Below are 114,881 nucleotides of genomic sequence, written 5' to 3'. Positions count from 1 at the left end.
ATCACGCTGTATGACACCTCGCCCGCGCGTGCCGAGGAGTTCGCCCGCCGCTGCCGTGAGCTCCTGCCGGACGCCGAGGTCACCCTCGCGGACAGCATCGAGGACGCCCTGGAGGCGCAGCGCCTCGTCTCGTTCGCCACCAACGCGGGCGAGCCGCACGTGGACCTCACGCCCGCCGAACCCGGCACCGTGGTCCTGCACGTCTCGCTGCGCGACATCGACCCGCTCTCCATCAGCGGAGCGCACAACATCGTCGACGACGCGGACCACGTGTGCCGCGAGCGCACCTCGTTGCACCTGACCGAGCAGATCACCGGCGGCCGCGCCTTCATCGACGCCTCCATCGGCCAGCTCATCAACGGGACCGTCGCTTTCACGCCCGACCCGGACAAGGTCACCGTCTACTCGCCGTTCGGCCTCGGCGTCCTCGACCTCGCCCTCGCCGTCGACGTGCAGGCCACCGCCCGCGAGCTCGGCATCGGCTTGGAGGTCACGGACTTCCTGTCCTGACCCGGCCCGTACACCGCCCTTCCAGAACCCCTTTCCGTACATCCACGAGGAGAACCATGTCCCAGCAGTCCGCCGCCTCCGAGTACCGCGTCGTCCTGAACGCCGAGGAGCAGTACTCGATCTGGCCCGCCGGCCGTGAACTGCCCGCCGGGTGGAGCGCCGAGGGCACCCAGGGCACCCGCGAGGAGTGCCTGGCCCGCATCGACGAGGTGTGGACCGACATGCGCCCGCTGAGCCTGCGCCGCCGCATGGAGGCCCAGGCCACCGCCGCCTGAACACCATTCGCCTGAACGTCACTTCGGAGAACCGTCCAGTACGCCAGGTCATTGAAGGAGCACCTGTTGAACGCCGCACAGTTGCCGGGGAACACCCTGAGCGGAACCGTCCCGCCCACCCTGCCCGCGCTCTTCGCCGCGCAGGCGGACCGCACGCCCGGCGCGGCTGCCGTGCTGGACGGCCCACGAACGACGACCTACCGGGACCTGGCCCACGCCGCCGGGCGCACCGCGCGCTTCCTGCGCTCGCAGGGCGTGGGCCCGGGCTCCCTGGTCGGGGTGTGCCTCCCCCGGGGCGCCGAACTCATCGCCACGCTCCTCGGGGTGTGGCAGGCGGGCGCGGCCTATCTGCCGCTGGACGCCGGTCATCCGCACGGGCGCCTCAGATCCCTGGCGTCCCAGGCAGGCGCCGAACTCGTCGTCACCACAGCCGCACTGCGCGGGCCGCTCGGGGAGGACGGCCCGCGCGTCCTGAGCACCGAGGAGCTGACCACCGCCGCCGAGGACGGCCCGGCCGGCCCGGCGCCGGTGGACTCGGCCTCGCTCGCGTACACGATCTTCACGTCCGGCTCCACCGGCGCCCCCAAGGGCGTACAGATCACCCACGAGGGCATCGCGAACCGGGTCGCCTGGGCCGTGCGCGCCCAGCGGCTCGGCGCCGGCGACCGGATCCTGTTCAAGACGTCCGTCGGCTTCGACGCGGCGGGCTGGGAGATCTTCGCGCCGCTGGCCTGCGGAGCGAGCGTCGTCGTCGCGCCGGACGGCGCCGAGAAGGACGCCGCCGCGCTGCTGAAAGCCGTCGCCGACGGCGGCGTGACCGTGCTCCAGCTGGTGCCGTCCGTGCTGCGCCTGCTCGTCGAGGAACCGTCCTGGGAGGGCTGCGGCGCGCTGCGACTGCTCGCGTCGGCGGGCGAACCGCTGCACGCCGAACTGGTCGAGCAGGTCAGGGAGCTGGCAGGGCCCGGCATCGAGGTCTGGAACACGTACGGGCCCACGGAGTGCTCGATCGACATCACCGCCCACAAGGTCGACCCGGCGCAGAAGACCGGGCCCGTACCGATCGGCCGGCCGCTCACCGGGATGCGGGTCCTCGTTCTCGGCGCGGACGGCCGGCTCACGCCCAAGGGCGTCACGGGAGAGCTGTACGCCGGCGGTGTCGGCGTCGCCCAGGGCTATGCGGGGCGCCCCGACCTCACGGCGGAGCGGTTCGTGCCCGACCCGTACGGTCCGCCCGGCGCCCGCCTGTACCGCACCGGCGACCTGGTGCGCTGGAACGCGGCAGGTCTCCTGGAGTACCAGGGCCGTGCCGACGGCCAGCTCAAGGTCAACGGCGTACGCATCGAGCCCGGCGAGATCGAGGCCCAGCTCAGCACGCACCCCCAGGTCACGGGCGCGGCCGTCGTCGCGTACCGCACGGATGAGGACGCGGTACGCATCGGCGCCGCCGTCACCACGCGCGGCGAGCTCACCGGGGGCGACCTGCGCCGCTTCCTGCGCACCCGGCTGCCCGACAGCCATGTCCCCTCGCTGTTCCGTACCTTCGACGAGCTGCCCCTGACGCCGAACGGCAAGATCGACCGCGCGGCCTTGACCGCCGCCCTGGAGCAGGGCGACGATCTCACCGGGCAGGGCGCCTACGTCGCCCCGCGCAACGCGGCCGAGGAGAAGGTCGCCGAGGTGTGGGCGGCGCTGCTGGGCCGCGAGAAGGTCGGTGCCACCGACGACTTCTTCGCCCTGGGCGGCACGTCCCTGCAGCTCACCCGGCTCGCGGCCCGGCTGCGCGCCACCGGTGTCACCCTGTCGATGCGCGGCCTGTTCAGCGCCACCACGGTCGAGGCCCAGGCCCGGCTGATCGGCGCGCAGGACGCGGACAGCGCCCCGATCCCGACGGTCGACCGTGCGGGCCGCCTGGCGCTCTCGTCCGGGCAGCGCAGGCTGTGGTTCCTGGACCGGATGGGCCCGGGCAGCCGCGAGTGGGTCGCCCCGCTGATCCTGCGTCTGCCGGCCGCCACCACGCCGGACGAGCTGCAGTCGGCGCTGACCGCGCTCGGCGGCCGTCACGAGGCGCTGCGCACGCGGTACGTCGACGAGGGCGGCGAGCCCCGTCAGGTGATCGGCGCCGCGCACCCCGTGGAACTGCGGGTCGTCGACACCGGGCGCGAGCGGCTCGCCGAGCACTTCGAGGAGCAGTTCGCGCGCGGCTTCGAGCTGGCGACCGGGCCGTTGTGGCGGGCGCTGCTGGCCCGGATCCCCGGCGAGGACCACGTGCTGCTCGTCACCCTGCACCACATCGCGTGCGACGGCTGGTCCACGGTCGTCCTTGAGCGCGAACTGCAGGAGCTGTGCTCCGCCGCCCGTGAGGGCCGCGAGCCCGCCCTGTCCGCGGTCACCGTGCAGTACGCGGACTACGCGGCCTGGCAGTCCGGACGGCAGACCGACGAGTTCGTCGCGGGCGAGCTCGCCCACTGGCGCACCGCGCTCGACGGCATCGCCGCGCTCGACCTGCCCGCCGACCGGCCCCGGCCCGCCGTGCGCGACCCGCGCGGTGCGGTCGTGCCGATCCGGATCGAGCCCGGCCTTGCGGCGGCCGTGGAGCGGCTGAGCCGGGAGAACGCGGCGACCGAGTTCATGACGCTGCTCACCGCGTTCGCCACGGTGCTGGCGCGGCAGACCGGCCAGTGGGACGTGCCCGTCGGCACCCCGGTCGCCGGCCGCACCCGACCGGAGCTGTCCGGCACCGTCGGCTTCTTCCTCAACTCCCTCGTGGTGCGCTGCGGGCTGGGTCCCGAGCTGCGGTTCGAGGAGGCCCTGGGCCGGGTGCGGGCCGCGGCGACCGCCGCCTTCGCCCACCAGGAACTGCCCTTCGACCGCCTGGTCGACGAGATCCAGCCGGAGCGCGACCTGTCGCGCACGCCGCTGTACCAGGTCGCCTTCGACATGCACAGCGAGGGCGTCACCAGCATCGCCACCGACGCCGCCGACCTGCGCGCCTTCGCCGAGTCGTGGACCGTCGCCAAGACGGACCTGTCGGTGTTCATCGGGCGCTCGGCGGACGGCTCCCTGGAAGGCGTCCTGGAGTACGCGGTCACGCTGTTCGACGCGGCGACCGTGGAGCGGGTGCGGGAGCAGTTCGTGCGCCTCCTCGAAGAGGTGACCGCCGACCCGTCGGCGCGCCTGGCCGAGGTCCCGCTGCTGTCCGACGCGGAGCGGCACCTGATCGCCACGGAGTGGAACGCCTCCGCCGCCGACTTCGGTGACGCGAGTGTGTGCGCCCGTTTCGAGGAGCAGGCCGCCCGTACGCCTGGAGCGCCGGCGGTCGGTTTCGCCGGTGAGGTGGTCACGTACGCCCAGCTCGATGTGCGGGCCAATCAGGTCGCTCACCATCTGCGTGCGTCGGGGGTGAGTGGTCCGGGTGCCGTGGTGGGGGTGCTGCTCGACCGCGGACCGGATCTGGTGGCGGGTCTGCTGGGGGTGTGGAAGGCGGGTGCGGCGTACGTGCCGATCGATCCGTCCTACCCGGCGGAGCGCATCGCCTCGATGCTGGAGAGCGCGGGCGCGGGCACCGTCCTGACGCAGTCCGCGTATGCGGATCGTTTCGGCGGTGATGTGGGTCTGGTGCTGGTGGACCGGGACGCGTCGCTGCTCGATGGGCGGCCGCGGTCGGCGCCGGAGCGTGTGGAGGATGCCGAGGCGCTGGCGTATGTCATCTTCACGTCGGGTTCGACGGGCCGGCCCAAGGGTGTGGCGGTCACGCATCGGGGTGTGGCCAACCATGTCGCCTGGGCGGCGCGGGATCTCGCCTCGCGGGGGTCGACGGGTGCGCCGCTGTTCTCCTCGGTGGCCTTCGACCTGGTCGTCCCCAACCTGTGGGCGCCGCTGGTCACGGGCCAGCGGGTGCACACCATCGCGCAGGACACCGAGACGGCCGACCTGGCACGGGAGTTGGTGGCGGCGGGCCCGTTCAGCTTCATCAAGCTGACGCCCGGACATGTGGAGGTGCTGGCGGCGCAGTTGACCGCGCAGGAGGCTTCCGCTCTGGCGCCGGTGCTGGTGGTCGCCGGTGAGGCGCTGACGCGGGCGACGGTGCAGCGGTGGCGGGCGCTGGCGCCGGGGACGGAGCTCGTCAACGAGTACGGGCCGACCGAGGCCTCCGTCGGCACCTGCGTCTTCCCCGTCACCGACGCCGAGTCCGGCGAGGTCATGCCGATCGGGCGCCCGCTGCCGAACATGACGATGTACGTCCTCGACGCCCGGCTGGCTCTCGTGCCCGTCGGGGTGCCCGGTGAGCTGTATGTCGGTGGTACCGGGGTGGCGCGCGGCTACGCGGGCCGGCCCGGTCTGACGGCCGAGCGTTTCGTGCCCGATCCGTACGGGCCTGCGGGTGCTCGCCTCTACCGCACGGGTGACCTCGTTCGTACTCGCCCGGACGGCGCCGTGGAGTTCCTCGGCCGCCTCGACGACCAGGTGAAGATCCGCGGCTACCGCATCGAACCCGGCGAGATCCAGACCGTCGTCGCAGAGCACCCGGCGGTCCGCGAGGCGGTCGTCGTCCCGCACGAGACGGCGACGGGAGACATCCAGCTCGTCGCGTACTACGTCCCGCGGGACGACGCGGACGTGACCCCGGCCGGCGAGCTCGCGGCGCACTGTGCCGCGCGGCTGCCGGAGTACATGCTTCCCGACCACTACGTCCCGCTGGCCGAGATCCCCCTCAACGCCAACGGCAAGACCGACAGGCGGGCCCTGCCCGCGCCGGACGCCGGCGACACGGTCACCCCGCAGGGCCGGATCGCTCCGCGCACCGCCACCGAGGAACGCCTCGCGGAGATCTGGACCGAACTCCTCGCGGTCGAGCCCGGCATGACGGACAGCTTCTTCCACTCCGGCGGCAACTCGATCCTGGCGATCCGCCTGATCTCCCGCATCCAGGAGGAGTTCGACATCGACTTCACGGTCCGGGCGGTCTTCGAGGGCCCGACGGTGGCTCAGCTGGCCGTGGCCGTGGAACGGGAGATCTTCGCCGACCTCGACGGACCGGACGCGGCCGGCGGGCCACGCCTGTCGGACCCCGGCGAGGTGGTGGACGCCGACGACCCGTCCGGCATCGCCGACCCGCCGGAGATCGAGGACCCCTCGGAGCTCGACGACCCGTCCGGCCTGTTCCGGCCCGCGCACCTCGACGACCCGTCCGGTCCCGCCGGCGCGTCCACCCACCCCGACCCCGCGATCAACGGCCCCGCGCCGGTCAAGGAGACAGCATGAGCACCGGTGCCACCACGCCCCCGGGCATCGACACGGACGAGGCGCGCGACACGATCGTGCGGCAGCGGCTCGCCGGGCGGCGGCGTGCGCGCAGAAGCGCGATACCCAAGACGGACCGGAACGCCCCGCTGCGCCTGTCGTACGGGCAGGAGCAGATGTGGTTCCTCAACCGCCTCGACCCCGACAGCACCCAGTACCTCGTCCCGCTGCTCGTCCGGCTGACCGGGGCCCTGGACGCCGGCGTCCTGGCCGACGCCTGGCAGCGGCTCACCGACCGGCACGAGATCCTGCGCACCCGGTACGGGCTGCACGGCGAGGAGCCGGTGCAGATCGTCTCCGAGCGGGAACGGGTCACGCTGCCCCTCGAAGACCTCACGCACCTGCCCGAGGACGAGCGCGAGGCACGCGTCCAGGCGATCGTCACCGGCGAGATCTTCGTGCCGTTCGACCTGGAGCGCGACCTGCCGGTGCGGGCCCGTCTGATCCGGCTCGGCGACGAGGAGCACGTGCTCACCGTCGTCTTCCACCACATCGCCTGCGACGCCTGGTCCACCGAGATCGTCGGGCAGGAACTGAGCGCCCTGTACGCCGCCCTCGTGAAGGGGGAGGAGCCGCGGCTGCCCGACGTCGCCGTCCAGTACGCCGACTTCGCCGCCTGGCAGCGCGCCGAGATGTCCGGCGCCACCCTGGAGCGCCACCTCGACCACTGGAAGGGCGAGCTGGCGGGCATCACTCCGATCGAGCTGCCCACCGACCGGCCCCGCAAGGCCGTGAGGGACGCGACGGGTGACACGGTCGCCTTCTCCGTGCCCGCCGCACTCGCCGGGCGCGTGCAGGAGTTCGCCCGGGAGCGGGCCGCCACGCCCTTCATGGTCGTGCTCGCCGCGTTCCAGAGCCTGCTGGCACGGCACACCGGCTCCGCCGACGTCACCGTGGGCACGGTCGTGTCCGGGCGGGGCCGCCCGGAGCTGCAGGGCATGCTCGGCTACGGCATCAACACGCTGACGCTACGCGGGAGATGGGCCGACGGCACCTCCTTCCGTGATCTCGTCGACGCCACCAAGGGCACCGTCCTCGGCGCCTTCGACCACCAGGGCGTCCCGTTCGCCCGGCTGATCGACGCCGTGCAGCCCGAGCGCGACCTGTCCCGCAACCCTCTCTTCGACGTCGCCCTGACCATGCACGGCGAGCGCACCAGTTCCTTCGCCCTGCCGGGCATCGCCGCCGAGCCGTACCGGGCCGACGGCGACGCCGCCAAGTACGACCTCGACCTTCAGCTGCGCCAGGACGCCGACGGCAGGCTGCACGGGCACCTGGAGTACGCCGTCGAGCTGTTCGACCGGGCCACCGCCGAGCGCCTCACCGGGCAGCTCGTCCGCCTCCTCGACGCGGCGACCGCGGACCCGGACGCCGACCTGGCTCAGCTGGCCTTCCTCGGCGCGGACGAGGTGCGTCTGCTCACACAGGGCGCGGCCGTCACCGGCGAGGTCACCCGAACCGTCCACCGGGCCTTCGAGGAGCAGGCGGCCCGCACCCCGGACGCCGTCGCCGTGCACGCCGCCGGCGAGGAGCTGACGTACGCCGAGCTCAACGAGCGCGCCAACCGCATCGCCCACCACCTCGTCGCCCTCGGCGTCGGCCAGGAGACCCTGGTCGGCGTCTGCCTGGAGCGCGGCGCCGACCTGCTGCCCGCCCTGCTCGGCGTCCTCAAGGCGGGCGGCGCCTATCTGCCGCTCGATCCCTCGCAGCCCGCCGACCGCATCGGCTACATGCTCCAGGACGCCGCAGCCCCGGTCGTGGTGACCGAACGCGCCCACGCGGAGCTGCTGAACGGCCTGCACGACGGGCCCGTCCTCGTCCTCGACGCGGAGGAGGACCGTGCCGCGCTGGCCGCCCGGCCGGTCACGGACCCGGTCCCGCGTACCGACGCCGACAGCCTGATCTACGTCATCTACACCTCGGGCTCCACCGGCCGTCCCAAGGGCGTCGGCCTCACCCACGCCAACGTGGAGCGCCTCTTCACGGTCACCGCGCACCAGACCGGCTTCCGCACCGACGACGTGTGGACCCTCTTCCACTCCTACGCCTTCGACTTCTCCGTCTGGGAGATGTGGGGCGCGCTGCTGCACGGAGGCCGGCTCGTCGTCGTGCCGAAGGACGTCTCGCGCGATCCGTCCGCGTTCCTCGACCTGCTCGTCGAGCAGGGCGTGACGGTGCTCAGCCAAACGCCGTCCGCGTTCCGCGCGCTGGTCGCCGCCGCCCGTGAGGGCGATCCGCGCGTCGGCGAACTGGCCCTGCGCACCGTGGTGTTCGGCGGCGAGAAGCTCGAAGTCGCCGACCTGCGGCCGTGGGCGGACCGACTCGGCCTGAACGCCCCCACGCTCGTCAACATGTACGGCATCACGGAGACCACCGTGCATGTCACGCACCACCTCCTCGACGAGGACGACCTCGCCCGGGGCTCCGTCAGCCCGGTCGGCGTCCCTCTCGACGACCTCGCCGTCCGCATCCTCGACGCGCACGGCAACCTGGCGCCGATCGGGGTGCCCGGGGAGATCCACGTCGCGGGGCGCGGCGTCGCCCGCGGCTATGTGGGCCGTCCCGCCCTGACCGCCGAGCGGTTCGTGCCCGACCCGTACGGGGCGCCGGGGGACCGTCTGTACCGCAGCGGCGACGTCGCGCGCCGTCTCGCCGACGGCAGTCTGGAGTTCCTGGGCCGCAACGACGCCCAGGTGAAGATCCGCGGTTTCCGCGTCGAGCTCGGTGAGATCAACGCCGCGCTCACGGCGCAGGACGGTGTGCGTGACGCCGTCGTCCTGGTCCGTGAGGACACCCCGGGCGACAAGCAGCTCGTCGCCTACGTCGTCCCCGCCGGCGGTGCCGCCCCCGACCCCGCCGGGCTGCGCGCCCTACTCGCCCGCGAACTGCCCGAGTACATGGTCCCGGAGACCTTCGTCGTCCTCGACGCGCTGCCGCTGACCGACAACGGCAAGCTCGACGCCAAGGCGCTGCCCGCGCCCGCCGCACGTGTGGCCACATCCGAGTACGCCGCGCCGCGCTCCGCCCTGGAGGAGCGCACCGCCGCCGTCTGGGGTGAGGTCCTCGGCGTGGACCGGGTCGGCGTCCACGACAGCTTCTTCGACCTGGGCGGGCACTCGCTGCGCGCCATCACCCTGGCGGGCCGGCTGCGCGAGGCGGGGCTCGACGTCGGCGTCCGCGACCTGTTCGAGTACCGCACCGTGGCCCTGCTGTGCGAGCAGCTCGCCGGCCGGGCGCCGGTCACCACGACCCACGGCGTACGCCCGTTCGCCCTCGTCGCCGACGAGGACCGGGCCGGGCTGCCCGAAGGCGTCGTGGACGCGTACCCGATGTCGCAGGTCCAGATCGGCATGGTCGTCGAGATGCTCAGCGACACCGGCCGGCATCCGTACCACAACGTCACCTCCTTCCGGGTCCCCGACAGCCGCTCCTTCGACATCGAGGCGCTGCGCGCCTCGGTCGCGTCGGCCGTCGCCCGGCACGAGGTGCTGCGCACGTCCTTCGACCTCAACTCCTACGCCGTCCCCATGCAGTTGGTGCACGAACGGGTCGAACCGCCGGTGCAGGGACGCGATCTGCGCGGCCTCGGCGACGAGGAGGTGCGGGACGCGCTGCGCGCCTTCACCGCCGAGGAGCGCTCCCGGCTGATCCCGCTGGACAGCGCGCCGCAGCTGCGCCTGTACGGCACGGCCTGCGACGACGGCAGCTGGTGGCTGACGATCACCGAGTGCCACGCGATCCTCGACGGCTGGAGCCACCACTCCCTCCTGATGGAGATCGTCGAGGGCTACCACCGGGCCCGCGACGGGCAGCCCGTGGACGCGCCGGCCGCCCCCGACGTGCGGTTCGCGGACTTCATCGCCGCCGAGGTCGCCTCCCGGGAGGCCGGCGAGGACCGCGCGTACTGGACCGGCATCATCGAGGGCCACACGCCGTTCGCGCTCCCCGAGGCCTGGGCGGGCGACGGGGTCGCGGGCGCCCCGCACCGGGTCAAGGTCCCCTTCCACGACCTGGAGCCGCAGCTGCGTGCCCTGGCGTCCACCGCCGGCGCCTCCCTCAAGAGCGTGCTGCACGCCGCCCATCTGAAGGTCCTCAGCACGGTCACCGGCGACGAGCGCTTCTTCACCGGCCTGGTGTGCAACGCCCGCCCCGAGGCCCTCGGTGCCGACGGCCTGTACGGCATGCACCTCAACACACTGCCGTTCGCCTTCGACGGCGCCTTTGGCACCTGGCGCGACCTGGTGCGCCGGGTCTTCGAGCGCGAGGTCGAACTGTGGCCGCACCGCGGCTACCCGATGCCCGACATCCAGCGGCAGGCCGAGGAGGGGCAGCGGCTCGTCTCGGTCCGCTTCAGCTACCACGACTTCGACCAGGTCGACCGCGACCGGGTCGACTACCTGGCGAGCATCGACGACAGCCCCACCGAGTTCCCGCTCGGCGTCTCGGCCCGCCTCGGCCACCTGTTCCTGACGGGCGGCCGCAAGCACGTCTCCGCCGAGGCCCTGGAGCGTCTCGCGGGCACCCTGCGCGAGGTCCTCGTGGCGATGGCCGCGGACCCGGGGGGCGATGCGAGTGCCTCGTATCTCCCCTCCGCCACCAGGCAGACACTCCTGGAACAGGGCACGGGCGAGCGTGCCGACTTCGGTGACGCGAGTGTGTGCGCCCGTTTCGAGGAGCAGGCCGCGCGCACTCCCTCGGCGCCGGCGGTCGGTTTCGCCGGTGAGGTGGTCACGTACGCGCAGCTCGATGTGCGGGCCAATCAGATCGCTCACCATCTGCGTGCGTCGGGGGTGAGCGGCCCGGGTGCCGTGGTGGGTGTGTTGCTCGACCGTGGCCCGAACCTGGTGGCGGGTCTGCTGGGGGTGTGGAAGGCGGGCGCGGCGTATGTGCCGATCGATCCGTCCTATCCGGCGGAGCGGATCGCCTCGATGCTGGGGAGCGCGGGTGCGGGCACCGTCCTGACGCAGTCCGCGTATGCGGATCGTTTCGGCGGTGATGTGGGTGTGGTTCTGGTGGACCGGGACGCGTCGCAGATCGACGCGCGGCCGCGGTCGGTGCCGGAGCGTGTGGAGGATGGCGAGGCGCTGGCGTATGTCATCTTCACGTCGGGTTCGACGGGCCGGCCCAAGGGTGTGGCGGTCACGCATCGGGGTGTGGCCAACCATGTCGCCTGGGCGGCGCGGGATCTCGCCTCGCGGGGGTCGACGGGTGCGCCGCTGTTCTCCTCGGTGGCCTTCGACCTGGTCGTCCCCAACCTGTGGGCGCCGCTGGTCACGGGCCAGCGGGTGCACACCATCGCGCAGGACACCGACACCGCCGACCTGGCACGTGAACTGTCCGCCGCCGGCCCCTTCAGTTTCATCAAGCTGACCCCGGGGCACGTCGACGTCCTGGCCTCCCAGCTGACCGCCGAGCAGGCTTCCGCTCTGGCGCCGGTGCTGGTGGTCGCCGGTGAGGCGCTGACGCGGGCGACGGTGCAGCGGTGGCGGGCGCTGGCGCCGGGGACGGAGCTCGTCAACGAGTACGGGCCGACCGAGGCCTCCGTCGGCACCTGTGTCTTCCCCGTCACCGACGCCGAGTCCGGCGAGGTCATGCCGATCGGGCGCCCGCTGCCGAACATGACGATGTACGTCCTCGACGCCCGGCTCGACCAGGTCGCGGTCGGTGTCGCGGGTGAGTTGTACGTCGGCGGCACCGGAGTGGCACGCGGGTACGCGGGCCGGCCCGGTCTGACGGCCGAGCGTTTCGTGCCCGATCCGTACGGGCCTGCGGGCAGCCGCCTCTACCGCACGGGCGACCTCGCCCGGACCCGCCCGGACGGCGCCGTGGAGTTCCTCGGCCGCCTCGACGACCAGGTGAAGATCCGGGGCTACCGCATCGAACCCGGCGAGATCCAGACCGTCGTCGCAGAGCACCCGGCGGTCCGCGAGGCGGTCGTCGTCCCGCACGAGACGGCGACGGGAGACATCCAGCTCGTCGCGTACTACGTCCCGTCCGGCGCGGGCACGAGTGCCGCCGAACTCGCCGAGCACAGCGGTGCCCGGCTGCCCGACTACATGCTCCCGGCCGCCTACATCGCCCTCGACGCGATCCCCCTCAACGCCAACGGCAAGACCGACAAGCGGGCCCTGCCCGCGCCGGACGACACCGGCCTCGACGGCGGCACGTCCCATGTCGCGCCCCGCACCATCACCGAGGCCCAGGTGGCGGACATCTGGGCGCAGGTCCTCGGCCTGGAACGGGTCGGCGTCCTGGACGGCTTCTTCGACCTGGGCGGCCACTCCATCCGCGCGGTCGCCCTGGTCGGCGCCCTGCGTGCGGCCGGCTTCGACGTCGGCGTGCGGGAGGTCTTCGAGTACCGCACGGTCGCCGAGCTGAGCGAGTTCCTCACCGGGCGCCCGGCGCCGCAGGAGACCGCCGCGCCCGTCGAGCCGTTCGCACTGCTCGCCGACGAGGACCGGGCCGGGCTGCCCGAGGGCGTCGTGGACGCGTACCCGATGTCGCAGGTCCAGCTCGGCATGCTCGTCGAGATGCTCGCCGACGACGAACGGCGGGTCTATCTGAACGTCGCGTCGTTCCGCATCACCGACGGCACCCCCTTCGACGCGGACGCCCTGCGCACCGCCCTCGACGTGGTCACCGGGCGGCACGAGATGCTGCGGACCTCCTTCGACCTGGACGCCTTCACCCAGCCGCTGCAGATCGTGCACCCGAAGGCCCGGATCCCGCTGGCCGTGGAGGACCTGCGGCAGCTGTCGGAGGGCGCCCGCGAGCTGCGCGTACGGAACATCATGAGCGAGGAGCGGACCCGGGGACTCGATCTCGCGGCGGCCCCGCTGCTGCGCATGACAGCCCAGGTCGAGGCCGACGACTCCTGGCGACTCGTCGTCACCGTCTCGCACGCCATCACCGAGGGCTGGAGCCACCGCGCCCTCCTGATGGAGCTCCTCGACGTCTACCGCGCCCTGCGCGAGGGCGGCGTCCCCGCTCCCGCCGAGCCCACGCCGGTGCGTTACGCCGACTTCATCGCGGCCGAACTGGCCTCGCTGGACTCGGCGGAGGACCGGACGTACTGGCAGGACGTCATCGGCCGGTACGCACCGTTCGCACTGCCCGCCGGCTGGGCCGGGAACCCCGCCGGGCCGAGCGAGAAGTACCGGCTCGCCGTGCCCGTGCACGATCTGGAACCGCGCCTGCGGGCCCTGGCCACCCGGGCACAGGCGTCGTTCAAGAGCGTGCTGCTCGCCGCCCACCTGAAGGTCATGAGCACCCTCACCGAGGAGGACGGCTTCTTCAGCGGCCTGGTGTGCAGTGCCCGCCCCGAGTCGCCCGGCGCGGAACGCGTCTACGGCATGTACCTCAACACCCTGCCGTTCGCCTTCGACCGCACCGCGGGCAACTGGACCGACCTGGTCCGCCAGGTCTTCGCCCGCGAGGCCGAGGTCTGGGACCGCCGGCGATTCCCGATGCCCGTCATCCAGCGGGAGGCGGGCGCCGGCCGTCTGCTCCACGTCCGGTTCAGCTACCAGGACTTCGACCACGTCGACGACAAGCTCGTCGACGCCGGGGCCAGTGGCGGAGAGGGCGGCACCGAGTTCGCGCTCGCTGTCTCCGCGGTCTCCGGGCACCTGCTGCTCACCACGCACACCCACGCCCTGGCTCGCGAGCAGGGCGAACGCCTGACCGCCCTGTACCGGCAGGTCCTGGAGGCCATGGCCGGCGACCCGCAGGGCAGCGCCCAGGACACCTACCTGCCCGCACAGGAGCGTGAGTGGCTGCTCGCGCAGAACGACACGGCCCGCGACTTCCCCGAAGCGACCGTCCTGCAGCGCTTCGAGGAGCAGGTGGCCCGCACCCCCGACGCCGTCGCCGTACGGCATGCGGGCGGTGAGCTGTCGTACGCCGAACTCGACGCCAGGGCCACCCGGTTCGCCTACCGGCTGCGTTCGGCGGGCGTCGGCGCCGAGTCCACGGTGGGCGTGCTGCTCGACCGCGGACCGGACCTGCTCGCCACGCTGCTCGCGGTGTGGAAGGCGGGCGGCGCCTACGTGCCGATCGACCCGTCCTACCCGGCCGAGCGCATCGCCTCCATGTGCGAGAGCGCGGCCGCGCGGCTCGCCGTGACGCAGGAGGGCTACACGGACCGCTTCCCCGGCACCGTGCCGGTCCTGGACATCGCCCGACTGGCCCAGGGAGACGGCGAGTTCGGTGCGGTGGCCCGGGTCGACGACCCCGAGCGGCTCGCCTACGTCATCTTCACCTCCGGTTCCACCGGGCGGCCCAAGGGCGTCCAGGTCCCGCACCGGGGCCTGGCCAACCACGTCGCCTGGGCGGCGGACGAGCTCGCCGTGCGGGGCACCGGCGGTGCGCCGCTGTTCTCCTCGGTCGCCTTCGACCTGGTCGTCCCCAACCTCTGGGGGCCGCTGGTCACCGGACAGGCCGTGCACGTCGTCCCGCAGGACACGCTGCCCGCCGACCTGCCGGCCGCGCTGCTCGACGGCGAGCCGTACAGTTTCGTCAAGCTGACCCCGGGCCACCTGGACATCCTCACCGAGCAGCTCACCACCGAGCAGGTCGACCGGCTCAGCCAGGTCTACGTCGTCGCGGGCGAGGCCCTGCCGGGCTCCACCGCCAACCGGTCCCTCGAAGTCCTCGGCGCCGGCCGCATGATCAACGAGTACGGGCCGACCGAGGCGTCCGTGGGTTCCACCATCCACCCCGTCACCGACCACGTCGCGCTCGACGTCGTCCCGATCGGCCGCCCGCTGCCGAACATGACGGCGTACGTCCTGGACGCGGCGATGCGCGAGGTGCCGGCCGGTGTCGTCGGCGAGCTGTACGTCGGCGGCACGGGTGTGGCACGCGGGTACGCGGGCCGCCCCGGCCTGACGGCCGAGCGTTTCGTGCCCGACCCGTACGGGCCGGCGGGCAGCCGCCTGTACCGCACGGGCGACCGGGTCCGGATGCCGGCCGACGGGAACATCGAGTTCCTCGGCCGTCTCGACGACCAGGTGAAGATCCGCGGCTACCGCGCCGAACTCGGCGAGGTGCAGGCCGTGCTGGCGGCCCACCCGGCCGTCCGGGACGCCGTGGTCGCCGTGCACGAGCCGACGCCCGGCGACAAGCGCCTCGTCGCCTACTGCGTGCCCGCGGAAGGACAGCGGCTGCCGGACGCCTCGGCCCTCGCCGACGACTGCGGGGCGCTGCTGCCGGAGTACATGGTGCCCTCCGCGTTCGTCGCCCTGGACGCGATCCCGCTTAACGCCAACGGCAAGGTCGACCGCAAGTCGCTGGCGGCGCCGGACCGTTCGGCGATGCGCTCGGGCCGCGAGTTCGTGGCGCCGCGCACCGACACGGAGCGCACGCTCGCCAAGATCTGGTCCGAGGTGCTCGGTGTCGACGAGATCGGCGTGCACGACGAGTTCTTCGAGCTCGGCGGGCACTCGATCCTGATGATCCAGGTGCTCGCGGCGGCCCGCCGCGAGGGCCTCGCGGTGTCGGTCTGGCGCATGTACCAGCACGGCACGCTCGTCGACCTGGCGGCGGCCATCGACGAGGACAGGGCGGCCGCCGCCGCGGAGGAGGCCGCCAAGGCCGCCAAGGCAGCCGAGGCCGCCGAGGCGGAGGCCGCACCGGTCGAGGTCCCGGCCGAGCTGCTCGCCTCGCTCCTGCGGCAGGCCGCCGGCGGCGACGCCACACGCCTCACCGAGGGGCCCCTCGCCCAGGTCGCCGCCCTGCTCGGCGGCGGCACGCAGGTTGCCGCCGAGGCCACGCAGACGGTCGCTCTCGACGACCTGGACGCCCTCATGGCCGAGCACCAGGTGCCCGGCGTGAGCCTGGCCCTGCTGGGCGCGGACGGCTCGGTGCGCACTCACGCCGCCGGAGTCCTCGCGGTGGACGGCGACCGGCCGGTGACCCCGGACACGCTGTTCCAGGTCGGCTCGATCAGCAAGCACGTCGCGGCGTTCGCGACCCTGCGACTCGTCGCCGAGGGGCGCATCGGCCTCGACGACTCCATCGACACGCACCTGACGTCCTGGCGCCTCGACGACCTGGACTCGGCACCCGGCGCGGTGACCGTCCGGCGGCTGCTCGGGCACACCGCCGGGCTCGCCCGGCACCGCAGCGTCGGATTCCCGCCGGGCGGCGAGGTGCCCACCCTGCGGGACCTCCTGGAGGGCACGGACGCCGTCTCGACCCCGCGCGTACGCCGCCAGCTGGTGCCCGGCTCCACGTTCCGCAAGTCCAGCACCCACTACTGGGTCCTCCAGCAGCTCCTGGAGGACGTCACCGGTGAGGCGTTCCAGGACCTCGCGCACCGCCTGGTCCTCGCGCCGCTCGGCATGACGGGCAGCAGCTTCGACCAGGACTTCCCGCGCACGTCGGGGCGGCCGGTGGCACTGGGCCACCACGTCAAGGGCGTGGCCATGGAAGGGGGCTGGCGCGAACGCGCCCACCTCGCCGCCGCCGGACTGTGGACTACGGCCGAGGACATCGCCCGGCTCGCCCGGCAGGTGCGGGCCTCGCTCCTCGGCCACGAGGGGGCCCTGCTGCCCCGCGCCGTCGCCCAGGAACTGCTCGCCACCCACCCGGGCAGCTTCTACGGCCTCGGCACCATCGTCGACGACACCGGCGGCGACGCCGAGTTCGGCCACGGCGGCGAACCCGCCGGCTACTGGAACCTCTCGCTCTCCCACCTCGGCAGCGGCGTCGGCCTGGTGGCCCTCACCAACTCCGACAGCGGCAAGGGCGTCGTCAAGCACCTGACCGCCCGGCTCGGCAAGCACGAAAAGACCTTCGGCAAGGGCGAGTTGATGGCCGAATGGGCGGCCGCCGGCACCGGCTCCGCCGCCCCCGCCCACCATCCGCTGCTCAGCCCCGTCGTCACCGACGAGGAGCGGGCATGACCACCCACGGCCCGCGAACGGCCACCACCACCCAGGAGGACCCTGTGCACCACCCCGGCACACGCCACCTCATCTCCGTGGACGACCTCACCGACGACGACCTGCGCACCCTGGTGGCGGACGGTGTCGCCTTCCGCGCCGCCGACCGCAAGGGCGGCCCTAAGCCGCTGCGGGACGAGGTCGTGGGGATCTACTTCAGCAAGACGTCCACCCGCACCCGTACCGCCTTCTCCAGCGGCGCCCTGCGCCTGGGCGCCTCCGTGATCACCTACGGGCCCGGCGACCTCCAGCTCAACACCGGCGAGACCAGCGAGGACACCGGCGCCGTGCTCTCCCGCATGCTCGACGTCCTGGTGGCCCGCACCGCGGGTGACGAGGCGGAGATGCGGGCCTGGGCGAGCCAGCGGCGGATGTCCGTCGTCAACGCGATGAGCGCCGGGGAGCACCCCACACAGGCCCTCACCGACCTCACCACGCTGAGCGCGCACTTCGGCCGGCTGGACGGGCTGCGCGTCCTGTACGTGGGCGAGGGCAACAACTCGGCGTCCGCGCTCGCCCTCGCCCTGAGCCGCTTCCCGGGCGCGGAGCTGGAACTGCGCACCCCGCCCGGCTACGGGCTCGACCCGGCCTATCTCGCCCGGGCCGAGGCGCACGCCGCCCGCACCGGCGCGAGCGTGCGCGAACGTCACGACATGGACGACCTGCCCGCCGACGTCGACGCCGTCTACACCACGCGCTGGCAGACCACGGGCACCACCAAGCCCGACCCCAACTGGCGGGACGTCTTCGCCCCGTTCCAGGTGAGTGCGCGGCTGTGGGAGACCAGCCCCAAGGCCGTGTTCCTGCACGACCTGCCGGCGCACCGCGGCGACGAGGTCACCGCCGAGGTGCTCGACGGGCCGCACAGCATCGCCTTCGAACAGGCCGAGAACAAGATGCACAGCGCGATGGCCGTCCTGAAGTGGTGCCGAGCGGGCGGCCCGGCCGCACCGGGAGAGTGAGCGTCACCGACGGCCGGACGGCTCCCGCGCACCCGCGGGCGAAGGGGCCGGATCCGGTCCCCCTGCGACGCAACCGCGACTACCTCAAGCTGTGGAGCGGCGCCGGGCTCACCCTGCTCGGCTCCCGCGCCACCTCGGTCGCCTACCCGCTGCTGCTGATCTGGTCCACCGGGTCGGCGGCGGCGGGGGCGGTGGCCGCCTTCGCGGCGCAACTCCCGCACCTGATCGTGCAGTTGCCCGCCGGAGCGCTCGTCGACCGGTGGAACCGGCGCCGCACGATGCTCGTGTGCAGCGCGGGCTGCGCCGTGTCCACGGCGAGCGTGGTCACGGCGGTCGCGATGGGCCGGGTCCATCTGACCCACCTGGCGGTGGCCGCGTTCGTCGAGGGATCGCTGATGGTCTGCCACCGCCTCGCCGAACGAGCCTGCGTCCGTCACGTCGTGCCGGAGTCGCAGCTCACCGCGGCGCTCGCCGGGAACGAGGCGCGGGGACGGGCCGCCGGCCTGCTCGGACAACCGCTCGGCAGCGCCGCGTTCGCCGCCGCCCGATGGTCGCCGTTCCTGCTCGGGAGCGTCGCGCACCTGCTGTCACTGCTCGCCGTCCTGTGCGTCAGGACGCCGTTCGGCAGCAGGCCGGCGGCCGCCCGGCGCAGGCTCGGGCCCGAGATCGCCGAGGGGCTGCGCTGGCTGTGGCGGCGCCGCTTCCTGCGCCGGATCACGCTGCTGATCTCCGGCAGCAACATGATCTTCCAGGCGCTGGCCCTGCTGCCCGCCTTCGTCCTGTACGAGGACGGGCTCTCACCCGCGGCGGTCGGCGTGATCGCGGCGATCAGCGGAGCGGGCGGCGCCGTCGGCGCCCTCTGCGGCGGCTGGGCCACACGCCGCATCGGCCTGGCCGGCCTGGTCCGCGGGGCGCTCGTGGTGTGGGCGCTGCTCGTGCCCGCCCTCGCCCTGACCCGCTCGCCGCCGCTCCTCGGAGCACTGCTGGCCGGAATGAGCCTGGTGGGCGGCGCCGTCAACGTCGCCGGCGGCGTCCACCAGGTGCGCACCACGCCCGACGCCCTCCAGGGCCGCGTCAACAGCGCCCTGCAACTCGCCGGTTCGGGCGCCAACGCACTCGGCGCACTCGCCGGAGGAGTACTCCTCGACTCCCTCGGCGCGGCCCGCACGGCCGTCCTGCTCGGTGCGGCGATGGGCGTCCTGGCGCTCCTCGCCGCGGCCTCCGCACTGACCCGCCTCCTCGCCTCCGAGGAACAGCAGGCCTCTCAGCAACAGCACGCCTCCCAGGGACAGCAGGCCTCTCAGCAACAGCACGCCTCCCAGGAACAGCAGCAAGAACCCGTACGAGAACAAGAACAAGAAGGAGAACGCACCTCATGAACACGACCCCCAGTTGGAGCCCCCTGGTCATCACCCCGCAGAGCGCCGGGGTCGAGGCCTCGGCCGCCGGGCTGCTCAAGGTGATCGGCGACACCGCCGCCGTCGACGACCAGCTCGTCAAGGAAAAGGCCCTGATCTTCCGCGGCTTCGGCGTCACGCAGGAGGAACTCGACCCGGTCATGGACGAACTGCTGCCCAACCGGCTCGCCTACGTCCACGGCAACTCGCCGCGCACCAAGGTCGGCAAGAACGTCTACACCTCCACGGAGTACCCGCAGGAGTTCACCATCTCGATGCACAACGAGATGTCGTACGCCCACGCCTGGCCGGCCCGCCTGCTCTTCTTCTGCCAGAAGGCCGCCGAGACCGGCGGTGCCACCCCGGTGACCGACTCCGCGCTCTGGTTCGAGTCCCTGGACCCGGAGGTAAGGGAGGCGTTCAAGGACGGCGTCTGCTACCAGCAGAACCTGCACGACGGCCTCGGCCTCGGCAAGAGCTGGCAGGACACCTTCGAGACCACCGACCGCGCCGACGTCGAGGCCTTCCTCGGACGGACCGGCGCCGAATGGGAATGGAAGCCGGACGGCTCGCTGCGGGTGCGCCAGGTCCGGCCCGCGACCGCTGTGCACCCGGTGACCGGCGCGGAGGTCTGGTTCAACCAGTCCGACCAGTGGCACCCGGCGGGCCTCGGCGACGACACCGCCGCCGCGCTCGCCCAGATCATGCCGGCCGACGAACTGCCGCAGTCCGTCACGTTCGCCGACGGCACGCCCATCCCCGACGAGTACGTCCTTCAGATCCGTGACCGGGGCCTGGACGCCGCCGTGAACTGTGACTGGAGCACCGGTGACCTGATGCTCATCGACAACATGCTGGTCTCGCACGGCCGCCGGCCCTTCACCGGAACCCGCCGCGTGCTCGTCGCGATGTCCGACTGAGGCCGATGAATACCGCTGAGCGCGAGTACCGCGCTCCGTGCGACGGCGGTGGCGCCCACCCGCGGCAGGGCGCCCCGCACGACCCGCCGTCCGCCGCCGACCCGCGGCTGCTCTCCGTGGCCGGACGCGCGGTGCCGCACCGCAGGTCACGGCCGGACACGGACACCGGAGGAGACCGGCTCGCCGAGGACGTGCCGAGCCGCAACGACCTCTTCACGGCGCTTGCCGGGCCCGTGGGCCGTGCGGGCCCCGCCGTCCCGCGCACGCGGGAATCCGCGCTGTCCCGTTCCCTGCTCGAACCCTTCGCCTCCTCCAGGAGCTGACCACCACCATGACCATCCAGGCGATATCCACCCCGACCGCCATGCCGGACCAGGGAGTCGACCTCCCGGGCCATCTCCCCAAGGTCTTCCTCGCCCCCGACCCCTCCGTGGAGATCGGCGCGTACCTCGCACAGCACCGGGCGGCCGTCCGCGCCGCCCTCGTCGAGCGCGGCGCGGTCCTGCTGCGCGGCTTCGCGGTCGACGGCGTCGACGGTTTCAACGGCTCGGTGCACGCCCTGTCGGGCACCCCGCCGCTGACGTACGCGGAACGCTCCTCGCCGCGCTCCACCATCAAGGGGCAGGTGTACACCTCGACCGACTATCCGGCGGACGAGGAGATCTTCCTGCACAACGAGAACTCGTACCAATCGGTCTGGCCGCAGACCCTGTACTTCTTCTGCATCGAGCCCGCCCACACGCTCGGCGCCACCCCGCTCGCCGACATCCGGGCCGTCCACGCGGCCATCGACCCCGACGTGCGGGAGGAGTTCACGCGGCGCCGCTGGCGTGTGGTGCGCAACTTCCACGAGGACTTCGGGGTGCCGTGGCAGCAGGCCTTCAACACCGACGACAGGGACCGGGTCGCCGCGTACTGCGCGGGCAAGGGCATCGACGTGGAGTGGACCGCCGGCGGGCTGCGCACCACGGCCGTGCGCGACGCGGTGCACCGGCACCCGGTGACGGGGGAGACCGTGTGGTTCAACCACATCACGTTCTTCCACGTCAGCACGGTCGCCCCCGATGTGCGCGACGGACTCCTGGAGATCTTCGCGCCCGAGGACCTGCCCACCAACTCCTACTACGGGGACGGGGCGGCGATCCCCGACGATGTCGTCGCCCACCTGCGTCAGTGCTACCGGGACGCGAGCACCCGCTTCGACTGGCAGCGGCACGACGTCCTGGTCGTCGACAACATGCTGGCCGCGCACGCCCGTGAGCCCTTCACCGGCCCGCGCAAGATCGCCGTGGCGATGGCCGAGCCGTCCGACGGCTGACGCCGCGGGGCGGCCGTCCCGGCATCGATCCGCCGCTGTACCCGTGTCGGGTACAGCGGCGGACTCATGCGCCCTGCGGGGGATTCAGGAGCGCATGCCTGAGCTCGCCGCGGCACGCGCACCGACCTGCGCGACGAGGAGATCGATGGTCGCGGGCGACAGGCGGGGGCGTGGACGCCGGGCGTGATAGACGAACGCCGGCGGCAGATTGCCCCACACCGTGCGGCCCGGCACCACCTCTTCGAAGGACGAGCCGAGCATGCGCCGGAAGCGCCGTGCGGACGACAGGTACGTCGCGTGCACGTAGCCGAAGGTCGTGAACGCCCCCTGCGGTGCCAGGACCCGGCGTACGGAGTCGAGCGTCGAGCGCTGCGTCGTAGGGTCCAGGCTGGCCCAGGGCAGCCCGCTGATGACGGCGTCCGCCGCACCCAGTCCGCACTCGGCGAGCAGCCGAGGCAGCGCGACCGCCTCGTCGTTCAGGATCTGCACGCGCGGAAAGCGCTCGGCGAGCGACGATGCCAGCCGAGGGTTGATCTCCACGGCCAGGTGATGACCGCGACCGCCGAGAAGCTCCTGGATCACTCCGGTGAACGCCCCGGTGCCGGGCCCGAGTTCGACGACCACCGGGTTGCCTGACTCGGGCACGGGCAGGGCCACCTCGGCGGCCAGCCGGCGCGAACTGGGAGCCATGGCACCGACCTGCCGGGGACTGCGCAGGAACTCTCTGAACAACGACCCGGGTGCCGCGGTCTCACTCGTCAACTTCTGTGCCTCTCAGGCTCGTAGGGATCGGGCGGTACGTCTGAGCCGGGACTACTCGCGCATGCCCGCCAGCTCCACCGGCCGGGTGCGCAGGGCGAACGACGCGGGCAGGGTGGCCGCGAGGACCGCGAGGAGGGCGCTCGCGGCGATCACCGCACCCACCGTAGGCCAGGGCACCACGATCGCGGAGCGCACGTCCAGCAGGCCGAGGGCGGTGCGGACGCCGAGCAGGTTCACCGCCGAGACGGCGGCGCCGAGCACCGCGCCGACCACCACGACCATCACCGACTCGACGGCGACCAGGCGCAGCACCTGGGTCTTCGTCGCGCCCGTCAGGCGCAGCGCGGCGAGGTCGCGGACCCGGTCCGTGGTGGCCATGACCAGCGTGTTGGCCAGCGCGATGCCCGTGTAGACCAGGGCGATGGCCAGGATCATCAGCAGGCCGAGCCGAGTGGACTCGCTGGAGCGCGGGTAGTGCGCGTCGATCCACTGCCCGGCGCCGAGCACCTCGACGCCGCTCGCCTCGGCCGCCGCGCGCAGCCGCCGGTCGACGGCGGCCCGGTCGGCGTCGGCGGCGACCTTGATGTCGACGCGGTCGACGCCCGCGCCGGCGGCGTTGCGCGCGGTGAGGTACACGCCGTTGTTGCCGGTGCCGATCCCGAGGACCGCGGCGATCCTGAGGTTCGCCTTGCGGCCGTCGCCCAGCCAGACGGGCACCCGGTCGCCGACGCGGGTGGTCAGCCATTCCTCGTTGACGACGATGCTGTCGTCGTCGAGGTCGGCCAGTTTGCCTGCCACGACCGGGAGTTGGGACACCGCGGACAGGTCCGTGCCGCTGTCGACGGCGCGGGCCTCGGAGCGGACGAGGGCGGTGCCCTCCTCCAGGACGGTCACCCCGGTCGAGCGGGACGTGCTGACCGTGACGCCGGGGACGTCACGGGCCGCCCGGACGAACCCGGCGGGCAGCGCCCGGCCCGCGTCGCCCGACGAGACCATGTAGTCGGCCCGCGTCTGGGCGCGGGCCTCGGCGGCCTTGGCCTCGTTGATGGTGGCGGTCGTGCCCATCAGTGAGCAGGCCAGCGCCACGGTGATGATGACCGGCGCGGCCACGGCCGCCGTCCGGCGCACCCCGGCCGCCGCGTTCTCCCGCGCCAGCATGCCCACGGCGCCCGGCAGCCGGGCGGGCAGCCAGGTCAGCAGCCGGGTCAGTGGCCGCACCAGGACCGGCGCGAGCAGGGCGATCGCCACGATGAGCAGCATCGGCTGGGTGATGTACGTCTTGCGCTTCAGCACGTCGCCGGGGTTCTCCACCAGCGCCATGACGAGCAGGCCGAGGCCCGTGAGCAGCACGGCGGCGGCCACCAGGAGACGGCTCCACGGCATCGTGCCGCTGTCTACGGCGGACTCCCGCAGCGCCGCCGTCGGTCCGGTCCGGCCCGCGCGGAAGGACGCCACGACGACACCGCACAGGGCCACCGTCAGGCCGGTCCAGAAGGCGACATGGAGCGGCCAGGCCTGCTCACCGATCCGGAACCAGGTCGGGGCGATGCCCTGTCCCGACATCCACGAGGCGAGCCGCGGCGCGGCCCAGCGACCCAGCCAGCACCCCGCGGCCGATGCGAGCAACCCGATCACCAGGGCCTCCGCGTAGAGCATGCGCCGTACCTGGCCGGGGGTCGCGCCCGCCATCCGCAGGAGACCGAACTCCCGCCTGCGCTGCGCCACCGCGAAGGTGAACGTCGAGGCGACCACGAACACCGACACGAACGCGGTGATGCCGGCCGCGGTGCCGAGCAGGGCGTTCACGGAGACCAGGGCCTCCTTGTCGCGGTCCGGGTCGGGGTCGGCGCGCCGCCGGTCCTCGCCGGCGAGGACGGCCATGCCCGAGCCGGTGCCGAGCGCCGCGCGGACGGCGGCCGGGTCGGCGTCCACCGTCACCCGGTCGATGCGCGGTGACAGGCGCGCGGCCTCGGCGGCGGTGAAGAACACCGCCGACTCGAAGCCGGCCGCCGGCACCGTGCCGACCACGGTGCGGGTGCCGGCGCCCTCGGGCGTGACGACCTGGATCCGGTCCCCGGCGCGCACCTGCGCGCCGGGCCCGGTCGTGACGACGACCTCGCCGGGCGATGTGGGGGCGCGTCCGGAGGTGAGACGGTACGGGGTGGCCGCGGCGACGGCCCACGAGTGGCCCACGAGCGCGGCGTCAGCGCCGACCCGCCGGTCCGCGTCCGGCACCGACACCGGGAACGTACGGTCCTCGGCGACGGGGCCCACCGTGGCCAGCTTGCCCGCCAGCTCCTCCGGGACCGCACGGGGGTTGGTCAGCGTCGACGTCCGCACCCCGATCGGGGTGTCGGCCTTCACCTCGTCCGTGCCCTGCACCACGACCCGCGCCTCGGCGAACCGTTCGGTGCCCCGCTCCGGCGCGTCGAACGTCGCCGCGAGCGCGAGGCCCGTGGTGGCGATGAGGCCGACGCCGAGCGCGAGCGCGACGAACGAACCGACGAACGTGACCCAGCGGGTGCGCATCCCGCGCAGCGCGAGACTCAGCACGACGCCACCGCCGAGGCCTTCGACGGGACGGCGCTCAGGGCGGTCATCCGCTGGGCGACCTGCTCCGCCGTCGGGGAGTACAGCTCGCCCTGGACCGTGCCGTCGGCGAGGAAGAGCACCCGGTCCGCGTAGGAGGCGGCGACCGGGTCGTGCGTCACCATGATCACCGTCTGGCCGCGGTCGACCATCGCCCGCAGCAGCGTCAGCACCTCACGGCTCGTGGTCGAGTCCAGGGCGCCCGTCGGCTCGTCACCGAACAGCACCTCCGGCTGGGTGACCAGGGCACGGGCGAGCGCCACCCGCTGCTGCTGGCCGCCCGACATCTCGCTGGGCCGGTGCCCGGCGCGCTCCCGCAGCCCGACCTTCTCCAGGACGTTCAGGACCTCGGACCGCCGGGGGCGGCGGCCCGCGAGCCGCAGCGGCAGCCCGACGTTCTGCTCGGCGGTCAGCGCGGGCAGCAGGTTGAAGGCCTGGAAGACGAACCCGATGCGCCGCCGGCGCAGCAGCGTCAGCTTCTTCTCGCTCAGCCGGGTCAGATCGGTCTCACCCAGGAAGACCTGCCCCCCGGTCGGCCGGTCGAGCCCCGCGGTGCACTGCAACAGGGTCGACTTGCCGGAGCCCGAGGGGCCCATGACGGCGGTGAAGGTACCCCGCGGGATGTCGAGGCTGACCTGGTCGAGGGCGGTGACCGCGTTGTCGCCTGTCCCGTAGGACCGGGTCACGGAGCGGAGCCGGACGGCTGCTTGATTCATGGTGTCCACTCAATCGGGCCCGCGCGACGGTGACATCGCAGCGGGACGGAATCTTGGGGGTGGAGGTAGCTCCACCCTCCTGTGCACGATGGCTGCACCCGGCATGGAAAGGGCAGAGCACGGGGCTGCAAAAAGCTGCACCGGCAGCGTCCTGCCCGCGCCCGCCCCGCCCGTGGGCCCGGTCGCGACGGATCATGGCGGGGCCGGGGGCCCGTCAGGGGCCGTGCCACGACAGGGCGAGGGTGGATTCGTATGGGTGTCGCAGGAGCAGGGGGCGTTGTGGGGACGGGGATCAGGAGCCGCTGGTTCCGGCGCTACCCGGCCGCGGACGGGAGCGTCCGGCTGCGCCTCGTCGGCTTCCCGCACGCGGGCGGCACGGCGACCCTCTTCCACGGCTGGGCGGCCCGCCTGCCGCGCGGCGTGGAACTGCTCGCCACGCAGTACCCGGGGCGTCAGGAGCGGCTCGCCGAGCCCTGTGCCGAGTCCATGGCGGAGCTCGCCGACCGCATCACCGACGCCCTTGAGGACGTCCTCGGGCCCGGACCCCACGCCCCCGTCGCCCTGTTCGGGCACAGCCTCGGCTCCGCCGTCGCCTACGAGGTGGCCCGCCGCCTCGACGAGCGGTACGGCATCGTGCCCGAGCGTGTCGTCGTCTCCGGGCGCGGCGCCCCGCACACCGAACGCGGCGGCGCCCTCCACCTCCTCGACGACGACAGTCTGATCGCCTCGGCCCGGGGCCTGGGGGACCTCGGCTCCGCCGTCTACGACGACCCCGACCTGCGCCCGTTGCTGCTGCCCTCGTTGCGCGGCGACTTCCGCCTCATCGAGTCCTACCGGCCCACCGACCCGGCGCCCCTGCGCGCCCCGGTCACGGCGGTCGGCGGCGTGGACGACCCGGGCTGCTCCCTGGCCGACCTGCTGTCGTGGCGGCCCCTGACCACATCCACGTACGAGCACCGGGTCTTTCCCGGCGACCACTTCTACCTCGTCCCGCACGAGGCGGAACTCCTGACCTATCTCAACCAGCGGTGGTGAGCGCGGCGTTCGCCTGGGCCTTCCTGCTGCTGAGGTACGACAGCAGCATCGGCAGGGAGCTGGTCAGCAGCAGCACGGCGCCGCCGGCGGCGAGCACCCCCGAGCCGCCCCACTTCTGCCAGGAGCCGCCCGCGATCATCCCGACCGCCACACAACTGGGCGCCCACAGCAGGCTGCCGAGCAGGGACAGGCCGAGGAAGCGGGTCCAGGGCACGCCGACGGTGCCGCACATCACCGGCACCAGCGTGCGCAGCACCGCGTTGAACCGGCCGAGCAGCACCGCCCGCGCGCTGTAGGTGCCGACGGTGTGCAGCGCCGCGCGGTAGCCGGGAGAGTCGGTCACCCGGGCCGGCAGGTTCCTGACGAGCCGGGGACCCCACCGGCGCCCCACCAGATGACCGATCACATTGCCCGCCAGCGCGCCGAGCACCGCCATCGCGATCGCGGCGGGAAGCGGCAGCGCGCCGTGGTGCGCGAGCACGCCGCTCGCCATCAGGGCGGTCTGCGAAGGGAACAGCATGCCGAGCAGAGGGAGCGCCGGCTCCGCCATGGGAAGCAGGAAGACGATCAGCAGCGTCAGCCACACGGGCACAGCCGCCAACTGTTCCTGGATCCACACCATTTCGGTCCTCCCGCTGTGCCGTCGCCCCGTCGTTCGGAGCCCTTACAGCAGACCGCGCGGGGGCGTTCCGGCACATCGCAGCTGGGCCCAGTCATGGCCGGTAGCCGGCGCCCACCCCGATGGTGGAGCTAGCTGGGTGGTCCGGGCCGGAAAGGTCTCATAACGTGCGGCGCATGCACCCCCCGACGATCTGGACCCGGCTCCACCTGCGCCACTACGTACGCAGCGGCTGGCCCTGGCGCGCTGCGCTGTACCTGCTCAGCAGCGCGGTCCTCGGCCTCCTCACCCTGCTCACGCTCGTGCTGCTCGCCGTCGCGGGCAGCGTGCTCACCGTGGTCGTCGTCGGCCTTCCGCTGCTGCTCGTCCTCGTCCTCACCGGGGTGCCGCTGGCCTCGGTCGAGCGCGGCCGGCTGCGTCTGATCGACAGCGAGCCGCTCGCCGATCCGCACCGCGAACCCGACCGCACCGGCCTCACCGCCTGGCTGCGCACCCGGCTCCAGGAACGCGCCACCTGGCGCGAGCTGGGCTACGCGGTGCTCTTCGGCTTCCTGCTGTGGCCCCTCGAAGCGCTGGTCGTGGGCTCCGTCCTCCTCGTGTGCGGCGGGCTGCTCGCGACGCCGGTGATGCTGGCGGTCGACGGCGAGGAGGCACGGGTCCTCAAGATGTGGATCGTGGACAGCTGGCCCGGGGCGCTCTCGGCGGCGCTCGCCGGGCTGCTGCTGCTGCCCGTCTTCTCCTACCCGCTCGGCGCGATCGCCGCGGGCCGGGCCGCCCTGACCCGCTTCCTGCTGGCCTCACCGACCGGCGAACTGAACTCGAAGATCAAGGAGCTGGGCCGCTCCCGGGTCCGGCTCGTGGACGCCTTCGAGGCGGAGCGGCGCCGCATCGAGCGCGATCTGCACGACGGGGCGCAGCAGCGGCTGGTCGCCCTGTCCATGACGCTCGGCCTGGCCCGCCTCGACGCGGCGGACGGCCCGCTCGGCCCGTTGCTCGCCAAGGCGCAGGACGAGGCGGCCACCGCCCTCGTCGAGATCAGGGAGCTGATCCGCGGCATCCACCCCCAGGTCCTCACCGACCGCGGCCTGGTGGCGGCCGTGGAGGACCTCGCGGACCGCTCGACGATCCCCGTCGACGTGGACCTCGACCTGCCGGTCCGGCCGCCGGAGGCGATCGAGACGGCCGTGTACTTCGCGGTCAGCGAGGCCCTCGCCAACGTCGCCAAGCACAGCGGCGCGAGCAGGGCCGTGGTGCGCGGCGGCCTGGACGAGGGGCAGCTGGCCGTGGAGGTCGAGGACGACGGTCACGGCGGCGCGGACACCGGGCGGGGGACGGGCCTGCAGGGTGTCGCCGACCGTGTCTCGGTACTCGACGGCCGCCTGCTGGTGTCCAGTCCGCCCGGCGGGCCCACCGTGTTCCGCCTGCTGGTACCCTGCTCAACTGCCTGATTCGACCGCGTGATTGAGGAACTGATGCTGCGCATCGTGCTGGCCGAGGACAGTGTCCTGCTCCGCGAAGGACTCGTCGGCCTCATGGAGCGCTTCGGGCACCGGGTGGTCGCCGCCGTGGGTGACGCGGACGAGCTCACCGAGGCGGTCGCCGCGCACGAACCCGACATCGTGGTGACCGACGTACGGATGCCGCCCGGCTTCTCCGACGAGGGCCTGCGTGCCGCCATCGCCCTGCGCCGCCGCCGGCCCGGACTGCCGATCCTGGTCCTCAGCCAGTACATCCAGCGGTCCTACGCCGAGGACCTGCTCGACTCCTCCGACGGCACCGGGGTGGGCTATCTCCTCAAGGAACGGATCGGTCACGTCGAGGAGTTCGTCGACGCGGTGCACCGGGTCGCGGAGGGCGGCACCGTCGTGGATCCCGAGGTGGTGCGCCAGCTGATCAGGCACCGGCGGGATCCGCTGGCCCGGCTCACCGCTCGGGAGCAGGAGGTGCTCGCGCTGATGGCGGAGGGCAAGTCCAACGCGTCGATCGCCGCGGCCATGGTGGTGAGCGAGGGCACCGTCAGCAAGCACTTCGGCTCCATCCTCACCAAGCTCGACCTCTCCCTCGACGACACGACCAACCGCCGGGTCCTCGCGGTCCTCGCGTATCTGCGCGGCCGGCCCGGAGTGGACACCGCCCAGACCTCATAGGTGCCTCGGCGGGCCCGGACCGCCCAGGCCCTACACCGTCAGCAGCCCGCGCTGCGCCGCGACGGCCCCGAGCTGGAAACGGCTGCGGGCGCCCAGCTTGGTCATCAGCTCGGCGGTGATCCGCCGGCTCGTGCGCACGGAGACCCCGAGCTTGCGGGCGATCACCTCGTCGGTGAGTCCGCCCGCCATGAGGCCGAGCACCGCGCTCTCCTCGTCGCTCAGCTCCCGCGCCCGGCCCGGCGCCCGCTCCTGGCCGAACTGTGACGCCTGCCGCCACACCTGCTCGAACAGGGCGCGCAGCGCGGCCACCGGCCCAGGACTCGACAGCAGTAACGCACCCCGGTCCGGCTGGTCCGGGTCGAGCGGCACCAGGGCCTTGCTCCGGTCCCAGATCACGATCCTGAGAGGTAGCTGCGGCGCGGTCCTGACCTGCCCGCCCTGCTGGCTCAGCCACTGCGCGTACTCGGTGGTCGGCCGGTCGTTGCGGATGCTGTGCGCGTAGACGCACCGCACCTGCACGGACCGCGCCAGCAGCATCTGGTCGAGCGGCTTGGCCGCGTTCAGCCTGTCGGCCGGCTGCGCACCGCCGGGCAGCAGCGCCTCGGCCTCCTCGCGGCACTCCTGGCTCACCTTTTCGATACATGCCTGGATCGCATCGGGGCCCTGGGCGAGCTGTACCGATTCGATTTCTTCGGTACGGGCTCCGCGCCGGTATTCGGAGATGAGCTTTTCGGCCGCCGATTTACTCTCGGAGAGAGACAGCTGGAGTTTGAGTAATTCCCGCTCCTGGAACTGGACGAGCGACCTCAAACCCAGTTCCGGATCCACCGCCCGAGTGCCTCCGTGGTGTTCCTGCGACGACTGCACCAGAGCCAGTTCGGCGAGTTCGCCCAGGGCGCCGGTGGCCCGGTCGAGCGGCCATCCGAGCTGCTCCGCCATGTCCTGCGGGCTCGCGCCCGGCTGTCTCAGCAGAGCGCGGTAGGCGCGTTCCGCATCCATCCCGACGCCGATCTCCTTGAGCACGCTGGTCCCCCTCCGCTGTCGACTTCGGAGCCGACCTTAGCCCGCGGTCATGTCGGCTCATTTTCTCCGGCCGGAGGCGGGAGAAATCGAGGAGAAATAGCGGCGATGATTCGCTGGGGTACGGTCTGTTGCAGCTGAAGAGTTCAGCGACGGAGGGGATTCCAGGACATGCAGAAGAAGACGGGTTTCGTCGTGTCGGTGCTCGGTGCGGTCGCGGTCAACATCGCGCTGATGAGCGGTACGGCCGGCGCCGACGACCTGCCCTGGACGGGCCCCGGCCCCGGCCCCGGCAGCGCCGTGACGGACGTGACCCACCTGGTGGACGGGGCCCTGGACGGGGCCCTGGGCGACGGCGACCTGCCCTGGACCAAGTAGTCCGGACAGGCCGGTGTCAACGAGTGGCCAGGAGGCGCTCGAGCGGCACCGGCCGGCCCTCGGCGGAGGCATCGCCGACGACGTCGACGAGCCGGGCCGTGCGCTCCTGCCACGAGGACGCCGACAGCACGGTGAAGGCCTGGTGGGCCCGTCGCAGCCGGTCCACCGCCGCGGCATCGCCCCGCAGGGCCTCGGAGCAGGCCCGGTCGGTCTCGATACGTGCCTGCAGGAACCGGTCCCCGACGTCTCCGGCGGCCGTGAACGCCTCGCGCAGGGTGAATTCCGCGGCGTCGTACAGTTCCTGGCGCCACTGGGCCTCGCCCAGCGCGCGCAGCGCGTACGCCTCGCCGAGCCGGTCGCCCTGGGCCCGGGTGAGTTCGATGACCTCCTGGCAGGTCCCGATCGCCTCGCGCAGATCACCGATGCGCAGATACGCCTCGGCGAGCCGGTAGACGTTCTGGGCCCGGCCGCGCACCGACCCGCTCTCGGCGCTGGCCGTGATGGCCTGCCGGGTCAGCGCGATCCCGGTGTCGTTGTCACCGCGTTCCAGCTCGATCTGCGCCAGCAGGCCGAGGGCGTGCGCGGCGCTGACCGGGTCGTCGGTCTCCCGGAAGCGGGTGAGCGCGGCCCGGCAGTGTTCGGCCGCGCCGTCGAGGTCACCGCGGAAACGGGCGCACAGGGCGAGATTGCGCAGCACCACCGCCCGCTCGTGCGGGTCGTCGGCCCGGTCGAGCAGTTCCATCGCCGAGGTCAGCAGGCCGTCGGCGTCCTGGTATCGGCGCTGGTAGATGGCGAGCGAGCCGAGCGAGCGCAGCATGACGGTGGCGCCGAAGGTGTCGTCGGCCTGCCGGGCGCTCTCCAGGGCGCTCAGTGCGGCCTGCTGCCAGTCCTCCTGGTAGTTGCGCATCTCGAACAGCGGCATGGCGCGCGCGGTGAGTTCCCAGGCGTGGGCGGCGGCCTCGTGCCGTGCCGCCGCGCCCACCATGGCGAGGATGCTGCCCCGCTCCGACTCGAACCACTCGAGCGGATCGGCGAGCAGCTCCGCGACCGCGTCCACCGGCAGCTCGTGGACGAGCCGGGCCGAATGACGTGGCAGGTGTCCGGCGCCGTAGAGGAGTTGGTGTGCGGAGCCGGCGAGCGTGAGCAGGGTGCCGTAGGCGCGTTCCAGGGCGTCCGCGCGATCCTGGCCGGAGTCCTCGTCGTGGGCGCGCTCCCAGGCGAACAGACGCAGCAGTTCATGGAAGCGGAACCGGGCGGACGGTCCGGACTGCGTCAGGCACAGCTCCAGGAGCTGGGCGTCCACGAGCTGTTCGAGCAGGTCCTCGGCCTTCATCAGGTTCACGTCGAGCACCGCGGCGCCCGCCCACGCGGCGAACCCCTCCACCGGGAGCAGCGCGAGGCGCCGGAACAGCACGGCGGCCTCGGGTGACAACTCCCGGTAGCTGAGCCAGAATCCGGCCCGCACCCCGCCGTCGGAGGGGCTGAGCACGTCGAGCCGGCCGGCTCCGTCCTCCAGACGGGCGGCGAGCCGCTGCAGCGACCGGTAGGGGCGCGGGGTGAGCCGGCCCGCGGCGATGCGCAGGGCCAGCGGCAGATGCCCGCACAGCTCCGCGAGCCGCGCCGCGGCCTCGGGCTCGGCGGCGACCCGGTCCTGCCCGATCACGGTGGCGAGCATCCGGTCGGCCTCGTGCGCCGTCATCACGTTCAGCTGGATCTGGACCGCCCCGTAGTCACTGACCAGTTCGTCCAGCGGATCCCGGCTGGTGATCAGCACGACGCACCGGCCGCGTCCCGGCAACAGCGGCTGGATCTGCCGGAACGAGCGCACGTCGTCCAGGATGACGAGCAGTCTGCGGTGGTTCAGCAGGGAGCGGTACAGCGCGGAGCGCTCCTGGAGGCCGGCCGGTATCTGCGCGCTGGACACCCCGAGGCCGCGGAGCGCCTGGTCGAGGACGGACAGGGACGACAGCGGCCGGTTGGACTTGTCATAGCCGTGTACGTCGATGAAGAGCTGCCCGTCGGGAAAGCGGTCGGCGACCCGGTTCGCCCAGTGCACGATCAGTGCGCTCTTGCCGATGCCGCTCACCCCGGTGACGACGGCCACCGCCGGTGTGGACCCGTCGGCGCTGCGGCGCAGCAGTGTTTCCAGTGCCTCGATCTCCGGCTCGCGTCCGGTGAAGGTGGAGAGCGCCAGCGGCAGTTGGGCGGGAATGCCCGGGGCGGGGTCGGACGGGGCGGTGGTGGCGGCCACCCTGGCCGGCGCGGGCGCGTCGGGGCGCGGCTCGGAGTCGTCGGAGTCCTGCAGTACCCGGCGGTGCATCTCCTGCAGCACGGGCCCGGGTTCGATGCCGAGCTCGTCGACGAGGGCCCGGCGCCCTTCGCGGTAGACCTGAAGCGCCTCGGCGCGCCGGCCGGCCATGTGGTGGGCCTGCATCAGATGCGCCCGGGCCTGCTCGCGCAGCGGGTTCTCCTTGACGAGCGCCGCCAGTTGCGCGCCGACCTTCTGGTGGTGGCCGAGCCTCAGCTGGAGGGCCGCGTACTCCTCGCACACATCGAGCCGGAATTCGGCCAGCTGACCGGCGACATCGTCGATGTGCGCTCCGGAGAGGCCGTCGAGTGCGGGGCCCCGCCACAGGGCGAGAGCATGCTCGAACAGCTTGGCGGCTTCCTCCGCCTGTTCGTCGTGAGCGGCCACCATGCGGGCTTTCGCCACCGACTGGTGCAGGTCTTTCAGATCGATATAGCAGTGTGTGGAGTGAAGTATGTAGCCGGGGTGGCTCGTTTCGATCATTTCCGCCGGCACGGATGCCTCGCGGAAGATTCTTCGCAGCGAGGTAATGCAGATGGCGATTTGGTTCCGTGCCGTGGCCGGCGGGTCTCCTTGCCACACCGCCTCGGTGAGGCTGTCGACCGAGACGACCCGGTCGCTGGAAAGCAACAAAGTGGCCAGAACTGATCGTTGACGCGCACTGCTGATGCGGATCGGTTCGTCGGTGACGGCTGCCTCGAGCGGCCCGAGCAGCTTGAACGACAACCTCTCACGCACAGCGAATTCACATCCCCGTCGGCCGTGCGACGCCTTCTCGCCCCGTTGACCCCCATGCCTCACGCATTGGGGAATTGGAAGGGCCGCACATGTAATGATCGCGAAACGGAAGGGGAAGTCAACTGCGTTCCCGACCTGCCGGGTGCGGCCCTTGCGCGCTCAATTCAGGGCATTGGTCCGCTGTGTGGACGGCATAAGACGAGTGCCCCTCAGCCTGTGGCCGCGCTCTCGCCGTGGCCGCCGCGCAGCCACAGCGGCTCCGCGGGACCACCCCCGGGCCGGATGGAACCCGGCCTGGGGTTCTCGCGGGTTTCAGCGGGTGGATTCCCGCTCCACCGGCAGCCACAGCTCGGCGTCCGCCTCAGTGCCGTCGTCGGACAGGCGGGTGCGGAGGATTTCCGGGCCGGGGCGGGTGCGGTACGGGTTGGACGGGAACCACTCGGTGAACACGTCGCGCCAGAGTTCCTGGATGGCCTGCGGGGCGGGCCCCGAGGTGGTGAAGACCGCCCAGGTGCCGGGCGGGACCGCCAGGCTGGTGGTGCCTTCTGGGACCGGGGCCGAGACCGGAGTCGAGGTCCGTGCCGGGACCGAGGCCGGTGCCGGTGCCGGTGCCGAGGTGATCACGGCGTGGTAGTAGTCGAGTTCCGTGCCCTCCGCGCGGCTCGGGTCCAGGTCGTCGCAGACCGCGACGATGCCCCGCGGTTCCTGGTCGGACAGTTCCTCCAACCGTTCCCTCGCGGACTTGTCCAGGCCGCGGACGAAGTCGATGATCGCCTGGTTCGGGCCGGAGTGGATCAGGGGGATCCGGGTCTTGAAGCCCGTGACGGTGAAGGCCGGGCGGTCGACGACGCGGTAGTGCATGCTGCTGTTCCCTTCGACGGTGAGGCGGAAGGCCAACCGGGGCTGGGAGACGAGCGCGGCGCCGGTGCGCCGGGCCTCGCCCGGGCCCACGCCGTGCATCGTGCGGAACGCCCGCGCGAACGCCTCGCCGGAGCCGTAGCCGTAGCGGATCGCGATCTCCAGGAGCGTCGCGTCCCCCGACAGCACCTCGGCGCCCGCGACCGTCAACCGGCGGCGGCGGATGTACTCCGACAGCGGCATGCCGGCCAGGGCCGAGAACATGCGGCGCAGGTGGTACTCCGAGGTGCACGCCGTACGCGCCAGATCCGCCACGTCGACGGTGCCGCGGAGGTTCCGTTCGATCCGGTCCATCGCCTGGTTGAGCCGGTCCAGCACGTCCGGTCTCCTTCCTTTTCGTGCTCTCACGCTAGGCAGCGCGGGCCCCGCCGCACCCGACATCCTGTGCCCGCTCCGGTCGGGTGCCGCTCGGATGCCGTCCGCACTGAAGGCGTAGGAGAACGGATGTCCGGCAGGCGTCCTCACCGGGCCCCTGCCGTGAACGGCTAGCATCGCCGGTCAGTCCGCCAGTTGCCGACCGGGACGAGGTGAGGACATGGGGGCGCCCCGCATCGCCGTCGCCGTGGTGACGATGGGCAACCGGCCCGCAGAGGTCGACGCCCTGCTGGAGTCCGTGGCCAAGCAGGACGTTCCGCCCGAGCGGATCGTCGTCGTCGGCAACGGCTGCCCGCTGCCCGACTTCGCCCGGCGGCTGTCGCTGCCCGGCGAGGTCACCGCCGTCGAGCTCGACGAGAACCTCGGCTGCCCCGGCGGGCGCAACGCGGCCCTGGCCCGGCTGCGGGAGTTCGGCGACATCGACGTCGTGGTGGATCTGGACGACGACGGTCTGCTCGTCGACCCCGACGTGCTGCGCCGCGTACGGGATCTGTACGCCGCCGACGAGCGGCTCGGCATCGTCGGCTTCCGCATCGCCGACGAGCTCGGTGAGACGCAGCAGCGGCACGTGCCCCGGGTCGGCAACTCCGACCCCCTCCGGGGCGGTGACGTCACCGGCTTCCTGGGTGGCGGGCACGCCCTGCGGATGGCGATGCTCGACGAGATCGGCGACTGGCCCGCCGAGTTCTTCTTCGCGCACGAGGAGACCGACCTCGCGTGGCGCGCGGCGGATGCCGGCTGGCGGATCCTGTATGCCCCGGAGCTGCTGCTCCGGCATCCGAAGACCTCGCCCGCCCGGCACGCCATCTACTACCGGGTGAACGCACGCAACCGGGTCTGGCTGGCCCGCCGCCGGCTGCCGCTCGCGCTCGTCCCCGTCCACCTGGGCGTGTGGGTGCTGCTCACCCTCGCCCGGAACCGGTCGGGCGCCGGGCTGCGTGCCTGGTTCGGCGGATTCCTGGAAGGAGTGCGGGAGCCGGCGGGGGAGCGGCGGCCCATGCGGTGGCGGACGGTGTGGCGGCTCACCCGGCTGGGACGGCCGCCCGTCATCTGACGCCGACCGGCCGGGGGCGGCAGGGCGCAGGAGAGGGTGAGTGGGCCCCGGCCGTTCACCTCCGCCGACCGGGACCCGGACCCGGCCGCGGCGGCGACACTCCCCCGAGTTGCGCGTCCAGACGCGCGCGCCGCCGGGCCAGATCCGATGTAGTGATCACATCAGGCTTTGCCAACGGATCGCTAACATATGGCCAACGGTTCGCCGTTGCGTCGTCTGCCGATCGGCTGGAAGTCGCCGAACCGAGGTCGACGACGACCGGGCAGCGGCGGAATCCGGCGGAGCGGGCGAAGGCCACGGTGGCGGAGATCCGTCGTCCCGGGGGTGGGGGCTCGTCAGGGCGGGATGCACGGGGGGTAGTGGCGTGACGATGCGGTTCGGGCTGTTGGGGCCGCCGGTGCTGTTCTACGACGTCCAAGGAGATGTCCAAGGCGTCGTGCGGGGCGTCGTCCAAGGCGGCGTGAGGGGCGGCCTGCGGGGTGGTGTCCCCGGTCCGGCCCGGGCCGTCGCCGGCGACAAGTCGCGCGTGTTGCTGACCGCGTTGCTCCTCGACGCCGGACGGGTGGTCTCCGTCGAGTCGCTCAAGGACGCGCTGTGGGGCGGAGCGCCGCCCGTGTCCGCCCAGGCCTCGCTGCACAACCACATCACCCGGTTGCGGCGGCTGCTGGACGACCCGGGACGCCTGCGCACCGTGCCGTCCGGGTACGTGCTGCGGATCGACGAGGGTGAGCTGGACGTCCACGTCTTCGACGCCCACGTCGCCGAGGCGCGTGCCGCCCACGCCGGCCAGGACTGGGAGAGGGTCGTGCGCGTGTGCGCGGACGCGCTCGCCCTGTGGCGGGGTGCGCCGCTGGCCGGGCTGCCGCCCGAGGTGGGCGGGTACGCCTTCGCGCAGCGGCTGTGCGAGGCCCGGCTGCTGCTTCTGGAGTGGCGCTACGACGCCGAGTTGGCCCTGGGTGGCCCACGACTGAACGAGCTGGTGCCGGAGCTGGCGGTGCTGACCGGTGAGTATCCGCTGCGGGAGGTGTTCTACCGGCAGTTGATGCTCGCCCTGCACCGCACCGGCCGTCAGGCCGAGGCCCTGGCCGTCCACCGAGACCTGCGCACCCGCCTCGTCGGCCAGCTCGGCATCGAGCCGGGGCCGGGGGTGCGGGAGGCGCATGTCGCGGTGCTGCGGGGGTCCACGGGGGGCGGTGCTTCAGGCGAGTCGAGCGAGCCAAGTGAGTCGAGCGAGCCAAGTGAGTCGAGCGAGCCAAGTGATCGTGGTGAGCCCGGCGGTCGCGGTGAACCCGGCGGTCGCGGTGAACCCGGTGAGCCCAGTGATCTCGGTGAACCCAGTGGGCCGAGTGAGCCTGGCAGGGCGGGCAGGCCGACACCCCCACCCGCTCAACTGCCCCCACCGCCCGTCCACTTCGTCGGCCGCACCCTCTTGCGCGACTCCCTGCGCCGCGCGCTCACGGCACCCGGCAGGCACCCCACCGCCGTCATCAGCGGCATGGCGGGCGTCGGCAAGAGCGCGCTCGCACTGGAGGTCGCCCATCAGTTGGCGGAACGTTTCCCCGATGGGCAGATCCACCTCGACCTGCACGGCGCCACCCCGGGTATGCCCCCTCTCACCGCTGCTCAGGCGGTCACCGCCCTGCTGCGTGACCTCGGCACCGAGCCGTGCCGTATCCCGGAACAGCCGGGCGCCGCAGCCGCGTTGCTGCGCTCGCTGCTCGCGCCGACGCGCACGCTCCTGGTGCTGGACGACGCCGCGAGTGCCGCGCAGGTGCGGCCGCTCCTGCCAGGGGGTGCCGGGTGCGGGGTGATCGTCACCAGCCGTTCGCCGCTGACCGCCCTCGACGGCGCGGCCGGGTTTCCGCTCGCCCCGTTGTCGGACGAGGAGAGCGCCGAGCTCCTGCGCAGGCACTCGGGCCGCGACGGTCTGGACGGTACCGACGCCGCCCGGCTCCTCGTCGAGCTCACGGGCAGGCTGCCGCTGGCCCTGCGGATCGTCGCCGCGCGGCTCGCCGCCCGTCCGGCCCTGGCCCCCGACACCCTGGCGGGTCAACTCGCCGCCGCAGACGGCCGCCTGCACCACCTGGAGTACGACGACCTGAGCGTGCGCCGCTCCCTGGCCGTCACGCACGATGCCCTCGCCTCCTCCGAGCGGGAGGCCGACCGGGACGCGGCCCGCACCCTGTGCCGTATCGGCGCGCTCGCCCTGCCCACGTACGGCGCCCCGTTGCTCGCCCGCCTCACCGGCACCGGCGAGCCCCGCACCGAGGCCGCCCTGGAACGGCTCCTCGACGTGGCCATGCTGGAGGAGTCGGCGTACGGCCGCTACGCACCGCACGACCTGGTGCGCGACTTCGCCCGCGAACGGGCCGGAGAGCGGGACGCCGCCGAGCCCGCCGACGCTGGCGCCCCCGAAGCCCTCGAAGCCCTCGAAGCCCCCGAAGCCCCCGAAACCGCCGACGCCGCCGACGCCGTCGGGACGGCGCTGCACTGGTACGCGGCCGTCGCCGAACGGGTCCTCGCCGCGATCATGGAACCCGGCCTCGACCTGACCGACCGCCGCCGGCCCACCCCGGCCCGGCCGAACGGCCACACGGCCCACGTCGACACCGTCGCCCCCTTCGCCGGCCCCGCGGAGGCCTTCGCCTGGGGGGACATGGAGCTGGACAACGTCGTCACCCTGGTCGAGCGGTACGCGGACGACCCCTGCGGGCAGCGCGCGGGCCTGGTCTGCACGCTCGTCCGGCTGATCTTTCCCTACGCGCAACGCCGGGGCCGCCTCGCCGAGATGGAGGTGCTCGGACAAGCCGGCCTCCGGGTGGCCCGACGGCTCGATGACGTGGCGGCGGAGGCGTACGCGCTGGCCGACCTCGCCGGGCTGCACTTCCTGACCGGCCGGTACGAGGACGCGCTCGCGCTCAACGACCGGGCGTTCGCCATCTGGCAGCGGCTGGAGAATCCCTCCTGGATCCGCCGCTGCCTCGACAGCCGCGGCCTGCTGCTGGACGGGCTCGGCCGGCGCACCGAGGCGGCTGAGGCGCTGACGCGGAGCCTGCAGTACGCACGGCAGCTGAACGACCCGCACGGCGAGGCCGTCACCCACGGCCACCTCGGCAACCTCGTCGAGCACACCGACCCGCGGGCGGCCATCGAGCGGCACCGGAGTTCGCTCGCCCTCGGGGACGCGATCGGCGCCGTGATCGTGCGGCACTCCGCGCACCGCAACATCGGATACGCGCATCTGCGGCTCGGCCGACCGGCCGCCGCCCTGCCGCACTTCGAGGAGAGCCTGCGCATCCTCGGCGGCCACGGCGACTGGCACGGCGAGTCCCGGGCCCGGCTCGGCCTGGTCCGTGCCCTGCGTCTGCTCGGCCACAGCGGGCGGGCCGCCCGCGAGTGCGCCGAGCTGCTCGGCCGGGCCGACGCCCGCGCCGACCGCTACGCCGGCGCTCTCGCCCGCCACCAGCACGGGCTGCTGTTGCGGGAGCGGGGGCGCATCGGCGATGCGCGCGAGGTGTGGGGCGCGGCTCTCGCGGCCCTGGAGAAAACGGACGAGCAGACGGTCGTCACAGAGCTACGCGCGTTGCTCGCTCCCGTCGACCGGTCACGCGGCGTCCCCGACGACACCACGTCGGGCCCGGCTACTTGGCGTCCGCGTAGCACTCCACCACCGCCGTCGTGAACGGGAACCGCACGGGCGTCTCCCCGAAGGTCAGCCGTCCGGCCAGGGCCGCTGCCTCGTGGATCGCCGCCACGACCGTCTCCGTCTCCTCCTCGGGGCAGTGCACGATCACCTCGTCGTGCTGGAAGAAGACCAGCTCGGCCGACAGCTCCGCGCAGGCCTTGCGCAACGCCGCGAGCAGCAGCAGCGCCCAGTCGGCGGCGCTGCCCTGGACGACGAAGTTGCGGGCGAAGCGGCCGCGGGCGCGGGCGTTCGTGGAGGCGTAGCCGGGCACCCACTGCCCGCTCCCCGGCTGATCGTCCTCCCCGGAGCCGGAGCCGGAGCCGGAGCCGGAGCCAACGGCAGCCGTCGGGATGCCGGCCTCCTCCGTCGCGTCGTCCGTGCCCCGGGCCGCGGGCGGGCAGGTCCGGCCGAGCCAGGTCCGCACGAGCCGGCCCTCCTCACCGGCCCGGGCCGCGTCGTCGACGTATGCCACCGCCCTGGGGAAGCGGCGTCTGAGCGCGGCGAGGTTCTTCAGGCCGTCCCCGGAGGTCTGGCCGTAGACCGCGCCCAGCACGGCGAGTTTGGCCTGGGAGCGGTCGCCGGAGAAGGCGCGGTCGGAGACGGACTGGTACAGGTCGGTCTCCCGGCCCGCGACCTCCATCAGGCCGGGGTCGCGGGAGATCGCCGCGAGGACGCGCGGCTCCATCTGGTCCGCGTCGGCGACGACGAGCCGCCAGCCGGGGTCGGCTACCACGGCCCGCCGGATCACCTTGGGGATCTGGAGCCCGCCCCCGCCGTTGGTGACCCAGCGCCCGGTCACCGTCCCGCCCGCGAGGAACTCGGGTCTGAACCGCCCCTCCCGGACCCAGTCCTGAAGCCACGACCAGCCGTGGGCGACCCAGATGCGGTACAGCTTCTTGTACTCGATCAGGGGCTTCACGGCGGGGTGGTCGACGGTCTCGATCTCCCAGCGGCGGGTCGAGGAGACCTTGATCCCGGCCTGGGCGAAGGCCTTGACCACGTCGGCCGGCAGGTCGGGGCGGACCCGGCGGCCGAACGCGGCGGACACCTCGTCGGCCAGCTCGGCCAGGCGGCGTGGCTCGCCGCCGCCCGCGTACCGATCGCCCAGCAGGTCCTGCAGCACGGCGCGGTGCACCTGGGCGCTCCAGGGCAGCCCGGCGCGGTTCATCTCCGCGGCCACCAGCATGCCCGCCGACTCGGCGGCCGTCAGCAGCCGCATGCGGCCGGGGTGCTCGGCACTCTCGTGCCGCCGCTGCTGCCCGGCGTAGACCGCGAGGAGGTCCGGCAGGGGGAGATGGGCGCCTTGTGGCTCGAACAGCGAGGACTGCGAGCCCGGTTCGGCGGACCGCTGGGGCGGATCGGGCGGCACGGGGCCGCCGCGCAACCGGGCCAGGGCGGCCGCGGCCGAGCGTGGCTCCCCGTACCGCCCCTCGTGGCCGAGGAGGAGGGTCTCGGCGGCCTCGATGTCGTAGCACCGCTCGGCTCGCACCCCCGTGGCGAGCAGGCGCGGGTAGACCTCGGCGGTGGACCGCCACACCCACCGCGTGACGCCGGGACGGCTCCGGACGGCCTCGCCGGCATCCGCCTCCCGGCGCACCGGGCCGGAGGGCAGCCCGTCCGGACCGAGGGGGGCGACGTCCACGCCACCGTCCTCGGCCGGAGCGAGCGCCCACCGTTCCGCCATGTCGCGAGTGTGACAGGGGGGTCTGACAACGCCCCCGACTCGTTTCCGTGGAAGGCCTCGTCGGGCCTCCGTCGGGCCTCCGTCGGGCCTCCGTCGGGCCTCGTCGGGCCTCCATCGGGCCTCCGTGTGGCTTCCGCCGGGCCTCGTCGAGCCTCCGCCGGGCCTCGGCCGCCCTCCGTCAGGCCTCGTCCGTCTCCTTCTGCGCCTGCATGATCTTCTCCAGCACCGTCCCGACGTATTGCTCGGCCCGCTCCTTGTCGATGCCGAGGCCGCTGAGGACACCCTCGCCGTTCTCGTGCTCCAGCAGGGCGAGCAGGATGTGCTCGGTGCCGATGTAGTTGTGGCCGAGGCGCAGGGCCTCGCGGAAGGTGAGTTCCAGGACCTTCTTGGCCGCCTGGCCGTACGGCACGAGCTCCGGGACCTCGTCGACGGCGGGCGGAAGGGCCGCCGTCGCCGCCGCACGGACCGCGTCGAGCGTGACGCCCTGCTTGATGATCGCCTTGGCGGCGAGGCCGTCCGGCTCGGCCAGCAGACCGAGGACGAGGTGCGCGGGCAGGCCCTCGGCGTTACGGGCCGCCTTGGACGCGTTGTGCGCGGCCATCACCGTGTTGCGGGCGCGGGGCGTGTACCGGTTGAAGCCCTGGCTCGGGTCGAGGTCGTTCGACTCCTTCGGCACGAACCGCTTCTGCGCGGCCTGCCGGGTGACGCCCATGCTCTTGCCGATGTCCGTCCAGGACGCGCCGGACCGCCGGGCCTGGTCGACGAAGTGGCCGATCAGGTGGTCGGCCACGTCGCCCAGGTGGTCGGCGGCGATCACTGCGTCCTGTAGCTGGTCCAGCGGCTCCGGATGGACCTTCTTGATGGCCGCGATGAGGTCGTCGAGACGGATCGACGACGTGGTGTCGGGGTTCGTCATGTGTCAACCGTAGGTTGCGCCTCTCGGGGTGTCAACTGTGGGTTGACGCCCGTCGTCGAGTGGGACGACGTGGCACCATCGGCCCGTGAGTACGTCCAGCACCGTCGATCGCGCGTTCGCGTCGGCCCTCTACGAGACCGGTGAGACCGCCCTCGACGCCGGCGCGTCCCTGCTCGCGTCCGACCCGGCGGCCGACGCCGAACTCGCCCGGCGCGGGCACGAGTTCGTGGCGGGGGCGTGGCGGCGTGGCTGGCAGCCGGCCGATGTCGTGCGGATCGTGCGGCGCGAGCTGGACGATGTTCATGTGCTGCTGGTGGCCGCGCTGATCCGCGCGCAGGCACCCGGCGACGGACCTCGCGGCCGTCGCTGGAGCGCGCAGCTCGCCGAGCTGCCCGCCGACGTCCCGCCCCGCACCGACCGCTTCTCGCACGCCACGGCCGTACTGGAGCTGTACCGCCTGCTGCTGCGGCTGCCGGTGCTGGAGGCCCTCGACGAGGGGCCCGGGCGCGCGCCCGGCGGGGCGAGGACCGACTCCCGCATGCTCACCCGGATCCGCGCCCTGCTCGCCAAGGCGGAAGCGACCGGTTTCCCGGAGGAGGCCGAGGCGCTCAGTGCCAAGGCGCAGGAGCTGATGGCCCGGCACAGCGTCGACGAGGCGCTGCTCGCGGCGCGGGCGCCGTCGCCGGACGCGCCCGGCGCCTGCCGGATCGGGGTCGAGCCGCCGTACGAGCAGGCCAAGGCGGTGCTGCTGGACGCCGTCGCCGGTGCCAACCACTGCCGGGCGGTGTGGAACGAGCCTCTCGGCTTCTCCACCGTCGTCGGCTTCGAAACCGACCTGGAGTCGGTCGAACTCCTCTACACCTCGCTCCTGGTGCAGGCCACGACCACGATGACGAAGGCGGAGGCCGCGCAACGGGCGGGTGGCCGCAAGCGCACCAAGACGTTCCGGCAGTCCTTCCTCGCGGCCTACGCCCACCGCATCGGCACCCGGCTGGCAGCCGCCGCCGAGACCCAGGTGACCGACGATCTGCTGCCGGTCCTCGCCTCCCGCGAGGTCGCCGTGACAGGGCGGCTGGACCGGATGTTCCCGGAGACGACCACGACCCGGCTGCGCGGGGTGCGCGACGCGGCGGGCTGGACGGAGGGCGCGCAGGCGGCGGACCGGGCCCAGGTCCGGCACCGGCCGCCGCTGCGCTGAGCCCCGCCGCGCTCCCGTCAGCCGGCCGAGGTCTCGAAGCCGCTCACCGAGGGCTTCTCGTCCGCCCAGGCCACCTCGCCGTACGACCACGTCAGTTCGTGCGCCGTCCTGGTGTCGCCGGGCAGGGTGAAGGATGCCTTGCGCACGTCGAGGCTCTCCGTGGAGCCCGCCTCGCCCCGGACGTAGGTGATGGTGAAGGAGGTGGTGCCGCCCTTCCCGAGGGTCAGCGACTGGGCCTTCGCGCCCTCGTCCGGGGAGACGGACGTCGTCTTGGCGTCGGCCAGCAGGTCCACCGCGGGGAAGCCCTTGAGCGCGCACTGCGCACCCTTGTTGGTGAGCGTCACCGTGACGGTGCCGGTGTCCCCGGCGGCCGGGGCGGCGCCCGCACCGACCTCCACGCCCATGTCGCCGAGCGCGCACGCCGAACCGCTCTTCCGGTCCGCGTTCTTGACGTCGTCACCACCGGTCTTGTCGTCATCGCAGCCGGTCAGCAGGAGTGTCGTGGCGAGGGCGGCGGCCAGGGCGAGCGGGAAGGTGCGCATGGGGTCCTCTGGGCGTGTCGTACGGAAGCGGCTTCGGGCCCCTGGATCATCACGCACCCGGGCCCCGGGCGGGCACGCACCCCCTGCGATTCCCCCGAACGCCGGACGGGCCACGGATCCCGTGGGGATTCGTGGCCCGTCCGTGCGGTCGTGGCACGCGCCACGGGCGGGATCGCCGAGCGGGTGAGCGAGGCGCCCTTCCACGGATGCCGCTGTCAGCCGAGGCCTGCCGTCGGGAAGCCCGTGGGGAGCTTGCCGCCCTCGGCCTTCGTGTAGGTCTCCGCGCCGAGGCCGCCCTCCCAGGTGACCTTCAAGCTGCTCTTGTTCACGGAGTCGACCATGCCGGTCGCCCGGTCCTTGGAGCCGTCCATGCACTTCAGACGGATCATCCGCATCCCGGACTCCTCGCCCGCTGTGCCGCTGCACGTGCTCCCGCCGGTGGCGAACAGCGCGGCCTGCTTGCCGGTGATCACCAGGGCCACGGCCTTGCCGCCGGTCGTCGCGAGCCAACTGCCCGCCAACTCGCCGCCGGCCGACCCGTCGGAGCCGGAGCCGGAACCGGCACCCCCGTCCGTGGCCGCGGGCGCCGAGCCCGACGGGGACGGACTGGACGCCGAGTCGTCCCCCGAGCCGCCGTCGCCACTGCACGCGCTGAGCGCGAGCACGCCCGCCAGCCCCGCGGCCGCCGCCGCGAGGCGCACGGCGCCGGAGCGACGCGAGAAGATCACCGAAGTCACTGCAAGCCCCCAAGCTGTAGCCGGCCGACCGGCCCGGAAGGCACCGGCCGGCCCGGAAGGTACCGGAAGGCGCCGGAAGGTCCGGAAGACCCGGAAGGCACCGGCCGGCCTCCTGGCCGGAACGATCGCAGCAAGCTATCAGGGCCCGTCAAGGGCCTCCTCGAAGGTCTCTCACCAGGACGACTTGCGCACCCCGGGCAGATACCCCGCGTGCGCCTGCTCCCGCAGCCCCACCCGGGACAGCCCGAACGCCCGGAAGTAGCCGCGCGGCCGGCCGTCCACCTGGTCGCGGTTGCGCACGCGCGTGGCGCTCGCGTCCCGTGGCTGCCTGCGCAGCTCCGCCTGTGCGGCGAGTCGCTCGGCCTCCGTCGACGACGGCCTCCGGATGATCTCCTTCAGCTCGGCCCGCCGGGCGGCGTACCGCGCGACGACCTCCTGTCGCCTGTCGTTCTTCGCGATCTTGCTCTTCTTGGCCATCAGACCCTCACTCCCCGGGCGCGGATCCGGGCGACGGCCGCCTCGATCCCGATCGTGTCGACGGTCTTGACCGCCCTGGCGCTCAGCCGGAGCCGGACGTACCGGCCCTCGCCCGGCAGCCAGTAGCGCTTGGACTGGATGTTGGGGTCGAACCGGCGCGACGTGCGCCGGTGGGAGTGCGAGATGCGGTTGCCGAAGCCCGGCTGGGCGCCGGTCAGCATGCAGTGCGCGGACATGGGTGGTGACCTACCTCTCCGTCTCGGGTGATGCAAATGGAATTCATTTTCAGTATCATAGCGGCATGGCACGCAACGAACTCCGTCCGGTCATCAAGCTCCGGTCCACCGCCGGGACCGGCTTCACCTACGTGACCCGCAAGAACCGCCGCAACGACCCGGACCGGCTGACCCTGCGCAAGTTCGATCCGGTCGCCGGCCGCCACGTCGCATTCCGAGAGGAGCGCTGACCATGCGCGAGGGAATCCACCCGGCGTACGGCCCCGTCGTCTTCCGCGACCGCGCCGCCGACTACGCCTTCCTCACCCGCTCGACCATGACGAGCGAGAAGACGATCGAGTGGGAGGACGGCCGGACCTACCCGGTCGTGGACGTCGAGATCTCCGACGTCAGCCACCCCTTCTACACCGGCACGGCCCGCGTCCTGGACACCGCGGGCCGTGTGGAGCGCTTCGAGCGCCGGTACGGAAAGAAGGGCTGACCCCATGGCTGTCCCTCCTGGGCTCCCTGTCGTGATCGTCGGCGGGCTGCACGCCGATGCCCGCAGGGCGGCCGTCGTGCGGCTGCTCGCCGACGTGCCCGGCAGCGTCGTCCTCCACCATGACCTCGCGACGGCCGCCGCGGGCACGGTCGTACGGACCATCAGGGACGCCTCCGGCATCCTCGACGCGGGGGAGGCGCCGCTCGTCAACGACTGCGCCTGCTGTGCCCTGCGCGAGGACCTGGTGCCGGAGCTGGAGCGGCTGCGGGACGCCGGCGGCACCCGGCTCGCCGTCGTCGAACTGTGGGACTCCGTCGAGCCCAAGGCCATGGCCGAGGTCGTCACGGCCGGCGGTCTCACCGTCACCGGCGTGATCACCGCCGTCGACCCGTCCCTGGTCCTGCCGTACCTCGGCAACGGCGACGACCTGGCCGACGGCGGTCTCGCCGCCGCCGCCACCGACCAGCGCACGGTCGCCGACACCTTCGCGCGCCAGCTGGAGTACGCCCCCGTGCTGGCCGTCGTCGATTCCCCGGAGGCCGACGACGAGGACCGCGAGCTGCTCGCGCAACTGCACCCGACGGCCCGCCAGGTGCCCGTCGGGCAGGACGGTCTGGCCGAACCGGCTGAACCGGCCGAACCGGCCGCCGGTGGCCTGACCGTGCCGACCCCGCGCCGGCACGCGCTCTCCCCCCTGGCCCAGGCCGCCCTGGCCGGCTTCGACGTCGAGTCGGCCGCCGCCGCCCAGCATCCGGCCTGCGCCCTGCTCCCCGCCGAGGCCGACGCGCACGGCGTCTCCACCCTGGTCTGGAGCCGGCGCCGCCCCTTCCACCCGGAGCGGCTCTACGCCGCACTGGAGGACCTCACCTGCGCGGCCGCCCGCAGCCGGGGCCGCTTCTGGCTCGCCGACAAGCCGGACACGCTCTTCCACTGGGACGCGGCGGGCGGGGCCCTGTGCGTGGAGAGCACGGGCCCATGGCTGGCCTCCCTGCCGGACGCGGCCTGGGACATGGTCCCGCCGGTGCGCCGGGCCGCCGCCGCGCTGGACTGGCACCCCGAGCACGGCGACCGCTGCCAGCACCTCGTCTTCACCTCGCCCGGCCTCGACCGGGACGGCCTGCAGCGACTGCTGGAGTCCTGCCTGCTGACCGACGCCGAGTACGCCTCCGGGCCCGACGCCTGGCAGCGGCTGCCGCACGCCTTCGACACCCTCCTGGAGGTCTGACCCCTCATGCCGCGCAAGCCCGACCGCAAGCCCGCCAAGGACCGGCCCAATCCCCTGGACCAGGCCGGGATCACCTACGTCGACTACAAGGACACCGATCTGCTGCGGAAGTTCATCTCCGACCGCGGAAAGATCCGCAGCCGCCGCGTCACCCGGGTGTCGTCCCAGCAGCAACGACACATGGCCAGGGCCATCAAGAACGCACGCGAGATGGCACTGCTCCCGTACACCGGCCACTGACCCCTGCCGGGGCAGGGGCAGGCGCACGCCCAACTCATAGTCGGGCCCGGGCGCGGGATGCCGGTGCCACCGGCCGACGGCAGCCGGGCTCAACCGGCCCCGCACGCGCGCGTGACGGGCGTTCGGTTCCGGGCGGGATGCCGGTGCCACCGGCGGACGGCTCAACCGGCCGGGGCAGCCGCACGCGCGCGTGACCGGTGACGGGTGACCGGCCCGGGCGCGAACCCGTGGTACCCGTCGCACCGGTCGCACGCCTGCGGCCGCCGCACGCGCGCGTGCCCGGGTGAGGTTCCCCACGCTTGACGGGGCGGGAACCTCCTGCGCATGACCCGCCCCGGCCGACGGCCGCCGTCGGTCGGCCGGCCCCGCGGTCCGCCACAGGCGCTCCGGACCGGGCCGGACGCCGAACGGTGCGGGCGCGCGGAGGCCGAGGGTAGGAGCGGCCCGGGTGGCCGCCGCGCGGGTCTCCTGGGCCGGAAGCCGGGTGCGCGGTCCGGCAATGGTCCGAGCGACGCACCGGCCACAGGGACGACCCCGACCTGCTGCGACCGGCCCATTTCTCCCCGTCCCCGCAGGCCGTGGCCGTCTTCCGGATGCGGGTCGGCCGGTCGAACGGCCGGCCCCGCGCCCCGCGCCTCAGCTCCCGCTTCTTCCCTGCGGCCTCCGCCCGGCCCCTCTCCTCACCGTCGAGCGGATGCTCCGCCTCCACCGGACCTCCGCCGAACCCGCCGACTTCCTCGCAGGCCATGGGGAACGAGAGGTGCGGCCAAGCCGTCAAACACTCAAGGACTTCGGTAAAGCGGTCGTCAAAGCTGTAATCGCGGGACCACCCCGCGTGCACGTGCATCTGCCCATGCATCTGCACATGAACAGGGCTATGATCCGGGTCAGTTGACCACTGCATCAATGGCCACACCAGCCAGTGCACCACCGGGGAGCGACCTGTGGACCACGACGCGTACAACGGTATGGAGGCCGCCGGGCTGCACGGTGTGGCCTGGCAGAAGAGCCGGCACAGTAACTCCCAGGGCTCGTGCGTGGAGTTCGCCCGGCTGCCGGGCGGCGACGTCGCCGTCCGCAACTCGCGCTTCCCCGACGGCCCGGCCCTGGTCTACACCCGTGCGGAGATCGAGGCCATGCTGCTGGGTGTGAAGGACGGCGAGTTCGACCACCTGGTGGGCGGCTGACGATCCGACAACCCCCGGTGAAATCGGGGCAATCGGCACTCATTGCGCGGTAACGCGCGTAGAACCGCGACGCGAGAAAGCGCCGCGGTTTCTCATTCCCCGTGGGGCCGCGAACCGGTTCGCGGCAGCCGGAACAGCGCCCAGACCACCTTGCCGTCGAGCGCCCCGGCGAGCGGATGCCAGCCCCAGCTGTCGCTGAAGGAGTCGACGAGGAACAGCCCGCGGCCCGACTCGGCCGAGAAGTCGTCGGTCTCCCGGGTCACCGGACTGTCGTGACTGGGGTCGCGCACCGCGCACACCAGCCGCTCGGACCACCGCATGAGGTGCAGCCGTACGGGAGGCTCGCGGCCGTCGACGCACACGCCGTTCGCCGGCAGGCCGTGCCGCAGGGCGTTGGTGACGAGTTCCGAGACCACCAGGCAGACGTCGTCGAACCGGTCGCCCATGTCCCACTGGTCGAGGGTTCCGCGAGTGAACCGCCGTGCTTCGCGCACCGCTTCGTAGCGGGCGGGCAGAGCGCAGGAGGCGGCGTCGGACACGGCCGCGGGATCCAGCGGCGGAAGGCCCTGCCGTAACGGCTCGAGCATGGTCGATCCATTCGTCCCCATGCGAGGCACTCCCGGAATTCGCGGTCGGTGCGATGCGGCGGTGGTGCGGGACCATGGTTTCGGATGCGTACAGCAGATGCAAGGGCAGATGCACGTGCAGGTGACCGGAATGAGCTGTCCCGTACCGCTTGTTGGTCAATTTTTCCGTCATCTTCGCGTCCCTCTTTGGCCGTTCACTTGCCTCCTTCCTACTCACACGCGCGAGCGTCGACCGTCTCGATTCCGTTTCCGTAACCGGGCGAGTACTGCTCGGAGTGTTTTAGTGGCAGACTGCGGCCCCTGAAGACGTTGGGGAGGCTGGCGAACGTGAGCGCGGGAGAGCCGGGATCGGTGGTGCGGCGCATGCTGCTCGGATCACAACTCAGGCGACTGCGTGAGGCGCGGGGCATCACGCGCGAGGCGGCGGGCTACTCGATCCGCGCCTCCGAGTCGAAGATCAGCCGGATGGAGCTGGGCCGGGTGAGCTTCAAGACCAGAGACGTCGAGGACCTGCTGACCCTGTACGGCATCACGGACGAGCAGGAGCGCGCCTCCCTGTTGTCCCTGGCCAAAGAGGCCAATGTCGCGGGCTGGTGGCACAGTTACTCGGACGTGCTGCCCAGCTGGTTCCCGACCTACGTCGGCCTGGAGGGCGCCGCCTCGCTGATCCGGGCGTACGAGGTGCAGTTCGTGCACGGGCTGCTGCAGACCGAGGCGTACGCCCACGCGGTGGTCCGGCGCGGCATGCAGGGCGCGAGCGAGGCCGATGTCGAGCGCCGCGTAGCCCTGCGGCTGGAGCGCCAGAAGTACCTCGTCGACGAGCGCGCGCCCGACTTCCACATCATCCTGGACGAGGCCGCGCTGCGCCGCCCCTACGGCGACCGCGCGGTGATGCGGGGCCAGCTCCAGCACCTCATCGAGGTCTCCGAGCGGCCCAACGTGCGGCTTCAGGTGGTGCCGTTCAGCCTCGGCGGCCACTCCGGCGAAAGTGGCGCGTTCACGATCCTCAGCTTCCCGGAGTCCGATCTCTCGGACGTCGTCTACCTGGAGCAGCTCACCAGCGCGCTCTACCTGGACAAGGTCGAGGACGTCGCCCAGTACGAGAAGGCGCTCAAGGAACTGCAGAGCGACAGCCCGGGCCCTTCGGAGAGCCGGGACCTTCTCAGGGGCCTCCTCCAGCTCTCCTGAGGTACTCCTCCAACTCCGCTGAAACACAAGTACGATGACGTGTGATCAGATCGTGAAGGCGCGATCAGAGGTCTGCCAGGGATCGAGGGATCACACATGTCGTCGTCCTACTTCACCGACCTTGCTCAGCAGTACATCGACGGTGAGTGGCGCCCGGGTACCGGCTCCTGGGACATCATCGACTTCAATCCGTACGACGACGAGAAGCTGGCGTCGATCACCATAGCCACGGTCGACGAGGTCGATCAGGCGTACCGGGCGGCGGCCCGCGCCCAGAAGCAGTGGGCCGCGACCAACCCCTACGCCCGCCGGGCGGTCTTCGAGAGGGCGCTGCGCCTGATCGAGGAGCGCGAGGCCGAGATCTCCGAGGCCATCATCGCCGAGCTCGGCGGCACGCGTCTGAAGGCCGCGTTCGAGCTGCACCTCGCCAAGGAGTTCCTGCGCGAGGCGGTCCATCTGGCCCTGGCCCCCGAAGGCCGGATCATCCCCTCGCCGGTGGACGGCAAGGAGAACCGCGTCTACCGCGTGCCGGTCGGGGTCGTGGGCGTGATCAGCCCCTTCAACTTCCCCTTCCTGCTGTCGATCAAGTCCGTCGCCCCGGCGCTCGCGCTCGGCAATGCCGTGGTGCTCAAGCCGCACCAGAACACGCCGATCGTCGGCGGCTCCCTGGTCGCGAAGATCTTCGAGGACGCGGGGCTGCCCGGCGGACTGCTGAACGTGCTCATCACCGACATCGCCGAGATCGGCGACGCCTTCCTCGAGCACCCGGTCCCCAAGGTCATCTCCTTCACCGGCTCCGACGCGGTCGGCCGGCACGTGGCGACCGTCTGCGCCGCCCAGTTCAAGCGCTCCGTCCTCGAACTGGGCGGCAACAGCGCGCTGGTCGTCCTCGACGACGCCGACATCGACTACGCGGTCGACGCGGCCGTCTTCAGCCGGTACGTCCACCAGGGCCAGGTCTGCATGGCCGCCAACCGGGTCCTCGTCGACCGTTCGGTCGCGGACGAGTTCACCGAGAAGTTCGTCGCCAAGGTGAAGACGCTCAAGGCGGGCGACCCGCGCGACCCCGAGACCGTCATCGGCCCGGTCATCAACTCCTCGCAGGCGGACGCGGTCTCCGGCGTGGTCGAGCAGGCCCTCGCCGAAGGCGCCACCGCCCTGGTGCGCGGCGGACGGACCGACAACCTCGTCGAGCCGTCCGTGCTGACGGACCTCCCCGCCGACTCGGCACTGCTGAAGCAGGAGGTCTTCGGGCCGGTCGCGTTCCTCGTCCCGTTCGACGGCGAGGACGAGGCCGTCCGCCTCGTCAACGACACCCCGTACGGTCTGAGCGGTGCCGTCCACACCGGGAACATCGAGCGCGGGGTCGCCTTCGCCAAGCAGATCGACACGGGCATGTTCCACGTGAACGACGGCACCGTGCACGACGAGCCGATCGTCCCGTTCGGCGGTGAGAAGCACTCGGGCATCGGCCGGCTCAACGGCGACACGATGCTGGACTCGTTCACCACGACCAAGTGGATCTCGGTACAGCACGGCCGGAGCGGGTTCCCGTTCTAGAGCTTTCCGGGTCAGACCCCTTGCGGACAGAACCTGACCGCAAAGGGCCGTAGTTTCGTCGGTGTCGGGGGAGAGGCCCCCGGATCCGGCGAAAGGCGGCGGTCATGGTCACTCACGTTCCGGCGGAGGCACACGGCGACGAGCGCGGGGCGCTGCTCTCCTTCATCGAGGAGCAGCGTGGCGGCATCCGGCGGGCGGTGCTGGGCCTCACGGACGAGCAGGCGTCGTCCCGCCCCAGTGCCAGCGAACTCTCCCTGGCCGGTCTGCTCAAGCACGTCGCCGAGATGGAGCAGGGCTGGATCGCCCGGGCCAAGGGCGAGCCCCCGGCCGTCCACCGGGACGAGTCCAACTGGCACGAGTGCTTCGTGCTGGTCGGTGCCGAGACCGTGGAGTCGCAGCTCGCGTACTACGAGAAGGTGGCCGCCGGGACGGAGGCCTTCATCCGTACGGTGCCCAGCCTCGACGACACCTTCGAGCTGCCCGCGACGTCCTGGAACCCGAAGGACGAACAGCTCTCGATGCGCTGGCTGTGCCTGCACCTCATCCGCGAGACGGCCCGGCACGCCGGCCACGCCGACATCATCCGCGAGTCGCTGGACGGCCGGACGGCCTTCGAGCTGGTGGCCGAGGAGCAGCGGGTGCCGGCCGGGTCATAACCTTGGCCGCATGTCAGCGATCCGTCTCCTCGTGCTCGGCGCGGTCCGTATGCACGGCCGCGCCCACGGCTACCAGGTACGCAACGACCTGGAGTTCTGGGGCGCGCACGAGTGGTCCAGCGCCAAGCCCGGCTCGATCTACCACGCCCTGAAGCAGATGGCGAAGCAGGGGCTGCTGCACGCGCACGAGATCGCCCCGTCCACGGCCGGCGGCCCGCCGCGCACGGAGTACGAGATCACCGGGCAGGGCAGCGAGGAGTACTTCCGGCTGCTGCGGGACGCGCTGGTCACCTACGACCAGCGCGGGGACGTGAAGACGGCGGCCGTCGGCTTCGTCGTCGACCTGCCCCGGTCGGAGGCGGTCGCGCTGCTGAAGGAACGGACCCTGCGCATCGAGCAGTGGCGTGCATCCGTCCTGGAGCACTACGTGCCCGAGGAGGGCCCCGGGCAGCTCGGGCACATCGGCGAGATCATGAACATGTGGGTCCACACGGCCGACTCCGAGGCCGAGTGGACCCGCGGTCTCATCGAGCGCATCGAGGGCGGCGCCTACACCTTCGCCGACGAGGGCGACCCGTTCGTCGGCGTCCTGGCCCCGGACGAGGAGAACCCCCACGCGACGGGGGAGCGGCATCCCGGGGACGATCACTAATCAAGTTTGACGAATGACTCGGGCGGGGATACCGTCGAGTCTGTAGTCAAGTTTGACTAGAAGGGGAGGCCCGGTGGCCGACGCGGCGATCACCGTCGAAGGCGTGGAGAAGACGTATGGCGACAAGAAGGCGTTGAACGGGCTCGACCTCACGGTCGCGCGCGGCACGGTGCACGGGGTGCTCGGCCCGAACGGCGCGGGCAAGACCACCCTCGTGCGGGTCCTGTCCACCCTGCTGCGGCCCGACGCGGGCCGGGTCGAGGTGGCCGGGCACGACGTGGTGCGCGAGGCGTACGCCGTGCGGGCGCGTATCGGCCTGCTCGGCCAGCACGCCGCGCTCGACGAGGAGCTCGGCGGCCGGCAGAACCTGGAGCTCTTCGGCCGGCTGCACCACCTGGGCGCCCGGCGGGCACGCGCGCGTGCCGGCGAACTCCTGGAGCGCTTCGGCCTGGCCGACACCGGCCGCAAGGCGGTCCGGCAGTACAGCGGCGGCATGCGGCGCCGTCTGGACCTCGCCGCCTCCCTGATCACCGAGCCGGAGGTGCTGTTCCTGGACGAGCCCACCACCGGCCTCGACCCGCGCGGCCGCGCCGAGGTGTGGTCCTCCGTCCGCTCCCTGGTCGGCGGTGGCACCACCGTCCTGCTCACCACCCAGTACCTGGAGGAGGCCGACCAGCTCGCCGACCGCATCTCGGTCGTCGACGCCGGCCGGGTCATCGCCGAGGGCACGGCGGACGAGCTGAAGGCCGAGGCCGGCGGCGACCGCATCGACGTGGTTCTGCGCCACGCGGGCCAACTGGGGGCGGCCGTCGCCCTGCTGCCCCTCACCGGGATCGGCGTCGACGCCGACCGCCGGCTGCTGAGCGCCCCGGTGACCGACCGCATGGAGGCGCTCTCCGGGGTCGTACGGGCCCTCCACGAGGCCGGGATCGAGGCGGAGGACGTCGCCCTGCGCCGCCCGACGCTGGACGAGGTGTTCCTGCACCTCACGCGAGACGACCGCAAAGTGAAGGAGACCGCGTGACCGCCCACGCCCTGACCGACTCCTGGACCATGACCCGCCGGGAACTCGCCCGCTGGGGACGACAGCCCGTGCAGGTGGCCGTCAACCTGGTCTTCCCGGTGATGCTGCTGCTGATGTTCGGCTACCTCATCGGCGGCGGCCGGGGGGTGAGCGGCGAGTACCGCGACTACCTCATCCCCGGCATGCTCGCGCTCACCATGGCCTTCGGCCTGGAGGGCACGCTGCTCGCCGTCACGCAGGACCTGAACAAGGGCGTGATCGACCGTTTCCGCTCGATGCCGATGGCCAACGGCGCCGTACTGGTGGGCCGTTCGGCCGCCGACATGCTTCAGTCGGCGATGGCCCTGGTCGTGCTCATCGGCGTGGGCGTCGTCCTCGGCTGGCGGCCCGGCGGCGGTCCGCCGGCCCTCCTCGCAGCCGTGGGCCTGCTGCTCCTGTTCCGGTTCGCCATGCTGTGGATCGGCATCCACCTGGCCCTGGTGGCGGGCAAGCCGGAGATGGTCCAAGCCGTGCAGATCCTGGTCTGGCCGGTCGGCTTCCTCTCCAACGCGCTGGCCACCCCCGGCTCCATGCCCGGCTGGCTCGGCACGGTCGTCGAATGGAACCCGCTGTCCCACACGGCCACGGCCGCACGGGACCTGCTCGGCGTGCCCGGCGCGGAGTCCGGGCACGTGTGGCCGGCGATCATCTGGCCCCTGGCCCTGCTGGCGGTGTTCTTCCCGCTGGCGGTACGGCGGTTCGGGCGCCTGAGCCGGTAGCCCACCGGTGTGCCGTCGCTCCTCCGCGGCGCCGTCGGGCCTGGTCGCGCAGTTCCCCGCGCCCTCTCAGGGCGCTTTCGCCCGACCCCTCAGTGATGGAACCCGGTCGCCGCGCCCCTGTCCTCGGTCAGCGGGCGCGGCTGCCGGCGCAGGTCCGGCAGCAGCCGCTCCAGGTCCTGCGCGAGGAGCTCCGCGAGGTCGGCGGAGAAGCCGTTGCGGCACACCACCCGCAGCACGGACAGGTCCTCCCGGTTCGGCGGGAAGGTGTACGCGGGCACCAGCCAGCCGCTCTCGCGCAGCCGCCGGGACACGTCGAAGACGTCGTACGCCGTCACGTCCGGTGCGGTGGTGAAGGCGAACACCGGCAGTTCGTCGCCCCGGGTCAGCAGCCGGAAGTCGCCGAGCGCCTCGACCCGCCCGGCCAGCTCCGTGGCCACGTCCCGCGCGGCCTGCTGGACGACCCGGTAGCCCTCCCGGCCCAGCCGCAGGAACGTGTAGTACTGCGCCACGACCTGCGCGCCCGGCCGGGAGAAGTTGAGCGCGAACGTCGGCATGTCGCCGCCCAGGTAGTTCACCCGGAACACCAGCTCCTCCGGCAGCGCCTCCGCGTCCCGCCACAGCGCCCAGCCGACGCCCGGGTAGACCAGCCCGTACTTGTGCCCCGAGGTGTTGATCGACGTCACCCTCGGCAGCCGGAAGTCCCACACCAGGTCCTCGTCGAGGAAGGGCGCGACCATGGCTCCGGACGCCCCGTCCACGTGTACCGGGACGTCGAGCCCGGTCCGTTCCCGCAACGCGTCCAGCGCCGCGCACAGGTCCGCGATCGGCTCGTAGGACCCGTCGAAGGTCGAGCCGAGGATGCCGACGACGCCGATGGTGTTCTCGTCGCACAGCTCGGCCGCGGCCTGCGGGTCGAGATGGAACCGCTCGCCCTCCATGGGCACCAGCCTGGCCTCCACCTCCCAGAAGTTGCAGAACTTCTCCCAGCAGACCTGCACGTTGACACCCATGACCAGGTTGGGCCGGGCCCCCGGGTAGCGGTCGGCGTTGCGTTTCGCCCAGCGCCGCTTCAGCGCCATCCCGGCGAGCATGCACGCCTCGCTCGACCCGGTCGTCGAACACCCCACGGCCGTCGCCGGGTCGGGCGCGTTCCACAGGTCGGCGAGCATCGCCACGCAGCGCCGCTCCAGCTCGGCGGTGCGCGGGTACTCGTCCTTGTCGATCATGTTCTTGTCCCGGCACTCCGCCATCAGCACCCCGGCCTCCGGCTCCATCCACGTGGTGACGAAGGTGGCGAGGTTCAGCCGCGCGTTGCCGTCGAGCATCAGCTCGTCGCGCACCAGCTGGTGGGCGGTCGCCGGTGCCATGGGCTGGTCCGGGAGCCGGTGGGTGGGCGGGGCCTCGGCCATGTCGCCGAGCGGGTTGGCGGGGCCGTAGAAGGGGTTGACGGACAGGCGGCTCTCGGCGGGCCGGCGGGGGCCTTCGTGGAGCGGCAAGGGTGCCTCCAAGGGTGGGTTCGGGAAGGGAGGGGGACGGATTTCAGCGGACCGGTGTGCCGTCCTCGCGCAGCTGCATCTGCGGCCGGCCCGTCACCAGCAGCCAGGCCGGCAGCGAGGCGACGCAGAGCACGGCGATGATCCCCGGCGAGTCGGTCAGCACCGCGGCGACGAACAGGCTCACCCAGCCCTGCCGGGTGATGGCCAGCAGCACTCCGAGCACGGCGGCCGAGACCCCGATCGAGGGATGCACCCCGGACACCAGGGCATGGGCGCCCAGGCCCAGGGCGGTGCCGACGAACACCGCCGGGAAGATGCGCCCGCCCCGGAAGCCGCAGGACGCGGCGACCAGCAGCGCGGCCAGCTTCACGACCGTCAGCACGGCGTACTCCCCGGCCGACCGGGCGTCCGGGTCCCGCGCGAGTTCGGCGATCTCGTCCAGCCCTTTGAACAGCGTCAGATGACCGCCCAGGGCCGCGAGGGCGCCCAGCACGAGGCCGCCCGCAGGGAGCATCAGCATCGGGTGGCGCAACCGGCGGAAGGCGCCGTGCACGTAGGGGAAGGCCCGCACCACGGCCATGCCGAGCAGGGCGCCCACCGCCGCGACCACGACCGCCGCCAGCAGGTCGCTCCAGCCCGGCCGGCCGAAGGAGGGCAGGTTCAGGTCGAAGCTCGGGTGATCGATGAGGGTGGCGGTGAGGGCACCGGCCGTGGCGGCGGTGAGCGGTGCGAAGACGTTGTCCCACAGCAGCCCGCGGGCCTCTTTCCCGGCCAGCGCCTCGGAGATCACCAGGGCCGCCGCGACCGGCGTGCCGAACAGGGCGCCGATCGTCGCCGCCTCGGCCAGCGCCGGCCAGGCCCGGCCCGGCGCCCGCGGCACGAGCCGGGCGCCCAGCCAGGCCGCAAGGGCGACGTTCACGGTGATGATGGGGTTCTCGGGGCCGAGGCTGGGCCCGCCGGCCAGCATCAGCGCGGTCACCAGCAGCAGCCCCGGCAGCACGACGGGCGGCAGCACGGGGGCGTCCAGTCCGATGGTCGCCGGATCCGGGCCCGCGTGCCCCGGCACCTTCCACACCACCAGCCCGACCGCGACGCCGGTCGCGAGGAGCATCACGAACATCCACGCCACGGAATACCGGCCGATGCCCAGCGCGTCGGGCAGCGGCCCCCAGAGCACGTGCTCCAGTTCCTCGGCGGCGACCTCGACCCCGACCAGGACCAGGCTGGACAGGATCCCCACGGCCAGGGCGGGCAGGATCGTCGGCACCAGGGTGCGGGCGGGAGTCGCGGGGGTGACGGAGGGCGCCTGCTGCGCGGGATCCTGGACCACGCGCACACCATAAGCGCCTTAAAGCGGACAAATCGCAAACACGCTTGCACCTCACGTGGCGTGAGGCCCGACCGTGGAGCACGGAAGAAGAAGGGAGCGGAAGTGAACTACTCCGTGGGACAGGTCGCGGGATTCGCCGGCGTCACGGTGCGCACGCTGCACCACTACGACGACATCGGCCTGCTCGTCCCGAGCGAACGCAGCCACGCGGGCCACCGGCGCTACAGCGACGCCGACCTCGACCGGCTGCAGCAGATCCTGTTCTACCGGGAGCTCGGCTTCCCGCTCGACGAGGTCGCCGCCCTGCTCGACGATCAGGCCACCGGAAAGGCGGACCCGCGCGCGCACCTGCGCCGGCAGCACGAACTGCTGACCGCCCGGATCGAGAAGCTGCGGAAGATGGCGGCGGCCGTGGAGCACGCCATGGAGGCACGCAAGATGGGACTCGATCTCACACCCGAGGAGAAGTTCGAGGTCTTCGGGGGCACGGACCCGGAGCAGTACGCCGAGGAGGTGGAGGCGCGCTGGGGCGGCACGGACGAGTACGCCGAGTCGCAGCGCCGCACCGCGAGCTACACCAAGGAGGACTGGAAGCGTATCCAGGCCGAGGCCGCCGAGTGGGGCGAGCGCTACGTCGCCCTGATGTCGGCGGGCGAGGACCCGGCCGGTGAGGCGGCCATGGCCTTGGCGGAGGAGCACCGGCAGCACATCTGCAGGTCGTTCTACGAGTGCTCCTACGAGCTCCACCGCTCCCTCGGCGAGATGTACGTCTCCGACGAGCGCTTCACGGCGTTCTACGACGCGATGCGCCCGGGCCTCGCGGAGCACCTGAGGGACGCGATCGCCGCCAACGCGGCCCGCCACACCTCCTGATCCCCGGCCCGGGAGTGCCTCACTCCCGGGTCAGGACCACCGCCGTGCCGTACGCGCACACCTCGGTGCCCACGTCCGCCGCCTCCGTCACGTCGAAACGGAACGCCAGGACGCCGTTGGCGCCACGCGCGCGTGCCTGTTCGACGAGTCGTTCCATGGCCTGGTTGCGGGTCTGCACGAGCGTCTTGGTGAGCCCGCGCAGCTCGCCGCCGACCATCGACTTCAGCCCGGCGCCGATCTGGCTCCCCAGGTGCCGGGAGCGCACGGTCAGACCGAAGACCTCGCCGATCACCTCGCGCACGTGGTAGCCGGGTACGTCGTTCGTGGTGACGACCAGGACGTCGGGCTCCGGGCCCTGTCCGCCGCCGTATTCATCGATGCCCATGGTTCACAGCTTTGACCGGGACCGCGCACAGTGCATCCTGAGTACGCCCATGGAACCTGGGTCATGACGGTTGCGTTGATACTTTGAGGCAGCCAGCCCCAGCCCGTACCCCACAGCAGCAGGAGCCACATCCCCGTGACCACGCTTGCGCTCGGCCCCGAGTGGCTCAGCCCGGACTACCTGATCTCGACGTTCAGTCTGCCCGGCATCCTGCTCATCGTCTTCGCGGAGTCCGGTCTCTTCGCGTTCCTGCCGGGTGACTCCCTGCTGTTCACGGCGGGTCTCTTCGTGGCCGAGGGCACCTACATCACCCAGCCGCTGTGGCTGGTCTGCACGCTGATCGTGCTCGCCGCCGTCATCGGTGACCAAGTGGGCTACACGATCGGCAAGTTCCTGGGCCCGAAGCTCTTCAACCGTCCCAACTCCAAGCTCTTCAAGCAGGAGAACCTGGACAAGGCCCACGAGTTCATGGAGAAGTACGGCCCCAAGGCGATCGTCCTGGCCCGCTTCGTCCCCATCGTGCGCACCTTCGCCCCCATCGTGGCGGGCGCCGGCCGCATGAAGTACCGCACGTTCCTCACGTACAACATCATCGGCGGCATCCTCTGGGGCACCGGCGTCACCGTCGCCGGCTACTGGCTCGGCCAGATCGACTTCATCAACAAGAACGTCGAGCCGATCCTCGTCCTGATCGTCCTGCTCTCCGTCGTCCCGATCATCATCGAGTACCTGCGCGAGCGCTCGAAGAAGAAGCGCGGAGCGGCGCAGGCCCCCGCGGAGCGGCAGCAGCAGGCCCCCGCCATGGACGACGCGACGACCCAGCTCCGCCGCATCACCCCGGACGACCAGCCGCCCCACCAGCAGCCGCAGCAGCCCCCGTACGGCAGCCAGAACGGCTACGACGACCAGCAGTACTACGGCCAGTACCCGCAGAGCCCGGGCTACGGCCAGCAGCAGCCGTACGGCACGCAGCAGCCCCACGGCACGCAGCAGCAGCCCCACGGCACGCAGCCGGGGCCCTACGGCACGCAGCCGGGCCCCTACAACAACGGCTACTGAGCCGGCCTCCGCACACCGGGGCGGGGCACCACGCGAACGGCCCCCACAGGCCCACGGCCCCACAGCCCCCACAGGCCCACGGCCCCCAAGGGCCCACGGCCGCCCACGGCCGCCGACGGACTAGAAGCCCCTGGTCCGCTTGGCGGCCCGCCGCTTCTCCGCGGACCCGATCCGCAGGAACATGCGGGAGATCTCCGACCCGAGATTCACCCCGATGGCGATGGCCATGGCGAGGGCCACCGCCTTCGACAGCGACACCAGCCCCTCGTCCACCTCGTTCTGCGCGATCGCCAGCAGCCCGAAGTACGTCGCGGAGCCCGGAAGCAGCGGCCCGATCGCCGCGGTCGTGTAGGGCAGGGCGGAGGCGAACTGATACCGCGACAGCAACTGCCCGAACAGCCCCACCAGGCCCGCTGCCGCCGCCGTGGACGCCACCGGCGAGATGTCCCCCACGTAGTGCATCGCGCCGAACACCACCCACGCGACACCGCCGTTCAGCGTCACCCACATCACGGTGGATCGTTCCTGCTGGAGCAGCACCGCGAACGCCAGTGACAGCAGCATCGACGCCCCGATCATGATCAACGGGTCGTCGGAGGCCCCGAGCGCCTGGTCGGGGTTGAGCCGCGCCCCCAGCTGCACGCCGAAGTACAGCACCAGCAGCACACCCGCGACGATGCCCACGAAGAAGTACATGACCTCCAGCAGTCGCGCGGACGCGGTGATGTAGAAGCCGGTCAGGCCGTCCTGCACACCCGCCACCAGCGCCCGCCCGGGCAGCAGCGCGAACAGTCCACCGGTGATCACCGCCGATGCCTTCACGTCGACGTGGGCCAGCGTCAGCGCGATCCCGATCGCGGCCGGCGGCGTCGCGGCAACGGTGAACTGGTAGAACTCCGGCAGTCCGCGCCCCGCGCACAGCCACGCCAGCCGGTCACCGAGCATCGCGCCGAGCGCCGCCGCGACGAACACGATCAGGTCGCCGCCCACGAGCACGGAGGCCGCACCGGCCAGCAGCCCGCTCGCACCGGTCAGCGCCCAGCCGGGGTAGGGGTGGCGGTTACGGCGGATCTCCGCGAGCCGCCGGTAGGCCTCCTCGAGGGAGACCGCCGTCTCGTCGTCGCTGAGGTCGTCCACCAGCTGGTACACGGCGGCCAGACGCGTGTAGTCGGTGCCCCGGCGGCGCACGGTCCGCGACGCCGTGACCGGGTCGTCCACGAGGGACGGCTGGTAGGAGATCGCCAGCAGCGTGAAGGTGACGTTGGGCTCGCAGCGGTCCAGGCCGTAGGACCGGCACACGGCGAACATCGCCGCCTCCACGTCCTCGGCGCCCTCACCGCCCGCCAGCAGCAACTCGCCGATACGCAGCGTCAGGTCGAGCACGCGCGGCACGGCCGGCCCGCTCTCGTCGCTGCTGCGCTGGCTGATCTCCGGCGCCGGCCGCTCCGCCACCGGCATGCGCAGCATCGTGCGCATCCGGTCCTGCCAGGGCACGTCCTTGGTCAGGCTGACCACAGGGATCCCGCTCGGCGGTGTGAAGGCCGTCGGGGCGTGCTTCGCGCTGTAGGTGCTCGGCGGGGTGAACGCCGACCCCTCCTGCTCCGCCGAGGGCGCCGCATGCACGCCCAGCCCTTGCGGCACGGCGAACTCGGAGGTGGTCTCGGGCTCCGCACCTGCCGTTCTGAGCAGGGCCAGGCCCTCGGGGATCGCGAACTCCGACGTCGTCGACATGTCGCCGTCGACGCCGGTCCCGGCCGGAGGCAGGAACGCACTCCTCGCCTCGTCCGACTTCGGTTTGCGGTCCTCCGCGTCCGTCACTGCCTGGCGCTCCCTGTACGACACGTCAGCCTCGTACCCCCCACAGCCTCAGTATGCGCACAGACGGACGAACGGGCCGCACACGCAGGCGTGCGGCCCGTGAGCATCAAGAAAAGGGGTCAGTGACCGCCCTGGTCCTTGAAGCGCTTGTAGGACCGCTCGATCTCGGCCTCGGCGTCGGTGCGGCCCACCCAGTCGGCACCCTCGACCGACTTGCCCGGCTCCAGGTCCTTGTAGACCTCGAAGAAGTGCTGGATCTCCAGGCGGTCGAACTCCGACACGTGGTGGATGTCCCGCAGGTGCTCCACGCGCGGGTCCGTCGACGGCACGCACAGCAGCTTGTCGTCGCCGCCCGCCTCGTCCGTCATGCGGAACATGCCGATCGCCCGGCAGCGGATCAGGCAGCCCGGGAACGTCGGCTCGTCGAGGATGACCAGCGCGTCCAGCGGGTCGCCGTCCTCGCCGAGGGTGTTCTCGACGAAGCCGTAGTCGGTCGGGTAGGCGGTCGAGGTGAAGAGTCGCCGGTCCAGGCGGATACGACCGGTCTCGTGGTCCACCTCGTACTTGTTGCGCGAACCCTTCGGAATCTCGATCGTGACGTCGAACTCCACCGGTGGCTCCTCCATGATCAACACATAGTTCTGGTGGTTAAGTGTCCCTCACGCAGGTGTGTGATCGCGAAAGGGGCTGGTGGTCGTGCCAGAGCTGAGGCCTTGGCGGGCCGCGAAGCCGCACGTGGTGCGGCTCGCGGATGCCGTACGACCGCGCCTGGTCCGGGCCGCAGCAGCCACGAAACCGCGGCTCGCGCGGCTCGCACGAGCCGGAAAACCGCAGGTCGCGAAGGCGCTGCCGAAGACCTGGCAGTACACCGCGGGCGCCGCCACCGCCGGACTCGCACTGACCGCCGGTGTGGTGACCGCCGCCGGTCCCTGGGACTCCTCGGGTCAGCGTACGGCCGAGCGGGACCGGGCCGTGGCCCTGGGCCGCTCGGGTGGCGCAGATCACGGCAGCGCCCCCGGCGCGCCCGGTCGGCCCCGGCCCGCACCCAGCGCCGGACCGGTGCTGACCGGCCTCGGCGGCGTCAGCACGGTGAAGTCCGCCCCGGACGGCAAGGCCCTCACGGACGCCCTCACGCCCCTGCTGAAGGACCCCGCCCTCGGTCCCCGGCCCGCCGCCGCGGTCATCGACGTGACCACCGGCAGACGCCTGTTCGGCAAGGCGTCGGACACCGCGTTCACCCCGGCCTCCACGACGAAGGTCGCCACGGCCGTCGCCGCACTGTCCGCGATGGGCGCCGACCACCGCCTCACCACCCGCGCCGCGCTGGAACCCGACACCGGGGAAGTCGTCCTGGTCGGCGGCGGCGACCCCACGCTCACCGCCCGCGAGAGCACCGACGGCGCGGCCGGCCTGCGCACCCTGGCCGCCGGGACGGCCGCAGCCCTCGCCGACCGGGGCGTGCGCGAGGTGACCCTCTCCTACGACACGACCCGCTACGCGGGCGATGAAATGCACCCGATCGGGGTCGACGGCAATCTCGCCCGCGTCACCCCCCTCATGGCCGACGAGGGCCGCACGAACGACTCGGTGAGCGGCCCGGCCCAGCGCGTGACGGACCCGGCGGCGGACGCGGCCCGCCGGTTCGGGGAGATGCTGAAGTCCCACGGCATCAAGACCACGGCCCCCGGCCCGTCCAAGGCCACGACCCGGGCCAAGACCCTCGCGGCGGTCTCCTCGCCCCCGCTCTCCGCCGTCGTCGAACGCATGCTGACCAACAGCGACAACGACATCGCCGAGGCCCTCGCCCGCCAGACGGCCATCGCCACGGGCAACCGGCCCGACTTCGCCGGTGCGGGCAAGGCCATCGGCTCCCAGCTGCGCAAACTCGGCCTTCCCGTGAAGGGCGCCGCCTTCAAGGACGGCAGCGGCCTGAACCGCGCCGACCGGCTGACCCCCGACCTCCTCACCGCCCTGCTCGCCAAGGCGGCCGACCCCTCCCACCCCGAGCTCCGCCCGGCCCTCACCGGCCTGCCCGTAGCCGGCTTCACCGGCACCCTGACCACCCGTTACACGGACGGAGCATCCGGCGTCGTCCGTGCCAAGACCGGCACTCTCTCGGGCGTCCACACCCTCGCGGGCACCCTGGTCGACGAGGACGGCCGCCTGCTCGCCTTCGCGTTCATGGCCACGGACACGGACCCCGGCAGGCCGGCGGCGACCCAGCAGGCGCTGGACCGCATCGCGAGTGCGCTGGCGGCATGCGGCTGCAGGTGACCGCCACCCACCCGCCCCCACGACCGGCACCCAGCCCTCGCCGCCCTGCCCCACTGCTCGGCGCTCACGTACGGTTGACGCATGACGAGCATCGGTGGTGCTTCAACCGGCATGGTCGACTGGAATCTCGCGGTCGCGACCGCGACCCGGCTCGTACGGCCGGGCCCAGAGGTCAGTGGCGACGAGGCCAGGGCCGTCGTCGCGGAGCTGCGCCGGCATGCCAAGGCCTCGGAGGAACACGTCCGCGGATTCACCCGTCTGGGCACCGAGGAGGGGCACGACACCCCCGTCCTCGTCGTCGACCGCCCGGGCTGGATCCGGGCGAACGTCGCCGGGTTCCGGGAAATCCTCCGGCCCCTGCTCGACAAGATGCAGGAACGGCGCGGCGACACCCCCGGCGGCTCGGTCATGAGCGCCGTCGGCGGCAAGGTCACCGGCGTCGAACTGGGCATGCTGCTGTCCTTCCTGGCCTCCCGCGTCCTCGGCCAGTACGAGACCTTCGCCCCGGCCACCCGCGAACTCCCCTCCGGCGCGAACGGCGGCGGCAGGCTCCTGCTCGTCGCCCCGAACATCGTCCACGTGGAGCGCGAACTCGACGTCGACCCGCACGACTTCAGGCTCTGGGTGTGCCTGCACGAGGAGACGCACCGCACCCAGTTCACCGCCGTGCCCTGGCTGCGGGACCACCTGGAGGGTGAAATCCAGTCCTTCCTCCAGGAGACCGACGTCGACCCCATGACCGTCCTGGAACGCGTCCGGGAAGCCGCCCAGAGCCTCGCCGGAGGCCGCCCCGAGGCCGAGGAGGACGACGGCGGGCGCTCACTCGTCGAGATCGTCCAGACCCCCGCCCAGCGCGAGATCCTCGGCCGCCTCACGGCCGTGATGTCCCTGCTGGAGGGCCACGCCGACTTCGTGATGGACGGCGTCGGCCCGGCGGTGGTACCGAGCGTCGGGGAGATCCGCGAGAAGTTCCAGCAGCGCCGCGCCAAGGGCGCCTCCCGCCTGGATCTGGCGCTGCGCAAGCTGCTCGGCCTGGACGCCAAGCTCCGCCAGTACCGGGACGGCGAACGCTTCGTGCGGGCCGTCGTCGACGAGGTCGGCATGGACGGCTTCAACCGCGTGTGGACCTCGCCCAACACCCTCCCCACCAAGTCGGAGATCGCCAAACCGGCGGACTGGGTCGCGCGGGTGCACCGCAGGGCCGAGTAGTGAACATCGCGGGAAGGTCGTGAAAGGGAACCGGCCGACGGCAGGCGAACGCCCCTCCAATCACCCGTCCGAGGGACCGTGAGGCAGGGGTAGGCGTGCAATGCTCGGGGAACGGCCCGGTTCTGTCACCATCTACACACTCTGCGTGACCGACACGCGGGCTCACCCCCCGAAAATTTCATGAAGGGAACCGGACATGGGTCCCCATCCTGCGGTCGCGGCGATACGCCTGGCGGTCCGCCGCGTCCTCCACGACCTCCTCACCGAACACCACCGCGCCCCCGCCGCGGTCCCGCACGCCCTCCCGCACCAGCATCCCCCGAGCTCCAGGCTGCGCTCGAGCAGCGAGGCGCCCCCGCCCCCGCCGCTCGTGCTCGTGGCGTGCTCCGGCGGCGCCGACTCCATGGCCCTCGCCTCCGCCCTCGCCTTCGAGTCACCCAAGCTGGGCATCAGGGCCGGCGGCGTGACCGTCGACCACGGCCTCCAGCCCGGCTCCGATCTGCGCGCCGCGGAAGTCGTCCAGCGCCTGCGTGAACTCGGCCTCGACCCCGTCGACTCCGTCGTCGTCACCGTCGGCCGCGCCGGCGGGCCCGAGGCCGCCGCCCGGGACGCCCGCTACGCCGCGCTCGACACCGCCGCCGAACGCCACGGCGCCGCCGCCGTCCTGCTCGGCCACACCCGTGACGACCAGGCCGAGACCGTCCTGCTCGGCCTCGCCCGCGGCTCCGGCATCCGCTCCCTGTCCGGAATGGCCGCGGTCTCGGGGGCCGGCGGCCGCTACCGGCGCCCCTTCCTGGAACTGGACCGCCAGACCGCCCGCAAGGCCTGCATGGTCCAGTCCCTGCCCGTCTGGGACGACCCCCACAACGCCGACCCGTCCTACACTCGCTCCCGGCTGCGCCACGAGGGCCTGCCCGCCCTGGAGAAGGCCCTCGGCAAAGGCGTCGTCGAGGCCCTCGCCCGTACGGCCCGGCTCTCCCGCGACGACGCCGACGCCCTCGACTCCTGGGCCTGTCAGGCCGAGGCCACCGTCCGCGACGCCGCGGGGCTCCTGGAGTGCGCCAAGCTCTACGCCCTGCCGCCCGCCGTACGCCGCCGCGTCCTGCGCCGGGCCGCCATCGAGGCCGGGGCACCCGCCGGGTCGCTGTTCGCCCGTCACATCGAGGAAATCGACCGGCTGATCACCGGCTGGCGCGGGCAGGGAGCCATCAACCTCCCCGGCAAGGTCGTGGCCCGGCGGCAGGGTGGCAGACTGGTGATTCGGCAAGGCTGAACCACGACCCCTCCCCGCAGTCGCCAGGAGGGGCCGCTCGGCCGCTGGGACGACCGAAAGTGATGCGGGTGGACGCGAAAGACATGGGTGCCGACCTCGAGAAGGTGCTCATCACCAAAGAAGAGATCGACGCCAAGCTGACCGAGCTGGCTGCGAAGATCGACGCGGAGTACGCGGGCAAGGACCTGCTGATCGTCGGAGTCCTCAAGGGCGCGGTGATGGTCATGGCCGACCTCGCCCGGGCGCTGTCCACCCCCGTCACCATGGACTGGATGGCCGTATCCTCGTACGGGGCGGGCACCCAGTCCTCCGGTGTGGTGCGGATCCTGAAGGACCTCGACACCGACATCAAGGGCAAGCACGTCCTGATCGTCGAGGACATCATCGACTCCGGCCTGACCCTGTCCTGGCTGCTCTCCAACCTCGGCTCGCGCGAGCCCGCATCCCTCAAGGTGTGCACGCTGCTGCGCAAGCCCGAGGCCGCGAAGGTGGCCATCGACGTGGAATGGGCCGGATTCGACATCCCCAACGAATTCGTCGTGGGATACGGCCTCGACTACGCCGAGAAGTACCGCAACCTCCCGTTCGTCGGTACGCTCGCGCCCCACGTGTACGGCGGCTGAAACCCCGTCCGGGGTGCCGTACCGGTGATCGGGAACCCCAGCGGGCTTCCCGCCGTTGGAGCAGGCGTAGGCGGATCGCCAGCTGTCCCACGCGGCTTCAGGTGACAATGCTGGGGTACCGTCCGAAGAACAGTCTTTATCAAACTCACTATGGCAGGAGGGACGGGGCGGCACCGCTCCGTATGGATGGACGTGAAGCGATACTTCCGTGGGCCGGTCATGTGGATCGTGCTGGCCGTCCTCGCCGTGGTCGTGTTGATGCAGGTCGTCGGCTCGTCCGGCGGCTACAAGACGGTGGACACCGGCCAGGTCGTCCAGGCGATCAACCAGAACAAGGTCGAGTCGGCCAAGCTGACCACCGGTGACGAATCGATCATCAAGGTCACGCTCAAAGACGGCGTAAAGGTCGAGGACAGCTCGAAGATCCAGGCGAGCTACATCGGCACCCAGGGTGTCGACCTCGCCAACACGCTGCAGAACAAGTACCAGGACAAGCAGATCCCGGACGGCTACACGGTTTCGCCGTCCAAGCAGAACCCGTTCGTCGGCATCCTGCTCTCCCTGCTGCCCTTCGTGCTGATCGTGGTCGTGTTCCTGTTCCTGATGAATCAGATGCAGGGCGGCGGCTCCCGGGTCATGAACTTCGGGAAGTCCAAGGCCAAGCTCATCACCAAGGACACCCCCAAGACCACCTTCTCCGACGTCGCCGGATCCGACGAGGCCGTCGAGGAGCTCCACGAGATCAAGGAGTTCCTCCAGGAGCCGGCCAAGTTCCAGGCGGTCGGCGCCAAGATCCCGAAGGGCGTCCTGCTCTACGGGCCTCCCGGCACCGGCAAGACCCTGCTCGCGCGTGCCGTCGCGGGCGAGGCGGGCGTCCCCTTCTACTCGATCTCCGGTTCCGACTTCGTCGAGATGTTCGTCGGTGTCGGTGCCTCCCGGGTCCGTGACCTGTTCGAGCAGGCCAAGGCGAACGCCCCGGCGATCGTCTTCGTCGACGAGATCGACGCGGTCGGCCGCCACCGCGGCGCCGGCCTCGGCGGCGGTCACGACGAGCGCGAGCAGACCCTGAACCAGCTCCTCGTCGAGATGGACGGCTTCGACGTCAAGGGCGGCGTGATCCTCATCGCCGCGACGAACCGGCCCGACATCCTCGACCCGGCGCTGCTGCGCCCCGGCCGCTTCGACCGGCAGATCGCCGTCGACCGCCCGGACATGCAGGGCCGTCTGGAGATCCTCAAGGTCCACCAGAAGGGCAAGCCGGTCGCGCCCGACGTCGACCTGTCGGCCATGGCCCGCCGTACGCCCGGTATGACGGGTGCCGATCTGGCCAACGTGTTGAACGAGGCCGCTCTGCTGACGGCTCGCAGCGACAAGAAGCTGATCGACAACCACATGCTCGACGAGGCGATCGACCGTGTGGTCGCGGGCCCGCAGAAGCGGACCCGGATCATGTCGGACAAGGAGAAGAAGATCACCGCGTACCACGAGGGCGGACACGCCCTGGTCGCGGCGGCTTCGCCGAACTCCGATCCCGTCCACAAGATCACGATCCTGTCGAGAGGCCGGGCCCTCGGCTACACGATGGTGCTGCCGGAGGAGGACAAGTACTCGACCACGCGCAATGAGATGCTGGACCAGCTGGCCTACATGCTGGGCGGCCGCGCGGCCGAGGAGCTCGTCTTCCACGACCCGACCACGGGTGCCGCCAACGACATCGAGAAGGCCACCGGTCTGGCTCGTGCGATGGTCACGCAGTACGGCATGACCGAGCGTCTCGGCGCGATCAAGTTCGGTGGCGACAACACCGAGCCCTTCCTCGGCCGTGAGATGTCTCACCAGCGCGACTACTCGGAAGAGGTCGCCGCGCTCGTGGACGAAGAGGTCAAGAAGCTCATCGAGACCGCGCACAACGAGGCGTGGGAGATCCTGGTCGAGAACCGCGACGTCCTCGACAACCTGGTGTTGCAGCTGCTGGAGAGGGAGACGCTGGGCAAGGAGGAGATCGCCGAGATCTTCGCCCCCATCGTCAAGCGCCCGCCGCGGCCCGCCTGGACGGGGTCCTCCCGCCGTACGCCGTCCACCCGTCCCCCGGTCCTCTCCCCCAAGGAGCTGGCCTTGACGAACGGGGCGAACGGCGCGACGCCGGCCATCTCCACCGCGAAGAGCACCGTGGCGGAGCCCGCCCCGGCGCCCGAGCGGACCCCGGAGGACCGTCCCGAGAGCTGACCGGGCTCCCGGCTGGCCCACGGCCCCGGAATGGATGCCGCGCCCCCCAGGTTTTAGCCTGGGGGGCGCGGCTTTGCGCCATCCTGCAGGCCCACCGAGAAGGACACAGGAACGAGGCACCAGATGACCGACCCCGTGACGCTGGACGGCGAGGGCCAGATCGGCGAGTTCGACGAGAAGCGCGCCGAGAACGCCGTACGCGAACTGCTGATCGCGGTCGGCGAGGACCCGGACCGTGAGGGCCTGAGGGAGACGCCGGCGCGGGTGGCGCGGGCGTACAAGGAGATATTCGGGGGGCTGTGGCAGAAGCCCGAGGACGTGCTGACGACGACGTTCGACCTAGGGCACGACGAGATGGTCCTCGTGAAGGACATCGAAGTCCTGAGCTCCTGCGAGCATCATCTCGTGCCGTTCGTCGGTGTCGCGCACGTCGGCTACATCCCGTCCGTCGAAGGCAAGATCACAGGCTTGTCGAAGCTCGCCCGGCTCGTGGACGTCTACGCCCGGCGCCCACAGGTGCAGGAACGACTCACCACGCAGATCGCCGACTCCCTGATGGAGATCCTGGAGCCGCGTGGCGTGATCGTCGTGGTCGAGTGCGAGCACATGTGCATGTCGATGCGCGGAGTCCGGAAGGTGGGCGCGAAGACGATCACCTCGGCGGTCCGGGGGCAGCTGCGCGACTCGGCGACCCGTAATGAGGCCATGAGCCTCATCATGGCCCGCTGACGCAGCCCTGGGGCCTCACACGGTCGGCGCCGCCCCCGTGCCGTCGTTCTCGTCGTCCTCCGGGAGCTTGCAGACGCGCTCCAGGAAGATGGCGGCCGCTATGACGCCGATGCCCGCGAGGACGGAGAAGCCGGCGTAGACGGCCTGGTCGCGGCGGGCGGGGATGTCGAGGGATTCCAGGAGGAAGACGCCGGTGCCGCCGTACATGCCGACGACGAGGGCGGCGACCAGGGCGCTGGCATGGCCGAAGACGACCGCTCGGGCCGCCATGAGGGGGTCGACGCCCTTGGCCTCGGGGCGGCGCTCGCGCTGGGCCTTGAGACGGGCGCGGATCGAGAGCGCCGTGGCCAGCAGGATCACGGCGATCACGGCCAGGACGACGGGGGCGGCCAGGGGGACGCTGGGGAGCGTTCCGACCGAGTTCCACAGGCGGGCGCCCGCCCAGGACAGGACGCCGGCCACGACGAAGACGCCGGCCAGCACCCGGATACGCAGCTCTCTCACGGTGTCCCTTCGGTTCCCCCGGCTTCCGGCCCGGTTCGCGGCCGTCTTGACCTTAACGGCTACTCCGGCAGCCGGAGTTCCAGGTCCTCGCGGGGCGTCACCCCGTCGCGGGTGACGGCGTCCAGCAGACCGGCGACCGGCCCGCGGCCGGGCAGCTGCGCCTCGGCGTCCAGGTCGTGCCAGGGGGCCAGGACGAAGGCGCGTTCGTGGGCGCGGGGGTGGGGGAGGGTGAGCTGCGGGTCGTCGGAGACGACGTCGGCGTAGCAGACGATGTCGACGTCGAGGGTGCGGGGACCCCAGTGCTCGTCCCGGACGCGGTGGAAGGCCTCCTCGACCGCGTGCGCGCGCTCCAGGAGCGAGGAGGGCGGGAGGGTGGTCTTGAGGACCACGACGGCGTTGAAGTAGGCGGGCTGGCTGCCCGGGTCCACACCCCAGGGCTCGGTCTCGTAGACAGGGGAGACGCCCTTGATGCGGACGCCGGGCGTGTCCTCCAGGGCGTCGATGGCCCCCTGGAGGGTCTCCAGGCGGTTGCCGAGGTTGGAGCCGAGGGCGACCACGGCCCGTTTGGGGTTGGACAGGGTGGTGTCGGCGGCGTCGACCTTCTCGACGACGGAGGCGGGTACCGGCTGTACGGTCGGGTCGGTCGGACCCTTGATGAAGGGCGCGGTCATGCTCGGCTCCGGGTGATGGTGACGGTCACGTCGTCGAAGGGGACGGTGATCGGGGCGTCCGGTTTGTGGACGCAGACCTCGACCTCCTGCACTCCCTCGTGCTGCAGACAGGCCTGGGCGATGCGCTCGGCGAGCGTCTCGATGAGGTCCACGGGCTCGCCCTGGACGACGGCCACGACCTCCTCCGCCACGATGCCGTAGTGCACGGTCTTCGCCAGGTCGTCGTCGGCCGCGGCCGGTCGGGTGTCCAGGCCGAGGACGAGGTCCACGATGAAGGTCTGGCCCTCTTCGCGTTCCCGGGGGAACACGCCGTGGTGCCCGCGGGCCTTCAGGCCGCGCAGCGCGACACGATCCACGCGAATCACTCCTGCAATCGTCGGTCAGGGCCGGGCGGTGCCGTGTGCGGTCGGCACACCGGCCTCGGTCGAATCTACCTGCGAGCACGGGCGGGCCCGGGCCACGGGGTGGGAGCTTCGGCCGGGCCCGGCAGGATTCATCCGGCGTTTCCCCTGGGAAACCCTTCGGTGCACAGGTTGGTAGCCGCCCCTACCCGGGCGTCCGTGATTCCAACCACTTCATGCCGCCTACCCACTCAGGCGGGGGTGTCGTCCTGTTCGTCCTCGTCGGTTTCGGCCAGGACGGGGGAAGCGTGGTGCGACCAGAGTTTCCACCCCGTGGGCGTGCGCCGGAACACGTTGGTGGCGACCACGAGCTGCCCGACGAGCGGGCCGAGCTCCTCGCCGGCGCCCTCGGGGGCGGGGCCGCCGCTGAGGATGTTCTCGGTGCAGTTCACCAGGGCGGTGTCGCCGGTGACCGAGACGTGCACGTCGGTGAGGAAGAACTGGATGTAGTCGGTGTTCGCCATGATCAGCGCGTACGACCGGAGGACCTCGCCGCGGCCGGTGAGCACGGGCCAGCCGGGGTGCACGCAGGAGACCACCCCGGTGTCGGCCGGGTCGTGGTAGCTCTCGTCGACGCCCAGGTCGGCAGGGGTCAGCCAGAGCGACGCCAGTTCCTCGAAGTCGCCCTGCTCCAGTGCCTCGTAGAAGGCGGTGTTGGCGGCCTCGACCTGCTCGACGTCGGTGTGCGGGGCGCTCACCGGGCTCCCTCTGTGCGGGTGCGCGCCCTCGCGACGGCGCGGGCGACGCGGACCGCGTCGGCCGTGGCCCGGACCTCGTGCACGCGGACCGCCCAGGCGCCGGCGTGCGCCGCGAGCGCGGAGACGGCGGCGGTGGCCGCGTCGCGTTCACGTGCGGGTGGCGGCGGCCCGTCGGGGCCGGCGAGGACCCGGCCGAGGAAGCGTTTGCGGGACGCGGCGATGAGCAGGGGGTGGCCGAGGGCGAGGACCCGGTCGAGGCCCGCGAGGAGGGCGAGGTCGTGCTCGGCGTCCTTGGAGAAGCCGAGGCCGGGGTCGACGATGACGCGGTCGGGAGCGATGCCTCCGGCCAGGACGGCCTCCACGCGCGCGCGGAGTTCGTCGACGACTTCGCTGACGACGTCGTTGTACTCGCCCCTGACGTTGCCGCCCTGGAGGAAGCCGCGCCAGTGCATGACGACGAAGGGGGCTCCGGCGTCGGCGACGGCCGGGATCATGCGGGAGTCGGCGAGACCGCCGCTGACGTCGTTGACGAGGGCGGCACCGGCCGCGAGGGCCCGTTCCGCGACGGAGGCGCGCATGGTGTCGACGGAGACCGTGACGCCCTCGGAGGCCAGCCCGCGCACGACGGGGACGACGCGGCGCAGTTCCTCGGCCTCGTCGACCCGGGTGGCTCCGGGGCGGGTGGACTCGCCGCCGACGTCGACCAGGTCGGCGCCCTCGGTGACCAGGTCCAGGCCCCGCTTGACGGCGGCCGTGGTGTCGAAGAAGCGGCCGCCGTCGGAGAAGGAGTCGGGGGTGACGTTCACGACTCCCATGACCGCGCAGCGGTCCCGTTCCGGTAGGCCCGCCACGCGCCCGCGTCCGCTCTGGTTGCTCATATGTTCAGCGTAGGCCCCGGCGGGGGCCGTCAGGCGCTGCGGCCCGGGCGACGGCCCCGTCCGACGTGCCGGGCTACGCCGCCCGGACACCCCGTTCCGCGGTGCCGTGGGCGCACGGGCGGTGGACGGCCCGGCGTCGCCGGCGCAGGACGCGCGGCAGGGGCAGGGCGAGGGTGACGAAGCCCTCGGCCTGCATGGCGGCGAAACCGATGCGGGGCAGGTCGGCGGAGGCGCGGTAGACGACGAAGCGCGGCTCCCAGCGCGGCCGGAACTTGGCGTTGAACTTGTACAGGGACTCGATCTGGAACCAGCGGGAGAGGAAGACCAGCAGTCCGCGCCAGGCGCGCAGTACCGGGCCGGCGCCGATCTTCTCGCCGCGTGCGAGGGCCGCGCGGAACATGGCGAAGTTGAGGGAGACGCGTGCGATGCCCAGCTTGGGGGCTGCCTGGAGGGCGGCCACGATGAGCAGTTCGTTCATGCCGGGGTCGGCCGAGCGGTCGCGGCGCATCAGGTCCAGGGAGACACCGTCGGTGCCCCAGGGCACGAAGTGCAGGATCGCCTTCAGGTCGCCGTAGGGGCCGGGGTGGTCGTCCTGCTTGTGGGCGGTGGCGATGAGGCAGTCGCCGTCGGCGGGGTCGCCGACGCGGCCCAGGGCCATGGAGAAGCCGCGTTCGGTGTCGGTGCCGCGCCAGTCGTCGGCGGCCTGCCGGATGCGCTCCAGTTCGGCTTCGCCGAGGTCACGGACACGTCGTACCCGGGTTTCGTAACCGGCGCGCTCGATGCGCTTGACCATCTGGCGCACGTTGCGCATCGCGCGGCCGGCAAGGGAGAAATCCGCGACGTCCACCACCGCCTCGTCGCCCAGTTCGAGGGCGTCGAGCCCGGTCTCGCGGGTCCACACCTCGCCGCCCGTCTCGGAGCAGCCCATGACGGCGGGGGTCCAGGAGTGGGCCCTGGCCTCGTCCATGAACCGTTCGATGGCGCCGGGCCAGGCCTCGACGTCGCCGATCGGGTCGCCGCTGGCGAGCATCACGCCGGAGACCACGCGGTAGGTCACCGCGGCTTTGCCGCTGGGGGAGAAGACGACGGCCTTGTCGCGGCGCAGGGCGAAGTGGCCGAGGGAGTCGCGGCGCCCGTGCTTCTCCAGCAGGACGCGCAGCCGGGCCTCGTCCTCCTCGGTGAGCCGTGCGGCGGGGTGTTCGGGGCGGAAGGCCAGGTAGATGGTGGTGACGGCGGTGAGCAGGCCGAGGGCGCCGAGGGAGAAGGCGACGGTCCAGGAGGTGTCGCCCTGGTAGGCGACCGGGCCCTCGAAGCCGAACAGGCCGTAGATGACGTGGGTGATGCGGTCGGCGAGGCTGGGGTCGCCGACGATGCGCTCGCCGTGGACGCTGACGACGAGCAGCCCGAGCAGGAGCGAACCGGCGCTCATGAGGACGAAGTTGGCCAGCGCCCGCCAGCGGCTGCGCGGGTCGGGCAGGGCGTTGAACTGGTCCCGGTGGCGCAGCAGGGGCGCCAGCAGTGCCAGGGAGATCAGCACGCCCAGCAGCGAGTGCCGGTAGGTGAACTGCGCGACGGCACCGGCGGGCAGGAGGGCCACCGCCGCTCGCCAGGCCCGGCGCTTGCCGCGCTTGAGGCCGTGGGCGAGCAGCAGCAACAGCACGCCGGTGCTGAGGGACAGGGCGGCCGCGAACGGGCCGAGCGCGCCGGGCAGGACCTCGGCGATGGCGTGCATCCGGCTGTGCCGGAAGCGGGGGAAGACGCCCGCGGCGATGTCCAGGGCGCCCACCAGGGCGCAGGCTCTGCCGACGAGGACGGGGACGGCCTCGGGGCGTGGCCCGCGCGGTATCCGGCTCGCCCGGCCCGGACGGGCCGTGCCGCTGTCGCGACGCGGAACCTCGCCCGACATTTCCTCATCTGTCCTGACAGACATCGCATCCCGTAGTTCTGCGAGAGACCTTGGATCCGGTGCCGATTCGGGCATCCGGCGACATTGCGCCCTCTAGGACGGTGTCTCGGGGGAAGAGGTTCACTCCCCACGTCAAAGCCGTTTCAAAGGCCAAGGAAAGTCCGGGGCAAGCCCGCGCGAAGGAATGATCGCGGGCCGGCCCGGACAGAGAGTGCGGACAGGTAACCAACCCATGGGTCTGACGAGCAACAAGGTGCTGGTGCTGGCGGTGCTGTCGGCCGTGCTGCTGTTCGCCGGCACGGTCTGGCTGTGGCCACGGCTGGCCCGGCGCAGTCGGCGTGCGGTGGCCGGGCGTATCGGCCTGCTGTTGGGCACCCAGCTCGCGCTGTTCGCCGCGGTGGGCCTCGCCGCCAACCAGGCCTTCGGCTTCTACGCGAGCTGGGCGGACCTGTTCGGGCAGGAGAAGGACCAGGGCGTGGTCGTCGACCACACCCCGGGCGGCGGTCCGCTGGAGGTGGTCGGCTCGCGCCGGGTGCCGGGGGCGGGCACCGCGCTGCCCCGGGCCGGCGGCCGGGTCCAGCAGGTCGACATCGTGGGCCGTACGACGCGGATCGCCACGCCCGCGTACGTCTATCTGCCGCCGGAGTACTTCCAGCCGCGGTACCGCACCCACGAGTTCCCGGCGGCCGTCGTGCTGACCGGCTATCCGGGTACGGCGTCGGCGCTGGTAGAGAAGCTGCACTATCCGCGAACCGCTCTGGAACTGGCCCGGGCGGGCCGGGCGGAGCCGATGATCCTCGTGATGCTGCGGCCCACCGTGGCGCCGCCCCGGGACACGGAGTGCGTCGACATCCCGGGTGGTCCGCAGACCGAGTCGTTCTTCGCGAAGGACCTCCCCGACGCGTTGCGCTCGCACTACAGGGTGGCCCGAAAGGCGAGTGGTCTGGGCATCATCGGCAACTCCACGGGCGGCTACTGCGCGTTGAAGATGGCTCTGCACCATCCCGGTGTGTACGCCGCCGGGGCGGGCTTGTCGGCGTACTACAAGGCGCCGGTCGACGCCACGACAGGCGATCTCTTCCAGGGCGACAAGGCGCTGCGCAATCGCGCCGACCTGTGGTGGTACCTCGCGCACATGCCCGCTCCCGACACGTCCCTGCTGGTCAGCAGCAGCAAGCGGGGCGAGACCAACTACCGGGACACGCTGAGGTTCATAGAGCGGGTGAAGGACACCGGGCGGACGGGGATCTCGTCGATCGTGCTGGAAAGCGGCGGGCACAACTTCAACACATGGCGGCGAGAGATTCCGGCGGCGTTGGAGTGGATGAGCGGGCGGCTGACCCCGCGTTGAAATGATCTTGGGAATTGGGCGAGCGGCCGATTCCGGTTCTCCCCGAGTTCTGATGCCGTGTGAACGTTTCGGTGTGGTTTTGTTTTTGCGGGGTGGGTCACCATGATTCGCCTACGCGCGGTAAGTTTCTGGCCATGCCACGTGGACGTCACCGCCATTCCCCGCCCCTGCACAGGATGCTCCCCCCGTCGGCGATCGCAGGCGTCTCCCTCGTCTGCGCGTTGGGGCCCTGGCTGTTCACGGAGCCGATGGCGCTCCGCGCTCTGGCCGCGGCCGCCGCGGTGACGGCGGTCATCGGCGCGGTCGTGCTGCGCCGTTGGGACACCCAGGCGGGCAAGCGCGTCGCCGATCTCACGCGCGCGCGTGCGAGCGACGAGTGGCGCTTCGAGGAGCGGGTCGCCGAACTGGAGGCCGACCTGGAGGAGTCGCGCGAGCTGCGCGCGAAGCTGGAGCAGCGGCTGCGCGCCAAGCGCACGGAACTGGCCGGTCTGCGCAACGAGCACGCCGCGCTGCTGCGCCGGTACGCCACGGCGGAGGCCGAACGCGCGAGCGTCCTCGAAGACCGCCGGATGCTCGAGATAGAGGCGACGGCTCCGGTACGGGCCGCGCTGCCGGCGGGGGCGTCGGACACGGCGGACAGGGTGGACACCGCGCCGGCTGCGGACGAGGCGCCCGCAGCCGGCGCCGTGGAGGAGGAGGCCGCGGTTCCCGCCGTGTTCTCGCCCGAGGGTTCCCGGCTGTTCCTGCGGGCCGCGGCCGCACTCGCCCGGTTCGACGGCGAGACGGTGCCGGTCCCGGACCCGGACGGCGGCGGCGACGGCGACGGCGACGGCGTACCGAAGGGCGAGGACGCTGAGCCCGCGCAGGAGCAGGAGCCCGAGCCCGAGCAGCCGGAGCAAGAGCGGGCGGAGCAGCGGGAGCAGGCGCCGAAGGACGAGGCACCGGCGCAGTCCGACGCGGATGACGGGCACGAGCGCACGACCGCTGAGACCGCCGTGCCGGACGACGGGACCGGCCGGCTCCCGGAGCCCGCGCGGGCCGAGCAGCCCGCGGGCCGGCGCTCCGGGCACTACGCCGTGCCGACCGCCGTGGCCGTCCCGCCGCAGTCGCCGGTGCGCCGTCCGCAGGCCGGGGGCGGGTTCGACTTCTTCGGCACCAAGGCGGGCACCTCGCGGGCGGCCCTGGAGGCCGTGCAGAACGAGGACCTCGCCGATGTCGTCGGCCAGGAGGCGCTCGCTCTGCACAAGGCCGAGACCGAGGCCCGCTACAAGCCGGCCGACGAGGAGTCGCGCGGTATCGGCCAGGTCATCGACCTGACGGCGCACGACGAGACGGAGCAGATCGACGTGCAGGGGCTGCGCAGCGCGGTGTCCTGACGCTCGTTCCGACGAACAGGGCCCCTCGGCTACGGCCGAGGGGCCCTCGGCGTTGGGGCGGTCAGGCCATCCAGCGGTCCGGCCGCGCGTCCCGGCGCCCCGTGCGGGACCGCTCCGCCTGCGCCGCCAGCAGTTCGCGTGCCTCGGCCGCGTCCCGCAGCCGGGCTCGTACGGTCTTGTTCGCGCCCGTGTCCACACACACGTCGGCGAGGCCCCGGGCCCGCTCCCACGGCCCTTGAGTCAACCGCACGCTCTGCACCTTGGCGTGCGGCACCAGCGCCAGGCTCCGCCGCAGCAGCCCGGACCGGGACGCGAACACCGCGTCCGTGACGGCGAGTCCGTATCCGCGCCACCACAACGGCACGCACCAGCGGGCACTGCGCGGCGCCGGTGACAGGGACGCCGGTCCCGGCACGCTCACCCCCGGCAGCACGCGCGCGACGACGTCCTCGGCGATCTCGCGCGGAGCGACCGGCACCAGCACGGAGTTGGACGAGCCCGCCACGTCCAGTTCCACGCGGACCCAGCCGCGCCGCCGCCACAGCAGCGGTTCGACGATCCGCACGGTCTGGACCCGCCCCGGCGGCACCGTCTCGTGGGACCGGTCCAGCAGCCCGTGGTCGATGCGCAGCCCGTCGGGCGACTCGGCCAGCGTCCAGTCGTACTCGGCGACGAACCGCCCGACGCTGCTCGCGCCCGCCGCGCCCAGCAGCGGCAGGGCGACCGCGAGGACCGTCCACAGGCTGTGGGTGACGAGCCACAGCACCGGCGGGACGACGAGCGCCGCGGCCAGCGACGCCCAGGTCGCGCCCGTCAGCACCAGCGACAGGGCGAGAACGCCGGGCGGCACCCGCAGCAGTTGCCGGGAGGGGGCCTCACCGACCTCGTGGGCGGTCGCGGGTGCGAAACCGGCCGCCCGGGCGAGCAGTTCGGCCCGCAGCGTCCGCGCCTCGTCGGCGCCGAGGAAGGCCAGTTCGTCCTTCTTGTCGGTGCCTATGACGTCGAGTTTCAGCTTGGCGACGCCCGCGACCCGGGCCAGCAGCGGCTGGGTGACGTCGACCGCCTGGATCCGCTCCAGCCGGATGTGCGCCGCGCGCCGGAAGACGAGCCCGGTACGGATGCGCAGTTCGCTCTCGGTCACCGCGAAGTGCGTGAACCACCAGGAGCAGAAGCCGTAGAGGGCGGCGGCCGGGACGAGCACGGCGAGGCCGATCAGCAGCGTGGTCGTCGTCAGCCGGGTCAGATGGCGCTGCGCCCCGTCGGGGTCGTGCACGGCCCAGCCGATGAGCACGGCGACCGGCGCCCAGGCGCGGCGCAGCGGGGTGACGGGGTGCAGCCGCCGCTCGGTGACCTCGGCGGTGGTCTCGGTGGTCTCGGCGGTGGTCTCGGTGACCTCGGCGGTGGTCTCGGTGGTCTCGGCGGTCTCGGTGGTCTCGGCGGCGGCCTTCGAGGCCTCGGCGCCCCCCGGCGCCGTCACAGCCCCGCCGACCGGGCTTCGCCCAGCTCGGTGAGCCGGTCGCGCAGCCGCTCCGCCTCGGCCGGGTCCAGGCCGGGGATGGTCGCGTCGGTCCACGCGGCGGCCGTGTGCAGCTGCACGCTGGCCAGCCCGAAGTGCCGCTCGACGGGCCCGGAGGTCACCTCGACCAGCTGCATCCGCCCGTACGGCACGACCGTCTCCTCGCGCCACAGCACACCGCGGCTGATCAGCAGGTCGTCTGCGCGCTCGGTGTACCGCCAGGAACGCCAGTTGCGCTCCAGCATCACCCAGCCCCAGACCAGCAGCGCCAGCGGCGGCAGCGCGAAGGCGGCCCAGGCGGGCCCGGCCAGCAGCCCCGGCACCAGCCCGGCGGCCAGGGTGATCAGCCCGAGCCACACCACCAGCAGCAGCCGGCGCATCTTCAGCAGGCCGGGCGGCAGCGCGATCCACACCGGCTCGCCCCCGGCGGCCTCGATCGTGCTCTGCGACGCGTCCGGTCCCGTGTCCTGCGGACTCCCCGTATCCATGGGGCCAGCGTACGTAGGAGAGACTGTGTCCATGACTCCTACGACGGAGACCATGGTCGGAATCGGCGGCGCCGCGGAGAGCACCGACATGGTGCTCAACATCGGGCCGCAACACCCCTCCACCCATGGTGTGCTGCGGCTGAAGCTCGTCCTGGACGGCGAGCGCATCAGGCACGCGGAGCCGGTGATCGGCTACATGCACCGCGGCGCGGAGAAGCTGTTCGAGGCGCGCGACTACCGCCAGATCATCATGCTCGCCAACCGCCACGACTGGCTGTCGGCGTTCTCCAACGAGCTGGGCGTGGTCCTGGCCGTGGAGCGGATGCTCGGCATGGAGGTCCCCGAGCGCGCGGTGTGGCTGCGCACGCTGCTCGCCGAGCTGAACCGGGTGCTCAACCACCTGATGTTCCTCGGCTCGTACCCGCTGGAACTGGGCGGGATCACCCCGATCTTCTACGCCTTCCGGGAGCGCGAGGAGCTCCAGCACGTCATGGAGGAGATCTCCGGCGGGCGGATGCACTACATGTTCAACCGCGTGGGCGGCCTCAAGGAGGACCTGCCGGCCGGGTGGACCACGCGCGCGCGGACCGCCGTCGCCGACGTGCGTTCCCGCATGGACCGCTTCGACGACCTGGTGCTCGGCAACGAGATCTTCCGCGGCCGCACCAGGAACGTCGGTGTCCTCACCCCGGAGGCCGTGCACGCGTACGGGGTCAGCGGGCCGATCGGCCGCGGCTCCGGCGTCGACTTCGACCTGCGCCGGGACGAGCCCTACCTCGCCTACGGCGACCTCCAGGACACGCTGAAGGTGGTCACCCGGCAGGAGGGCGACTGCCTGGCCCGCTTCGAGTGCCTCCTGGAGCAGACGCACAACGCGCTGGACCTGGCCGACGCCTGCCTCGACCGGCTCGCCGAGCTGCCGCCCGGGCCGGTCAACCAGCGGCTCCCCAAGGTTCTGAAGGCCCCCGAGGGCCACACGTACGCGTGGACCGAGAACCCCCTCGGCATCAACGGCTACTACCTCGTCAGCAAGGGCGAGAAGACCCCGTACCGGCTGAAGCTGCGTTCGGCGTCGTACAACAACATCCAGGTGCTGACGGAGCTGCTGCCGGGGACGCTGGTCGCGGACATGGTGGCGATCCTGGGGTCGATGTTCTTCGTGGTCGGGGACATCGACAAGTAGGGCTCATCCCTGGAGCGGGTCCGGGATCCCGAGCGGCTGGACCAGCCAGCCGAAGCCGCCCAGCCCGGCCGCCGCGGTGAGCTCGGCGGCCTCTCCGGCGCTCGCGAGGGCGCGTACGTATGCGGCGGGGTCGGTGGAGGCCAGCGTGAGCGGGGGGCGCGCGCCGGTCACGCCCAGGGTGCGCAGCGCCTCGCGCTGGGGGAGCACGCGTCCTCCGGGCAGCGCGCACGCGTCCAGGGCGACGTGCGCGGTGATGTCGCAGGAGCCGTCCGGCACCGGTGTGGTCTCGCGGCCGTCGCGGAAGCCGGTCAGCGTCCCGTAAGGGGGCCGGGTGTCCGCCGTGTGCGCGTAGTCCACGGCCACGGAGAGCCCCCGCCCGAGCGTCGCGACCGCCGCGGCCCACGCCTCGTCCCGGGGGAGGCCGATCTCGGCCCGCACCCCCTCCTCGCCGGGCAGCGGCCACCACCGCTGAAGCCACCGCGCCTGCGCCCCGTCCACCGGATCGCCGAGCCGCTCGCTCCCGTCCTCCCGGACCAGCACCAGCCGCGCGACGCCCGCGGCGTCCACCTCAGCGACCTCCAGGGGCACGTTGTCCAGCCATTCGTTGGCGAACAGCAGCCCGGTCGTCCCCTGCGGGGGCTCGGCCAGCCACTCGATCCGGTGATCGAGGCCGGCCGGCCGTTCGGCGATGTCGACGGCGTACGCGCGCGTGCGGGCCGCCACGTCGGCGGGCAGCGCGGCGAGCACCCCGCCCGTCAGCTCGCCCCGCCCGGCCGCCATGTCGACGAAGTCCAGGGCCGCCGGGCGTCCGAGCGCCTCGTCGACCCGGCACAGCAGCCGCGCCACGGCCCCGGCGAAGAGCGGCGACGCGTGCACGGACGTCCGGAAATGCCCGGCCGGTCCCTCCGCGCGCCGGTAGAAGCCCCCCGGCGCGTACAGGGCGTCCTGCGCCGCCGCACGCCACCCGCGCCACTCCGGCCACTCTTGCCTCGTCCCTGCCGTCACCGGGCCAGGCTATGCGGACACAACGAACGCAACTCCACCTTGCGGAGTACACGCGCCCGGTGCGGATCGGTCCTCCGGTTGACCCCTGCACCTATCCCCCTTCCCTACGCTGGGTTACGTGCAGCGCCTCTATGACTTCCTCCGCAGGCACCCGATGTGGGTCGACGGCTTCTGGGCCGTGGTCCTCCTCGGGATCTCGACGCTGGGCGGGGCGGCGGGAGAGCGGATCGGCCCGTGGGCCGCCGTCATCCCGGTCACGCTGCTGCTGAGCCTCGTGGTCGCGCTGCGCCGCCGGATGCCGGAGAAGATGCTGGTGCTGGCGGCCGCGGTCGGTGTGGCGCAGCTGATCACCGACGTCGCGATCCTGCCCGCGGACTTCGCCATGCTGGTGATCGTCTACACGGTCGCGGCGGAAGGTGCCCGCTGGGCCTCCCGCTTCGCGCTGGTCGCCGGCCTGTGTGCCGCCCCCCTGGCACAGCTGCGCTGGTCGAGCGAACAGACCGGTGTGGCGGGTGACATCGCCCTGGCGGTCCTGCAGACCGTCCCCTTCGCCCTCGCCTGGGTGCTCGGCGACTCCATCCGCACCCGGCGCGCCTACTTCGCGCAGCTGGAGGAGCGGGCCGCCCGCCTGGAGAAGGAGCGCGAGGCGCAGTCCAAGGTCGCCGTCGCCGCCGAACGGGCCCGGATCGCACGCGAACTGCACGATGTCGTCGCGCACAACGTCTCGGTGATGGTGGTCCAGGCCGACGGCGCCGCCTACGTCCTCGACGCGGCGCCCGACCAGGCGAAGAAGGCCCTGGAGACCATCTCCTCCACCGGCCGCCAGGCCCTCGCCGAGATGCGCCGCCTGCTCGGCGTGCTGCGCACCGGCGAACACCAGGAGGCCGGCGAGTACGTCCCGCAGCCCGACGTGCAGCAGATCGAGGACCTCGTCGAGCAGTGCCGCGGCTCCGGACTGCCCGTCGACTTCAAGGTCGAGGGCACGCCCCGCCCGCTGCCCAGCGGCGTCGAGCTCACCGCCTACCGCATCGTGCAGGAGGCGCTCACCAACACCCGCAAGCACGGCGGACCCAACGTGGGCGCGAGCGTCCGCCTGGTCTACTTCGACGACGGCCTCGGCCTGCTCGTCGAGGACGACGGCAAGGGCGCCCCGCACGAGCTGTACGAGGAGGGCGGGTTCGACGGCCAGGGCCACGGTCTGATCGGCATGCGCGAGCGGGTCGGTATGGTCGGCGGCACCCTGGACGCGGGTCCGCGCCCGGGCGGAGGATTCCGCATCAGTGCCCTGCTGCCGCTCAAACCCGCGCACTGATCCCGGCACACGCCCCTCACTGACACCTGTAACGATCCCGACAGAAAGAGGCCCGATGACGATCCGCGTGATGCTCGTCGACGACCAGGTGCTGCTGCGCACCGGGTTCCGGATGGTGCTCGCCGCCCAGCCGGACATGGAGGTCGTGGCGGAGGCGGGCGACGGCGTCGAGGCCCTCCAGGAGCTGCGGACGGCCGAGGTCGACGTGGTGCTGATGGACGTCCGCATGCCGAAGCTCGACGGGGTGGAGACGACCCGCCGGATCTGCGCGGACACCGACCCGCCGAAGGTGCTCATCCTGACCACCTTCGACCTCGACGAGTACGCCTTCTCCGGGCTGAAGGCGGGCGCCTCCGGCTTCATGCTCAAGGACGTGCCGCCGGCTGAGCTGCTGACCGCGATCAGGGCCGTGCACAGCGGTGACGCGGTCGTGGCGCCCTCCACCACCCGGCGCCTCCTGGACCGCTTCGCCCCGATGCTGCCCGGCACCAAGCAGCCCCAGCACAAGGAGCTGGAGCGCCTCACCGAGCGGGAGCGCGAGGTCATGATGCTGGTCGCGCAGGGGCTCTCCAACGGCGAGATCGCGGCGCGGCTGGTGCTGTCGGAGGCGACGGTGAAGACGCACGTGGGCCGCATCCTGACCAAGCTCGGGCTCCGGGACCGGGTGCAGGTCGTGGTCCTGGCCTACGAGACGGGGCTGGTGCGAGCCGGCGGGCACGGCTGACCCGCGGGCCGGCTGCCCGCCGGCTACCTGAGGATCCCTTCCAGGAACTCGCTGCCGAGCCGGGCCACCACCGTCACGTCCAGCTGGTGCAGGACATAGCGGCCGCGGCGGCGGGTGGTGATCAGCCCCGCCTTCTTCAGCACGGCCAGATGCCGGGATATCTCCGGGGCCGTCATGCCGTGCACCTGCGCCAGCTCGCTGGTGGTGTGCGCGCTGCGGGCCAGATGGCGGCACATGCGCATCCGGACCGGATGGGACAGCGCGGTCATCCGCATGGCCAGCTGTTCGAGCGTCTGCGGTGCGGCCGGCTCCGGGGAGCCGACCGGGTAGTGCAGCACCGGCTGCCAGCCGTACCGGTGCAGGACCATCAGGTGCGGCCAGCCGAGGCTGGTGGGGACCAGCAGCAGGCCGCCGTCGCCCGTGGCCGTGCGGCCGTCGCCCAGTTTGTCGACCGAGATCCGGGCGGAGGTCTCGTCGAGCGTGATCGCCGGGGACACCGCGGCCAGCGCCTCGGCCAGGCCCTTGCGCCGCAGCAGGTCCGTCTTGTGCCGGGCGTCCGCCGCGAGCTGGTGGCGCAGCCGGGACCAGGCCTCCGCGAAGAACGCCTCGTCGCAGTCCCGGAGGAACTGCCGCAGCCAGGCCCGGATCCTGGGCGGGTCGGCCAGCAGCCGCTCGCCGAAGCGCAGTTGCAGCGGTCCGCGCGCCGCGGCCAGGTCCAGCGCGCGGCGGCGCGTCTCCTCGTCGGACAGCGCCGTCGGCCCGCACGCGTCGTAGCCGACGGCACAGGTGAACTCCAGTGCCGCGTCCACGAACTGCTCGTCGGACAGCTTGTCGAGCTGGTCCAGCTCCTCGGCGAGGGTGGCGCCCGGCAGAGTGTGCCGGTCGGGCAGGCCGGCCCAGGGCAGGAACAGGTCCGAGAACGTCGTCCGCCACAGGAAGTCCGCCTCGCACATGCGGTCGGCCAGATGCGGGTCGAGCCGGGCCGTCACGCCCGTCACCCAGCCCTGCAGGCCCGGGTGGTGCGCCGGTTCGGACAGCGCGTGCAGCGCCATGCCCAGCTCGGCCAGGGGCGAGGGCACGACGGCCACCTCCTCCGGCCGCAGCCCCCTGATGTCGATGTGCACGCTCATGCCCTCATGGTGCACCCGGCCACTGACAACGCCCCGCCGATTGACGGGCCTCGTCAATCGACGCGACGCCGGGTGCGGCGCGGACGCACGGTGGGAGCACCGGGGCGGCCGCGGAGCCCTCGGACCTCCATCACCCCGTCCCGCAGAGGCGATTGACCATGAGCATCACGCAGCAGCACCTCCTCGACGCCTACCGCGCCCGCTCCCTCGGTGAGCCCGTCCCGCCCGCGCCGGGCACGCACGACCGGCGGGTCGCACCGCAGCGGCGCGGCGAACGGCGGTTCCACGCGGTCCTCGCGGGCCGCCCGGTCCGCCACCGGTTCGGGGCCGCCCTGGACCGGTGGCGGCGGCGCCCTACCTGACCTGTTCCGGCAGCCGGGCCACGAACTCCGCCACCGCCGCCTTCACGTCCTCGGCGGTCCACTCCAGCCCGGCGGCCCGCACATGCACCTCCGTCAGCGCCAGGCCGGGCCCGCCCCGGTCCCAGGCGCTGCCGAACAGCACGACCCCCGTCTCCTCGGCCGTCCGCACCGCCGCCTCCCCGAGGACCTCCGGCTCGTACGGCAGCCACACCTGGAAGTCGTGGGTGTGCGGCACCTCCGGGTGCACGCGCGCCCACGGCATCCCGGCCGCCGCGAAACCCTCGCGCAGGGCGGCGGCCACCACGCGCGCGTGGACCACGTACTCCGGCAGCCGGGGCAGTTGCCGCTCCAGCCCGACCAGCGCCGACAGAGCCGTGGGGAACTGCTGGAAGACCATCCCGCCGTACCGGTGCCGCCAGGCCCTCGCCTCCTCGACGAGCTCCCTGGGCCCCGCGAGCGCCGCGCCGCCGAACGCCTCCAGGGACTTGTAGAACGACACGTAGACGCTGTCGGCCAGGCCCGCGATCTCCTCCAGGGGCCGCCCGAAGTGGACGGTGGACTCCCAGAGGCGGGCCCCGTCGAAGTGCACCACCGCGTCCCGGTCCCGCGCGGCCTGAACGACCTCGGTGAGCTCCTCCCAGCCGGGCAGCACGAAACCGGCGTCCCTGAGGGGCAGTTCCAGCATCAGCGCCCCGAAGGGCTCCTCGAAGTCGCGTACCTCGGCGGCGGTCGGAAGCCGCGGCTCGCTCGTCAGCCGCAGCGGACGCAAGCCCCCGACCTCGCTGAACGCGTTCCGCTCGTGCACCTCGGGATGGCTGAGCGCGTGCAGGGCGACGGCCGGGTTCCCGGTGCGCCCCGCCCAGCAGCGCAGGGCCACCTGCTGGGCCATCGTGCCCGTCGGGAAGAACGCGGCGGCCTCGGTGCCGAGCAGCCCGGCGACCTTCGTCTCCAGCGCCTCGACGACACCGTCGCCGTACAGGTCGGACAACTGGTCCAGGTCGTGGACGCCCTCCGCCTGCTCCAGCACCGCCAGGCGCTCCCGGAGGGTCTGGTGGAAGCCGAAGCGCGCGAACACGCGCCGGGCCGTGCGATGGGCGGCCAGCCGCCGCTCACGCAGCCGCGGCCCCCGGTCCTCGTCCGTCACCTGATCGTCGCGTTCCGCCGTATCGGTCATGCCCCGGATCCTCCCCCGCGCGCGGGGAGCCCGGCATCCGCATTTCCTTTCGCCGTCCCGGGGATGCCGCACGGGCATGCACAGCCTGTGGACGACCGAACGCCCCTCGAACCGATCGCGTTAACATGACGAGAAATCGTCCGGTACCCGGAGCGGACTGGAACGGGAAGGCCGCCGTCGAGTGAACACAACCCCACAGCCAGATCCCAAGGACCGCCCCGCGCGGCTCACCGTCGGCGTCGTCGGCGCCGGCCGCGTGGGTCCAGCGCTGGCGGCGGCCCTGCAACTCGCCGGGCACCGCCCGGTCGCCGTCTCCGCCGTCTCGGACGCGTCCCGGCGCCGCGCCGGGCAACTGCTGCCCGACGTGCCGGTGATGCCGCCCGCCGAGGTCCTCCAGCGGGCCGACCTGGTGCTGCTGACCGTTCCCGACGACGCCCTGCCCGGCCTGGTGACCGGCCTCGCGGACACCGGGTCCGTACGGCCGGGGCAGCTCCTCGTCCACACCTCCGGGCGCTACGGCGCGAGGGTCCTCGACCCCGCCCTGCGCGCGGGCGCCCTGCCGCTCGCCCTGCACCCCGCCATGACCTTCACGGGCACGCCCGTGGACGTCCAGCGCCTGGCCGGCTGCTCCTTCGGCGTCACCGCGCCCGAGGAGCTGCGCCTGGCCGCCGAGGCCCTGGTCATCGAGATGGGCGGCGAGCCGGAGTGGATCGCCGAGGAGAACCGGCCGCTCTACCACGCGGCACTCGCCCTCGGGGCCAACCACCTGGTCACGCTGGTCGCCCAGTCCATGGAGCTGCTGAGCGCGGCCGGGGTCGCCGCCCCCGACCGGATGCTCGGCCCGCTGCTCGGCGCGGCCCTGGACAACGCCCTGCGCTCCGGCGACGCGGCCCTCACCGGCCCGGTCGCGCGCGGGGACGCGGGCACGGTCGCCGCACACGTCACCGAGCTGCGCCGGCACGCCCCGCAGACCGTTGCCGGCTACCTGGCGATGGCCCGCGCGACCGCCGACCGGGCCCTGGCCCACGGCCTGCTGAAGCCGGAGCTCGCCGAGGACCTCCTCGGGGTACTCGCCGACGGGACCGACCGCACCGACGGGACCGACAGCACCGGAGGGGACGCCCGATGACCACCACCCTGCTGCGCACCGCCGGGGAACTGCACGCGCACGCGCGTGCGGGCCGCCGTGCCGTGGTGATGACCATGGGCGCGCTGCACGAGGGCCACGCCACCCTGATCCGCACCGCGCGCGGCATCGCCGGGCCGGACGGCGAGGTCGTCGTCACCGTCTTCGTCAACCCGCTCCAGTTCGGCCAGGGCGAGGACCTCGACCGCTACCCGCGCACGCTGGACGCCGACATCGCGCTCGCCGGACAGTCGGGCGCGGACGTCGTGTTCGCACCCTCCGTGGACGAGGTCTACCCCGGCGGCGAGCCCGAGGTCCGCATCACCGCCGGCCCCATGGGCGAGCGCCTGGAGGGCTCCTCCCGGCCCGGCCACTTCGACGGCATGCTCACCGTCGTCGCCAAGCTGCTGCACCTCACCCGCCCCGACATCGCCCTGTACGGCCAGAAGGACGCCCAGCAGCTCGCGCTGATCCGCCGCATGGTGCGGGACCTGAACTTCGGCGTGGACATCGTCGGCGTGCCCACCGTCCGCGAGGAGGACGGCCTGGCCCTGTCCAGCCGCAACCGCTACCTGTCGGCCGCGGAGCGGCGTACCGCCCTCGCCCTGTCCGGGGCCCTGTTCGCGGGCCAGGACCGGCACGCCGCGCAGGAGGCGCTGCGTGCCCGGGCCCGCGAAGTGCCCGCCACGCGCGCGCGGGCCGAGGCGCTCAGCGCCATAGGGGAGTCCCGCGCGGCGGCCGACACGCACGCCGTGGCGACGGCCGTCCCGGGCGGCCCTGCGGCCGTCCGCGCGGCCGCCCGCCAGGTCCTCGACGAGGCCGCGCGCCTCGACCCGCCGCTCGCGCTGGACTACCTCGCCCTGGTCGACCCGTCCGACTTCACGGAGATCGGGGACGACTTCACGGGCGACGCGGTCCTCGCCGTCGCCGCCCGGGTCGGGGCGACCCGGCTGATCGACAATGTCCCCCTCACCTTCGGAAGCTTCGGAGCCGCCTCGTGACCACGACAGGCATACGACTGCACGCGCCCGCCCCCGGGTGGTCCATCGCCGCGGACGTGGTCGTCGTCGGCTCCGGCGTCGCCGGCCTGACGGCGGCCCTGCGCTGCGAGGCCGCCGGACTGCGGACGGTCGTCGTCACCAAGGCCCGTCTCGACGACGGCTCCACCCGCTGGGCCCAGGGCGGCATCGCCGCGGCCCTCGGCGAGGGCGACACTCCCGAGCAGCACCTCGACGACACCCTGGTCGCGGGCGCGGGCGTGTGCGACGAGGAAGCGGTCCGCCTCCTCGTCACCGAGGGCCCCGACGCCGTACGCCGCCTCATCGAGACCGGCGCCCGGTTCGACGCGTCCTCCGAGGGCGAGCTGGAACTGACCCGCGAGGGCGGCCACCACCGCCGCCGCATCGCCCACGCCGGCGGCGACGCCACCGGCGCCGAGATCTCCCGCGCCCTGGTCGACGCCGTCCGCGCGCGGGGCATGCGCACCGTCGAGAACGCGCTCGTGCTGGACCTCCTCACGGACGCCGAGGGGCGTACCGCCGGTGTGACCCTGCACGTCATGGGGGAGGGCCAGCACGACGGCGTGGGGGCCGTCCACGCCCCCGCGGTGGTCCTCGCGACCGGCGGCATGGGCCAGGTCTTCTCCGCCACCACCAACCCGTCGGTGTCGACGGGCGACGGCGTGGCGCTCGCGCTGCGGGCGGGGGCGGAGGTCAGTGACCTGGAGTTCGTCCAGTTCCACCCGACCGTGCTGTTCCTGGGCCCGGACGCGGAGGGGCAGCAGCCCCTGGTCTCCGAGGCCGTGCGCGGCGAGGGCGCCCACCTGATCGACGCCGGTGGCGTGCGATTCATGGCAGGACAGCACGAACTGGCCGAACTGGCCCCCCGCGACATCGTCGCCAAGGGCATCACGCGCCGCATGCAGGAGCAGGACGCCGAGCACATGTACCTCGACGCCCGGCACTTCGGCGCCGAGATGTGGGAGCACCGCTTCCCGACGATCCTCGCCGCCTGCCGCGCCCACGGCATCGACCCGGTCACCAGCCCCATCCCGGTCGCCCCGGCCGCCCACTACGCCTCCGGCGGCGTCCGCACCGACTCCCACGGCCGTACGACCGTCCCCGGCCTGTACGCGTGCGGCGAGGTCGCCTGCACCGGCGTGCACGGCGCCAACCGCCTGGCGTCCAACTCCCTGCTCGAAGGCCTCGTCTACGCCGAGCGGATCGCGGCCGACATCGCGGCGAACGGCCTGCACGCGCGTGTGCCCCAGCCGGTCCCGCACCCGGAGACCCCCGAGCACCCCCTGCAGACCCCCGAGGCCCGCTTCACGATCCAGCGGATCATGACGGCCGGGGCGGGCGTCCTGCGCTCGGCGGGCTCCCTCACCAAGGCCGCCGACCAGCTCCAGCGCCTGCACACCGACGCCCGGGAGGCCCTCGCCGAGAACGGCAAGACGGCCGAGGCCGGCGTCGACACCTGGGAGGCCACCAACCTCCTGTGCGTCGCCCGTGTCCTGGTCGCCGCCGCCCTGCTGCGCGAGGAGACGCGGGGCTGCCACTGGCGCGAGGACCGCCCCGAGCGCGACGACAGCGGCTGGCGCCGCCACATCGTCGTGACCCTGAACCCGGACCGCACGCTGGCCGTGCACACCACGGACACCACAGACTTCCCTCCGACGACCTTCCCGCCCCAGGCCCCCCAGGAGCAGTGACCGACGTGAGCACCCCCGACCTTCCCCTCGCCTCCTCCGGAGGCTGCGGCGACGGCTGCGCCTGCGGCGCGGGCGACGAGGCGTACCTGGAGTGCGGCCTGGACCCCGCACTCGCCCAGCTCCTGGCCGACGCCGGCCTCGACCCCGTCGAGGTGGAGGACATCGCCAACGTCGCCCTCCAGGAGGACCTGGCCCACGGCGTGGACGTGACGACGGTGGCGACCATCCCCGAGGACGCGGTGGCCACGGCCGACTTCACCGCACGCGAGGCGGGCACGGTGGCCGGCCTGCGCATCGCCGAGGCGGTCATCTCGGTGGTCTGCGAGGAGGAGCTCGAGATCGAGCGCCACGCGGAGGACGGCGACCGCGTCGAAGCGGGACAGAAGCTCCTCTCCGTCACCACCCGCACCCGCGACCTCCTCACGGCGGAGCGCAGCGCGCTGAACATCCTGTGCCGCCTGTCGGGCATCGCGACGGCCACGCGCGCGTGGGCGGACGTACTCGACGGGACCAAGGCCAAGGTCCGCGACACCCGTAAGACGACGCCCGGCCTGCGCGGCCTCGAAAAGTACGCGGTCCGCTGCGGCGGCGGCGTCAACCACCGCATGTCCCTCTCCGACGCGGCGCTCGTGAAAGACAACCACGTGGTCGCGGCGGGCGGCGTCGCCGAGGCCTTCCGGGCGGTCCGCGAACGCTTCCCCGACGTCCCCATCGAGGTCGAGGTCGACACCCTGCACCAGCTCCGCGAGGTCCTGGACGCCGGCGCGGACCTGATCCTGCTGGACAACTTCACGCCGGGCGAGTGCGCGGAGGCCGTCGCCGTCGTCCAGGGCCGCGCCGCCCTGGAGGCCTCGGGCCGCCTCACCCTCGACACCGCCAAGGCCTACGCGGACACCGGCGTCGACTACCTGGCCGTCGGGGCCCTCACCCACTCCTCGCCGATCCTGGACATCGGCCTGGACCTGCGGCCGGCCGAGTAGGGGCGGGTACGGGTCATGCTGCTGACGATCGACGTAGGAAACACCCACACCGTCCTCGGCCTGTTCGACGGCGACGAGATCGTCGAACACTGGCGCATCTCCACGGACGCGCGCCGCACGGCCGACGAGCTGGCGGTCCTCCTCCAGGGCCTGATGGGTATGCACCCGCTCCTCGGCGACGAGCTGGGCGACGGCATCGACGGCATCGCCATCTGCGCCACCGTCCCCTCGGTCCTGCATGAACTCCGCGAGGTGACGCGCCGCTACTACGGCGACGTGCCGGCGGTCCTCGTCGAACCGGGCGTCAAGACGGGCGTCCCGATCCTGACCGACAACCCCAAGGAGGTCGGCGCGGACCGCATCATCAACGCGGTCGCCGCGGTCGAGCTCTACGGCGGTCCCGCGATCGTCGTCGACTTCGGCACGGCGACGACGTTCGACGCGGTCAGCGCGCGCGGCGAGTACGTCGGCGGGGTCATCGCCCCCGGCATCGAGATCTCCGTCGAGGCGCTCGGCGTCCGCGGCGCCCAGCTCCGCAAGATCGAGGTGGCCCGGCCCCGCAGCGTCATCGGCAAGAACACGGTCGAGGCGATGCAGTCGGGCATCATCTACGGCTTCGCCGGCCAGGTCGACGGCGTGGTCAACCGCATGGCCCGCGAGCTGTCACAGAACACCGACGACGTCACCGTCATCGCGACGGGCGGGCTGGCTCCGATGGTTCTGGGCGAGTCGTCGGTGATCGACGAGCACGAACCGTGGCTGACGCTGGTCGGGCTGCGGCTGGTCTACGAGCGGAACGTGTCGCGCATGTGAGGTGCTGCCGGGGCGGGGCGGGGCGGGGCGGGGCGGGGTGCTCTGGGCGGGACGAGTGGTCCCCCACGCCACACCCGCCCCCTATGCGAGATTTGTCTGATTAGCGCGTATCGTCGCCGCATGCCCACGCCATACGGATCCCGCGGCGGCATGGCGTTCGGCGCGGAGGAGCTGCGTGTGCTCCGCCGCGCTCTCGCCCTCGCCCTCCACCCCACCCCTGCCTCGGCCGACGACGTCCAGGACTGTCTCCGTCTCGCAGAGTCGCTCGACGAGGCGCTGCGGGAGGGGGCCAGGCTGCGCGCCTTCCTGGTGGCCGACCTGGGCCGGTACCGCGCCGCCCTCCCCGGCACCGCCGCCGGCTACCTCGCCCTCCTGGACGAGGCGCTGGGGGCCGGCTACCGCCCCCTGCCCGACGACCTCGCCGCCCTGCGCGCCCTGCGCGGCAACCCCGCCGCCGCGGCCCTCCTGGACCGCTGCACGGTCGCCCCCCTCACCGCCGCGCCGCTTCCCGCGACCGCCGTCCCCGGCTCCCGTGCCCGCCTGCTGGCGCTCCCCGGTGGCCGCTGCGCCCCGGTCGGCGCCTCCTCGGGAGACGGCCCGGAGAAGCAGCCCGAGAAGAAACCGGCGCGCAAGCCGGCCCCGGCGCCCAAGCCCGCCCCGGCCCCCGCCCCGGGCACTCCGAAGCCCTCCCGCCCGATCCCCACCCCGGGCGAGGTCTTCCCGCGGCGCAAGCCGGCACCGCCGCCCCCGGACGGCCCCCAGCAGCTCGCCGCGGGCTGACATGGCTACCCTGGATCCATGGACTACGTCTCCGCGCTCCTGCCCCCGGCCGTCATGGCCGTCTTCTTCGTCGGCGTGATCCGGGTGATCGTGAAGACACAGGGCGGCGCCAACAAGGCCAAGGAGGACGCGGCCGTGGACGCCGCCCTCGCACGGGTGGAGGGCGCCCGCCGGCCCGCCGCGACACCCCCGACGGCCGACGCCTGACCCCACTCCCTCCGAGGGTGTACGACTCGGCGGGCCCGCACCTCGCGGCGCCCGCACTTTCGAGTCGTACGCCCTTTTTGTTCCCGTTCGCCGGTGAAGGGCACGTCCGCCACGCCATAACCGGGATCTCCCACTATTGTTCTGAGCTGTGCCTCGCCCATTGGGAGAACTCGAAGACGCGGTCATGTCGCGGGTGTGGAAGTGGAACCGCCCGGTGACCGTTCGAGAAGTCCTGGAAGATCTTCAGAAGGAGCGGTCCATCGCGTACACCACCGTGATGACCGTTTTGGACAATCTCCATCAGAAGGGCTGGGTGCGCCGCGAGGCGGAAGGCCGCGCCTATCGATATGAGGCCGTCTCCACCCGCGCCGCCTACGCGGCCGCCCTGATGAACGACGCCTGGTCGCAGAGCGACAACCCCGCAGCCGCTCTCGTCGCCTTCTTCGGCATGATGAGCGAGGAACAGCGCCGGTCGCTCAGCGATGCCGTACGCATCGTCCAGGGCCCGCAAACCCAGGAACCGACCGAACCGTCGGAATCCGCAGAACCGGCCGAACGAGCGGAACCCCGACGAGGGCCCCCGGAGAACCCCGCCGCCGCTCAGGACGACGGCGGGCGATAGCGTCCCGTCATGTCCGCGAAGAGGCCCGAAGCCACCGCAAAAGCCATCACCGTCCGACGGGCCCGCACCAGCGATGTCCCGGCCGTGCGCCGCCTCCTTGACGCCTACGTCCGCGGCGGCATCCTGCTCGACAAAGCGACGGTGACGCTTTACGAGGACATCCAGGAGTTCTGGGTCGCGGAACGGGACGACAACGCCGAGGTCGTCGGCTGCGGCGCGCTGCACGTGATGTGGGAAGACCTCGCGGAAGTCCGCACTCTCGCGGTGAAGCCCGGCCTGAAGGGGGCGGGTGTCGGACACCGTGTGCTGGAGAAGTTGCTGCAGACCGCCCGCTGGCTCGGCGTTCGCCGCGTTTTCTGCCTGACCTTCGAAGTCGACTTCTTCACCAAGCACGGCTTCGTGGAGATCGGCGAGACGCCCGTCGACACCGATGTCTACGCGGAGCTGCTGCGTTCCTATGACGAGGGCGTCGCGGAGTTCCTCGGACTCGAACGGGTGAAACCGAACACCTTGGGCAACAGCCGGATGCTTCTGCATCTGTGATCGCCGGCCGCTAGTGAGCCGCAAGAGTGTCCGGCAGCTTCGTTCGTCAAGGCATATTCGCCGCCGCCCGCCCTGCCCCGGTGCCCTATGTCCGAAACGCGCACGTTTCCGGGCCGAGCCCGGGCTCCCGGTCTCTGCCGGGGGTTTGTGTTTTCCCGGGAAAAGCGGTTTGCTTTCCGAGGTACTGCAGTACTGCATATAACAGGGGACGGCGATACGGCGGACGCCGGCAACCCCCGGCCCTTGAAGATATCGATGAAAGGAAATCCGGTGGCACAGAAGGTTCAGGTCCTTCTTGTCGACGACCTCGACGGTGGCGAGGCGGACGAGACCGTGACGTTCGCGCTGGACGGCAAGACGTACGAGATCGATCTCACCACTGCCAATGCGGACAAGCTCCGTGGCCTTCTCGATCCTTACGTGAAGGGCGGTCGGCGTACCGGAGGCCGTGCTTCGGGGGGGCGCGGAAAGGCGCGCGCCGCGTCGAGCGGCAGCCAGGACACCGCGGCGATCCGCGCCTGGGCGAAGGAGAACGGCTACGAGGTCAACGACCGCGGCCGTGTTCCCGCGACCATCCGCGAGGCTTACGAGAAGGCCAACGGCTGATCAGCGGCACTACCGACCCTGCGCCCGCAAGGCCGGTGGCTGGGCGCCCGCGCGCCGCAGCCGGACCCGGTGACACTGAGTGGCCACCGCGTTCACCAGCCGCACGAGATCGGGGGCGTTCCCATCGCCCCCCAGCGCCGACAGTGTCGGCAGCGAGGCCTCGACCTCGTATCCCGGCTCGGGGGGCCGCAGCCACACGGCGGCCCCCTGGGAACCGACCCGGCCCCGGCAGGACGGCGGCGCGTCCCTGAGCGGCGTGTCCCCTTCCTCGCGAGGCACCGGGGGCGACGGCGCCTCCAGGAGACCGCCCGCCCCGACCGCCCCGAGGTCCAGCGGCAGGGACCCCCAGTCCAGCCACTCCAGCAGCCCGGGAAGCTCCTCCGCGCTGCCCGCGGCCACCAGGAGCAGCATCCGGTCGCCGTGCAGGGCGACCGGGGAGCCCGGCGCCAGGCGCCGCAGTGCCGCGTGCCCCGCCTCCGCCGGGACGTCCAGGACGTCGTAGCGCACCCCCACCACGAGCCGCAGCGGATCGCCGGGCACCGTCGGCCACCCGAGTTCGTTCTCGTACCACCGCCGGACCTGACGGCTCGCGCCGACCGCGTCGAGCGGCCGCCGGGGGAGTGGAAGGAGCCGGGATGGGGACGCGATCACGGGGTGAGGGGCGCCGAACATGCCAAGTGCAACAGCCGGAAGGCCGTCCGGGTTACGCTGGGTTGTGTTACGAGTGCGCAGAGTGGCGAAATGGGGGCGCGCGGGGAGTGCGGGGAGGCGCAAGGTTGTTCGCCCGTAGCGGAGGGAACGGGGGCGCTCGGCATGGACTTCCGGTGCCCGCGGGTAAGACATCCCTAGTGGGAGGGGGCGACACGCAGGAAAGGCCGTCTCACGTTCGCCATCGGCGTACTGGCGAGTGGGGTATCTGCCTGGCCTGCGGGAACATCGTCTCGCACCATCGGGTTGGAGCAGATGTCGGCGTTCGGGGTCAGGAGGCCAAGGACGGTGTCGGCAGTTGGAATGAGCGGTCCCCGCTTGCGGGACTAAGCTGCGGAAGGACAGGGAGGGGAAGTTCCCCCCACTGCCTGACCGCTCTGAGGAGCGATTAACGATGTTCGAGAGGTTCACCGACCGCGCGCGGCGGGTTGTCGTCCTGGCTCAGGAAGAAGCCCGGATGCTCAACCACAACTACATCGGCACTGAGCACATCCTCCTGGGCCTGATCCACGAGGGTGAAGGTGTCGCCGCCAAGGCCCTTGAGAGCCTCGGGATTTCGCTCGAGGCGGTCCGCCAGCAGGTGGAGGAGATCATCGGCCAGGGCCAGCAGGCCCCGTCCGGCCACATCCCCTTCACCCCCCGTGCCAAGAAGGTCCTGGAGCTGTCGCTCCGCGAGGCCCTTCAGCTGGGCCACAACTACATCGGCACGGAGCACATCCTGCTCGGCCTGATCCGCGAGGGCGAGGGCGTCGCCGCCCAGGTCCTGGTCAAGCTGGGCGCAGATCTGAACCGCGTGCGGCAGCAGGTGATCCAGCTGCTCTCCGGTTACCAGGGCAAGGAGACCGCCACCGCCGGCGGTCCTGCCGAGGGCACCCCCTCCACGTCCCTGGTCCTCGACCAGTTCGGCCGGAACCTCACCCAGGCCGCTCGTGAGTCCAAGCTCGACCCGGTCATCGGGCGCGAGAAGGAGATCGAGCGGGTCATGCAGGTGCTGTCCCGCCGTACGAAGAACAACCCGGTGCTGATCGGTGAGCCCGGCGTCGGCAAGACCGCCGTCGTCGAGGGTCTCGCCCAGGCCATCGTCAAGGGCGAGGTGCCCGAGACCCTCAAGGACAAGCACCTCTACACCCTGGACCTCGGTGCCCTGGTCGCCGGTTCCCGCTACCGCGGTGACTTCGAGGAGCGCCTGAAGAAGGTCCTCAAGGAGATCCGCACCCGCGGCGACATCATCCTGTTCATCGACGAGCTGCACACGCTGGTCGGTGCGGGTGCCGCCGAGGGCGCCATCGACGCGGCTTCCATCCTGAAGCCGATGCTGGCCCGCGGTGAGCTCCAGACCATCGGTGCCACCACGCTCGACGAGTACCGCAAGCACCTGGAGAAGGACGCCGCCCTCGAGCGCCGCTTCCAGCCCATCCAGGTCGCGGAGCCGTCCCTGCCGCACACGATCGAGATCCTCAAGGGTCTGCGTGACCGGTACGAGGCCCACCACCGTGTCTCCATCACGGACGAGGCGCTGGTCCAGGCCGCCACGCTGGCCGACCGGTACATCTCGGACCGCTTCCTGCCGGACAAGGCGATCGACCTGATCGACGAGGCCGGCTCCCGGATGCGCATCCGCCGGATGACCGCGCCGCCGGACCTGCGCGAGTTCGACGAGAAGATCGCCGGCGTCCGCCGCGACAAGGAGTCCGCGATCGACTCGCAGGACTTCGAGAAGGCCGCCTCCCTGCGCGACAAGGAGAAGCAGCTCCTCGCCGCCAAGGCCAAGCGGGAGAAGGAGTGGAAGGCCGGCGACATGGACGTCGTCGCCGAGGTCGACGGCGAGCTGATCGCCGAGGTCCTCGCGACGGCCACCGGCATCCCGGTCTTCAAGCTGACCGAGGAGGAGTCCTCGCGTCTGCTGCGCATGGAGGACGAGCTCCACAAGCGGGTCATCGGCCAGGTCGACGCCGTCAAGGCGCTGTCGAAGGCGATCCGCCGTACGCGTGCCGGTCTGAAGGACCCGAAGCGCCCCGGTGGTTCGTTCATCTTCGCCGGCCCGTCCGGTGTCGGTAAGACCGAGCTGTCCAAGGCGCTCGCCGAGTTCCTCTTCGGTGACGAGGACGCGCTGATCTCCCTCGACATGTCGGAGTTCAGCGAGAAGCACACGGTCTCGCGTCTCTTCGGTTCGCCCCCCGGCTACGTGGGCTACGAGGAGGGCGGCCAGCTGACGGAGAAGGTCCGCCGCAAGCCGTTCTCGGTGGTCCTGTTCGACGAGGTCGAGAAGGCCCACCCGGACATCTTCAACTCGCTGCTGCAGATCCTGGAGGACGGTCGGCTGACCGACTCCCAGGGCCGGGTCGTGGACTTCAAGAACACGGTCATCATCATGACGACCAACCTCGGCACCCGGGACATCTCCAAGGGCTTCAACCTGGGCTTCGCCGCCCAGGGCGACACCAAGTCCAACTACGAGCGCATGAAGAACAAGGTCTCGGACGAGCTCAAGCAGCACTTCCGGCCCGAGTTCCTCAACCGCGTCGACGACGTGGTCGTCTTCCCGCAGCTCAGCCAGGGCGACATCCTCAAGATCGTCGACCTGATGATCGACAAGGTGGACGAGCGCCTGAAGGACCGGGACATGGGCATCGAGCTCTCGTCGTCCGCCAAGGAACTGCTGTCCAAGAAGGGCTACGACCCGGTGCTGGGTGCGCGTCCGCTGCGTCGCACCATCCAGCGCGAGATCGAGGACTCGCTGTCGGAGAAGATCCTCTTCGGCGAGCTGCGCCCCGGTCACATCGTGGTGGTCGACACGGAGGGCGAGGGCGAGACCAAGACCTTCACCTTCCGCGGCGAGGAGAAGGCGGCTCTCCCGGACGTCCCGCCGATCGAGCAGGCGGCCGGTGGCTCGGGCCCGAACCTGAGCAAGGACGCGTAAGCGTCACGGCCGAGTGAGAGGGGCCGGTGCCTTCCGGGGCACCGGCCCCTTTCCCGTGCCCGGCGTCAGATGCGGAAGATCTCGGCGGTGGGGAAGAGCTCGGCGTAGGGATCGAGGGACTCTGTGCTGTCGAGCGGGGTGGCGATGCCCACGCTGCGCACTCCGGGCAGGCGTGAGGCGAGGACCCGCAGCGCTGCCGGGGGCGGTGGGTCCGCGAGGAACTGAAGATCCCGGACGCCGGGCAGTTCCGGCATGGTGTCGTGCGCGTAGGGCTCGGCCTGCCCGTAGAGCGACAGCGTCGTGAGCGCCGGGAGGCCGGCCACCTCGGACCAGTCCTCGGCGCTGAGGCGCTGTGTGCCGGACACGCCGAACGCCAGGGACTGGAGCGTGGTCCACCGGGTCAGGCCCCGCAGCCCCGTCGAGCGGATGGAACCCATCCCCAGGAAGAGGCTCAGCAAGGGCGCCTCCACGGGGAGGACGTCGGTGAGGACGTCCCCCGGAAGACTCTGGGCGATGGAGAGCCGCGTGAGCTGCGTCAGCGACCCCAGCCCGGTGAGGTCAGCTCCACGGTCGAAGACCGACAGGTCGGTGAGCGGCAGGTCCGCCAGGCTCGACAGGCCCACGGCGTCCGGGCAGCGCTCGAGCCACAGGGAGGTCAGAGACCGGAACGCCCGGAGCTCCCCCAGATGCCCGAGGCCCGGGTTGTTCCTCAGGTGCAGCAGGCGGACCTCGGAGGGGTCGGGGACGCAGTCGATGAGCGCGGCCGCGGTGAGCGGTCCGTCGAACCTCAGCCTGTGCCAGGGGCGCATCAAGCGGAGCGCCGCCCGCTGCTCGGCCGACTCGCAGACCAGGGAGAGGCCGTCCCGCTCCAGGTGGTCGAGCACCTCGATCGCGTACTCGCGTGTGTCGAAGCGGCTCCAGGTGCCGGCCAGCTGGCGCCGTACGTCGAGATCCGGATGTTCGCGGAAGCGGCGCAGCACCGCCAGGGCGCCCTCGTCCTCCTCCGCCCCGAGGAGTGAGGCGGTGACCGCGACGCCGTGGGCCTCCTGGGCGGTCAGTCCCTCCGGCCCGGGCAGCAGCTCCAGGACCAGCGGGCCCGCCTCCGCGAGGGTCTTCGCCTCCTGTGTCGTGCGCGGCGGAACGAGCGCCCCGGCCCGTTCCTCCACCTCCGCCCGCACCCCGGGATCCAGGGCCGCGGCGTGTTCGAGGCAGGCCAGGGCGAGGAGGGTCAGCCGCGGGGTGCCCTCGGCCAGCAGCCGGCGGAGCAGGGCCGCTCGCTCCCGGGGGCGGGCGTGCGCGACCGCCATGCGGATCACGTCCTCCCAGAGGCTGTCGCCCGCGTGGCCGGCGAGGACGTCCAGATGGCCCTCCTCGACGGCGTAGCGGGCGCCCAGGTAGTCCTGGAAGGTGCGGTGGACGAAGTCGACGACGCCCTCGCCGGGCCGGCGGAGCAGGCCGCTGCGGAGCAGGAGCGTGCGCAGCACCGCCTCGGCGTCACCCTGGCCCGGCCCCGGCGCGATGACCGGCAGACAGCGGGCCACGATGCCCTCGGCCGTCTCCAGGTCCATCTCCGTGTTGCCGCTCAGCACCAGCGCGTAGGCGAGGCGCTGGAGCACCTCCAGCTGGGCCTCCTCGCCCAGCTCGACGCCGTCCACCGCGCCCATGCCCCGCTCCCGGTCACGGCGTGCGAGCAGCATCGTGAGGGCGGCGTCGTACAGCTCCTTGCGGCCGGTGGGGAGGTAGCCCCGCCGCTCCCGGTGAAGGGCGCAGATCAGGCCGCACATCAGGGGGTTGGTGGCGAGGCGGGCCAGGTCGCGTTTGGTGCGCAGGGAGTCCAGGAGCCGTGTCTCGTACTCGGGCGCCTGCGCGGCCGCGTGCCAGCGGTGCACGAACGTCGCCACGTCGGCGCGGCGCATCGGGGTGAGGGTCAGTTCGCTGAAGCCCTCGGTGGCCAGCCAGTCCGGGCGTACGGCGGTGGGGCGTGAGGTCAGCAGCCAGTGGTTGCCGGGGAAGGCGTGGATCAGGGCGAGCAGCCAGTCGCGGGTGCGGTGCCGGTCGGCAGCGGGGATCTCGTCCAGGCCGTCGACCAGGACCAGTCCGCGCCCGGCGGCCAGGACGCGTTCCGCCCAGCCCTCCGGCGGGGTGAGGGGGCAGCCCACCGCCGTGAGGAAGACCGTGGGCGCGGGGAGCGCACCCGAGCGGACCAGGGTGCGCAGAGGGAGGACGAACGGGACGCGGGTGGCGTCCCGGGCGGCGGTCACCGCCAGCCACTGCACCAGCGTGGTCTTGCCGGAGCCGGCGTCGCCGCGCAGCATCACCCGGTCGTGGCTGCCGAGGGCTTCCTCGGCGGGCAGCCGGACGGCAGCGGTGGTGGTGGCATCCGTGTGCTCGCCCGACGGCGCGCCGGGCACGCCGGTCTGTTCGCCGCTGGTCGCCTCCAGGCTGAGGTAGGCGACTTCCAGGGGCCAGCGGTCCGGGGAGTCCCGCAGGTCGATGCCGTAGATGGTGATGTGGTTGTGGCGCTCGGCGACGTACGGCAGGTAGCGGCGTTCGAAGGCGGCGTCGAGGGCGGACGGGCGGGGTGTGCGGGTGAGCAGCTCGTCGACCTTGGCGATCAGTTCGGCCTGGCCGCGGGTCTGTTCGACGAGGGAGCGGGCGACGAAGGTGGAGCGGCGGGTGAAGAACTCCAGGATGTTCAGGCACGCCCACTCGGTCGCGTGGTCGAGGAAGTGGCAGGAGTCCGCGGACAGCCCGTCGGGTGCCGGGGCCGCGTGGAGGAGCCTCCCGGCCAGCTCGCGGTGGCCCAGACGGACCGCCTGGACGTCGTCCATGTCGAGGTCGCCGAGGGCGAGCAGCCTGCGGGCCAGGGTGTCGGTGATCGCGATCCGCTCGTCGGGCGGGAAGGGCACCTCGCCGGGGGAGTCCACCGCCTGCGCCACGAGCTGCGCGGCGAGTCTGTGGACGTCCCGCTCGTCGAGGGTGCGCTTCTCGCCCCGGAAGGACACGAGAGCGGACAGGCGTACGGGCTTGTCGACCAGGCCCGCTCCCGGTCCGTCCGGGCGGAAGAGCTTCTTCAGCAGTGGAGTCACCAGTGCGGACGCCAGCTTGCCGCCGAGTACCGTCGGATCCAACCGCCTCACCCCCGTGGTCGCGTGAACGGGGGTGAGACTACCCGCAGTTGACCAGGCGGGTCAGGAGAGCTGCCCGTCGTAGTCCGGCAGTTTGTACGTCTTCTCGGCGTGGCCGCCCGCGAGGTCGGTACTGCTGTTGCCGATGTTCGCGATGATCGTGTAGCCCTTGCGTTCGATGTCGACGCGCTGGGCCGTCTTGTACTCGGCGACGTTCTTGAAGAGGTCGATGAAGTTGCGGACGTAGAGCCCCGAGACCTGGTAGCCGGTCTGCTTGAGGTTGTACTGCGTGAACGAGGCGATGATGTCCGGCCGGGCGGTCACGAAGAATACGGCGACGCCGCGTTCCTGCGCGTATCTGGCGGCCTCCAGGACCGGCTTGTTGGCCGGTTGCGGGTAGCTGAAGCCGAAGTCCGTCTCCAGCGCGGTGTTGTCGATGTCGAGGACGATCGCCTGCTTCTCGCCCGGCTTCGTGGCCGCTATCCGCTGCTTCAGGTAGGGCAGCGCCTGGTCCATCACGACTCGGCAGTCCTTCTGCCAGGTGCCGTAGTCGACGTCCGCGGCTGCGGCCGTGGTGGCGGCCTCGGAGGCCCGGGTTGCGGTGGTGGCGGTGGTGGCGTCGGCCGGTGCGGCCATCGCCAGGAGGGCTGCGGCCGAGACGGCGGTCACTGATGCGCGGCGCAACCAGGGGCGTCGGATCTGCATGTCGTGGGGGTCCTCTCACGTCCGTGACGCTGCCAACATGTCGTGTGCATGCTTGTGCGTGAGGGTGGCGTGAGGGGAACCGTAGGGTTACCGGACGGTAGGCGCATAGAGGCGTGCGCCACATTTCAGGAATGGCCGAAGAGTGCCCCCGGTGACATGCCGCACAGGGGATATGTCCGTTACTAGCTGGAATAGTGGATAACGGAAGGGGAGGAAAGGGATTCTTGCCCCGGCGGAGGCGTGGAAGTGCGGGCGAGTGCCCGGATTTGTCCTGAATGACTGCTGTGTCAAGAGACGTAGAGCACTGAACCAAATTACTAACTAGCGTCGTAGATCACGCTTTTGGGAGTTTGTCGGGCTTCGGGTTACCAAGGGATGGCCATGCGGCGAGCGTCAGTGCGCCGGGTGGTTTTCTCCGTCCCCTTCCATACGAGGTTTCGATGTCCCAGCGCGTCACGTCCCGCTCTTCCCGTACGTCCCAGCTCCGCACCCGTGCGACCGTGCTGGCCGCCGGCCTTGGTGTCTCGGTCGCACTGGGAGCCGGGGTCGCGTCCGCCGCCGACACCACGGCCGCGTCCGGTGCCGCCAGTGCCGTCCAGGCGCAGGCCGCCGTCCAGGCCAAGGCCGCCAAGGCCGAGGCCGTGAAGGCCGAGAAGGCCGCCGCCGCGAAGAAGGCCGCTGTCAAGAAGGCGGCCGCCAAGAAGGCCACGCCGTCGTGGGTCGACCCGGTGAAGAAGTACAAGCTCTCCGCGTCCTTCGCCCAGAACGGCGGCATGTGGCAGTCCACCCACAGCGGTCAGGACTTCGCCGTGCCGAGCGGCACCCAGGTCGTCGCCACCCACGGCGGCACCGTGGTCAAGGCCGGCGGCAACGGCGCCGGTGACGGTCCCGCGTACGGCAACGCCGTCGTGATCAAGCACGGCAACGGCACGTACTCCCAGTACGCCCACCTGTCGAAGGTCACCGTGCGGATCGGTCAGATCGTCAAGACCGGCCAGGAGATCGCCAAGTCCGGCAACACCGGCAACTCCAGCGGCCCGCACCTGCACTTCGAGATCCGCACCACCCCGAACTACGGCTCGGCGGTCGACCCGGTGAAGTTCCTGCGCGCCAAGGGCGTGACGGTCTGACCCACGGTTGACGCACAGGCCAGGCCCTAGGAGCCCCCGGCTCCGCGGTGGGCCTGGGCCACCAGGTCCATGGCGACCTCGAGGACGGCTCTGTTCTTCTCCTCGGGGTCGTCTCCCATGTCCTGGATCAGGAACATGCCGGCGTGCAGCGTGAAGATCGCGCTGGTGTAGCGGACCTGGTCGACCAGGGCGGCGTCCGGGTCGACGATGATGTCGCGCAGGCGCTGGATGCGCGTCTTGAAGGACTCGCCGATCCGCAGGTCCCGTACCGTCGCCTGGTTCTCGTGCATGAAACGGAACAGTGGCTCCGCCTCGGCGAGCGCGGTGGCGTAGCGGCGGACGATCTCCTGCTTGGTGGCCAGGGTGTGGGGCTGCTGCCGGCCCCACTCGATCAGGTCCTCGATCGGCTGGGTGAGGTCCTCGAAGATGCTGACGAGGATCTCTTCCTTCGTCTTGAAGTGGTAGTAGAGAGCCGCTTTGGTGACATCCAGGTGCTCGGCGATCTCGCGCAGGGAGGTCTTCTCGTAGCCCTGCTCCGCGAAGAGTTCGAGGGCCACGTCCTGGATGCGCCGGCGGGTGTCCCCGCGGCGCCGCTGCCTGATGCCGTCCATGGTGCCGCCCATCCTCCTACGCCCCCCGCTTTCCATAAAACTTACTTGACGACCGGCTAGTTCCAGGTCTAGCTTCCGAGTGTAATCACTAGCCGGTCGGCAAGTAAGTAGCGGTAGCCGGGGGAGCAGGAGCGATGACGGACACGACGGACACACCGGCGGCCGACGCCGGGGAGAAGCAGCCCAGGAGCGTGCGGGTGGTGCTGCTCGCGCTGATGATCGCCATGATGCTCGCGATGCTCGACAACATGATCATCGGTACGGCGATGCCGACGATCGTCGGGGAGCTGGGCGGGCTCGAACACCTCTCCTGGGTCGTCACCGCCTACACCCTCGCGACCGCGGCCTCCACCCCGCTGTGGGGCAAGCTCGGCGACATGTACGGCCGCAAGGGCACGTTCCTGTCGTCCATCGTCCTCTTCCTGATCGGCTCCGCCCTCAGCGGTATGGCCCAGAACATGGGCGAACTGATCGGCTTCCGCGCCGTGCAGGGCCTGGGCGCCGGCGGTCTGATGGTCGGTGTCATGGCGATCATCGGCGACCTGATCCCGCCCCGGGAGCGCGGCAAGTACCAGGGCATGATGGCCGGCGTCATGGCGCTGGCGATGATCGGCGGTCCGCTGGTCGGCGGCACCATCACCGACAACTGGGGCTGGCGCTGGGCCTTCTACATCAACCTGCCGCTCGGCGCGGTCGCGCTGGTCGCCGTCAGCGTCGTGCTGCACCTGCCGAAGAAGCGCTCCCAGGCGCGGATCGACTACCTGGGCGCCGCGCTGTTGACCGTCGGCATCACCGCGATCGTGCTCGTCACCACATGGGGCGGCACGGAGTACGCCTGGAGCTCCGCGCGGATCATGGAGCTGATCGGCATCGGGGTCGGCGCGCTGGTCGGATTCGTGTTCTGGCAGACCAGGGCAGCCGAGCCGGTGCTGCCGCTGCACATCTTCCGCAGCCTCAACTTCACGCTGATGTCGGTCATCGGCTTCATCACCGGCTTCGTGATGTTCGGCGCCACGCTCTTCCTGCCGCTGTACCAGCAGTCCGTGCAGGGTGCCTCCGCGACCAACTCAGGACTGCTGCTCCTGCCCATGCTCGGCGCGATGCTGGTGACCTCGATGGTCGCCGGGCGGGTGACCACGAACACCGGCAGGTACAAGGTCTTCCCGGTCGTCGGCAGCGCGCTGATGATCGCCGGGCTGTATCTGCTGTCCACGATGGACACCGGCACCTCGCGTCTGACGTCCGGTGTCTTCATGGCCGTGGTCGGACTCGGCATGGGCTGCCTGATGCAGATCACCATGCTGGTCGCGCAGAACAGCGTCGAGATGAAGGACATGGGCGTCGCGTCCTCGTCGGCCACCCTGTTCCGTACGCTCGGCTCCTCCTTCGGCGTCGCGATCATGGGCGCGCTGTTCAACAACCGCGTCCAGGACGTCATGACCCAGCGGGCCGGGGCGCTGGGCTCCAAGGTGACCGAGCAGTCGGCGCAGCTCGACGCCAAGAGCCTGGAGAAGCTGCCGGTGCTGGCCCGGGAGGCGTACCAGCACGCGGTCTCCGCCGGCACGCACTCGGCGTTCCTGCTCGGCGCCGTGGTCGCGGTGGTCGCCCTCGCCGCGGCCGTGTTCGTCAAGGAGGTGCCGCTGCGGGGAGCGGGACCGAAGGAGGACGGCGAGCCGGACACCCCGGCGGCGCAGCCGCCCCTGGTCGAGGCCGTCTGACCGCACCGTACGAGGCCCCCGGGCGTGTCCGCCCGGGGGCTTTCGTCGTCCCCGGCCACGACTCGGGGGCTGTTGTCGGACCCCCGTATACCCGGCCACGACTCGGGGGCTGTTGTCGGACCCCGTGCCACCGTCGGTCGCATGGATCACACGCGCCGGATCCCGCTCCCCGAGGACGCCATGGACCGGGACCGGCCCTGCTGAACCGGGACCAGGACTGGTCCCGCCGAAGCCACCGGCTTACGACCCCGGCAGCATCGGGTAGCTCCCCGTGTTCGTCGGCGCGTGCTCCGGCAGCCACAGCACGGCGACCGCGCCCTCGGCCGGCAGATGTTCCGGTGTCCCGGGGGTGCGGACGTTGCGGAACGTCAGCCGGGCGCCCAGCACCCGGGCCTGCCCGGCCGCGATGGTCAGGCCGAGTCCGTGGCCGTGGCCGGCCCGGTCCTTGCTGCCGGTGCGGAAGCGGCTCGGCCCCTCGGCGAGCAGGTCCTCCGGGAAGCCCGGGCCGTGGTCGCGCACGCGGATGACCCGGCCCTCGACGCTGACCTCGACGGGCGGCTTGCCGTGCCGGGCCGCGTTGGCCAGGAGATTGAACAGGACGCGCTCCAGGCGGCGCGGGTCGGTGGTGACCTCCGACTCGTGCACGATGCGCACCTCCACGGCCGGATCCTTGGCCGTCACCCGCCGGGCGACGAACTCGCCCAGCATGATGTCCTGCAGCTCCGCCCGCTCGGAGGCCCCGTCGAGACGGGCCACCTCCAGCACGTCCTCGACCAGCGTGCGCATGGCCTTCGCCCGGTCCAGCACCAGCTCGGTCGGGCGTCCGGGCGGCAGCAGTTCCGCGGCGGTGAGCAGCCCGGTCACCGGGGTGCGCAGCTCGTGCGCGATGTCGGCGGTGACCCGTCGCTCGGCCTCGATGCGCTGCCGCAGCGCGTCCGCCATGGCGTCCACCGCGCTCGCCAGGTCGTCCGTCTCGTCCCGCACCACCCCGCCCATGGCGTCCCGCACCCGCACGTCCGTCTCGCCGCCCGCGAGCTGGCCCGCCGCGATGGCCGCCTTGCGCAGCCGCCGCGAGAGATGCCCGCCGATCAGCACTCCGAGCGCGCTGCCGCCGAGGACGACCGCGATCGATCCGATGAGCAGGGCCTGGTCGAGGTCCTGCAGGATGTCGGAGCTGCGGTCGGTGAAGCCCGAGTGCAACGACATCACCTGCCCGTTCTTCAGCGGCACGGCGGCCCATATGTCGGGCACGCCACCCGGCCGGTCGGCCACGTACGTCGCCCGCTGGCCCGCCTCGACCCGCTCCCGCAGCGCGGGCGGCAGACCCGGGTCGTTGATCTTGGTGTTGGGGAAGTTCATCCGCCCGGACAGCTCGAAGTTGCGCTGGGCGATCAGGATCCGCTCGTCGGCGAGGTCACGCGCGTTGTCCAGCATCGATACCCGGGCGGCGTTGTGCACGACGAGGCTCAGCGCGATCGCCACCAGCGCACCCACCAGTGCGATGGCCGCGCTCAGCTTCCATCTGAGGCCCGTACGGATGCCCGCACGCTCCAAGCCCGCGGCGACCAGGCGCCGGAAGTGCCCCCTCATACCCCTGCCCCTGCTCAGGCCTTCAACTTGTAGCCGAAGCCACGGACCGTCTCGATCCGGTCCTGGCCGATCTTCTGCCGCAGCCGCTGCACATGCACGTCGACGACGCGGGTGTCCCCGCCCCAGCCGTAGTCCCACACCCGCTCCAGCAGCTTGTCGCGGGAGAGCACCGTGCCCGGCGCGGAGGAGAACTCCAGCAGCAGCCGCATCTCGGTCGGCGTCAGCGCCACCGGCTGTCCGGCGCGGCGGACCTCCATGCCCTCGGTGTCGACCTCCAGGTCCCCGAAGGCCAGCACCCCGCCGCTCTCCGGCGCGGCCGGTTCGTCGCCCCGGCCGCCCGCGTGCCCGAAGCGGCGCAGCACCGCGCGGATCCGGGCGACCAGGACGGCACCGTCGAACGGCTTGGTCACATAGTCGTCGGCGCCCGCCTCCAGGCCCAGCACGACGTCGATGGAGTCGGCCCGAGCCGACAGCATGATCACCGGCACGGTCGACTCGTCGCGGATTCGGCGGCACAGGCTGACGCCGTCGAGGCCGGGGACCATGACGTCCAGCAGCGCGATGTCCGGGCGGTCCGCCCGGAACGCCTCCAGGCCCGAGAGCCCGTCGGGCATGGCGGTGACCACGAAGCCGTCCCGTTCCAGGGCGAGCTGCGTGGCCTCGCGGATGACGTCGTCGTCCTCGACGAACAGGACATGGGTCTGGTCTGCCATCCCGGTGCTCTCAGTCCTTCGTGGTCCGTGGGGTGCGTTCTCCTGCTGGGACGCACGATGCCTGCGATGCGTTCATGCGTTCACCGGGGGATCGGCCCGAGCGGCCCGATCGGTTCACGCCGCCCGCCCGCGTCAGCCCGCGGGCATCGGCGTCGCACTGTCGCCGGCGACCTTCCCGTAGTCGTTGTGCGTGCGGTACTTCTCGGCGAAGTGGCCGGCGGTCCATCTGTACGTGATCACGCTCTCCCCGGAGGGACTCGACACCGGGTCGCCCTTCTCGTACACCTGCTTGGTCACGACCAGGTCCCCGCGGTCGATCTCCGCGTAGACCGGCGGCTCCTCGGCCTTGAACACATTCTCGTACGAGCCGTCCTGCTCGCGGTACACGTAACTGCCGACACCCACCGCGTCACCGCAGGTCAGCACGTTGACGACGACATCGTCCGCGGAGCCTTCGGTCAGATTGCCGTAGGAGACGTCCACCGGGTACTCGTCGGCGGCGCAGGGCTTCAGCTCGCGCTTCACCTCGGGTGCGACCTTCGGGTCGTCCTTGACGAGCTTGACCGCGTTCACGGCGTCGGGGGACTTCGACGGCGCGGCGGACGGGGTGGGTGCGGCGCCCGCCACCGTGTCGGCGTGCGCAGGGCCCTCGTCACGGGCGCCGGTGCCGCCGGCACCGCACCCGGACACCAGAAGGGCGAGGGCGGTGGGCACGGCCAGTGCCGCGCTCACCGCCTGGATACTGCCCCGGGTCCGTGGCGAACCCTCGCCGGTCAGGCCGCGCACCGCTCCCGCTCCTCACGCTCCAGCGCGCGTGCGTCCAGATCGCGGGACTCCAGCTCCTCGCGGAGCCGGGCGAGCGCCCGGTGCAGCGTGCTCTTGACCGTTCCGGCCGACATGCCGAGGGCGGCGGCCGTCTCCTCCGTGGACATCTGCTCCCAGTGTCGCAGCACCACGACACTGCGCTGCTTGGGGGCGAGCACCTTGAGGATGTCCATCAGCAGGGCGCGGTCCGCGTGCTGCTCGGTGGCGTCGTCGACCGAGGCGTCCGGGAGCTGCTCGGTCGGGACCTCCTCCAGCTTCCGCGCCCGCCACCACTCCGTGCGGGTGTTGATCATCACCCGGCGCAGGTAGGCGTCGGCCAGCCGCTTGTCCTCGATGGTCTCCCAGCGGCCGTACGTCCGTACCAGCGCCGTCTGCAGCAGATCCTGCGCGTCCGTCGGGTCCGGGACCAGGCGGCGGGCACTGCGCAGCAGCGCGTCCTGCCGGGTGCGGACGTACTCCTCGAACTCGAGCACCTCGCCCTGCGCCATGGTGAACCGCCTCCCGTTTCCCCGTTCGGGCCGGCTCACCGCCGCCCGTGTACTGCCTGTGTTCTTCCGTCGTCCCGTGTCTTCCGGGAACGCATCTGAAGGTACGGAGGCGTTGTCACGGCGCTGTCCGAAGCAGCCTGCGGCCAGCACTCGGCTGTCCGTCGGTTGTGTAACGGAAATCCGAACGGGGTAAAGCCGTGGGGGCGTTGAAGGGGTTTCGGGGTGATTTGTCCACCCCGGTCACTGTGACGGACGGCGGTCCGCGGCTGTGACGTGCCTGTACGTCAGGTCAGCGGCAGCCGGTACAGACCGCCCGCCATCGGCTCCACCAGACCGTCGGAGACGAGACCGTCGAGGGCACGGGCCCGCTGTACCGGCTCGTGCCACACCCGGTCCAGAGCGGCCTGCGGAACGGGACCGTGCGCCTCCCGCAGCACGGCGAGCAGCCGCCCGCGCACCTGCCGGTCGGTGCCCGCGTAGGTCTGGCCCTTGCGTGGCGGACCGTCGTGCTCCGGCTTGCCCGCCAGCCGCCACGCGCACTGCGCGGCGATCGGGCAGCGGTGGCACGACTCGCTCTTCGCCGTGCACACCAGCGCGCCCAGCTCCATGGAGGCGGCGGCCCAGCGGGCGGCGGTCGGCTCGTCCTCGGGCAGCAGCGCGCGGGCCAGCTTGCGTTCGGCGGCGGTGGTGGCGTTCGGCGGGTACTGCACGCCGGTGACCGCGCGGGCGAAGACCCGGCGCACGTTGGTGTCCAGCACCGGGTGCCGCTGCCCGTAGGCGAAGGAGGCGACGGCGGCGGCCGTGTACTCGCCGATGCCGGGCAGTGCCAGCAGCTGGGCGTGGTCGGCCGGTACGTCCCCGCCGTGCCGTTCCGTTATGGCGACGGCGGCGCCGTGCAGCCGCAGCGCGCGGCGCGGGTAGCCGAGCCGGCCCCAGGCGCGGACGGCCTCGCCGGGCGCCTCCTTGGCCAGGTCGGCGGGGCGCGGCCAGCGCTCAAGCCACTGCTCGTAGACGGGCAGGACGCGGCTCACCGGGGTCTGCTGCAGCATGAACTCACTGACCATCACCCCCCAGGCCCCGGCCTCGGGCCGCCGCCACGGCAGGTCACGGGCGTGTTCGGCGAACCAGTCGATGACGGGGGAGTGCAGGGTGGTCACGGCGGTCGCGGGGGTGGTGGGGGCGGAACCGGTCTGCGAGGGCTTCGTGGGTGCAGTCATGACCCTCCGATCCTGCCACGCGAGGGCGCCCGCGCGGGCGCATGCCACCCCGAGGACGCTCTCGACGAGGCGCTCGCGCAGCGCGAGGCGCGGTGGAGGCGGCGGGCCCGCCGTGCGGTGCGCGGGCCCGCCGTGCGGTGCGCGGACCCGCCGGGCGGTGCGCGGACCCGCCGCCTCCCTCAGGGCATGAGCAGCCCTACGTCCGGGGCCGGGCTGTGACCGGGTAGGTCAGGGTGACGGTGACCGACGCCTCGGCAGACCCGCTGAAGAGGACGATGTTCCCTTCACTGGCGATCGTGACGCCGAACTCGACGGAGACGGACTCGGGCGCGGTGGCCTGCTCCGACAGTTCGCCGACGGTGTGGCTGAACCGCTCGGCCACGGACCGGACCGTCCGTTGGACGTGGTCCAGGGCTTCGGTCGCCCTCTGCCCGGCGACCCTGCGCAGGTTCGACGAGGTGGGCTCGGATCCGGGGAGCCGCTGGACGGCGATGTAGACCTCCTGGCCGTCCATGACGGTCGGGACGACTTCCTTCTGCGGGTTCACGAGTGAGGTACCTCCTGCGGGCGACCGCTGATCAGGACGTGGCCAGTTGGTAGGTGCCGGAGAAGATGAGCTTGCCGTTCGGATACAGGTAGTAGCCGGTCATCGTCGGCTCCTTGTCCCACTGCCAGAAGTGCCGCAGCACGAACCCTCCGGTTCTGACGACTCGACCCCACGGGGTGGCCTTCGCCAGTCCCCGGAAGAACCACGAGTCCCGCAGGGTGTGCAACAGGTCGCGGAGCGGCTCGCTCCGACCGTCGGCGTGGTCCAGAGCGAACATGTGGCGCACACCGCGGTCGTCGGTGAGGACGAAGGCGAGGATCACACCCGTCTCGCGGTGTATGTAGGCGTCGCCGGTCTCGATCGTGATCGGGTCTTCGGTGCCGTCGTCCAGGACGGCCGGTACGTGCAGGGGCTGGTTGTTGAGCAGTGAGACGCTCATCAGCCAGCTTCCGTAGTTCTTGGCCTGCGGGCTTACTGACACTTCGTCGACCTTTCGCTCGCTCGCCACCACCCTTCGCGCCGCTGGGCCCGGGTGGTCGGCGGCCTTACAGGGTGTCGGAGATCCAGCGGGTGAACCGTGCCAGTACGCCCTGGCTCACCTCCTCGGTGATCGTGTCCGACACGGTGCCGCCGGACCCGGTGGGCGCGGGTGGGTCGGTGGGCCCGGCGGCGGGGACCGGGGCGTTCGTGACGGGCCCGTCGGGCGGCCGGCCCGGTGCGGAGGCGGTCTCTGCCCGCTCACCGGTCTCCGTCCGCTCACCGGTCTCTGCCCGCTCACGGGTCTCCGTCCGCACGCCGGTGTCCGGTTCGCGGCGTCCGGAGGTCAGGCCCTCGGCGGCCACCGCCACGGCGCCGGCGAAGCCGACCCACCGGTTTGCGCCGAGGTCGACGTGACCCTTGCAGAGCTCGCGCAGGTCCTCGACGCGGCCCGACCAGACGCTGTGGACGAGCCAGCCGTCAGAGGTGTTGTAGCGGGCGGACACGACACCGACCACGCTGTCGTCGCTGCGCTGCCGCACCGGTGCTCCGCTCATGCCGGACAGCACGTCCCGCGAGTAGAAGCGTCCCAGGGTGACGTCGTCGGTCCGGCGGGCCTCGCCCTGCCACTCGCCGAGGGCCTCCACCCACAGCACGGGCGGCTTGTCGCCCGTTTCCTGGACCAGCGCATGGCCCAGCACGGTCACGGGCTCGGCATGCCGGACCGAGCGGGAGCTTCGCAGCAGCCGGGCACTCGTGGGGAACGCCTTGTCCGCCCGCAGCAGCACGAGGTCCGCCTTGCGGTCCTCGGACACGACCCGGGCGGGGATCCGCTCGGCTCCGGGCTCGCTCAGCCGGTCGACCAGGAGCACCTCGTCGTCACCGAGCGCGAAGGTGGCCTGGGCGACGTGCCACGCGGTGACCAGCCAGCCGGGGGCGATCTGGAAGCAGGTGCCCTGCGGAACCCCGGAAGGGGAGAGGACACGTCCGAGGTAGGCGGGTACTGGATGGCGTCTGGTCATGCCGCAGCCCTTGCACTCGGTGGAGAGGGAGCAACGCCCGCCCGGGAGCCGGGCAGGGCCAGGAAGGTGCGGGGACGAGGGAGTCGGGTCGGTATCCGGTCATCTGTTAGGAAATTATGATCCACGCACATGCGACTTATGCATGTGTGAGCGAATCTGTCACACCTTGATCGGTCGTGCCCCAACTGTTGCTGTTGTTCCAGGAATTGAGTCCTGAATGGCCAAGGCGCGGGGGTGCATGGCGGGTTGCGGAATGATGATCCGGAAAAGTTGTTCATCGAACGGCGGGTGGGGCGGGCGAACGCGCCGATCTCTCGTAAGGTTTGCGCCGTGGGATCTCTGCGCAATCCGGTCGGGCCGCTTCCCTCCTCCATCTACTGGCGTCGGAGGGTCGTACTGGTGTCCGTGGTCGCCGTGTTGGCGCTGCTGACCACCTGGATCGTGATGATGGGCGGGGGCGACGGGGACCGCGACAGCGGCGCCAACGGCAAGAATCCCGCGCCCTCCATCGTGCCCGGCCCGTCGAGTTCGGGCCCGGCCATCAGCCAAGCACCGGGCGGACGCGACGAGTCGGGCGGCGGCGGTTCCGGCGGCTCGTCGTCGGGGTCGGGCGACGGCTCGGATGACGGGTCCGGCGACGGGTCGGGAGCCGGTTCCGGCTCGGGCTCCGGCGGCGGTTCCGGTTCCGGCTCAGGCGGTTCCGAGGGCTCGGGCGGCTCCGGCGGCCCGGGGAGCGGCACCACCGCGGGCGGCGTCGGCGCGGGCGACACACTGCCGGCCGGCTCCACTCTGCCCAACTGCACCGCGAGCGCCGTCAAGTTCAGCCTGCGCAGCCGGCACAACACCTACGACCCCGAGCAGACACCCACCTTCCTGCTGACCGCGCGGAACGTCTCCGGCAGTGACTGCAAGATCGATCTCGGGCCGAAGAACGCGGTGTTCACCATCGCCCCGGCGAGCAGCGACGACGACTACTGGTCCTCCGAGGACTGCCCCAAGGCCGCCGCGCACCAGCTGTACCGGGTCGCCGCCGGGAGCGGCATCACCTACACGGTGAAGTGGGACCGCAAGCCGAGCGCCCCCGAGTGCGCCACGCCTCCGGCGGGCACGGCCGGGGCGGGCACGTACCTCGTGGAAGCCAAGGCTCCGGGATTCGCGAAGGTGCAGACGTCGTTCGTGCTGTCGGCCGACTAGGGCACAGCCGCGCAGAGGAGCAGAGGCGGCGCGAGAGGCAGCGGCGGAAACGTCCGAGGGCGGTAACCCATCCCGGGTACCGCCCTCAGCCGTTCAGGCACGTGTCCTGCGCGCTAGTGTGATGCGCCAGAAATCCTGAGGGTTAGTAAGTAGCCTGTTGGTATGCCGCATCCGGGCCCTTCCGCCGTGGAGATCACGCTGTCCGA

Annotated in this window: 97 protein-coding genes (1 of these 97 running past the window's edge); 55 read left to right on the top strand and 42 right to left on the bottom strand. The window is 72.1% G+C overall.

All coding sequences use genetic code 11. The features are described 5' to 3' along the window. From sbnB to ACFY9S_RS35025, 9 genes are all read left to right on the top strand, one after another. Window positions 1–510: the 3' portion of a 2,3-diaminopropionate biosynthesis protein SbnB gene (sbnB, locus tag ACFY9S_RS35065; RefSeq protein ID WP_391136841.1), read on the top strand. 480 nt of this gene lie to the left of the window's left edge; 510 of the gene's 990 nt are visible here — the last part of the coding sequence; the start codon falls outside the window, past its left edge; its stop codon occupies window positions 508–510. Window positions 511–566: 56 nt separating this feature from the next. Then, window positions 567–785, top strand: a complete 219-nt coding sequence (locus ACFY9S_RS35060) for an MbtH family NRPS accessory protein (protein WP_391136838.1) — start codon at window positions 567–569, stop codon at window positions 783–785. A 66-nt stretch (window positions 786–851) separates the two neighbouring features. Next, window positions 852–6,047, top strand: a complete 5,196-nt coding sequence (locus ACFY9S_RS35055) for an amino acid adenylation domain-containing protein (protein WP_391136835.1) — start codon at window positions 852–854, stop codon at window positions 6,045–6,047. Further along, complete coding sequence (locus ACFY9S_RS35050) at window positions 6,044–16,993, top strand: amino acid adenylation domain-containing protein (protein ID WP_391136832.1); 10,950 nt, start codon at window positions 6,044–6,046, stop codon at window positions 16,991–16,993. Before ACFY9S_RS35055 ends, ACFY9S_RS35050 begins: the two co-directional genes overlap by 4 nt. Then, entirely contained in the window at window positions 16,990–17,994 is a 1,005-nt protein-coding gene (locus ACFY9S_RS35045) for an ornithine carbamoyltransferase (protein WP_391136829.1), read from the top strand. The genes ACFY9S_RS35050 and ACFY9S_RS35045 overlap by 4 nt, the downstream gene beginning before the upstream one ends. Next, window positions 17,991–19,373, top strand: coding sequence for an MFS transporter (locus tag ACFY9S_RS35040; protein ID WP_391136826.1), 1,383 nt, complete (start codon window positions 17,991–17,993; stop codon window positions 19,371–19,373). The genes ACFY9S_RS35045 and ACFY9S_RS35040 overlap by 4 nt, the downstream gene beginning before the upstream one ends. After that, entirely contained in the window at window positions 19,370–20,311 is a 942-nt protein-coding gene (locus ACFY9S_RS35035) for a TauD/TfdA family dioxygenase (RefSeq protein WP_391136823.1), read from the top strand. Before ACFY9S_RS35040 ends, ACFY9S_RS35035 begins: the two co-directional genes overlap by 4 nt. Before the next feature lie 5 nt (window positions 20,312–20,316). Beyond that, window positions 20,317–20,634, top strand: coding sequence for a hypothetical protein (locus tag ACFY9S_RS35030; RefSeq protein WP_391136820.1), 318 nt, complete (start codon window positions 20,317–20,319; stop codon window positions 20,632–20,634). A gap of 8 nt (window positions 20,635–20,642) precedes the next feature. Then, window positions 20,643–21,629, top strand: coding sequence for a TauD/TfdA family dioxygenase (locus ACFY9S_RS35025; protein WP_391136817.1), 987 nt, complete (start codon window positions 20,643–20,645; stop codon window positions 21,627–21,629). An 84-nt stretch (window positions 21,630–21,713) separates the two neighbouring features. Here the strand turns inward: ACFY9S_RS35025 and ACFY9S_RS35020 are convergent, their stop codons facing one another. The 3 genes from ACFY9S_RS35020 to ACFY9S_RS35010 all read right to left on the bottom strand — a co-directional run bounded on the left by ACFY9S_RS35020 (window position 21,714) and on the right by ACFY9S_RS35010 (window position 25,696). Next, window positions 21,714–22,319: a methyltransferase domain-containing protein gene (locus tag ACFY9S_RS35020; protein ID WP_391136814.1), complete on the bottom strand. Its 606-nt coding sequence runs from the start codon at window positions 22,317–22,319 to the stop codon at window positions 21,714–21,716. A 123-nt stretch (window positions 22,320–22,442) separates the two neighbouring features. After that, window positions 22,443–24,944 carry an FtsX-like permease family protein gene (locus ACFY9S_RS35015; protein ID WP_391136811.1) on the bottom strand — a complete coding sequence of 834 codons (2,502 nt, stop codon included), beginning with the start codon at window positions 24,942–24,944 and terminating at the stop codon, window positions 22,443–22,445. Then, window positions 24,938–25,696, bottom strand: a complete 759-nt coding sequence (locus tag ACFY9S_RS35010) for an ATP-binding cassette domain-containing protein (RefSeq protein ID WP_391136808.1) — start codon at window positions 25,694–25,696, stop codon at window positions 24,938–24,940. Before ACFY9S_RS35010 ends, ACFY9S_RS35015 begins: the two co-directional genes overlap by 7 nt. A 279-nt stretch (window positions 25,697–25,975) precedes the next feature. Between ACFY9S_RS35010 and ACFY9S_RS35005 the strand changes: the two genes are divergently transcribed. Beyond that, the gene (locus ACFY9S_RS35005; protein ID WP_391136805.1) at window positions 25,976–26,731 is read left to right on the top strand and encodes an alpha/beta fold hydrolase; all 756 of its coding nucleotides are present in this window, start codon (window positions 25,976–25,978) and stop codon (window positions 26,729–26,731) included. Here ACFY9S_RS35005 and ACFY9S_RS35000 read toward each other — a convergent pair. Beyond that, a complete protein-coding gene (locus tag ACFY9S_RS35000) occupies window positions 26,715–27,353 on the bottom strand; it encodes a VTT domain-containing protein (RefSeq protein ID WP_391136802.1) in 639 nt (212 codons plus the stop codon). The genes ACFY9S_RS35005 and ACFY9S_RS35000 overlap by 17 nt on opposite strands. A 173-nt stretch (window positions 27,354–27,526) precedes the next feature. Here ACFY9S_RS35000 and ACFY9S_RS34995 point away from each other — a divergent pair, with 173 nt between their 5' ends. After that, a complete protein-coding gene (locus tag ACFY9S_RS34995; RefSeq protein WP_391136799.1) occupies window positions 27,527–28,798 on the top strand; it encodes a sensor domain-containing protein in 1,272 nt (423 codons plus the stop codon). Between the two features lie 24 nt (window positions 28,799–28,822). Beyond that, a complete protein-coding gene (locus ACFY9S_RS34990; protein WP_391136963.1) occupies window positions 28,823–29,497 on the top strand; it encodes a LuxR C-terminal-related transcriptional regulator in 675 nt (224 codons plus the stop codon). A gap of 30 nt (window positions 29,498–29,527) precedes the next feature. On the opposite strand, the gene ACFY9S_RS34985 is transcribed toward ACFY9S_RS34990, so the two are convergent. Next, complete coding sequence (locus ACFY9S_RS34985; RefSeq protein ID WP_391136796.1) at window positions 29,528–30,520, bottom strand: LuxR C-terminal-related transcriptional regulator; 993 nt, start codon at window positions 30,518–30,520, stop codon at window positions 29,528–29,530. A 168-nt stretch (window positions 30,521–30,688) separates the two neighbouring features. On the opposite strand from ACFY9S_RS34985, the gene ACFY9S_RS34980 reads away from it, so the two are divergent. Then, on the top strand, window positions 30,689–30,895 hold the full coding sequence (locus tag ACFY9S_RS34980; protein ID WP_391136793.1) for a hypothetical protein: 207 nt from the start codon (window positions 30,689–30,691) through the stop codon (window positions 30,893–30,895). Between the two features lie 16 nt (window positions 30,896–30,911). Here the strand turns inward: ACFY9S_RS34980 and ACFY9S_RS34975 are convergent, their stop codons facing one another. Both ACFY9S_RS34975 and ACFY9S_RS34970 read right to left on the bottom strand, forming a co-directional pair. After that, window positions 30,912–33,941 (bottom strand): BTAD domain-containing putative transcriptional regulator, encoded by a 3,030-nt coding sequence (locus ACFY9S_RS34975; protein ID WP_391136790.1) that lies wholly within the window; start codon window positions 33,939–33,941, stop codon window positions 30,912–30,914. Window positions 33,942–34,253: 312 nt separating this feature from the next. Beyond that, the gene (locus ACFY9S_RS34970; protein WP_391136787.1) at window positions 34,254–35,177 is read right to left on the bottom strand and encodes a helix-turn-helix domain-containing protein; all 924 of its coding nucleotides are present in this window, start codon (window positions 35,175–35,177) and stop codon (window positions 34,254–34,256) included. A 217-nt stretch (window positions 35,178–35,394) separates the two neighbouring features. Here ACFY9S_RS34970 and ACFY9S_RS34965 point away from each other — a divergent pair, with 217 nt between their 5' ends. Together ACFY9S_RS34965 and ACFY9S_RS34960 are read left to right on the top strand one after the other, a co-directional pair. Next, entirely contained in the window at window positions 35,395–36,288 is an 894-nt protein-coding gene (locus ACFY9S_RS34965; RefSeq protein WP_391136784.1) for a glycosyltransferase, read from the top strand. 370 nt (window positions 36,289–36,658) lie between these two features. Continuing rightward, window positions 36,659–39,970, top strand: a complete 3,312-nt coding sequence (locus ACFY9S_RS34960) for a BTAD domain-containing putative transcriptional regulator (RefSeq protein ID WP_391136960.1) — start codon at window positions 36,659–36,661, stop codon at window positions 39,968–39,970. Here ACFY9S_RS34960 and ACFY9S_RS34955 read toward each other — a convergent pair. Both ACFY9S_RS34955 and ACFY9S_RS34950 read right to left on the bottom strand, forming a co-directional pair. Then, on the bottom strand, window positions 39,930–41,657 hold the full coding sequence (locus ACFY9S_RS34955; RefSeq protein ID WP_391136781.1) for a bifunctional 3'-5' exonuclease/DNA polymerase: 1,728 nt from the start codon (window positions 41,655–41,657) through the stop codon (window positions 39,930–39,932). The genes ACFY9S_RS34960 and ACFY9S_RS34955 overlap by 41 nt on opposite strands. A 178-nt stretch (window positions 41,658–41,835) precedes the next feature. Continuing rightward, window positions 41,836–42,573, bottom strand: a complete 738-nt coding sequence (locus tag ACFY9S_RS34950; RefSeq protein ID WP_391136778.1) for a Clp protease N-terminal domain-containing protein — start codon at window positions 42,571–42,573, stop codon at window positions 41,836–41,838. A gap of 85 nt (window positions 42,574–42,658) precedes the next feature. On the opposite strand from ACFY9S_RS34950, the gene ACFY9S_RS34945 reads away from it, so the two are divergent. After that, complete coding sequence (locus ACFY9S_RS34945; protein WP_391136775.1) at window positions 42,659–43,771, top strand: DUF2786 domain-containing protein; 1,113 nt, start codon at window positions 42,659–42,661, stop codon at window positions 43,769–43,771. A 17-nt stretch (window positions 43,772–43,788) separates the two neighbouring features. Here the strand turns inward: ACFY9S_RS34945 and ACFY9S_RS34940 are convergent, their stop codons facing one another. The 4 genes from ACFY9S_RS34940 to rpmB form a co-directional block, all read right to left on the bottom strand. Beyond that, window positions 43,789–44,313 (bottom strand): DUF4232 domain-containing protein, encoded by a 525-nt coding sequence (locus ACFY9S_RS34940; RefSeq protein ID WP_391136772.1) that lies wholly within the window; start codon window positions 44,311–44,313, stop codon window positions 43,789–43,791. Between the two features lie 215 nt (window positions 44,314–44,528). Next, on the bottom strand, window positions 44,529–45,041 hold the full coding sequence (locus tag ACFY9S_RS34935) for a hypothetical protein (protein ID WP_391136769.1): 513 nt from the start codon (window positions 45,039–45,041) through the stop codon (window positions 44,529–44,531). 180 nt (window positions 45,042–45,221) lie between these two features. Beyond that, window positions 45,222–45,527: a 30S ribosomal protein S14 gene (gene rpsN, locus ACFY9S_RS34930; RefSeq protein WP_102912337.1), complete on the bottom strand. Its 306-nt coding sequence runs from the start codon at window positions 45,525–45,527 to the stop codon at window positions 45,222–45,224. Continuing rightward, a complete protein-coding gene (gene rpmB, locus ACFY9S_RS34925) occupies window positions 45,527–45,763 on the bottom strand; it encodes a 50S ribosomal protein L28 (RefSeq protein ID WP_102912338.1) in 237 nt (78 codons plus the stop codon). Before rpmB ends, rpsN begins: the two co-directional genes overlap by 1 nt. A gap of 65 nt (window positions 45,764–45,828) precedes the next feature. Between rpmB and rpmG the strand changes: the two genes are divergently transcribed. From rpmG to ACFY9S_RS34900, 5 genes are all read left to right on the top strand, one after another. Then, window positions 45,829–45,993, top strand: a complete 165-nt coding sequence (gene rpmG, locus ACFY9S_RS34920) for a 50S ribosomal protein L33 (RefSeq protein WP_102912339.1) — start codon at window positions 45,829–45,831, stop codon at window positions 45,991–45,993. Between the two features lie 2 nt (window positions 45,994–45,995). Next, entirely contained in the window at window positions 45,996–46,244 is a 249-nt protein-coding gene (locus tag ACFY9S_RS34915; RefSeq protein WP_102912340.1) for a type B 50S ribosomal protein L31, read from the top strand. Between the two features lie 4 nt (window positions 46,245–46,248). Continuing rightward, window positions 46,249–47,469: a GTP-binding protein gene (locus ACFY9S_RS34910; RefSeq protein ID WP_391136764.1), complete on the top strand. Its 1,221-nt coding sequence runs from the start codon at window positions 46,249–46,251 to the stop codon at window positions 47,467–47,469. Between the two features lie 6 nt (window positions 47,470–47,475). Further along, window positions 47,476–47,709, top strand: coding sequence for a 30S ribosomal protein S18 (rpsR, locus tag ACFY9S_RS34905; RefSeq protein ID WP_391136761.1), 234 nt, complete (start codon window positions 47,476–47,478; stop codon window positions 47,707–47,709). Between the two features lie 968 nt (window positions 47,710–48,677). Beyond that, window positions 48,678–48,896, top strand: a complete 219-nt coding sequence (locus tag ACFY9S_RS34900) for a DUF397 domain-containing protein (protein ID WP_180989763.1) — start codon at window positions 48,678–48,680, stop codon at window positions 48,894–48,896. Window positions 48,897–48,988: 92 nt separating this feature from the next. Here the strand turns inward: ACFY9S_RS34900 and ACFY9S_RS34895 are convergent, their stop codons facing one another. Continuing rightward, complete coding sequence (locus tag ACFY9S_RS34895) at window positions 48,989–49,483, bottom strand: ATP-binding protein (RefSeq protein ID WP_391136758.1); 495 nt, start codon at window positions 49,481–49,483, stop codon at window positions 48,989–48,991. 363 nt (window positions 49,484–49,846) lie between these two features. Here ACFY9S_RS34895 and ACFY9S_RS34890 point away from each other — a divergent pair, with 363 nt between their 5' ends. The 6 genes from ACFY9S_RS34890 to ACFY9S_RS34865 all read left to right on the top strand — a co-directional run bounded on the left by ACFY9S_RS34890 (window position 49,847) and on the right by ACFY9S_RS34865 (window position 55,321). After that, window positions 49,847–50,671: a helix-turn-helix transcriptional regulator gene (locus ACFY9S_RS34890; protein WP_102912374.1), complete on the top strand. Its 825-nt coding sequence runs from the start codon at window positions 49,847–49,849 to the stop codon at window positions 50,669–50,671. Window positions 50,672–50,767: 96 nt separating this feature from the next. Continuing rightward, a complete protein-coding gene (locus ACFY9S_RS34885; RefSeq protein WP_391136755.1) occupies window positions 50,768–52,231 on the top strand; it encodes an aldehyde dehydrogenase family protein in 1,464 nt (487 codons plus the stop codon). Window positions 52,232–52,335: 104 nt separating this feature from the next. Continuing rightward, the gene (locus ACFY9S_RS34880; protein ID WP_391136752.1) at window positions 52,336–52,887 is read left to right on the top strand and encodes a DinB family protein; all 552 of its coding nucleotides are present in this window, start codon (window positions 52,336–52,338) and stop codon (window positions 52,885–52,887) included. A gap of 10 nt (window positions 52,888–52,897) precedes the next feature. Then, window positions 52,898–53,539, top strand: a complete 642-nt coding sequence (locus ACFY9S_RS34875) for a helix-turn-helix transcriptional regulator (protein WP_391136749.1) — start codon at window positions 52,898–52,900, stop codon at window positions 53,537–53,539. Between the two features lie 73 nt (window positions 53,540–53,612). Continuing rightward, window positions 53,613–54,563, top strand: coding sequence for an ATP-binding cassette domain-containing protein (locus tag ACFY9S_RS34870; protein WP_391136746.1), 951 nt, complete (start codon window positions 53,613–53,615; stop codon window positions 54,561–54,563). Next, window positions 54,560–55,321, top strand: coding sequence for an ABC transporter permease (locus ACFY9S_RS34865; RefSeq protein WP_391136743.1), 762 nt, complete (start codon window positions 54,560–54,562; stop codon window positions 55,319–55,321). Before ACFY9S_RS34870 ends, ACFY9S_RS34865 begins: the two co-directional genes overlap by 4 nt. 89 nt (window positions 55,322–55,410) lie before the next feature. Here the strand turns inward: ACFY9S_RS34865 and ACFY9S_RS34860 are convergent, their stop codons facing one another. Beyond that, window positions 55,411–56,817, bottom strand: coding sequence for a glutamate decarboxylase (locus ACFY9S_RS34860; protein WP_391136740.1), 1,407 nt, complete (start codon window positions 56,815–56,817; stop codon window positions 55,411–55,413). A gap of 43 nt (window positions 56,818–56,860) precedes the next feature. Further along, complete coding sequence (locus ACFY9S_RS34855) at window positions 56,861–58,147, bottom strand: ion channel protein (protein WP_391136737.1); 1,287 nt, start codon at window positions 58,145–58,147, stop codon at window positions 56,861–56,863. Window positions 58,148–58,249: 102 nt separating this feature from the next. Here ACFY9S_RS34855 and ACFY9S_RS34850 point away from each other — a divergent pair, with 102 nt between their 5' ends. Beyond that, the gene (locus ACFY9S_RS34850) at window positions 58,250–59,020 is read left to right on the top strand and encodes a TipAS antibiotic-recognition domain-containing protein (RefSeq protein WP_391136734.1); all 771 of its coding nucleotides are present in this window, start codon (window positions 58,250–58,252) and stop codon (window positions 59,018–59,020) included. A 19-nt stretch (window positions 59,021–59,039) separates the two neighbouring features. On the opposite strand, the gene ACFY9S_RS34845 is transcribed toward ACFY9S_RS34850, so the two are convergent. Continuing rightward, window positions 59,040–59,405 carry a YbjQ family protein gene (locus ACFY9S_RS34845; protein WP_102912247.1) on the bottom strand — a complete coding sequence of 122 codons (366 nt, stop codon included), beginning with the start codon at window positions 59,403–59,405 and terminating at the stop codon, window positions 59,040–59,042. 135 nt (window positions 59,406–59,540) lie between these two features. Between ACFY9S_RS34845 and ACFY9S_RS34840 the strand changes: the two genes are divergently transcribed. Further along, a complete protein-coding gene (locus ACFY9S_RS34840; RefSeq protein WP_391136731.1) occupies window positions 59,541–60,464 on the top strand; it encodes a VTT domain-containing protein in 924 nt (307 codons plus the stop codon). Between the two features lie 120 nt (window positions 60,465–60,584). On the opposite strand, the gene ACFY9S_RS34835 is transcribed toward ACFY9S_RS34840, so the two are convergent. Both ACFY9S_RS34835 and ACFY9S_RS34830 read right to left on the bottom strand, forming a co-directional pair. Then, window positions 60,585–62,282 (bottom strand): threonine/serine exporter family protein, encoded by a 1,698-nt coding sequence (locus tag ACFY9S_RS34835; RefSeq protein ID WP_391136729.1) that lies wholly within the window; start codon window positions 62,280–62,282, stop codon window positions 60,585–60,587. Between the two features lie 119 nt (window positions 62,283–62,401). After that, window positions 62,402–62,893 carry an inorganic diphosphatase gene (locus ACFY9S_RS34830; RefSeq protein WP_007452023.1) on the bottom strand — a complete coding sequence of 164 codons (492 nt, stop codon included), beginning with the start codon at window positions 62,891–62,893 and terminating at the stop codon, window positions 62,402–62,404. Between the two features lie 79 nt (window positions 62,894–62,972). Here ACFY9S_RS34830 and dacB point away from each other — a divergent pair, with 79 nt between their 5' ends. The 6 genes from dacB (at window position 62,973) to folE (ending at window position 70,616) form a co-directional block, all read left to right on the top strand. Further along, window positions 62,973–64,556: a D-alanyl-D-alanine carboxypeptidase/D-alanyl-D-alanine-endopeptidase gene (gene dacB, locus ACFY9S_RS34825; RefSeq protein WP_391136726.1), complete on the top strand. Its 1,584-nt coding sequence runs from the start codon at window positions 62,973–62,975 to the stop codon at window positions 64,554–64,556. Between the two features lie 81 nt (window positions 64,557–64,637). After that, the gene (locus tag ACFY9S_RS34820) at window positions 64,638–65,765 is read left to right on the top strand and encodes a zinc-dependent metalloprotease (RefSeq protein ID WP_391136723.1); all 1,128 of its coding nucleotides are present in this window, start codon (window positions 64,638–64,640) and stop codon (window positions 65,763–65,765) included. 196 nt (window positions 65,766–65,961) lie between these two features. Continuing rightward, the gene (tilS, locus tag ACFY9S_RS34815; RefSeq protein ID WP_391136720.1) at window positions 65,962–67,038 is read left to right on the top strand and encodes a tRNA lysidine(34) synthetase TilS; all 1,077 of its coding nucleotides are present in this window, start codon (window positions 65,962–65,964) and stop codon (window positions 67,036–67,038) included. A gap of 62 nt (window positions 67,039–67,100) precedes the next feature. Further along, window positions 67,101–67,661: a hypoxanthine phosphoribosyltransferase gene (gene hpt, locus ACFY9S_RS34810; RefSeq protein WP_102913044.1), complete on the top strand. Its 561-nt coding sequence runs from the start codon at window positions 67,101–67,103 to the stop codon at window positions 67,659–67,661. A 186-nt stretch (window positions 67,662–67,847) separates the two neighbouring features. After that, window positions 67,848–69,887, top strand: coding sequence for an ATP-dependent zinc metalloprotease FtsH (ftsH, locus tag ACFY9S_RS34805; protein ID WP_102913045.1), 2,040 nt, complete (start codon window positions 67,848–67,850; stop codon window positions 69,885–69,887). Between the two features lie 123 nt (window positions 69,888–70,010). After that, window positions 70,011–70,616 (top strand): GTP cyclohydrolase I FolE, encoded by a 606-nt coding sequence (gene folE, locus ACFY9S_RS34800; RefSeq protein ID WP_391136717.1) that lies wholly within the window; start codon window positions 70,011–70,013, stop codon window positions 70,614–70,616. Window positions 70,617–70,631: 15 nt separating this feature from the next. Here the strand turns inward: folE and ACFY9S_RS34795 are convergent, their stop codons facing one another. The 6 genes from ACFY9S_RS34795 to ACFY9S_RS34770 form a co-directional block, all read right to left on the bottom strand. Next, on the bottom strand, window positions 70,632–71,120 hold the full coding sequence (locus tag ACFY9S_RS34795; protein WP_391136714.1) for a DUF3180 family protein: 489 nt from the start codon (window positions 71,118–71,120) through the stop codon (window positions 70,632–70,634). A 59-nt stretch (window positions 71,121–71,179) separates the two neighbouring features. Beyond that, window positions 71,180–71,791 (bottom strand): 2-amino-4-hydroxy-6-hydroxymethyldihydropteridine diphosphokinase, encoded by a 612-nt coding sequence (gene folK / locus ACFY9S_RS34790; RefSeq protein ID WP_391136711.1) that lies wholly within the window; start codon window positions 71,789–71,791, stop codon window positions 71,180–71,182. After that, a complete protein-coding gene (folB, locus tag ACFY9S_RS34785; RefSeq protein ID WP_102910140.1) occupies window positions 71,788–72,147 on the bottom strand; it encodes a dihydroneopterin aldolase in 360 nt (119 codons plus the stop codon). The genes folK and folB overlap by 4 nt, the downstream gene beginning before the upstream one ends. 236 nt (window positions 72,148–72,383) lie before the next feature. Beyond that, window positions 72,384–72,890: a nuclear transport factor 2 family protein gene (locus ACFY9S_RS34780; protein ID WP_391136708.1), complete on the bottom strand. Its 507-nt coding sequence runs from the start codon at window positions 72,888–72,890 to the stop codon at window positions 72,384–72,386. Further along, window positions 72,887–73,768 carry a dihydropteroate synthase gene (folP, locus tag ACFY9S_RS34775; RefSeq protein WP_391136705.1) on the bottom strand — a complete coding sequence of 294 codons (882 nt, stop codon included), beginning with the start codon at window positions 73,766–73,768 and terminating at the stop codon, window positions 72,887–72,889. Before folP ends, ACFY9S_RS34780 begins: the two co-directional genes overlap by 4 nt. A 73-nt stretch (window positions 73,769–73,841) precedes the next feature. Then, entirely contained in the window at window positions 73,842–75,674 is a 1,833-nt protein-coding gene (locus ACFY9S_RS34770) for a phosphatidylglycerol lysyltransferase domain-containing protein (RefSeq protein WP_391136702.1), read from the bottom strand. Window positions 75,675–75,906: 232 nt separating this feature from the next. Between ACFY9S_RS34770 and ACFY9S_RS34765 the strand changes: the two genes are divergently transcribed. Together ACFY9S_RS34765 and ACFY9S_RS34760 are read left to right on the top strand one after the other, a co-directional pair. Then, window positions 75,907–77,025: an alpha/beta hydrolase-fold protein gene (locus ACFY9S_RS34765; protein WP_391136699.1), complete on the top strand. Its 1,119-nt coding sequence runs from the start codon at window positions 75,907–75,909 to the stop codon at window positions 77,023–77,025. A gap of 134 nt (window positions 77,026–77,159) precedes the next feature. Then, window positions 77,160–78,401, top strand: a complete 1,242-nt coding sequence (locus tag ACFY9S_RS34760; protein ID WP_391136696.1) for a hypothetical protein — start codon at window positions 77,160–77,162, stop codon at window positions 78,399–78,401. A gap of 61 nt (window positions 78,402–78,462) precedes the next feature. Here ACFY9S_RS34760 and ACFY9S_RS34755 read toward each other — a convergent pair whose 3' ends face one another. Beyond that, on the bottom strand, window positions 78,463–79,737 hold the full coding sequence (locus ACFY9S_RS34755) for a PH domain-containing protein (RefSeq protein ID WP_391136956.1): 1,275 nt from the start codon (window positions 79,735–79,737) through the stop codon (window positions 78,463–78,465). 137 nt (window positions 79,738–79,874) lie between these two features. Then, window positions 79,875–80,405, bottom strand: a complete 531-nt coding sequence (locus ACFY9S_RS34750) for a PH domain-containing protein (RefSeq protein WP_102910134.1) — start codon at window positions 80,403–80,405, stop codon at window positions 79,875–79,877. A 31-nt stretch (window positions 80,406–80,436) separates the two neighbouring features. Between ACFY9S_RS34750 and ACFY9S_RS34745 the strand changes: the two genes are divergently transcribed. Then, on the top strand, window positions 80,437–81,588 hold the full coding sequence (locus ACFY9S_RS34745) for an NADH-quinone oxidoreductase subunit D (RefSeq protein WP_391136693.1): 1,152 nt from the start codon (window positions 80,437–80,439) through the stop codon (window positions 81,586–81,588). A 3-nt stretch (window positions 81,589–81,591) separates the two neighbouring features. Here the strand turns inward: ACFY9S_RS34745 and ACFY9S_RS34740 are convergent, their stop codons facing one another. After that, window positions 81,592–82,593, bottom strand: coding sequence for an SAM-dependent methyltransferase (locus tag ACFY9S_RS34740; RefSeq protein ID WP_391136690.1), 1,002 nt, complete (start codon window positions 82,591–82,593; stop codon window positions 81,592–81,594). A 118-nt stretch (window positions 82,594–82,711) separates the two neighbouring features. Between ACFY9S_RS34740 and ACFY9S_RS34735 the strand changes: the two genes are divergently transcribed. Then, window positions 82,712–83,905: a histidine kinase gene (locus ACFY9S_RS34735; protein WP_391136687.1), complete on the top strand. Its 1,194-nt coding sequence runs from the start codon at window positions 82,712–82,714 to the stop codon at window positions 83,903–83,905. Window positions 83,906–83,960: 55 nt separating this feature from the next. Then, window positions 83,961–84,629: a response regulator gene (locus tag ACFY9S_RS34730; RefSeq protein ID WP_391136684.1), complete on the top strand. Its 669-nt coding sequence runs from the start codon at window positions 83,961–83,963 to the stop codon at window positions 84,627–84,629. 23 nt (window positions 84,630–84,652) lie between these two features. Here ACFY9S_RS34730 and ACFY9S_RS34725 read toward each other — a convergent pair whose 3' ends face one another. Further along, window positions 84,653–85,759 (bottom strand): DUF5937 family protein, encoded by a 1,107-nt coding sequence (locus ACFY9S_RS34725; RefSeq protein ID WP_391136681.1) that lies wholly within the window; start codon window positions 85,757–85,759, stop codon window positions 84,653–84,655. Between the two features lie 158 nt (window positions 85,760–85,917). Between ACFY9S_RS34725 and ACFY9S_RS34720 the strand changes: the two genes are divergently transcribed. Then, on the top strand, window positions 85,918–86,121 hold the full coding sequence (locus ACFY9S_RS34720; protein WP_391136678.1) for a hypothetical protein: 204 nt from the start codon (window positions 85,918–85,920) through the stop codon (window positions 86,119–86,121). On the opposite strand, the gene ACFY9S_RS34715 is transcribed toward ACFY9S_RS34720, so the two are convergent. Then, window positions 86,114–87,295, bottom strand: coding sequence for a beta-eliminating lyase-related protein (locus ACFY9S_RS34715; RefSeq protein ID WP_391136675.1), 1,182 nt, complete (start codon window positions 87,293–87,295; stop codon window positions 86,114–86,116). The genes ACFY9S_RS34720 and ACFY9S_RS34715 overlap by 8 nt on opposite strands. Before the next feature lie 181 nt (window positions 87,296–87,476). Between ACFY9S_RS34715 and ACFY9S_RS34710 the strand changes: the two genes are divergently transcribed. From ACFY9S_RS34710 to ACFY9S_RS34665, 10 genes are all read left to right on the top strand, one after another. Further along, window positions 87,477–88,424, top strand: a complete 948-nt coding sequence (locus ACFY9S_RS34710) for a DUF2520 domain-containing protein (RefSeq protein WP_391136672.1) — start codon at window positions 87,477–87,479, stop codon at window positions 88,422–88,424. Next, the gene (panC, locus tag ACFY9S_RS34705; RefSeq protein WP_391136669.1) at window positions 88,421–89,422 is read left to right on the top strand and encodes a pantoate--beta-alanine ligase; all 1,002 of its coding nucleotides are present in this window, start codon (window positions 88,421–88,423) and stop codon (window positions 89,420–89,422) included. The genes ACFY9S_RS34710 and panC overlap by 4 nt, the downstream gene beginning before the upstream one ends. After that, a complete protein-coding gene (locus ACFY9S_RS34700) occupies window positions 89,419–91,131 on the top strand; it encodes an L-aspartate oxidase (protein ID WP_102910124.1) in 1,713 nt (570 codons plus the stop codon). The genes panC and ACFY9S_RS34700 overlap by 4 nt, the downstream gene beginning before the upstream one ends. A 5-nt stretch (window positions 91,132–91,136) precedes the next feature. Further along, a complete protein-coding gene (gene nadC / locus ACFY9S_RS34695) occupies window positions 91,137–92,111 on the top strand; it encodes a carboxylating nicotinate-nucleotide diphosphorylase (protein WP_391136665.1) in 975 nt (324 codons plus the stop codon). A gap of 15 nt (window positions 92,112–92,126) precedes the next feature. After that, entirely contained in the window at window positions 92,127–92,924 is a 798-nt protein-coding gene (locus ACFY9S_RS34690) for a type III pantothenate kinase (protein WP_391136662.1), read from the top strand. A gap of 150 nt (window positions 92,925–93,074) precedes the next feature. Beyond that, entirely contained in the window at window positions 93,075–93,704 is a 630-nt protein-coding gene (locus ACFY9S_RS34685; protein ID WP_391136953.1) for a hypothetical protein, read from the top strand. A gap of 18 nt (window positions 93,705–93,722) precedes the next feature. After that, entirely contained in the window at window positions 93,723–93,911 is a 189-nt protein-coding gene (locus ACFY9S_RS34680; protein ID WP_391136659.1) for a hypothetical protein, read from the top strand. Between the two features lie 184 nt (window positions 93,912–94,095). Next, window positions 94,096–94,533, top strand: coding sequence for a BlaI/MecI/CopY family transcriptional regulator (locus ACFY9S_RS34675; protein ID WP_391136950.1), 438 nt, complete (start codon window positions 94,096–94,098; stop codon window positions 94,531–94,533). A gap of 9 nt (window positions 94,534–94,542) precedes the next feature. After that, a complete protein-coding gene (locus ACFY9S_RS34670; RefSeq protein WP_102910507.1) occupies window positions 94,543–95,076 on the top strand; it encodes an amino-acid N-acetyltransferase in 534 nt (177 codons plus the stop codon). 270 nt (window positions 95,077–95,346) lie between these two features. Beyond that, on the top strand, window positions 95,347–95,682 hold the full coding sequence (locus ACFY9S_RS34665) for an Lsr2 family protein (protein ID WP_102910506.1): 336 nt from the start codon (window positions 95,347–95,349) through the stop codon (window positions 95,680–95,682). A 9-nt stretch (window positions 95,683–95,691) separates the two neighbouring features. On the opposite strand, the gene ACFY9S_RS34660 is transcribed toward ACFY9S_RS34665, so the two are convergent. Then, window positions 95,692–96,354 (bottom strand): SCO3374 family protein, encoded by a 663-nt coding sequence (locus tag ACFY9S_RS34660; RefSeq protein ID WP_391136655.1) that lies wholly within the window; start codon window positions 96,352–96,354, stop codon window positions 95,692–95,694. Between the two features lie 430 nt (window positions 96,355–96,784). Here ACFY9S_RS34660 and ACFY9S_RS34655 point away from each other — a divergent pair, with 430 nt between their 5' ends. After that, the gene (locus tag ACFY9S_RS34655) at window positions 96,785–99,310 is read left to right on the top strand and encodes an AAA family ATPase (protein ID WP_391136652.1); all 2,526 of its coding nucleotides are present in this window, start codon (window positions 96,785–96,787) and stop codon (window positions 99,308–99,310) included. 65 nt (window positions 99,311–99,375) lie between these two features. Here the strand turns inward: ACFY9S_RS34655 and ACFY9S_RS34650 are convergent, their stop codons facing one another. Beyond that, window positions 99,376–102,441: an NACHT domain-containing protein gene (locus ACFY9S_RS34650; RefSeq protein WP_391136650.1), complete on the bottom strand. Its 3,066-nt coding sequence runs from the start codon at window positions 102,439–102,441 to the stop codon at window positions 99,376–99,378. A gap of 60 nt (window positions 102,442–102,501) precedes the next feature. After that, a complete protein-coding gene (locus tag ACFY9S_RS34645; protein ID WP_391136647.1) occupies window positions 102,502–103,143 on the bottom strand; it encodes an HAD family acid phosphatase in 642 nt (213 codons plus the stop codon). Between the two features lie 440 nt (window positions 103,144–103,583). On the opposite strand from ACFY9S_RS34645, the gene ACFY9S_RS34640 reads away from it, so the two are divergent. Next, a complete protein-coding gene (locus ACFY9S_RS34640) occupies window positions 103,584–104,273 on the top strand; it encodes a peptidoglycan DD-metalloendopeptidase family protein (RefSeq protein WP_391136644.1) in 690 nt (229 codons plus the stop codon). Between the two features lie 26 nt (window positions 104,274–104,299). Here the strand turns inward: ACFY9S_RS34640 and ACFY9S_RS34635 are convergent, their stop codons facing one another. Beyond that, window positions 104,300–104,896, bottom strand: a complete 597-nt coding sequence (locus ACFY9S_RS34635; RefSeq protein ID WP_391136641.1) for a TetR family transcriptional regulator — start codon at window positions 104,894–104,896, stop codon at window positions 104,300–104,302. Between the two features lie 122 nt (window positions 104,897–105,018). Here ACFY9S_RS34635 and ACFY9S_RS34630 point away from each other — a divergent pair, with 122 nt between their 5' ends. Beyond that, window positions 105,019–106,602, top strand: coding sequence for a DHA2 family efflux MFS transporter permease subunit (locus ACFY9S_RS34630; protein ID WP_391136638.1), 1,584 nt, complete (start codon window positions 105,019–105,021; stop codon window positions 106,600–106,602). Between the two features lie 240 nt (window positions 106,603–106,842). Here ACFY9S_RS34630 and cseC read toward each other — a convergent pair whose 3' ends face one another. The 8 genes from cseC to ACFY9S_RS34590 all read right to left on the bottom strand — a co-directional run bounded on the left by cseC (window position 106,843) and on the right by ACFY9S_RS34590 (window position 113,481). Beyond that, window positions 106,843–108,192 carry a two-component system sensor histidine kinase CseC gene (gene cseC / locus ACFY9S_RS34625; protein ID WP_391136635.1) on the bottom strand — a complete coding sequence of 450 codons (1,350 nt, stop codon included), beginning with the start codon at window positions 108,190–108,192 and terminating at the stop codon, window positions 106,843–106,845. Between the two features lie 14 nt (window positions 108,193–108,206). After that, entirely contained in the window at window positions 108,207–108,905 is a 699-nt protein-coding gene (cseB, locus tag ACFY9S_RS34620; RefSeq protein WP_391136632.1) for a two-component system response regulator CseB, read from the bottom strand. A 132-nt stretch (window positions 108,906–109,037) separates the two neighbouring features. Beyond that, window positions 109,038–109,691, bottom strand: a complete 654-nt coding sequence (locus ACFY9S_RS34615; RefSeq protein ID WP_391136630.1) for a hypothetical protein — start codon at window positions 109,689–109,691, stop codon at window positions 109,038–109,040. Next, window positions 109,679–110,218, bottom strand: coding sequence for a SigE family RNA polymerase sigma factor (locus tag ACFY9S_RS34610; RefSeq protein WP_030251439.1), 540 nt, complete (start codon window positions 110,216–110,218; stop codon window positions 109,679–109,681). The genes ACFY9S_RS34615 and ACFY9S_RS34610 overlap by 13 nt, the downstream gene beginning before the upstream one ends. A gap of 284 nt (window positions 110,219–110,502) precedes the next feature. Next, window positions 110,503–111,435, bottom strand: coding sequence for an A/G-specific adenine glycosylase (locus ACFY9S_RS34605; RefSeq protein WP_391136628.1), 933 nt, complete (start codon window positions 111,433–111,435; stop codon window positions 110,503–110,505). A 196-nt stretch (window positions 111,436–111,631) separates the two neighbouring features. Further along, window positions 111,632–111,982, bottom strand: a complete 351-nt coding sequence (locus ACFY9S_RS34600) for a CU044_2847 family protein (protein ID WP_391136625.1) — start codon at window positions 111,980–111,982, stop codon at window positions 111,632–111,634. A 31-nt stretch (window positions 111,983–112,013) separates the two neighbouring features. Beyond that, window positions 112,014–112,421 (bottom strand): hypothetical protein, encoded by a 408-nt coding sequence (locus ACFY9S_RS34595; RefSeq protein ID WP_391136622.1) that lies wholly within the window; start codon window positions 112,419–112,421, stop codon window positions 112,014–112,016. 106 nt (window positions 112,422–112,527) lie between these two features. Next, entirely contained in the window at window positions 112,528–113,481 is a 954-nt protein-coding gene (locus ACFY9S_RS34590) for a trypsin-like peptidase domain-containing protein (protein WP_391136619.1), read from the bottom strand. 330 nt (window positions 113,482–113,811) lie between these two features. Here ACFY9S_RS34590 and ACFY9S_RS34585 point away from each other — a divergent pair, with 330 nt between their 5' ends. Beyond that, window positions 113,812–114,675: a hypothetical protein gene (locus tag ACFY9S_RS34585; RefSeq protein WP_391136616.1), complete on the top strand. Its 864-nt coding sequence runs from the start codon at window positions 113,812–113,814 to the stop codon at window positions 114,673–114,675. Window positions 114,676–114,881: the final 206 nt, after the last annotated feature.

Source organism: Streptomyces sp. NPDC012474, from assembly GCF_042955185.1.
In the GTDB taxonomy this organism is placed as follows: Bacteria; Actinomycetota; Actinomycetes; order Streptomycetales; family Streptomycetaceae; genus Streptomyces; species Streptomyces cahuitamycinicus.
Note: the sequence above shows the minus strand (reverse complement) of the source record. Positions and strands in the feature narration are given on the sequence as shown.

Coding starts and splice junctions, on each gene's coding strand:
- ACFY9S_RS34765 (WP_391136699.1), top strand. CDS start 75,907: ATGGGTCTGACGAGCAACAAGGTGCTGGTGCTGGCGGTGCTGTCGGCC.
- ACFY9S_RS34745 (WP_391136693.1), top strand. CDS start 80,437: ATGACTCCTACGACGGAGACCATGGTCGGAATCGGCGGCGCCGCGGAG.
- ACFY9S_RS35035 (WP_391136823.1), top strand. CDS start 19,370: ATGAACACGACCCCCAGTTGGAGCCCCCTGGTCATCACCCCGCAGAGC.
- ACFY9S_RS34955 (WP_391136781.1), bottom strand. CDS start 41,657: ATGGCGGAACGGTGGGCGCTCGCTCCGGCCGAGGACGGTGGCGTGGAC.
- ACFY9S_RS34720 (WP_391136678.1), top strand. CDS start 85,918: ATGAGCATCACGCAGCAGCACCTCCTCGACGCCTACCGCGCCCGCTCC.
- ACFY9S_RS35000 (WP_391136802.1), bottom strand. CDS start 27,353: ATGGTGTGGATCCAGGAACAGTTGGCGGCTGTGCCCGTGTGGCTGACG.
- ACFY9S_RS35010 (WP_391136808.1), bottom strand. CDS start 25,696: ATGAATCAAGCAGCCGTCCGGCTCCGCTCCGTGACCCGGTCCTACGGG.
- cseB (WP_391136632.1), bottom strand. CDS start 108,905: ATGGCAGACCAGACCCATGTCCTGTTCGTCGAGGACGACGACGTCATC.
- ACFY9S_RS34670 (WP_102910507.1), top strand. CDS start 94,543: ATGTCCGCGAAGAGGCCCGAAGCCACCGCAAAAGCCATCACCGTCCGA.
- ACFY9S_RS34590 (WP_391136619.1), bottom strand. CDS start 113,481: ATGACCAGACGCCATCCAGTACCCGCCTACCTCGGACGTGTCCTCTCC.
- ACFY9S_RS34965 (WP_391136784.1), top strand. CDS start 35,395: ATGGGGGCGCCCCGCATCGCCGTCGCCGTGGTGACGATGGGCAACCGG.
- ACFY9S_RS34750 (WP_102910134.1), bottom strand. CDS start 80,405: ATGGATACGGGGAGTCCGCAGGACACGGGACCGGACGCGTCGCAGAGC.
- ACFY9S_RS35020 (WP_391136814.1), bottom strand. CDS start 22,319: ATGGCTCCCAGTTCGCGCCGGCTGGCCGCCGAGGTGGCCCTGCCCGTG.
- ACFY9S_RS34875 (WP_391136749.1), top strand. CDS start 52,898: ATGTCAGCGATCCGTCTCCTCGTGCTCGGCGCGGTCCGTATGCACGGC.
- ACFY9S_RS34675 (WP_391136950.1), top strand. CDS start 94,096: ATGTCGCGGGTGTGGAAGTGGAACCGCCCGGTGACCGTTCGAGAAGTC.
- ACFY9S_RS34890 (WP_102912374.1), top strand. CDS start 49,847: ATGCTGCTCGGATCACAACTCAGGCGACTGCGTGAGGCGCGGGGCATC.
- panC (WP_391136669.1), top strand. CDS start 88,421: ATGACCACCACCCTGCTGCGCACCGCCGGGGAACTGCACGCGCACGCG.
- ACFY9S_RS34990 (WP_391136963.1), top strand. CDS start 28,823: ATGCTGCGCATCGTGCTGGCCGAGGACAGTGTCCTGCTCCGCGAAGGA.
- ACFY9S_RS34645 (WP_391136647.1), bottom strand. CDS start 103,143: ATGCAGATCCGACGCCCCTGGTTGCGCCGCGCATCAGTGACCGCCGTC.
- ACFY9S_RS34845 (WP_102912247.1), bottom strand. CDS start 59,405: ATGGGCATCGATGAATACGGCGGCGGACAGGGCCCGGAGCCCGACGTC.
- folE (WP_391136717.1), top strand. CDS start 70,011: ATGACCGACCCCGTGACGCTGGACGGCGAGGGCCAGATCGGCGAGTTC.
- ACFY9S_RS34680 (WP_391136659.1), top strand. CDS start 93,723: ATGGACTACGTCTCCGCGCTCCTGCCCCCGGCCGTCATGGCCGTCTTC.
- ACFY9S_RS34950 (WP_391136778.1), bottom strand. CDS start 42,573: ATGACGAACCCCGACACCACGTCGTCGATCCGTCTCGACGACCTCATC.
- ACFY9S_RS34880 (WP_391136752.1), top strand. CDS start 52,336: ATGGTCACTCACGTTCCGGCGGAGGCACACGGCGACGAGCGCGGGGCG.
- ACFY9S_RS34725 (WP_391136681.1), bottom strand. CDS start 85,759: ATGAGCGTGCACATCGACATCAGGGGGCTGCGGCCGGAGGAGGTGGCC.
- ACFY9S_RS34610 (WP_030251439.1), bottom strand. CDS start 110,218: ATGGCGCAGGGCGAGGTGCTCGAGTTCGAGGAGTACGTCCGCACCCGG.
- ftsH (WP_102913045.1), top strand. CDS start 67,848: ATGGACGTGAAGCGATACTTCCGTGGGCCGGTCATGTGGATCGTGCTG.
- cseC (WP_391136635.1), bottom strand. CDS start 108,192: ATGAGGGGGCACTTCCGGCGCCTGGTCGCCGCGGGCTTGGAGCGTGCG.
- ACFY9S_RS35025 (WP_391136817.1), top strand. CDS start 20,643: ATGACCATCCAGGCGATATCCACCCCGACCGCCATGCCGGACCAGGGA.
- ACFY9S_RS34940 (WP_391136772.1), bottom strand. CDS start 44,313: ATGCGCACCTTCCCGCTCGCCCTGGCCGCCGCCCTCGCCACGACACTC.
- ACFY9S_RS35060 (WP_391136838.1), top strand. CDS start 567: ATGTCCCAGCAGTCCGCCGCCTCCGAGTACCGCGTCGTCCTGAACGCC.
- ACFY9S_RS34760 (WP_391136696.1), top strand. CDS start 77,160: ATGCCACGTGGACGTCACCGCCATTCCCCGCCCCTGCACAGGATGCTC.
- rpmB (WP_102912338.1), bottom strand. CDS start 45,763: ATGTCCGCGCACTGCATGCTGACCGGCGCCCAGCCGGGCTTCGGCAAC.
- tilS (WP_391136720.1), top strand. CDS start 65,962: ATGGGTCCCCATCCTGCGGTCGCGGCGATACGCCTGGCGGTCCGCCGC.
- ACFY9S_RS34900 (WP_180989763.1), top strand. CDS start 48,678: ATGGAGGCCGCCGGGCTGCACGGTGTGGCCTGGCAGAAGAGCCGGCAC.
- ACFY9S_RS34660 (WP_391136655.1), bottom strand. CDS start 96,354: ATGTTCGGCGCCCCTCACCCCGTGATCGCGTCCCCATCCCGGCTCCTT.
- ACFY9S_RS34635 (WP_391136641.1), bottom strand. CDS start 104,896: ATGGGCGGCACCATGGACGGCATCAGGCAGCGGCGCCGCGGGGACACC.
- ACFY9S_RS34770 (WP_391136702.1), bottom strand. CDS start 75,674: ATGTCGGGCGAGGTTCCGCGTCGCGACAGCGGCACGGCCCGTCCGGGC.
- ACFY9S_RS34980 (WP_391136793.1), top strand. CDS start 30,689: ATGCAGAAGAAGACGGGTTTCGTCGTGTCGGTGCTCGGTGCGGTCGCG.
- ACFY9S_RS34885 (WP_391136755.1), top strand. CDS start 50,768: ATGTCGTCGTCCTACTTCACCGACCTTGCTCAGCAGTACATCGACGGT.
- ACFY9S_RS35045 (WP_391136829.1), top strand. CDS start 16,990: ATGACCACCCACGGCCCGCGAACGGCCACCACCACCCAGGAGGACCCT.
- ACFY9S_RS34630 (WP_391136638.1), top strand. CDS start 105,019: ATGACGGACACGACGGACACACCGGCGGCCGACGCCGGGGAGAAGCAG.
- ACFY9S_RS34605 (WP_391136628.1), bottom strand. CDS start 111,435: ATGACTGCACCCACGAAGCCCTCGCAGACCGGTTCCGCCCCCACCACC.
- ACFY9S_RS34820 (WP_391136723.1), top strand. CDS start 64,638: ATGACGAGCATCGGTGGTGCTTCAACCGGCATGGTCGACTGGAATCTC.
- folP (WP_391136705.1), bottom strand. CDS start 73,768: ATGAGCAACCAGAGCGGACGCGGGCGCGTGGCGGGCCTACCGGAACGG.
- rpmG (WP_102912339.1), top strand. CDS start 45,829: ATGGCACGCAACGAACTCCGTCCGGTCATCAAGCTCCGGTCCACCGCC.
- ACFY9S_RS34595 (WP_391136622.1), bottom strand. CDS start 112,421: ATGAGCGTCTCACTGCTCAACAACCAGCCCCTGCACGTACCGGCCGTC.
- ACFY9S_RS34960 (WP_391136960.1), top strand. CDS start 36,659: ATGCGGTTCGGGCTGTTGGGGCCGCCGGTGCTGTTCTACGACGTCCAA.
- ACFY9S_RS34655 (WP_391136652.1), top strand. CDS start 96,785: ATGTTCGAGAGGTTCACCGACCGCGCGCGGCGGGTTGTCGTCCTGGCT.
- ACFY9S_RS35050 (WP_391136832.1), top strand. CDS start 6,044: ATGAGCACCGGTGCCACCACGCCCCCGGGCATCGACACGGACGAGGCG.
- ACFY9S_RS34640 (WP_391136644.1), top strand. CDS start 103,584: ATGTCCCAGCGCGTCACGTCCCGCTCTTCCCGTACGTCCCAGCTCCGC.
- ACFY9S_RS34715 (WP_391136675.1), bottom strand. CDS start 87,295: ATGACCGATACGGCGGAACGCGACGATCAGGTGACGGACGAGGACCGG.
- folK (WP_391136711.1), bottom strand. CDS start 71,791: ATGACCGCGCCCTTCATCAAGGGTCCGACCGACCCGACCGTACAGCCG.
- rpsN (WP_102912337.1), bottom strand. CDS start 45,527: ATGGCCAAGAAGAGCAAGATCGCGAAGAACGACAGGCGACAGGAGGTC.
- hpt (WP_102913044.1), top strand. CDS start 67,101: ATGCGGGTGGACGCGAAAGACATGGGTGCCGACCTCGAGAAGGTGCTC.
- ACFY9S_RS34995 (WP_391136799.1), top strand. CDS start 27,527: ATGCACCCCCCGACGATCTGGACCCGGCTCCACCTGCGCCACTACGTA.
- ACFY9S_RS34915 (WP_102912340.1), top strand. CDS start 45,996: ATGCGCGAGGGAATCCACCCGGCGTACGGCCCCGTCGTCTTCCGCGAC.
- rpsR (WP_391136761.1), top strand. CDS start 47,476: ATGCCGCGCAAGCCCGACCGCAAGCCCGCCAAGGACCGGCCCAATCCC.
- ACFY9S_RS34690 (WP_391136662.1), top strand. CDS start 92,127: ATGCTGCTGACGATCGACGTAGGAAACACCCACACCGTCCTCGGCCTG.
- ACFY9S_RS34895 (WP_391136758.1), bottom strand. CDS start 49,483: ATGCTCGAGCCGTTACGGCAGGGCCTTCCGCCGCTGGATCCCGCGGCC.
- ACFY9S_RS34685 (WP_391136953.1), top strand. CDS start 93,075: ATGGCGTTCGGCGCGGAGGAGCTGCGTGTGCTCCGCCGCGCTCTCGCC.
- ACFY9S_RS34910 (WP_391136764.1), top strand. CDS start 46,249: ATGGCTGTCCCTCCTGGGCTCCCTGTCGTGATCGTCGGCGGGCTGCAC.
- ACFY9S_RS35030 (WP_391136820.1), top strand. CDS start 20,317: ATGAATACCGCTGAGCGCGAGTACCGCGCTCCGTGCGACGGCGGTGGC.
- ACFY9S_RS34730 (WP_391136684.1), top strand. CDS start 83,961: ATGACGATCCGCGTGATGCTCGTCGACGACCAGGTGCTGCTGCGCACC.